Below are 109,013 nucleotides of genomic sequence, written 5' to 3' on the forward strand. Positions count from 1 at the left end.
ACGATGCCGCACTCGCTGATGGGGGCGTCGAAGCTGCGCGTCAGGCCGTGCTTCTGCTGCAGCTGGTCGGTGACGCGGAAGACGCCGCCGAAATAGCCGGCGTCCTCGCCGAACGACAGGACGTTGGGGTCCTCGGCCATCTTGACGTCGATGGCCGAGTTCAGGGCCTGAATCATGTTCATGGGGGCAGTGGTCATGCTCAGACTCCGACCTCGCGGCGCTGTTCGATCAGGCGCCAGTCCTCGGTCGCATAGACCTCTTCGAACATGGTCTTCACGCTGGGGCGCGACTGGCCGAGCGTGCCGATGGCCTCGGATTCCTTGCCGGCGGCGCGGACCTGCTCGACGGCGTCCTTTTCGGCGGCTTCATGCTGTTCGTCGGACCATTCGCCCAGGACGATCAGGTGCTGCTTCAGGCGTTCGATCGGGTCGCCCAGAGGCCATTTCTCGTGCTCGTCGCCGGGGCGATAGCGGCTGGGGTCGTCGGAGGTCGAGTGCGGGGCGCCGCGATAGGTGAACAGTTCGATCACCGTGGCGCCCTGGTTGGTGCGCGCGCGCTCCTCGGCCCACTGGGTCGCGGCCCAGACGGCCAGGAAGTCGTTGCCGTCCACGCGCAGGGCCGGCAGGCCGTAACCGATGGCCTTGGCCGCGAAGGTGGTCTCAAGACCGCCGGCGATGCCCATGAAGGACGAGATGGCCCACTGGTTGTTGACCACGTTCAGGATGACCGGGGCGCGATAGACGGCGGCGAAGGTCAGGGCGTTGTGGAAGTCGCCTTCCGCCGTGGCGCCGTCGCCGATCCAGCTGATGGCGATCTTGTCATCGCCCTTGTAGGCGCTGGCCATGGCCCATCCGACGGCCTGCGGCACCTGGGTGCCGAGGTTGCCCGAGATCGTGAAGAAGCCGTAGTCCTTGGCCGAATACATGATCGGCAGCTGGCGGCCTTTGATCGGGTCTTCGGCGTTGGAGTAGATCTGGTTCATCATGGTCGCCAGCGGATAGCCGCGCGCGATCAGAAGACCCTGTTGGCGATAGGTGGGGAAGCCCATGTCCTCGCGGCTCAGGATCATGCCCTGGGCGACCGCGATGGCCTCTTCACCGGTGCACTTCATGTAGAAGCTGGTCTTGCCCTGGCGGTGGGCGCGGTGCATCCGCTCATCGAAGGCGCGCGTCAGGATCATGGCCTTCAGGCCGCGACGCATGACCTCAGGGTCCAGCTTGGGGTCCCACGGCCCGACAGCCTTGCCTTCGTCGTCCAGCACGCGCACCAGACGGAAGGCGTGGTCGCGCATCTCGTAGGGGGCGGTCGAGACTTCCGGTCGGCTCACGGCGCCGGCGGGGTCGAACTGCAGGTGGCTGAAATCGGGCGCATCGCCCGGACGACCCGAGGGCTCCGGCACGCGCAGCGACAGGGTGGGGGTGTTCTTCATCATGCGTCCCGTCCGGTTAATCCGTCCGCGTTTCCTCTAGGAAGAGGGCATAGCATGGCGCGTCTCTGTTGGCCTTCCTAAAAATACCCTTGCCAAATGCTGATTTGGGGTATTTTATTGCGCAAAATCCCCTTTTGGAGAAACGCCTTTGGCCGATGAACTTGATCCTATCGACGCCCGCATCCTCGACATCCTGCAGCAGGACGCCGGATTGTCGGTCGCCGAGGTCGCCGATCGCGTCGGCCTCTCGGCCTCGCCCTGCTGGCGCCGGATCAAGAGACTGGAGGACTCTGGCCTGATACGCAAGCGGGTCACGCTTCTGGATGCGGGCCTGCTGGGCCTGGACTTCGAAGTCTACGCCATCGTCAAGCTGAGCCTGCCGTCGCGCGAGAACCTCGACATCTTCGAAACCGCCGTCGCCACCTGGCCGGAAGTGGTGCAGTGCGCCACCATCACGGGACGCGAAGACTACGTCCTGCGCATCATCACTTCGGACATGCACGCCTTCGACCAGTTCCTGCGCGACAAGCTGCTGACGCTCGGCATTGTCTCCGACTGCGCCAGCCATATCGTCACGCGTGGGGTGAAGAACGTCACCACCCTGCCGCTGGGCATCATCACGCCCCACGTCGGCTAACGACCACAGACCTGAGGGGGCTGGCATGATCGAGCTGGTGATCGACGCGCGTCGCAAGGATCTCGGCGGGTTCGAGGTGGGGCGCGTCCTGCCCTTCCATTCGCACCGGATGGTCGGCCCCTTCATCTTTCTGGACCAGATGGGGCCCGCAGAGTTCGCGCCGGGCGCTGACGCCATCAATGTGCGGCCGCACCCGCACATCGGCCTGTCGACCCTGACCTATCTGTTCGAGGGCGAGATCATGCACCGGGATAATCTGGGCTACACCCAGCCCATCCGTCCCGGCGAGGTGAACTGGATGACCGCCGGGTCCGGCATCGTCCATTCCGAGCGCACCGATCCGCTGAAGAAGGCGCAAGGGGGGCGGATGCACGGCATGCAGGCCTGGGTCGCCCTGCCGACCGAGAAGGAAGAGATCGCCCCCTCCTTCACCCACCTGGGCGAGGACGCCCAGCCCACCTATGAGAACAAGGGCCTGTTCGCGCGCCTGGTGGCGGGCGAGGCCTTCGGCGCCAGGGCCGGGACCCCGGTCGAATCGCCGCTCTTCTACGTCCACTGGGAAATGGCCGAGGGCGTGCGCGCCGCGCCGCCGCCGCCGAAATCCAAAGGCGGCTACAGCGAACGCGCCCTGTTCGTCGCCAAGGGCGCGATCGAGGTCGACGGCCGCACCTTTGGCGAGGGCCAGATGGTGGTCCTGTCGGCCCACGCCGAGCCGACCGTCACCGCCCTGCAACCGTCCAGCGTCATGGCCCTGGGCGGCGAGCCGGTGGGCGAACGCCTGATCTGGTGGAACTTCGTCTCCTCGTCGCAGGACCGTCTGGATCAGGCCAAGGCCGACTGGAAGGCCGGCCGCATGAGCCTGCCGAGCGAAGATGCGCTGGAGTTCATCCCCCTTCCGGACGAGAAGACCTAAAGCGCCCGCAGGAACTCAATCAGCGCCGCGTTCACCTCCTCCGCCCGTTCCTGTTGCAGCCAGTGTCCCGCCCCCGGCAGGACCACCTGCCCGCGCAGGGCGGTCAGCCAGTCCTTCTGCGCCGCCTCAAACGGACCGGCGTAGTGGCGGACCGGGTCGCGGTCGCCGACCATGAAGAGGGCAGGCTGGTGAATTTTCCGGCCTTGCAGGAAGGCGGTCAGGCTCCAGTTGCGGTCGAGGCAGCGGTACCAGTCCAGCGGTCCCTTGAAGCCCGAGGCGGCGAACGCGGCGACGTATTCCTCGAAGTGCGCCTCGCTCATCCACGGCGGCAGAATGGCGTGGTCGGAAATGCTGTCGAGCAGACTGACGCCCTCGGGCATGAAGCCGGTCGACTGCTCCGCCGTGGCGGTGGCGCCGTCATAGGCCCAGAACATCTTGCGCAGGGCCATGGCGGGATCGGCGTCCAGCTCGACGTGGGCCTCGGGCGACTGGAAGCGGCTGATGTAGAGGTCGCCCAGTCCGGCGCGCTTTGAGTTCGCGGCCATGGCGGCGGTCGGCGGACCCTTGGGGCGGCGCGGCTGGAAGGGCACGGACAGGCCCGCCACGGCGCGGAAGACGTCGGGCCGCATCAGGGCGCAGTGCCAGGCGACGGCCGAGCCCCAGTCGTGGCCAACGACCACGGCCTGTTCCTCGCCCAGTGCACGGACCAGATCGACCATGTCGCCGACCAGATGCAGGATGGTGTGGTCCTCCGCATCGGCCGGTTTGTCGGTCCCGCCATAGCCGCGCATGTCGGGGGCGACGGCGTGGAAGCCGGCCCCGGCCAGAGCCTGAACCTGGGCCCGCCAGCTGATCCCCAGCTCGGGAAAGCCGTGCAGCAGCAGGACCAGCGGGCCTTCCCCTGCTTCGATCACCTGTTGCGTCAGGCCGTCGGTCATGATGCGGCGGGTCTGCATGGGCGGTCCTCCGTTTGAAGCGAGCCTATCGCCTTTTCGGTCTCTGGCGAGAGGGATGAACGTTCCCGTTCCGTTTCATGGCTGAGGGCGCTATGGATCGAAGGTGACCGACGTCTCCGCCCCTTCCAACGTCAAGCCTGCGACCGCGTTCGCGGCGGACCTGCCGCCTGCCCTGGCCACGCCGCCGGGCGCGGGGGCGGTGTGCGACGCGGCGGGGGCCAGGAAGATCGGGCGCGGCGCGGCGGAAGGGGTCTTTCTCGGCGGCGCCGTCATGGTCGCTCACGCCAGCCTGACCGCGCGTCGCCTGGGCCTCAGCCCGCCGCCGCGCTCGACCGACATGCTGGACGTGCTGGAGCTCTACGCCTTCGTGCGGCCCGCCAAGTTCTGCGCCCCTTCGCCGACAGGGCTGGCTCTGGCCATGGGGCGGAGCGAACCGAAGGGGGCCGAGGCTCAGGCCCAGGCCCTGCGCGACGCCGCCGCCGACCTGCTGAACGAACTGGCCGATCCCGCCTATCCCGGACGCGAGGACGCCTTCTCCCTGGCGGGGACGCTGGACCGGGCGGGCTGGTCGTGGGGCGGGCGGGTGCTGGCCGCGTTGCAGGCCGGACCCCTGCGCGACCGTCGCGAGCGCGGCACGGGGCTGGACGTCTGGTCCCGCCTTGCCGAGTGGGAGGACGAGGCCCCGCGCGGCGAGGCCGGATCCGCGCCGGTGGACAGCGAGAGCGCCCGCATCCGTCTGGACAAGCTGCTGCAGGCCTCGGGTCTGGACGAGACGCGGCCGGCCCAGTCCGACTACGCCGCCGAGGCCGCCTACGCCTTTTCGCCGCGCAACGAAGAAGGGCGCCCGCGCGTCCTTCTGGCCGAGGCGGGCACCGGCACCGGCAAGACCCTGGGCTATCTGGCCCCCGCCAGCCTGTGGGCCGAGCGTAATGCGGGGGCGGCCTGGGTCTCGACCTACACCCGCGCCCTGCAACGCCAGATCGACCGCGAAAGCCGCGCCCTGTGGCCCGACGAGGCCGAGCGTCGCAAGAAGACGGTGGTGCGCAAGGGCCGTGAAAACTACCTCTGCCTGCTGAACCTGCAGGACATGATGCAGGCGGCCCAGTTGGGGAACGGCGACCTGATCGGCATGGGGCTGGCCAGCCGCTGGGCTGCGCACAGCCGCGACGGCGACATGACCGGCGGGGACTATCCCGGCTGGCTGCCGGGTCTTTATGCGACGGCGCCCAGCCATCAGGCCAGCCCGGCCAATCTGGTCGACCGGCGCGGCGAATGCGTCCACGCCGCCTGTCCGCACTACCGCCTCTGCTTTGTCGAGAAGACGATCCGCGCCAGCCGCCGGGCCGATCTCGTCGTGGCCAACCACGCCCTGGTCATGACCCAGGCGGCCTTTGACGGCGCCCGCTCGGCGCGCGGCCTGAAGCAGGACGGCGAGACGGCGGCGCTGAAACGCATCGTCTTCGACGAGGGCCACCACCTGTTCGACGCCGCCGACAGCGCCTTCTCCGCCGCCCTGTCGGGTCAGGAGGCCGCCGAGCTGCGTCGCTGGATCAGAGGTCCCGAGGGGCGCGGCCGTCGCGGGCGCGGGCTGGAGCAGAGGCTGGGCGACCTGTGCGCCGACAACGAGGCCGCCGCCAAGGCCCTGAAGGACGCCATGATCGCCGCCGCCGCCCTGCCGGGCGAGGGGGTGTCGGGCCGCATCGCGCCGGCGTCTGGCGAGATCAATCCCATAGGCCCGATCGAAGCCTTCCTCGTCGCCGCCCTGGAGCAACTTCGCGCACGCAGTCAGGAGGCGGGCGGGACCGAGTTCGGCATGGAATGCGCCCTGCGCCCCGCGACCGAGCCGGTGCTGGAGGCCGCCCGCGCCGCCGCCCGCGCCATCGCCGCCGTCGAGGCGCCGCTTCTGGCCCTGTCGCGCCACCTCGAGGATATTCTGGACGAGGAGGCCGCCGAGCTGGACGGCGCCGCCCGCGCCCGCATCGAAGGGGCCCTGCGCGGCATGGACCGGCGTGCGCGCATGACCCTGCCGGGCTGGCGCTCCATGCTGGCCGCGCTCGAGGAAGGCGGCGACGAGCCCGATCCCGACTTCGTCGACTGGCTCAGCGCCGAGGCCGCCTTCGGCCGCATCCATGACGTGGCCCTGCGCCGCCACTGGATCGACCCGACCGTGCCGCTGGAAGCCGCCGTCGTCATGCCCGCTCACGGCGTGCTGGTGACCAGCGCCACCCTGTCGGACCCGGCGGCTGAGGACCCGTTCCAGTTGGCCCGGATGCGCACCGGCGCGGCGCGGCTGATCGAGCCGGCGCGGACGCTGAAGGTGGACAGCCCCTTCGACTACGCCGCCAACAGCCGCGTCATCGTCGTCAACGACCTGATGAAGGACGACCCGCGCCAGATCGCGGCGGCCATGCGCGAGCTGTTTCTGGCCGCGGGCGGCGGCGGCCTCGGCCTGTTCACCGCCATCCGTCGGTTGAAGACCGTCTATGAGCGGCTGGGGCCAGATCTGGCCAAAGCGGGCGTCCCCCTCTACGCCCAGCACGTCGATCCGCTGGAGGTCGGGGCTCTGGTGGATGTGTTCCGTGCGGAGCAGGACAGCTGCCTGCTGGGCACCGACGCGGTGCGCGACGGCGTGGACGTGCCGGGGCGCAGCTTGCGCGTCCTCGCTTTTGATCGTGTGCCTTGGCCGCGTCCCGACCTGTTGCACAAGGCCCGGCGCGAGCGCTTCGGCGGCAAGACCTATGACGACGCCCTGGCGCGCGGCCGCATAGCACAGGCCTTCGGGCGCCTGATCCGCCGCGCCGACGACAGGGGGGTCTTCCTGATGCTGGACGCCGCCTGTCCGACCCGCCTGTTCGCCGGCCTGCCGCCTGGAACCGAGGTCCAGCGCATGGGTCTGGCCGAGGCGGTGGAGCTGACGAAGGAGTTCCTCAATCCGGAGACGGTCTGAAGCGATCCTCCCCTGCGAAGCGGGGGAGGGGGACCATGCGCAGCATGGTGGAGGGGGCGAGAGCAGACGCTAGAAACCGATGTCAGGGATCGGACGGCATGAAATCAGTAGGGGCCGGAGCCTGTAGTCGCCCCCTCCACCGCTTCGCGGTCCCCCTCCCCCGTTTCACGGGGGAGGATCGGGATCGGGACAAACTCGAGCGCGACGCGTAGAAGTTGTCGCCATGTCCAAGACCACCCCCGCGACCGTGGCCCTCACCAGGGCCGGGGTCGTCTTTGAGCTCTTCCCCTACGACTACGACCCCGACGCGCCGCGCGTGGGATTGCAGACGGCCGAGGCGCTCGGCTGGGCGCCGGAACAGGTGTTCAAGACCCTGATGACGCTGGTGGACGCCAAGCCCGCCTGCGTCATCGTGCCGTCCGACTGCGAGGTCAGCATGAAGAAGCTGGCGGCGGCCATCGGGGGCAAGTCGGCGCAGATGATGAAGCCCGCCGACGCCGAGCGCCTGACGGGCTACAAGGTCGGCGGCGTCAGTCCCTTCGGCCAGAGGAAGGCCGTGCCGACGGTGATGGACGAGACCGCCGTCCTGTTCGACCGCATCCTGATCAACGGCGGCCAGCGCGGCCTGCTGCTGGGCCTGACGCCGGACGAGGCTGCGCGGGCGGCCGGCGCGACACTGGCCGACCTGACGGCGTAAGCCTTACTCTTCGAAGGTCACCACCACGCTGTCGGCCGAGCGCTCAGCCTCGCCGTGGAAGACGGCCTCGATATTGTTGCCGTCCGGGTCCAGCAGGAAGGCGGCGTAGTAGCCGGGGTGATAGGGCCGCTCGCCCGGCGCCCCGTTGTCGGTCCCGCCCGCCGCCAGCCCCGCCTTGTGGAAGGCCTCGACCATGGCCCGGTCCTTCGCCTGAAACGCCAGGTGGCAGCGCCCGGTCGGAGCGCCCTGCGCGGCTATGCTGTCCACCGCCGAGACGAACAGTTCGTCGGCCCAGAAGAAGCGTTCCGCCTCGCCGCCGATCGGCACGCCCAGCGTCTCCAGCACCGCGCCGTAGAAGCGCCGGCTGGCCTCAAGGTCGGGGGTCACCAGTTGCAGATGGTCGATCAGTCGGCCGCGATGCAGCTGTTGGGTTTCCATGGGTTTTGTCTCCTGTCGGGGCGCGATTCGAACGGACGACAGACTGGCCCGTTCCTGCTGACAGGACGTGTCATCAGCCGCGCGGCCTGCTAAACCGCGCCCATGACCGACGCCCACGCTGAACCCGTCCGCCACAGCCGCAAAGGGCTGATCATCCCCTTCGCCATCGTCTTCGTCGGCCTGGCCCTGTGGACCGGCTGGTGGTTCGTCCTCACGCAGCAGATCGAGAAGAAGCTGGAAGGCCGCATCGCCCGGCTGGAGCAGTCGGGCTGGACAGTGAATCACGCGGGCGTCACCACGACCGGCTGGCCCCTGCGGGCGCGGGTGGCGATGAAGCACGTCGATGTCGTCGCCCCCTCGGGCCACGCGGTCGCCGCGCCCGAGATCGTGGCCGAGGCCAACGCCTACAACCCGACCAAGTGGGTGATCATCGCGCCCGACGGCCTGGTCATGACGCGCGGCGCCAAGGGCAAGACGGCGGTCCGGGCCGAGGCTATTCGCATGAGCATCCACGGCCTGACCCAGCGCTGGCCCAATGTGGCGGTCGAGTTGTCCAGGCCGGTCTTCACGGCCCTGCCGGACGCCGAACCCTTCCCGCTGTCGAAGGCGGGTCTGGTCCAGTTCTACATGCGGCCGCACGTGGCGGGATCGAACGCGCCGACCGATGACGTCGACGTCCTGTTCCGTCTGGTCGACGGCGAGGGCCGCCCCAACGGGCCGGTCGAAGGCCTGACCCAGTCGGGCAAGCTGAACGCCCAGGTCGAGGCTGTGCTCGAGAAAGCCGGCGCGCTCAAGGGGGCCGACGCCCAAGGTCTGTTGTCGGCCTGGACCGCCGCCGGCGGGCGCTTCGTCGATATGAAGGGCGAACTGGGCGCGGGCGAGAGCAAGACCTTCCTCTCCAGTCCCGCCCTGTCGGCCGACGACAAGGGGCGCCTGGAAGGCGAGGTCTTCCTGCGCGCCGAGAAGCCTCTGGCCGCCATCGTCGGTCTGGCCGGCGCCCAGCAGGGCGGTTCGGTGGATCGCGCCGCCGCCGCCCGCGCCGCCGCCGCCACGCCCCAGGGCGGGACGGGGGATCAGGGGCAGGGCGTCGATCTGGTGCTGAACTTCAAGGGCGGGCGCACCTATCTGGGGCCCTTCGCCCTGGCCCCGGCGCCCCAGCTGTTCTGATGCTGGTCGAACCGCCGGAAGACCTTGAGCGGCTGGCGCTGGACCGCGCCCTGATCGCGGCGGCGCGGGCCCGTCTCGCCGCCGGCGCGCGCGGGTCCGTGGACGCCGACGCCATCGCCCTGCGTGAGGTCCTGCGCGACCTCCCGGCGTCAGAACGCCCGGCCCTGCGCGCCGTGCTGGGGCGCATCGAGGCGGCGACCGGCCCGGCGCTGGCGACCTGCGGACCGCTGTCCCAGGCTCTGGCCGCTGACCGCTGGGGCCTGATCGGCCGCCCGGTCGCCGAGCCGGATCAGGCGTTGGCTGCGGCGCGCCAAGGCGGGCGCGCCCTGATCGACCTCGGCGCCCGGCCCTGGTGGGGCAGGCTGCTGGTCATGCCTATGCTCAAGGTCGTCGCCGCCCTTCCGGACGATGCGGCCGGCGTCCCGCGGGCCCTTCTGGTCTCGACCGAAGCGCCCGGTCCGACCGGCGACGATCGCACCTTCTGGGTCACCGACAGCCCCCTGTCCGACGCCCGTATCGTCGCCGCGCTTGGCGAGGCGGGGCTGATCGCCGCGCCCCTGACGGCGGGCGGCGGCTTGAAGCTGTTCGTGCTGACAGGCTATGTGCAGGCTGAGGACGGACGGCTGACTGACGCCCCCGGCCAGATGAGCGGCGTCATCGGCGCCGCCCCCGTTTACTGACCACAGACTTCGAGGATGACGCACATGACCGACGCGCCGAACGCCGCGCCCGCCCCCAAGCCCGGCATCCTCGACATCGCCCCCTATGTCGGCGGCAAGGGCGCCATCGCGGGCTTCGCCGAGCCGATGAAGCTGTCGTCGAACGAAAACGCCCTGGGCGCCGGCGAGAAGGCGCGCGAGGCCTATGCCGCCGCGCTGAAGAACATCCACGTCTATCCCGACGGCCGCGCGACCAAGCTGCGCGAGGCCGTGGCCGCCCATCATGGTCTGGAGCCCGAGCGCCTGATCTTCGGCAACGGTTCGGACGAGGTCTTCGCCCTGCTGAACCAGACCTATCTGCAGCCCGGCGACAACATCGTCACCGGCCAGTACGGCTTCCTCGCCTACCGCATCTCGGCCAAGGCCTGCAGCGCCGAGGTCAAGCTGGCCCCCGAGCCCAACATGAAGGCCGAGGTCGAGGCCATCTTCGAACAGGTCGACGAGCGCACCCGCATCGTCTACGTCTCCAACCCGTCCAACCCGACCGGCAGCTGGAACTCGGGCGAGGAAATCCGCCGCCTGCACGCCGCCCTGCCGGCCCACATCATCCTGGTGGTGGACGAGGCCTATGCCGAGTTCGTGGTCGAGCCGGAGTGGGAGAGCGCCTTCGGTCTGGCCCGCGAGGCGTCGAACATCGTCGTCACCCGCACCTTCTCCAAGATCCACGGCCTGGGCGGCCTGCGCATCGGCTTCGGCTACGCCCCGCTGGCGGTCGAGCAGGCGGTGGACCGCATCCGTCTGCCGTTCAACGTCTCGGTGCCGGGCCTCGACGCCGCCACCGCCGCCCTGTCGGACGAGGCGCACCAGAAGGCCTCGCGCGATCTGGTGCTGGACTGGCGCCCGCGCATGACCCAGGCCATCCGCGGTTTCGGCTTCGAGGTCTTCCCCTCGGCCGGCAACTTCATCCTGATCCGCTTCGCCGACGAGAAGCGCAGCGCCGTCGCCGCCAGCGATTATCTGAACTCGAAAGGCATCATCGTGCGCCCGGTCGGCGGCTACGGCCTGCCCGACTGCCTGCGCGTCACCATCGGTACGGATGACCAGAACCGCGCCGTCATCGACGCCCTCAGCGAGTTCGCCGCCGGCTGATCGGGCCTACTGGCCGCTGTTGAAACGGACGACCCCGATCAGGCCCGCGCGCCAGACGTGGTCGTCCTCGACCAGCGGGCTGTCCTTCAGGTCACCCAGGCGTTGCTCGTAGTTGATGAAGCCGCCCATGCCGAAACGGTCGCCGATCGGTACGGCCAGCATGATCACGCCGCCCAGACCCGACAGTCCGCCGGACGGCTCGAACACAGCATAGCCGCTGCCCGGCGCCTCGGCCGCCGTGACGCCGTAGTAGCGCCGCGCGCGTTCGTCGTCGCCGCCGCGCACATAACCCATGGTCTGCAACAGGCCGACGCGCGTCACGCGCTGGTGTCCGACCGAGCCGTAGTACTCCAGCCCCGCGTCGTCGCCGCTGACGTCATGCTGGATGCGGCCGCCGACGACGATATTCCCTGGCAGGCGCTTGTAGGCGTAGAGCGCCGCGTCGGCGCCCAGCTCGGGGCGGTCCATGCCCTCGATGTCCCCGGTGGCGAAGCGCGGGCGCACTTGCACGCCCATGCGCAGGTCGTCGCGCTTGACTGCGTTCCAGCCCAGTCCGTCCAGACCGTTGGCGTAGACCACGTCGCGCCAGGAGGCCGAGCCCCAGGCGGTGAAGTTGAACTCGTCGCTGGTGTTGCCGGTGGCGCTGAAGCCGCGCACCACCCCTCCGCCGATGTCGACCTTCCAGGTCGTCGGCGCCTCGACCGCCTCATAGGGCATCGACTGGGCTGAGACCGAGGTGGCGGTCAGGGCGACCACGGCGGCGGCCAGAGGAGCAGTCAGGGCGGCGAGGGCGACGCGTGAAGGCATGAAAAATCGCAGGTCAACGGCTGATGATATAGCCGCTTCTGCAAAGCCTAGGTTTTGGGCGTCAACAAGGCGGTGGAGGCGGTTTCGATACGACCTTCCAGTTCGGCCATGAACTCGGCGCGCTTCAGACCGGCGGGAATGGGCGGCAGGAACTCGAACACCACCAGGCCAGGATGGCGCTTGAAGCCATGGGCCGGCCAGTGAACGCCGGAATTGGTGGCGATGGGCCAGCAGGGGGCGTCCAGGTCGCGATAGATCGCGGCCACGCCGGGCTTGTAATCGGCCGGCTCGCCGGGGACCGTGCGGGTGCCTTCCGGGAAGATCAGGATCTGGCGTTGGTCGGCCAAGCGGGCGCGGGTCTGACGCACCATGTCCTTCAGCGCCTTGGCGTGGGCCGCGCGATCGACAGCGATCATCTGCGTCTTCCAGGCGAACCAGCCGAAGAAGGGCAGGGGCATCAACTCCTTCTTCAGGACGAAGCAGGGGTCGTCGAGGAAGGCGAAGGGCGCCACCACGTCCAGCATGCCCTGGTGTTTGGCGGCGATGAGGGCCGGGCCGGTCGGGCGGTGTTCCAGCCCGCGCACCTCGACTCGGACGCCGGCGATCCAGCGCAATCCGAACAGGACGAAGCGCGCCCACAGCTTGATGACGCTCATGGCGACGCGGTGCGGCATGAGCAGGGCCGGCGACAGGCCGACGGCGAAGACCACCATCGACAGATAGAGCCACAGGGTGAAGATCAGGGAGCGCAGGACGGTCATTCTCAGGCCTTGGCGTCGGCTTCGGCGTCGGCGGGACGTTCCGGATGGCGGCCCGTCAGGCGATGCATCCCTTCACGACCCAGCACGGCCAGGTATTTCATGTACTCCAGCGTCATCCGCCGGGCGGTGACGGCGGCGCGCCACCAGCGCGAGTTGTCCAGCGACGGCGTCGAGACCGCATAGGGCGTCAGTCGAACCCCCGGCGCGGCGCCGCGAATCTCCAGCAGGCTGCGCGGCATGTGGTAGTCGGAGGTGACGACGATCAGGTCGTCATAGCCCTTGGACCGGGCCCAGGCGGCGATCTCCTGGGCGTTGCCGACGGTGTTTTCGGCCTCGAAGCCCAGATCGACGCAGCAGTTGAACAGCTTGGAGGAGCCCGGCGTCAGGGCGCGCAGTTCCTGGCGGCGCACGTCGCGGTTCACCCCCGAGATCAGCACCCGGCGGCCCTTGTCCTGTTCCAGCAGACGGATGGCGGCGTTGACGCGCTCGGCCGAGGGGCCGGTCAGGGCGACGATGGCGTCGGCGCGCGCGGGTTCCGGCGCCGGCGTCAGGCCGCGCACGCGCTCGGCGAAGGCGAACAGCCCCACCAGCCACATCAGCGCCACCACGGCGATCAGCGTCATGAACTTCATGATGCCTAACTAGCCACGACCGCCCAGCTTCGCCAGCGCCGTGAAGCGGGCGGCCAGTAATGCGACGCCGAAAGCCAGTGCGGGACAGGCGGCCAGAACGACCAGATCGCTGAACGCCAGAGGAAGCGCAGGCGTCAGCCCGCCTTCGCCCCCGATCAGGCGCAGCAGGGCCAGCAGCAGGGCCGCGACGCCCGCGCCCACGGCGCCGGCCTGGGCCGCCAGTCCGCCGAAACGTCGCTGGAACAGGCCGGCGACATAGCCGTCAGACGCGCCGTTCAGGCTCAGGGTCTCGATCACGCTCGCCTGGGCCGCCATGCCCGCGCGGGTGGCGTAGGCGATGACGGCGGCGGTGGCCGCCGCGATCAGCAGGAAGGCGGCGCCGGCCAGGGCCGTGATGACGCCCGCCGAACGCTCGACCTCGCCGCGCCACAGGCTGTGGTCATCGACGCTGGCGTCCAGCCCGGCCTCGGCCAGGGCGCGGCTGAGCGTGGGGGCGCTGGCCGGGTTGTTCGGGTCCAGCCGCACCGTGACCAGATAGGGCAGGGGCAGGTCGGGCAGGGCCGCCTCGCCGACCCAAGGGCGCAACAGGCTTTCGGCTGCCTTGCGGTCCATGGCTTCGGCCTCGGCCACGCCCTTGACCCCGGCCAGGGTCTCGGCGGCGCGGGCGGCGGCGGTGGGACCGGTCTCGTCCACGCGCGGGCGGACCTGGACCGTGGCCTCGGCCCGCAGCTGACGCGCCCAGCCGTGCGCGGCCCGGTCGGCGGCCAGGGCCCCGACGGCGGTGATGGAGGCCAGGAAGCACAGGACGGCGACCACCACCATCAGCCAGCGCTCGCCGCCCGCCTCGCGCGACAGCAGGCCGGGGCCGGGTCGGAACAGGGCGCGGATCATGCGGCCACCCCCGCCGGAGCGGCTTGGCTCAGATGGCCGTTCTCCAGATGCAGGACGGCGGCGCCGACGCGTTCGGCCAGGGCCTCGTCATGGCTGGCGATCAGGATGGTGGCGCCCAGCTTGTTCAGCGACTGGAACAGCCGCATCAGCTTCTCGCCCATGACGCGATCGACGCTGCCGGTCGGCTCGTCGGCCAGAATCAGGCGGGGGCGGGTGATGACGGCGCGGGCGATGGCCAGGCGCTGCTTCTCGCCGCCGGACAGGGCGGGCGGCAGGGCGTCCATGCGCTGGCCCAGGCCGACCCAGCGCAGCATCTCGGCCACGTCGGCCGCGTGATCGGAGGGCTTGCCGCCCGTCAGGGTCAGGGGCAGGGCCGCGTTTTCAAAGGCGGTCAGGTGATCCAGCAGGCGGAAATCCTGAAACACCACCCCCATCCGCCGCCGAAAGGCGGGCACGCCGCCGCGCGGCAGGTCCGTGACCTCGCGTCCGAACAGGCTGATTCGCCCCGTCCGGGGCCGCTCGGCCAGGGTCAGGAGGCGCAAAAGCGAAGACTTGCCCGCGCCGGACGGTCCGGTAAGGAAGTGGAAAGAGCCCTGCGGCAGACTAAGGTTAACGTCGCGCAGGACGTCGGGCCTGTCCGCATAGCCGAAACCCACGCCCCGCAGGCGAACGGTGTCGGGCGCGGAATCAGGGTCGGCGGCGCGTCGGGTCGAGTTTGGCATCAGATTTCGTATTGGACCGGGGCGTTGCGGGCGCCTCGACAGGAGGGGGCGTCGAGCCTCGCAGTCAGCCGACATGATACTGACCTGCCCCGCCTGCGCCACCAGCTATTTTGTTCCCGACGAAGCGATCGGCCCGAACGGCCGCCGCGTGCGCTGCAAGTCCTGCGGCCATGACTGGCGCGCGACGCTTGAGGACGAACCGCTCGAACTGTCCGCCGCGACCGAGGAACCCGTCGCCGAGGCCAGCTTTGGCAAGCGCGAAGAGACGCCCGAGACCCTGGCCGAGACGCCCGCGCCCGAACTGCCGCGCGCCTTCCGCGCCAAGGCGGAACAGCAACGCAGGATGCGCCGCGCGGCGACGCAGGGCGCGGTGTGGGCCGGTCTGGCCGTGGTCTTCCTCGCGCTGGTCGGCGCGGCTTTCGCCTTCCGCCTGTCCATCGTCCAGGCCTGGCCCCAGGCCGCCGCCGTCTACAAGCTGGTCGGCGCGCCGGTGAATCTGGCGGGCCTGGAGTTCGAGGCCGTCGGCATCCGTTTGGCGCCCTATGATCCGGGCAAGGTCATCGTCTCGGGCGCCTTGCGCAACATTCGCGACAATGAGGTCGTGGCCCCGCCGGTGCGGGTGGCCCTGATCAATGCCGCGGGCGCCGAGGTGGGGCATCGTATTGTGCGTCTGGAGACCGCGCCGGTCTTGCCGGGCAAGGTCCAGGGCTTCGCTGTCATCGTCTCCGACCCCGAACGCCAGGTCGCCAGCGCAGGCTTCGACTTCGTGTTGGAGACGGCGAAGAAGCAGGCGGCCGTTCCCGCCGCTCCGCGTATCGAACAGGCGGCCGCTCGCCCGGCGCGGCGTGCGCCGCCGGATGATGGTCTGCGTCGCGCCACGGCCTATGATCTGGTGCCCGTGGACGCCCAGCCTCTCGACAGCAGCCCCGCCTAGGGTCTATCCGCCGGGCATGGCTGATCACGACCCGACGCCCGCTCCCACGGTTCTCCTGCCGCAATCCGAGATCGAGGCGATCGTCGCCGACCTCGCGCGGCGCATCGCCCCCGTCATCGACGACGAGACGGTGGCCGCCGTCCTGCTGACCGGCGGGCTCTGGTTCGGAGCCGACCTGACCCGCGCCCTGTCGCGCGAAGGTCGTCATGTCCGGTTCGACGCCCTGTGGCTGGCCTCCTACGGCGACGAGAAGACCAGTCGCGGCAAGATCGACGTCTATGCGCCTTATCAACGGCCCATCGCGGGCAAGCGTGTGCTGATCCTGGACGACGTCTTCGACACCGGCCTGTCGCTGGCCGAGGCGGTGCGCATCACCAGGGAAGCCGGGGCGTCGGAAGTCCTGACCTGTGTCTTCGCCCGCAAGCCCTGGCCCGAGGCGCGTGCGCCCGAGCCCGACTTCGTCGGCTGGGAGGCCCCCAACCGCTTCCTCGTCGGCTACGGCCTGGACCACAGGGGCGGAATGCGCGGCCTGCCCGACATCTGCGCGCTGGACTGAGGCCTAGAGCCAGTCCGCCATCGGTTCGCGGGCGAACATCTGTTCATAGGTCGGGCGCGGGCGGATGACCGCACAGCGCTCGCCGTCGACCAGGACCTCGGCGGCCAGGGGGCGGGTGTTGTATTCTCCGCTCATGACGGCCCCATAGGCGCCGGCGCTCATGAAGACCACCAGATCGCCGGCCTCGAGCGGCGGCAGGTCGCGGTCGCGCGCGAAGGTGTCGCCAGTTTCGCAGACCGGCCCGACCACGTCATAGGGGCGCATGTCGCCGTCGCGCGGGCGCACGGGCTTCAGGTCGTGGAAGGCGTCATAGAGGGCCGGGCGCATCAGGTCGTTCATCGCCGCGTCGAGCACCAGGAAGCGACGGCCGTCGGTCCGCTCATTGACCTGGATGACCCGGCTCAGCAGCACGCCGGCGTTGGCGGCCATCAGCCGGCCCGGCTCGAAGGCCGCCTCGACATCCAGTCCGTCCAGCACCCGCGCCGCCATGGCGACATAGTCGGCGGGCGAGGCGGTTTCCGCGTCGCCGTAATAGGGCACGCCCAGACCGCCGCCGAGGTCCAGGCGGGTGACGCTGTGGCCCTGCGTCCGCAGGGTTTCGGTCATCTGGCGCAGGACGCGAAAGGCGTTTTCCAGCGGCGTGAGGTCGGTGATCTGGCTGCCGATATGGCAGGCCAGGCCGACGGGCGTGACGTGGGGGGAGGCGGAGGCGCGGGCGTAGAGGGCCAGGGCTTCCTCGACCGGCACGCCGAACTTGTCGCCCGCGCCGCCGGTGGTGATCTTGGCGTGACCGCCAGCGCCGATCTTGGGATTGACGCGGATGGCGATGGCCGGAGACGCGGCCTTTTCAGCCGCCACAATGATCAGCCGCTCCAGTTCCGCCGAGGACTCGACGTTGATCTGGCGCACGCCGACGTCGATGGCGAAGGCCAGTTCGGCGTCGGTCTTGCCCACGCCCGAGAAGATGATGCGCTCGCCGGGAACGCCCGCCGCCAGGGCCCGACGGATCTCGCCCTCGGACACGGTGTCGGCGCCGCAGCCCATCTGAGCCAGGGTCGCCAGCACCGACAGGTTGGAGTTGGCCTTGACCGCAAAGGCGATCAGGGCCTCGCCCAGCGCGTTCTTGTGCGCATCACAGGCGTCGCGCAGCAGACCGTAGTGACGGCGCAGTGTGGCCGAGGAATAGACATAGGTCGGGGTGCCGACCTCCGCCGCCAGCGCCTCCAGCGAGACGTCCTCGGCGTGCAGAACGCCGTCCTTCAGATCGAAATAATGCACCGGCGGGGAGTCCAGTCTGGAGGGGGAAGGCCGATCAGAGCGGCGTGCGGCCGAACGGGTCCGAGGCGCCGCTGTCGATGGGGTTCTGGCTGTTCGGGCGGTTCACGGTCGCCGGCTCCGGCAGGGACTTGGCGTTCCGGTCACGCGGCGCGCGCTCGGTCTGGACGGCGCCGGGCGCTTCCAGATCGGCCATGCGGCCGCAGCCCGACAGCAGAAGGGCGGCGGCGCCCGCGAGGATCAGGGTCTTTTTCACAGGCGGCTTCTCCAGTCGGCGATGCGGGCGCGGACCTGTTCCGGCGCCGTGCCGCCGAAGCTCTGGCGGCTGGCGCAGGAGGCTTCGGGCGTCAGGACTTCATACACGGCTTTGGTGATGCCGGAATCCAGAGCCTGCAATTCTTCCAGCGGCAGATCGCCCAGGCCGACGCCCAGGGCCTCGGCCCGCTTCACGGCGGCGCCGGTAACGTGGTGCGCCTTGCGGAAAGGCAGGTTCAGTTCACGCACCAGCCAGTCGGCCAGGTCTGTGGCGGTCGAGAAACCGGCGCCCGCGGCGGCGGCCATGCGCGGGGTGTTGGGAATGATGGCGGCGACCATGGCGGTCATGGCGGTCAGGGCCAGATCCAGGGCGTCAAAAGCCTCGAACACCGGCGGCTTGTCCTCCTGCATGTCCTTGGAATAGGCCAGAGGCAGGCCCTTCATCACCGTGGTCAGGGCGATCAGGGCGCCGTTGATGCGGCCCGTCTTGGCGCGCACCAGTTCGGCGGCGTCGGGGTTGCGCTTCTGCGGCATGATGGACGAGCCGGTGGTCAGGTCGTCGGGCAGGGTGGCGAAGCCGAACATCGGCGTCATCCACACCACGATCTCCTCGGCCAGACGCGACAGGTGGCCCGCCGCGATTGAAGCCGCCGCCAGGCTTTCCAGCGCGAAGTCGCGGTCCGAGACGGCGTCCAGGCTATTGGCCATCGGACGGTCGAAGCCGAGCGCGGCCGCGGTCATGTGGCGGTCGATGGGGAAGGGCGAACCGGCCAGGGCCGCGGCGCCCAGCGGGTTCTCGTTCATGCGGGCGCGGGCGTCGGAAAAGCGGCTGGCGTCACGACCGAACATCTCGACATAGGCCATCAGGTGGTGGCCGAAAGTCACCGGCTGGGCTGTCTGCAGATGGGTGAAGCCGGGCATCAGGTCGCCCGCGTGCTGTTCCGCCCGGTCCAGCAGGGCGGCCTGCAGGTCTTTCAGCTGCGCCACGGTGCGGTCGCAGGCGTCGCGCACCCACAGGCGGAAGTCCGTCGCCACCTGGTCGTTGCGGCTGCGCGCCGTGTGCAGACGTCCCGACGGCTCGCCGATCAGCTCCGACAGGCGGGCCTCGACGTTCATGTGGATGTCTTCATAGGCGTCGCGGAAGGGGAAGGTCCCGCCGGTGATCTCGCCCTCGATGACGTCCAGTCCGTTCAGGATGGCTTCGGCGTCAGCCTGCTGGATGATGCCCTGTTGGGCCAGCATGCGGCAATGCGCCCGCGACCCGGCCAGATCCTGCGCCCACAGGCGTTTGTCGACGCCGATGGAGACGTTGATGGCCTGCATGATGTCGGCGGGCTTGGCGCTGAAGCGTCCGCCCCATAGAGACTGACCTTGAGGGGTGTTGGAAGGCGTGTCGGACATGAGCGGCTCTAAACGGACTTTGGCGGGCGTGGCGACGGCTGTGCTGCTGATCGGCGCGATCGGCGGCGCGGCGATGCTATACGCCAATCGCGACGGCGGGGGCAAAGAGTCCGCGTCATCGGCCCTGTCTGTCTATGCGAAAGGCTCGCTGGCCAAGCTGCTGACGCCCGCCCCGACGCCCGCGCCCGACTATGTCTTCAAGGACGCAGAGGGCCGCGATGTCCGTTTCGCCGACTTCAAGGGCAGGGTGGCGGTGGTCAATCTGTGGGCCACCTGGTGCGCGCCTTGCAAGATCGAGATGCCGACCCTGGCGGCTCTGGCCGAGCATTACAAGGGCCGCGACGACGTGGCCGTGGTGACCATCAGCATGGACGTGGACAAGGCCGTGCCGGAAGCCCGCGCCTTCATCGCCGAGCACCCGCCGCTAGCCTATTACGCCGATCCCAAGTTCCAGCTGCCGTTCGAATTCCCCGGCAAGGGGGCCATGCCCCAGACGATCCTGCTGGATCGTCGGGGCCAGGTCCGCGCCGTTCTGACCGGCGAGGCCGACTGGGCCAGCGCCGAAGCCAAGGCCTTGGTCGAAGCCTTGCTGGCGGAGCAGTGATCCTTCTCCCTCAAGGGGAGAAGGGATCAGATTAGTTCTTGGCCGGAACGCGCGTGTCGGTGGCCGGGTCGACGGCGCCGGGGCGGCCCTCGGCGGCGGCTTCGGCCTGATTGTCTTCCAGCTTGTCGGCGACCTTGCCCGCGCCTTCCTCGACCGCCTGGGCGGCCTTCATGGCGCCGGACTCGACGACTTCGCCCGTCTGGGCGGCGACGTCGGCGGCCTTGTCGCCGGCGGCTTCGGCGTTGGCTTCGGCCTTCTGCTGTTCGGCCTGGGTGCAGGCGGCGGCGCCGAGCGCCAGGACCGAGGCGGCGGCGATGGTCAGGGTGCGGATGCGCATGGGATTCCCCCTTCGTTAGCGTTGAACCTTGGCGGTGAACGCGGCTGGGCCGCAGCAGGTTGCGTCAATCCCTAGTCCAGATCGACCGGAAGGGTCTGGCTGGCCAGCAGCCGCTCGGTCGTCGCCCAATGGTCCGGCCCCTGCCGCTCGACCCAGGCCTGCACCATGTCCCGGCCCAGGCCGTAGTTGATGACATAGGAGCGGTAGGTCTCGATGAAGCTCAGCCGCTGGGCCGCCCGGTCGCGCGCGACGAGGTTGTATTTCTGCAGCTGGTCCAGCGCCGTCTCTCGGTCGATGCGCCCGGCCAGATAGTCGTCGGCCACCGTGTATTCCGCCCGCGCCAGCTCCCGCGTCAGGGCCAGAAGCTGCGTCTGCGCCTCGGCCGTCGCCGGGTCCAGCCCCGCCAGCGGATACAGCACCCGCGCCTCGAACTCCGTCCGCTCATGGCCGGGGAAGGCCAGGTCGATGCCGTAGTTGGCGCTGCCCTCGGCGATGAAGGACATGGGGCTGAACAGGGGGTAGACGCTCATCTCGACCCATCCCTTCTGCTTGACGAATGTCTGCTCCAGCAGGGCGTTGTAGACGTGGTGGCCGGGATAGCCCTCGTGGCAACCCAGATCGACGGCGCGGTCGATGTAGATGGGCAGGTCGGTGTTCACCTGGATCAGGCTGAAGGCGGCGCCCTTGTACCAGTTGTAGCCGGACCAGGGCTTGTTGTTGACGAACTCCAGGGTGAAGGTCTCACCGGCCGGCAGGGTCATGCGCCGTTCGGTGCGCGCCTTGCACTCGTTGATGGCGGCCCGCATCACCGGCTCCAGCCGCTCCTTGGGAATGACGTAGCCGGCGCGGAACGCCGCGACCCGTTCGGCCAGCGGCCCTTCGCCGGGGACCAAGGCGTCGATGCGCGCCAGCACGGGATCATAGGACGACAACGGCCGCAGTTCCGGCCGCACCCCGAACAGGGCCTCGGCCTCGTCGGCGAAGCCCAGCTTCTCGCCCTGCAGCATCCGCAGCCGCGCCGAGGCCGCCGAGACATGGGCCGACAGATAGGCGCGACGTTGCAGGCTCTCGGCGTCCAGACCCGCCGTCGGCAAGGCCTCAAGACGTCGGCTCAAGGCGGCGGCGCCCTCGGACAGTTGCGGCAGGGCGCGCGGGCGGGCCTTGGCCGCCTCGGCCCATTCGGCCGGGCCGTAATAGGCGTCGACATAGCCCGGCTCGCGCTCGCCGATCTCCAGCGTCAGGGCGACATAGTCGCGCGCCACCGCATCCAGACTGTCAGGCGCCGTCTTCGGCGTCGCGGCGCAGGCGGCCAGTAGGGCGGCGGCGGCCGACAGGGCGGCGATAGTGGAAACGCGCATGGAAACTCCCTCTCTCCGGTCGCAAGGCTAGGCTCTTACGAGCCTACCGCCAAGTATGGGCCAGGAAGGCGCCGCCGTGGGATTTCAGGGATTGAGGCGGCCCGGCCCATGCTGTAAGCACCGCCGTCCGGCTCTAGAGCCGCAGACGCACCCGTAGCTCAGCTGGATAGAGTGCTGCCCTCCGAAGGCAGAGGTCACAGGTTCGAATCCTGTCGGGTGCGCCATTTCTCCCTGTCGCAGGAATGTCCGGTCGGACCGTCGATTTCGTCTGCGGCGATCCCTTGCGCCGTCTAGGGCGACGCGGCGCGAAGCCGGGCCTCGCTGCTGCTTCACTCGGGTGCTTGCTTGCGACCTGTGAGGCAGCATGGCAAGGCATAGGTCATGATGGGTTCAGGGCCGCAAAAAGATTACGAGATCCTGTTGCCCGGCGGTGTTCGCATGCGGGCTTCCGGCGATCCCGCCTCCCCCCTGCTGCGGAGTTTTTTCGAGGGCTATGATCGCGCCTTCGTCCTGCCCGACGAGCGCGAGGAACTGGCGGGCTTCGAGGCCTGTCTGGCGCTGAACGCCAGTCATCGGCACGCCTATGGCCGCACGCATTGCGAACTGGTGGCGGTTCTGGAGGATGAAGACGGAACGCGTCTCGGCGGCGCCAATTTTCTGACGACGGCCATGGGCCCGGGCCGGCCGGCGCGTGCGTCGGTGGCGCTGAACTATATCTTCATTGAGGAAGGGGCGCGGGGACGCGGGTTGCTGCGTCCGGCGCTGGAGGGCGTGCGTCGGCTCGCCTCTCTTTCGCTGGACCTTGATCCTGCGGGGGCGGCGCCGGCCCTGTTCATCGAGCAGAACGACCCCCTGCGCCTGACGGCGGAGGAATATGCTGCCGATACGCGTCATTCGGGGCTGGATCAGGTGGACCGTCTGGCCATATGGGCGCGGGTGGGCGCGCGCGTGGTGGACTTCCCCTATGTTCAGCCCGCCCTGTCCAGAGATCAGGCCCCCGACGACGGCCTGGTCTACGCCGCCATCGACTATCCTGACGTCGCCGTCCCGACCGATCTCTTACATGATCACTTGCAGAGTTTTTTCGGTATTTCGGTCCTGAAGGGGGCGGCGGAGGAACCTGACGGGGCGGCGGCGATCCAGTTGGCGGCCCTGGCGGGGCGCAGCGATCCGGTGGCGTTGCTGCGGATGGAGCCCGCGCTGGACTGGTTGCGTTCGGGGCGTTCCACTCAAGAATTGTCGAGTTTCAGGGAACTGGCGAGGAAGGCGGGCGGCTGATGGCGGTGCGGGGGCGCAAGCGAAGCGAAAACGGTTACGAAAAGGCCCAGTCGGGCACCATCTACTGGACCCTGTCGCTCTACATCGAGCCTGACAACGTCGCTTCGGCCCTCGGTTACGGCGAAGGCGAACATGTGCCGGCGGCGCTGTTCCGTCGGGCGCAGATGCAGCACAATCCGTCATTCGCCCTGCGCAACGCCGTCGACCCCTTGTTGAACGACATCGCGGACCGGGAATCGCGCGGAGAAGTGCAGGAGTTCCTGCTGGCCGCCACCGCCGCGAACCCCGAGGATCTGGACGAAGCGGCCAGCACGATCCGGGATTTCGAGGAACTGGTCTTCGAGATGCCGGAATCCCTGTCCTGGGCGACCGAGGGCGTTCGCTTTCACGCCCATCCGCCGTCCTTGAACGATGAGCGGCTTGTCCGGCTGCGCCGGTTCTGGATGTCGCACAACAACGGCGCCCTCAGCTATCACCTGTCCTTCAGCCACTATTACGGCGGATATGTCGACGAACACGGCGCGCCGCGATCCGGTTATGATCCGGCGACCTATTATTTCCTGTCGTCGCTCCAGAAGCTGGCGGCGCCCAAGGAGTATTCGCTCGATACGAAGATCCTCGCCGAGCTGATCAATGCGCCGGACCCCTATGTCAGCGTGTTCGATCGCGGCGACCTGGGCATCGACCCCCTGGACAAGATCAAGGTTCGGGGCGCGGACCAGGAAAGCGCGTCGTTCTGGCCCTTTGTGCGGACAAGGTTCGAGGCGGACGCGGTCCAGCTTTTCGATCGGTTAAACCGGGCCCGCGCGTCCCAGGCGGGCGTCGCGGAGGATGTCGCCGCCTTCCGGTTGGCCCAGGGGTTCGAGAAGAGCCTGCTGGACCTGGTGCCCTTTATCGAGGTGCCGGGGCTGAAGGTGCCGAAGTCCCGCTTCATGTTCATGCTGCACGACGAACGGTTCTTTGACCGTCTGATGCCTCTGGACGAGGAAACGCGCGAAAGCGTCGCTCGCAAGCAGATGGTGCGGCAGGACTGCTACGATCCCTATCAACGCAAGATGGATGCGGTGACCGCTCCGATCGGGGGGCGGCCGCCCAAGGCCGTGCATCTCGGTCGCCCGCCCCAGGGTGTCGCCTCCGGCGAGAGGGCGGCCCCGGACTATTGGCGCTGGGTCATGGGCCGGCCGGAGTATCTGCGGCTGCTGGCGGTGGGAGCGCTGGAACGCACCGCCGTCGTCGCCGGACAGGAGCAGGCCTCGAGCGACGACGGGTCGTCCTCCACGCCGATCGCTGCGGGCGATCTGCAAGGCCTGCAGGAGGCGGTCCGAACGGGCGCCTGTCGGCAAGTCAAGGATTGGGCCGGTCGCCCTCTGGCGCAGCCCCGTGTCCACCACGCCCCCTCTTTCGAGGTCGGGCGGGCGGACTGCCTCGACTATCTTTTCCTGGCGGGCTTCAACCAGAACATCATCGACTTCATGAACCAGGACACTTCGGAGATCCTGGACAGCATCGATCCCATCTATCCGGGGCGCGACGAGCAGTCCGAAGAACGTTTCTTCGTCCGCTACGCCAATCATCGCGCGATGATCACCTATGTGCCGATGAGCCGAAGCCTCGAGATCGGCAACGACTATATCGGCGCCTGTCCCTACGCCTTCCTCATCCATGCCTTGGCGCTGCACAACGAGTTTCTGGGCCGCGCGCGCGAGGAAGCCAGCCTGGATCAGATCGAAGACATCAAGCGCCTGATCGACGCCGGTGATTTTGATGAAGCCGCGCGCAAGATCAATGCCGTCAAACTGGCCGAGTTCGATCGGTACGAGCGTTTCCGCTACGCCAATCCCTTCCGCTACGACACCGAGCGCGATGTCTTCGCCAAGCTCGAGGAACTGCGAGGCGTCAGTCGCAAGGGCAAGGCGCTGGCTCTGGCCGTGGAAAGCCTTGAGGACCACGCCAGCGACCTGCAGCGTCTTCAACAGCAGGTTCTGGACAAGGAGGCGGCGGGCCGGGACATGCGGCTCAATGTCCTGCTGGGCGGCATGGGCGTGTTTGGCGCGGGCCAGATGCTCTACTGGATCGGAGAGAAGGCCGCCGGCGACAAGGACGCTCCGCCCAGAGCGCTCGTCAACGGCCTGGCGCAGGCTTCGCCCGGAACCGGCGAGGCGATCCTGTCGGGCGTCGAGGCGGTGATGATCCTGGCGACCGTGGTCTTCCTGGCCTACCTGCTCTGGATCATCGGTCTCGGACAGCTTGTCGGCTGGATCCGACGCCTCGTGTCCGGTCGGCAGGGGTGGTGGAAGACTCCTCTGACGCCTACCGGGCGAGAGTGACGCATGCACGGACGTCGCGCACGATCGCTTCGGCCTGATCCGGGCGCTGGAACAGGGCGGGATTGATGGGATCGTCCATGCGGCGCCTTCCCCGGGGGCGATTGCCTGCGCCGCCGGCCGGGCAGGGGCTGATCGTCGACTTCAACGACATTCGGTTGAGCGTCGAGCAGGCCGAGGCCTCGCTGGAGGCGGCGGATCGCCTGTCCTTGCCAAGGTCCGGCTGGGCGTCGGGGCGGTTCGACATGCTGGCCATTTCCGGCGGGGCGGCGGGCGGGGCCTATGGCGCGGGGGCGCTGGTCGGCCTGACGGAAGCCGGACAGAGGCCCGAGTTCGCCCTGGTCACCGGGGTCAGCACCGGGGCCCTGATCGCCCCCTTCGCCTTCCTGGGGCCGGCCTGGGACGAGCGCCTGACGGACGCCTATGTCGGGGGGCATGCCGCCGACCTGCTGAGCCTGCGTCAGCTGGCCTCCAGTTTCACCGGGGGTCTGTTCCGCGGCGAGGCGCTGGACGCCCTGATCCATCCCTTCGTCGACGAGGCCCTGATCGACGCTGTGGCGGCCGAGCACGCGCGCGGCCGGCGACTGCTGGTGGCGACGACCGATCTGGACAGCCAGAGATCCTGCATCTGGGACATGGGCGCCATCGCCGCTCATGGCGGTGACAAGGCGGTGGCCCTGTTTCGCGAGGTTCTGGCCGCCTCGGCCAGCCTGCCGGGTCTGTTCCCGCCGCGCCGGATTCCCTGCGCGTTCGAGGGCGGCCAGTTCGAGGAGATGCACGTGGACGGCGGCGTCGCCGCGCCCCTGTTCCTGATGCCCGAGGGGCTGCTGCGCTGGAACCGGCTGGGACGGCGACTGCATCGCGGCCGGGTGCATGTCCTGGTCAATACGGTGCTGGAGCCCGAGCCGCGCACCACGGCGCCGAATGTGGCGGCGGTTCTGACCCGCAGCTTCGACGCCATGCTGCGGTTCTCCTATCGCCAGGCCCTGGGGACGGCGACGACCTTCTGCGCGGCGCAGGGCCTGCCGATCAGCGTCGCCTCCATTCCCGACGCGCCCGATCAGGGCGGCATGCTGAGTTTCGACACCGACACCATGAAGCGTCTGTTCGATGCGGCGCGCGAGCGGGCGAGGTCGGGCGAGTTGTGGCGCTCGCCGGTGGCGGAACGGCAGGGGCTCCAGGGCTTGATGGATCGGTTACGGCCGCGCGGATAGGCGCGCGGCCTTGATGCGGTCGAACACGAGGCGCATGGAAAACTCTTCTCCCCAAGACTTCCAAGGCCCCGATGACCGACGCCGATAAAACCCCCGCCCAGCTTCCCGAAGGCCAGCCCGTCGGGCGGGTCATCGCCATGCCCGCCGACACCAACCCCGAAGGCGACATCTTCGGCGGCTGGCTGCTGGCCCAGATGGACCTGGCGGGCGCCACCCCGGCCTTCGAGCGCGCCAACGGCCGCTGCGCCACCGTGGCCCTGGACGGCATGGTCTTCCACCAGCCGGTCTCGGTCGGCGACGAGGTGTCGATCTACGCCAAGGTGGTCCACACCGGCCGCACCTCGATCCGCGTCCATGTCGAGGCCTGGAAACGCTCGCGCGGCCAGTCCGAGGCCCTGTCGGTGCGCGTGACCGAGGGCGTCTTCACCTATGTCGCCATCGATTCCGACCGCAAGCCGCGCGCCCTGCCGGCGGTCTGAGCCTCTTCGCATACGGGTGCGGCGCCGGGACAAGACCAAGCGCCGCACTCGGAAATTCTTGACGTTCGAGCCTTCTCACCCTACCTGCGGGCCATGGCTATTCGTCGCATCCTGACCATCGATAACGCCGCCGACCTGGCGATCCTCAAGGCCGTCTCCCCGCCCGTCGAGGGCGGCGTGACCGACGACCTGCGCGCCCTCATGGACGACATGCTGGAGACCATGTACGCCGCGCCGGGCATTGGCCTGGCCGCCGCCCAGATCGGCGAGCTGAAGCGCGTCGTGGTCATGGACCTGGGCGACAAGCCGGTCGAGGGCCAGCCTGACGAGCCGGAAACCGAGGAAGACGCCCTGGCGCGCCGCAACCCGCGCTATTTCGTCAACCCGGAAGTGATCTGGGCCTCGGACGAGCTGTTTTCCTATGAGGAGGGCTGCCTGTCGGTGCCGGACTATTACGACGCCGTCGAGCGCCCGGCCCGCATCCGCGTCCGCTACCTGAACTATACCGGCGAGCAGATCGAGGAAGAGATCGAAGGTCTCTACGCCGTCTGCTTCCAGCACGAACTGGATCACCTGAACGGCGTCCTCTTCATCGACCACCTGTCGCGCCTGCGCCGCGAACGGGCTGTCGCCAAGGTCAAGAAGAACGCAAGGCTCGCCGCCTGATGGCCCGCAAGACCACGATCATCGACTCGCGCGGCCGTCGCCGCCTGACCCGCAATCAGAAGGTCGGCGCCGCCAGCCTGGCCACCATCGTCGCCGTCGCCGCTGTCGGCGTGGTGGCGGGTCTGCTGCTGGACCGCCTGCTTGATTTCGACGACGCCCTGGATGCGGGCGGCGAGTGGGACGAGGGCGGCGGCGTCTATACGCGCTGGATGTAAGCCGCCCCACGGTCTAAAGGCGTGGCCATGCGCCTAGCCTTCATGGGAACTCCCGACTTCGCTGTGCCCTCGCTGGCCGAGCTGATCGCCTCGGGACACGAGATCGTCGCCGTCTATTCGCAACCGCCGCGCCCCAAGGGCCGGGGGCAGAAGCTGACGCCGTCGCCGGTTCACGCCTTCGCCGAGGCCATGGGTCTGCCGGTCTTCACGCCCGAGAGCATGAAGTCGCCGGAAGCCATCGACACCTTCCGCAGCCTGGATCTCGACGCCGCCTGCGTCGTCGCCTACGGCCAGATCCTCAAGCCCGAGGTGCTGGAGGCGCCGCGTCTGGGCTGTTTCAACCTGCATGGCTCGCTCTTGCCGCGCTGGCGCGGGGCCGCCCCGATCCAGCGCGCCATCATGGCCGGCGACCGCCAGACCGGCGCCCAGATCATGCGGATGAGCGAGGGCCTGGACGAGGGCGCGATCATCCTGTCCGAGGTTATGGACATCCATGCCGAGGACACGGCCGCCAGCCTGACCGAGCGCATGGCGCATCTGGGCGCCGCCCTGTGGCCTCGCGCTCTTGCCGCCATCGAACGCGGCGGCTTCACCGAGACCGAACAGGTCGGCGAAGCCACCTACGCCAGGAAGATCATCCCCGCCGAGGCCCGCATCGACTGGACCCGCCCCGCCGCCGAGGTGGACGCCCACATCCGCGGCCTGTCGCCCTTCCCGGGCGCCTGGTTTGAGGTGCAGGCCGAGGGCGAGCCGGTGCGCATCAAGGCCCTGATGTCGGCTCTGACGGACGGGCAGGGGACGCCGGGTCAGGTGCTGGACGACGCCCTGACGGTGGCCTGCGGAACCGGCGCGGTGCGCCTGACCCGCGTGCAGCGCCCGGGCAAGGCGGCGCAATCCGCCGAGGAAATGCTGCGCGGCTTCGCGGTTCCCGCTGGAACTGTGCTGGACGGGCCGCGTCGGGTCGAGAAGGCGGAGCCTTCTGACCGCGGCCCTCAAGAGTAATGCCTCGCTACCGTTTCACCGTCGAGTACGACGGCTCAGCCTACAACGGCTTTCAGGCCCAGGCCGGACAGCCGACGGTGCAGGGGGCCATCGAGACGGCGGTGACGGCCTTTTCCGGTCAGAGCGTGCGGATCGCCGCCGCCGGGCGCACCGACACCGGCGTCCACGCCACCGGCCAGACCTGCCATGTCGATCTGGACAAGGACTGGCCGGCGCGGACGGTGATGAATGCGCTCAACGCTCACCTGATGCACGAGGCGGTGGCGGTTCTGGACTGCGCCCCGGTCAGCGACGACTGGCACGCCCGCTTCACCGCCAACGGGCGCAAATACCTCTATCGCATTCTCAACCGTCCGGGCCGTCCGGCGCTGGATCGGGGCCGGGTCTGGCACGTCAAGAAGCCGCTGGACGCCGAGGCCATGCATGCGGCGGCGCAGGCTTTGGTGGGCCTGCACGACTTCACCACCTTCCGTGACGCCCAGTGCCAGTCGGCCAGCCCGGTCAAGACCCTGGACGTGGCGCGTGTCAGCCGGGTGGGCGAGGAGGTGCATCTGGTGTTCGAGGCGCGCAGCTTCCTGCACCGTCAGGTGCGCTCGATGGCCGGCAGTCTGGCCGAGGTGGGCCTGGGGCGCTGGGCCGTGTCCGATCTGTCCGAGGCGCTTGAGGCGAAGGACCGGGCGCGCTGCGGCCCGGTGGCGCCGTCAGACGGTCTCTATCTGACGGGCGTCACCTATGAGGCCGAGGCCTGATATCGCCAATCCTCCCCTGCGAAGCGGGGGAGGGGGACCATGCGCAGCATGGTGGAGGGGGCGAGATCAAGCGCCGCGATCAGGAGGCTGATCCCAGTGGAAACAGGGCTGAGGGCGTGGTTGTCGCCGCCCCCTCCACCGCCTGCGGCGGTCCCCCTCCCCCGTAAACGGGGGAGGATCGCTTCGACTTTTCTAGCGCTTGAACAGGCCGCCCAGGGCGCCGCCGATGCCGCCCGGCAGGTTGTCCAGCAGGCCGCCCAGCAGGTCGTCGGCGCCTTCGGCCGAGCCGTTCGGCGTCAGGCGGTCGACGGCTTCGGGCAGCAGGCCCGCCAGGGTCTCGCTGGCCTGCTCCGGCGAAATGCCCAGTTTGGCGGCGAAGTCGGCGATCGGACCGGAGCCGAGCACAGAGGCGATCTGCTCGGCCGAGATCCCGGCGTTGCCGCCCTTGCCGATCCACGAGGCCGCCACGTCGCCCAGGCCGTTCTGACCGAACTTCTCGGCCAGGCCGGCGACGCCGCCCTGACCCTTGAGCAGGTCCGACAGGCCGCCCGCAGCGTCATCGCCGAGGCCGCCGAGCACGTTATCCAGAAGTCCCATGGTCGTTCTCCGAGTTGAAGTCGGCAGTCTGAGGGAACGAGGCTACGCTTTTGTGGCGGGATCGCAAACGATCGCAAACCCGCCGCGCCGCATCCTAGTTGCGGGCCGAGTTGGAGCTGGAGGTCACGGCCTGGCCGGCGGCTTCCAGATCGCGGCCGACGCCGGCGACGGTGTTGCAGGCGGCGGTGGCCAGGGCGGCGGCGATGACGCCGAGAGCGATGAGCTTGCGCATGGAGATTTCCCCGAGAATAAGGCGATTGAGCGCTTCAACGTGAAGCTTGGCCACAAGGTTGCATGGCCAATTCATCCTTCAATCTGCTAACGGCGAAACCATGACGCAAGCTCCTGACACCGCCGCCCGCCGTCTGGTCGACACCCTTGTGATGAACGGGGTGGACAAGGTCTTCTGTGTGCCGGGCGAGAGCTATCTGGCCGTGCTCGACGCCCTGGCCGACGTGCGCGACCGCATCGAGGTCATCGTCTGCCGCCACGAGGCCGGCGCCGCCAACATGGCCGAGGCCTATGGCAAGCTGACGGGCAAGCCGGGCGTCTGCATGGTCACGCGGGGGCCGGGCGCGACCCATGCCTCGATCGGCGTGCATACGGCGCATCAGGACTCCACGCCGATGATCCTCTTCGTCGGCCAGATCGCCCTGACCGACCGGGGCCGTGGCGCCTTCCAGGAGGTCGACTACCGTGAGGTCTTCGGCGGACTGGCCAAGTGGGCGACCGAGATCGAAAGCCCCGAACGCACTGTCGAGGTGGTCGAGCGCGCCTTCGCCACCGCCTTGCAGGGCCGCATGGGGCCGGTCGTCGTCGCCCTGCCCGAGAACATCCTGCACGACCAGGGCGGTCCTGCGCCGGTGCGCCCCGTCGTCGCCGCCAGGGCCGCGCTGGACCCGGCCTTCGTCGCCGAGGTGAAGGCGCGGCTGGCCAGGGCCGAGCGCCCCATGCTGATCCTCGGCGGCTCGGGCTGGACCGACGCCGCCACCGACGCGATTTCCGACTGGGCCGAACGTCTGGGCCTGCCGGTCGCCCTGTCCTTCCGCCGCAAGGACCTGATCCGCAACGATCACCCCGGCTATGCGGGCGACCTCGGCCTCGGCCCGAACCCGAAACTGGTGGCGCGGGTCAAGGAAGCCGACCTCCTGCTGGTGATCGGCGCGCGCATGGGCGAGAATCCGACCCAGGGCTACACCTTGCTGGATCGCAGCAAGACGGCGGAGACCCTGATCCACATCCATCCGGGCGCGGAAGAACTGGGCCGCGTCTGGGCGCCTGCCCTGTCGGCCGCTTCCGACAATTCCCTGGCCGCCCTGGCCCTGTCGAGCATCGATCCGGGCCGGACCTGGAGCGCGCAGGGCGCCGCCGCCCACGCCGATTTCATGACCTTCTCCACGCCCATCGAGGTCAAGAGCGCGGTTAACATGAGCGAGGTCATCGCCCATCTGGCGCAGGTTCTGCCGGAAGACGCCATCCTGACCAACGGCGCGGGGAACTTCGCCGCCTGGCTGCACCGTTTCCACCGCCATCAGGCCCGCCGCACCCAGCTGGCCCCGACCTCGGGCGCCATGGGCTACGGCTATCCGGCTGCCCTGGGGGCCAAGGCGACCCAGTCGTCGCGCGAGGTGGTCTGCATCGCCGGCGACGGCGACTTCATGATGAGCGCCAATGAGATGGCCACCGCCGCCCAGTACGGCCTCGGGGTCATCGTCGTGGTGGTCGACAACGGCGCCTTCGGCACCATCCGCATGCACCAGGAGCGGGAGTATCCCGCCCGCGTCATCGCCACCGAGCTGAAGAACCCTGACTTCGTCAAATACGCCGAGGCCTTCGACGCCTTCGCCGTGCGCTGCGAACGGACCGAGGACTTCCCCGAAGCCCTGGCGGCGGCGCGCGAAGCGGCGGCGGGCGGGCGACCTGCCCTGATCCACCTGATCACCGACGCCGAGCAGATCGCGCCGGGCCGGACGATCACGGATCTGCGCGGGCAGTAGGATTCTCCCTCTCCCGATGGGAGAGGGATTGAGCCTCGGAGAGCGTAGCGATCCGCTAAGGCGAAAGGGTGAGGGTTCAGGGTCACAGTCGGCGTAAGCCGTGGTGATGTAGATGCGGCGGCTTACGCCGAAGGAAGCCGACGCCCCTCATCCGGCCCTTCGGGCCACCTTCTCCCATCGGGAGAAGGGAAGCGCTCTCACTTGCGCCCGACGCCGTCAGGGGGAACAGTGCCGCCTCGCAGTTCCGAGGGGGTTTCATGCGTCGTTTTCTGATCTCGTCCGTCGCCGTTCTGGCGCTTTGCGCCGCCGCGCCCGCCGCCATGGCCCAAGCAGCCGCGCCTGTCGCCGCCTCGCCGCAGGCGCAAAGCGAGGACGCCCGCCTCGACGCCTTCTTCGAGCAGGCCTTCCAGGAGCGGATCGCGCTCAGCCCGCAGTCGATGACCTCGCTGGGTCTGAAGACCGACTACGACAAGCTGGACGACGTCTCCGACGCCGCGTCAGCCCGCGCCCTGGCGCTGCAGGAGGCCCAGTTGGCGCGCATGAAGGCCGAGTTCGATCCGTCGAAGCTCAGCACCCAGAGCAGGATGTCCTGGCGGCTGTTCGAATACGGCGTGCAGCAGGCGCGCCTGTCGAACCAGTGGCGCGACTGGAACTTCCAGTTCGCCGCCAACGGCAACCCGACCACCGGCCTGCCGGTCTTCCTGATCAACAACCATCGCATCAGCAGCGTCCCGGACGCTGAGGCCTATGTCTCTCGCATCACCGAGGCCGAGCGCTACATGGGCCAGGTGGCGACGACGCTGAAGGCCCGCGCCGCAGAGGGCGTGGTCTCGCCGCGCTTCGTCTTCGAACCCTCGATCGAGAACACCCGCGCGGTCATCACCGGCGCCCCCTTCGACAACGGCGCCGACAACCCGGTCTGGGCCGATTTCCAGAAGAAGGTCGGGGCGCTGGACGCCGATCAGGCGACGAAAGACCGCTTGCTGGCCTCGGCCCGCGCCGCCCTGACCGGCCCCTACAAGCGCGGCTTCGATACGGTCCTGACGGCTCTGGCCGAGGTCCAGCCCATGGCCGACAGCGACGCGGGCGTCTGGCGGCTGCCGAACGGCGAGGCCTATTACAACGCCCGCCTGCAGCTCTCGACCACGACCGACCTGACGGCTGACCAGATCCACCAGATTGGTCTGGACGAAGTGGCTCGCATCCAGGCCGAGATGGAGGTTATCAAGGCCAGGGTCGGCTTTGACGGCTCGCTGCAGGACTTCTTCGTCTTCCTGAAAACCGATCCGCGCTTCCAGTATCCGAATACCGCGGAGGGCAAGGAGCAGTATCTGACCGACGCCCGCGCCTTCATCGCCCAGGTCATGGCGGTGGCGCCGCAGTGGTTCTCGACCCTGCCCAAGGCGGCGCTGGAGGTGAGGGCGGTCGAGCCCTTCCGCGAGGCCACAGCCTCGATCGCCTTCTACAACTCGCCGGCGCCCGACGGTTCGCGCCCCGGCATCTACTACGTCAACCTGTCGGACATGACCCAGGTGCTGAAGCCCCAGATCGAGGGCATCAGCTATCACGAGGGCGCACCGGGCCACCACTTCCAGATCGCCTACGCGCAAGAGATCGAGGGTCTGCCGCGCTTCCGCCGCTTCGGCGGCTATGGCGCCTACGCCGAAGGCTGGGGCCTGTACGCCGAGCAGCTGGGCAAGGAGATGGGCTTCTATCAGGACCCATACTCGGACTTCGGCCGCCTCTCGACCGAGCTGTGGCGCGCGGTGCGTCTGGTCACCGACACCGGCCTGCACGCCAAGCGCTGGTCGCGCGAACAGGCGATGGACTACTTCCGCCAGAACTCCCTGCTGTCGGAACGCGACATCCAGAAAGAGGTCGAGCGCTACATCACCAACCCCGGTCAGGCGACCAGCTACAAGATCGGCGAGTTGAGGATCGAGGAACTGCGCGCCAGGGCCGAGGCGGCGCTGGGCGACAGGTTCGACATCAAGGACTTCCACGCCGTGGTCCTGGGCTCCGGCTCGGTGCCGCTGGACGTCCTGACCGACCAGGTCGACGCCTGGATCGCGGCGGGCGGCGGCAAGCCGAACTAACCTGCTTCCCTCTCCCGCCGGGAGAGGGGGCGACAGTGTGGATTCCGCGTTTCTGGTGTATGAGCCGCCGCCATGCCCTTCACCGCCACCGTCCTGACCATGTTCCCCGAGGCCTTTCCCGGTCCGCTCGGCGTGTCGCTGATCGGCACCGCCTGGCGCGAGAAGGGGCTGTGGGATCTGCAGACGCTGGACATTCGGGCGTTTTCCGAAGATAAGCGCGGCTTCCTGGACGACACCCCCGCGGGTGGCGGTCCCGGTCAGGTGCTGAAAGCGGACGTGGTGGCCCGGGCTCTCGATAGTCTGTCAGGCCCGCCCCGGCCGCTTTTGTACATGAGCGCACGCGGTCGACCCCTGACGCAGGCGCGAGTGAAGGAATGGGCCAAGGCCGACGGGATCGTCGTGCTTTGCGGCCGTTTCGAGGGGGTGGACCAGCGCGTGCTCGACGCGCGCGGGTTCGAGGAGATCTCCGTCGGAAACGCGGTCCTCGCCGGTGGCGAGGCGGCGGCCATGGTGGCGATCGAGGCGTGCGTACGACTGGTTCCCGGTGTTCTCGGCGCGGCTGAAAGCCTGTCGTCCGAAAGCTTCGAGGACGGTCTTCTGGAACACCCGCAGTACACGCGACCGCGGACGTTCGAGGGGCACGATATTCCCGAGGTGCTGCTGTCGGGCGATCACAGGAAGATCGCGCAATGGCGAGAGGCGCAGCGGGAAGAGACCACGCGGGAACGGCGTCCGGACCTCTGGGCGGCGCATCTGGCGAAGACGGCTGCGGAGCCTGGCTCCGCCAAATCAAAGGCAAAGGGCGCTAAAGCCCGAGGAGAATAGACATGAACATCGTTCAGCAGATCGCTGCCGAAGAAAAAGCCCGCCTGCTCGAAGGCAAGACCATCCCTGACTTCCAACCGGGCGACACCCTGCGCGTCCACGTGAAGATCAAGGAAGGCGAGCGCGAGCGCGTCCAGGCGTTCGAAGGCGTCTGCATCGCCCGCGACAGCGGCGGCATCAACGAGACCTTCACGGTCCGCAAGATTTCCTTCGGTGAAGGCGTGGAGCGTCGCTTCCCGATCCTGTCGCCGAACATCGAATCCATCGAAGTGAAGCGCCGCGGCGTCGTCCGTCGCGCCAAGCTCTACTACCTGCGCGATCGTCGCGGTAAGTCGGCCCGTATCGCCGAGCGTCAGACGACCCGTCCGAACAAGGGCGCCGCCGTGCCGGTGACCGGTTCGGCCGACAAGGGCGACGAGGCCTGATCCAGGCTTCGGCCCTGGGCTGACAAGATCGAGGCCCCGGCGGAAACGCCGGGGCCTTTTTCTTTGTTGGGCCCTATCGCACGCCGCGCGGCGGCGTGCTGCTTGAGGGTAAGGAAGAGCGCTATCGCGCGCGACGCGGTGCGCCCGGTTTGCGCGCAGTCCTACTGCGGATGCAGCGGATTGTCGGCGTCGCGCTGGCCTTCCAGGCTGCGGCGCAGGACGTGCATCTCGTCGTGGCCGGATTTTATGGCGGCGTAGGCGCGGCGGATGGTTTCCTTGGTCGTGGCTGACAGGGCCGCGTCAGTCAGGGCATGGTCGAAGCGGGCGCGCAGATGGGTTTCGCCGCCCTCGATGGAGCCGACTACGGCGGCCTCGTCACGCAGCAGGGCGTGCTTGATGTCCATGAAGGCGCGCTGGGCCTTGGCCAGGATGGAGCCTTCGTCCTCGGGGTGGCCGCCCATGGCGCGCACGGCCGCCTGCAGATCGACCGCCACCTGTCGCCGTTCGCTGCTGCGGCGCAGGAAAAGCTCGCGATAGCGGGGATCATCCGTCTCGCCCGCCGCCTCGGCATAGCCGTCGGCGCTGTCGAGCACGCCCACGGCCAGATGGTTCAGGACCTTGATGTCATGACTGTTGGGGCTGCTCACCAGAAACCTCCATGGCTGACGCAGGTGAAACCCGCGCCAGCGGCGAAGGTTGCTCGGTTAAAGCTTGGTGCGCAGCGACCACAGTTCGGGGAAGCAGCGCCGCTTCAGCGTTTCGACCAGATAGCCGACCCCGTCGGTGCCGCCCGTGCCCTGGCGACGGCCGATGATGCGCTCGACCGTCACCACGTGCTTGTGACGCCAGGTCAGCAGGGCGTCGTCCAGATCGACCAGCTTCTCGGCCAGTTGATACAGCGGCCACCAGCGTTCCGTGTCGCGATAGACCTCCAGCCAGGCGGCCTCGACGCCTTCGGACGGCTCATAGGTCTGGCTGACGTCGCGGTTCAGCACCTCGGCGGGGACGGGCAGGCCGGCCAGCGACAGCTGGCGCAGGGCGTCGTCGTAGAGGCTGGGGGCTTCCATGGCCGCCACCAGGGCCGCATGGGCCTCGGGCCGTTCGACATGGAAGCGCAGGAAGCGCGGGTCCTTCAGGCCCAGCATGGTCTCCAGGCGGCGGAACTGGTCGCTCTGGAAGCCCGAACTGGCGCCCAGGTCGCCGCGGAACTTCAGATAGTCCGAGGGCGTCATGGTGGCCAGGATGTCCCAGCTCTGGGTCATGACCGACTGGATGCGGCTGACGCGTGCCAGGCTCTTGTAGGCGGGCACCAGATCGCCGGCGCGGATCAGGCCCTGGGCCAGGGCCATCTCGTGCAGGATCTGTTTGAGCCACAGTTCCTTGGTCTGGTGGATGATGACGAACAGCATCTCGTCATGCTGGTCCGAGCGCGGGTGCTGGGCGCTCAGAAGGTCGTCGAGCGCCAGATAGCCGGCATAGGTGATGCCGGCCGGCTCGTGCTTGGCCGTTTCGATGGCGTGAGCGCGAATGTCGTTTTTTGCGTCGGTCATCCGCCACCTATCGCCGGATCAGGCTCGAAGAGCCAGCCCGGAGGCGACGGAAAAATCAGTTGGCGGCGCGGGGTTCGTTCGCGGCGTTGGACGCCATCTGGCGACCATTGTCGAAGGCGTCGCGCGCGCCTTTGTAGACGAAGCCGTAGGTCGGATAGACAGTGGTGCCCAGGGCGTTGATCGGATTGTACCAGACCTTGACCCGGCTCCAGTCGCCGGCCGGGGACACGTCCACCACGGTGACGTTTTCCTCGACCTTGCCGCGGCTGCCGCCCCAGTTGGCGTGAGTCACGCGGATGACGCGGTCGGTCAGGATGTCGGAAACGACGGCGACATGGCCCTTGTCCATGCGGCCGGTGGGCTGGAAGACCAGAACGGAGCCGGTTTCCGGGGCGCGGCCTGTGCGGAACTTGTCGACCGCCTGACGCCACCAGGTCCAGGCGTCGCCGAAGATGTTGATGCCCGAGAACATGCGGGCGAAGGTCACGCACTGCCAGTAGGGGTCGTCAGCCTTGGCCGGCGCAGGGCCGATCGCAAAGAAACCAAGGGTCGCCGCAACCGCGGCGGCTGTGAGCCGTTTCATCATCTGGCGTGCTCCCGACTAAAACGCGGACCAAGCCTTAGACGATAGTGTCCGAAGGTTGAAGAACCGTTTCCGACTGTTTCGCCGTGTGATCCACAGGCGGGCGTCGCCGTTCGGCCATTCCGCGCAGAGCCTTCCGGGCCGGGCGTTCGATCAGGTGATAGGTGGCGGCGGCGGCGGCGATCAGCCCCAGAATGATCCCCAACCACACGAGAACGTGAAGTCTCTTGTCCTCCGCCCCCGTCGCCCGGGCGGCCAGGTTGACCGCCAGGATCTGCCAGGGCGCGCAGACCATGTAGACGGAATAGCTGATCTCGCCGAGGTAGACGGCGGGCTTCGAGCCCAGCCAGCCGGCCTTGTCGACCGGGATGGAGGCCAGGGCCAGGATCAGCAGGCCGGCGGCCAGAACCGTGACGGCGTCCCAGGCCAGGACCGAGGCCGAGGCGACCATGACGACGCCCGCGCTGATCGCCAGCAGCCCGGCGCGGGGCAGGGGGGCGCGGCGATAGACCAGATAGAGGGCGCAGCCATAGGCGAAGCAGGGGACGATGCGCAGAGCGCCCCAGCGGAAGGTGGCCTCGGTCAGGGGGAAGCCCGCCAGACGCTCGAACGCGGCGTAGAGGCCCATCATGAAGACCGCCGCCCCTGCGGTCGCCACCCACGGGCGCTTCCTCAGAGGCCAGGCGGCCATCGCGAACAGGGGGAAGGCCAGATAGGCGAACCACTCGGCCGAGATCGACCAGGACGGGTGGTTCCAGCCTGCCTCATTGGCGAAGCCCCAGGCGTGAACCATCAGCAGGTGGGCCGGCAGGCTCTTCCAGCTCAGCACGCTGGCGTCGATGCTCAGACCCACGGCCACGGCCGTCAGACCCAGCGCCATCACCCCCAGCAGGGTGAAGACATGCAGCGGATAGACCCGCGCGATCCGCGCCCACAGGAAGCCGCGATAGGAGAAGCGTTTCTCGGCGAAGGCGTGCAGATAGACGTGGCTGAGGATGAAGCCCGACAGGACGAAGAAGAGTTCGACCCCCAGATAGCCCTTGGCCGCCAGGTTCGGCAGGAAGCTGACGTCCAGATTGGGCCAGAAGGTGTAGAGCACGACCCACAGGGCGGCCATGAACCGCAGGGCGGTCAGGGGGCGAAGATCGACAGGCGTCTGAACCGGGGTCATGCGGCCACCATGAGATAGCGCCGCTTTGGGAAGCGTTAAGCGGCCTGGGACCTGGGCAGCAAGTCCGGCGCCAAGACCGCTCCCCTTCGTCGGGATGAGAAGACGGGACCTATTCGACCCGACCGCTTTCCCCCGCCTTCTCGATGGCGGCGACGGCGGCGGCGCAGCCGGTCAGGCTTTCGCCGCCGATCTCGACCCTGGCGGTCAGGGGATAGGTGCGGTCGCTCATGCCGTCCGAGCAGTCGGTGGCCGTCAGGGTGACGACCAGCGGCGCCTTGGCTTCGGTCTCGGCGGTCCAGGTCGCCACTGTGCCTTGCAGCGCCGGGCCGGGGTTGGCGGCCTTCTGCTCGGGGCGGTCGACGCCCGAGTAGGTCAGGCCGGCGGACGTGATCTCGACGGCCCAGAAGGGCTCGGTTCCCAGGACCCGCAGCGGCTGGTCCAGATCGACCCCGGCCAGGGTGCGGGCCTCGGCGGGTGCGGCCGGCGCCTTTTCGACCGTCGGCTGCGAACAGGCGGCCAGGGCGGCGGCGGTTGCGAAGATGAGGGCGAGGCGCATGGCGGGCTCCGTTTCGGCTGAGGGTCAGGAACCGCAGGCGCGATCCCTGGTCAAGGGCAGGCGCCAAACGCATCGCTCTGGGTTATGGTGCCGGACATGACGAATCGCGTCGCCGCTCCTTCCGTTCCCCTGACCGCCTGCGAGTTCTTCGCGGGGGGCGGTCTGGCGGGTCTGGGCCTTTCCCGGGGGATGGCCGGTTTCGACACCATCTTCGCCAACGACATCGACGCCATGAAGGCCCGCGCCTTTCGCGCCAACCACGCCGGGACCCTGCTGGACGAGGGCGACGTCTGGGATCTGACCCCCGCCGACATTCCCGGAACACCGGACCTGTGCTGGGCCTCGTCGCCCTGCCAGGACGTCAGTCTGGCGGGCGCGCGCGGCGGGCTGAAGGCCGTGCGCTCGGGCGCCTTCTGGGGCTTCTGGAAGTTGATGCAGGGCCTGGACCTTGAGGGCCGCGCGCCGCGCATCATCGTCATCGAGAATGTGTCCGGTCTGCTGACCTCGGGCGAGGGAGCCGACTTCGAGGCCGTCTGCGCCGCCATGGTCGAGGCCGGCTATCGCGTCGGCGCGCTGGAGATGGACGCCGCCCTGTGGCTGCCCCAGTCGCGACCGCGCCTCTTCGTCGTCGCCATGCGCGGGGTCGAGGGGCCGACGGTCGCCGCCCCGTCCGGCCCTTTCCATACGCCGCGCCTGATCTCGGCGCACGCCCGTCTGTCCGAGGCCGTGCAGGCGAACTGGGCATGGTGGTCCCTGACCCCGCCGCCACGTCGCAATCTGGACCTGTCCGCGGTGCTCGAGGTCAAGGCGCCGGTCTTCACCAGGGCCCAGACCAAGGTCCTTCTGGCCATGCTGTCGCCGCTGCACCGGGCGCGGCTGGACGCGGTCCTGGCCTCGGGCGAGCGCCGCGTCGGCGCGGCCTTCCGTCGGGTGCGCACCCTGAACGGGGTCAAGCATCAGCGGCTTGAGCTGCGCTTCGACGGTCTGGCGGGGTGTCTGCGCACGCCTTCGGGCGGCTCGTCGCGGCAGTATGTGCTGATCTGCGACAAGGGACGGGCGAGCATGCGCCGCCTGACGGGACGCGAGGCGGCGCGGCTGATGGGGGTGTCGGACGACTATGCCCTGCCGACCAGCGAAAGCGCGGCCCTGAAGCTGATGGGGGATGCGGTCGCGGTGCCGGTGGTCGAAGCCCTGACGCGGCAGTTGTTCGAGCCGGCCCTGGGCGTCGCGGGCGAGGGCGCGGCGGCCGCCTAATAGAGGGTGTCGTTGTCTTCGGCTTCGTCCCGGCCGGGGTCCAGTCGATTATCGACCTGATCGTCCCACCCCTCGCGATCCGACCTGAAGGCCAGGCTCATCAGCAGCCAGGACAGGCCGACCGTGCCCAGCACGCCCAGTCCCATGGCGATCCAGCCGTGAACGGACATGGGGCCGCCGCCGATCAGTCGCCAATACCCGGCCAGGCCGAGGGTGGCGACGGCGGCGATGACGACCGCCAGGCCGAGGGACAGCAGGAAGCGTCCTGTCCGACCTCCGACCCGGGGCGTCTTCATTTCATCAGATCAGCGCTGGACCCACTGGCCTGCGGCGTTCTTGTACCACTGACCCGAGCTGATGCGCGGCAGCAGCTGGGTTTCGAACATCCGGGCGCCGGCCACATCGGCCGAGGTGCCGGCGTCGGCGGCGCTGCGGGCGTAGGCCTGGCGACGACCGGCGTTGGTGGCGCTGACGGCGGCCTGGGTGTCGGCGTTCACCGAGGTGCGCACGCCGAGATAGCCGTCAGCCTGTTCGCCGACCGATCCGGCGGCCTTGGCCTGATCGACCAGGGCCTTTTGCGAGGCGGTCTGGGCCACGGCGGCGCCGGCGGCCACGCCAAGGGCGGCGACGGCGGCGACGGCGACGAAGAGCTTGCGATGGTTCATGTTCAGCCCCTTTCTTTCGGTCAGAACAGGTTGGGGTTTTCGCGCAGGAGGTTCTGCAGTTCCTGGTCGAGCTTGATGCGGATGTCGGCGTCCAGCTTGGCGTAGATCTGCAGCGGTTCGCTGAATTTGATGTTCACCGTGGGCGCGCACGCGGCGACGCTGACGGCGGCGAGGCCGAGCAGGGCGATCTGACGCTTGCTGATCATGAGGCCGGTCTCCGAAGGCGGCGGTTGAAGTCGTGACGATCTAACGCCACGGCGCGTGAACGGGTTCTGAACAAAGCGGCGCGGTATCTCAAGGGTCAATCCGGCGTTTCGCCGCGACGGGCGTATTCCATCAGGTCCGAGACGATCTCATTGGCGTTCCAGGTCGTGTCCAGCGTCAGGTCGATCGGCGTGTCGGACGGCAGATTCAGCTTCTTGTTCAGGAAGTCGCGGCGGATCAGCTCCATCCAGCTCAGGCGCAGCTGTTCGCGCTCGGGCGGATCGTGCCGGCCATTGATATGGAAGCGGACCCCCAGACGGCCGCCGTCCAGGCTGTTGACCTCGGCGGACAGGCCGCTGATCGCCAGATCCTGCATGGCCTGGTAGGCCAGATCCTGCATGGTGTTGGGCGGCAGGGCGGCCGAAGCGTCGCCGCCGCCCGCCGCGAGATCGTCGAAGACCTCGGGCTTGATCGACAGACGGCCCGGCCGCACGGCGGTCAGCATGCCGCCGACGATGCGCCAGCCTGTGTCGGGCGCGAAGGTGAAGGGCAGCCGGCCGGACACCACGGAATCCAGCTCGGCCTTGTCCTGCAGGTTGGCGCTCTTCATCAGCTCGTTCAGCTGAACCTGCTCGACCAGGATCACCCCGCCCCAGGCCTCGCCCGGCGTCAGGGGGATGTTGAAGGGTTCGATGCTGATGCGGCCGCCCGCCGCCTGGATCTGACCGCCCGCCAGGGCCAGCGCCTTTTCGTCGAGGGCGAAGCGCAGCTCCAGATCCGTCAGCGGGGTGACGGTCTCCAGTCGGTTCACCGTCAGCACCTGATCCGGGGCGGTGATCAGCGGCGTCAGACTGGTGAACTCGACGCGGCCCTTCAGCCCCTGCACCTTGCCCGCGGGGCTGGTGAAGTCGAGCTCGGTGATGGTGGCGACGCCGGAACTGGAGGTGGTGGTCGCGGTCCAGTCGAAGCGTCCCTCGAATCCGGCCGAGCCCTCGACGGGCGATTTCAGATAGTCACCGGCCAGGGGGCTGAGATCGTCGGGTTGCAGGCCCTGGGCGGTGAAGAAGAGGTTGGGGGCGCTGATGGTCACGCCGCCCGCCTCGGCCTTGCCGTCGTGGCGCAGGTCGATGCGGCCGATGGCGTGCTCCAGACGGGTCAAGTCAAACCCGCCGCTCCAGACGTCATTGGCCAGCCGCGCCTCGCCGACCGCCGTCAGCGGCAGGAAGCGCAGGGGATCGGTGGTGTCGGACGCCTGGGCGCGCGTCAAGTTCGCCGTCATCGACAGGCCGGCGGGCTTGCCGTCCACGACCAGTCGTCCCTGGGCGTCCGAGAAGCGCATGGCCAGGAAGGGGGCGGTGGCGCTGACGTCGGCCAGGCCGCCTTGCGCCCGCCAGCTGCCGTCCACGACGGTGATCAAGGGAGCGTCGGCCGGGCAGAAACGGCCGGCGATGTCGGTCACGTCGTTCTCGCCCAGCTCCAGCATGGCGACGCTGAGGGGAATGCAGTCGTCCGTCGTATAGGTCAGTCGCCCGCCGTCGGAGGCCAGCTCGCCCCTGGTCGACAGGGCGATGTCGCGCGCCGGGCCGAAGTCCATCGCCGCCTGACCGTCCAGCGTGGCGCGGAAGCCCCCGGACGTCAGGCTCCATGACGGCACCTCGATCCGGGCCTCGGGCAGGCCGCCGCCGCGTTGCGAAGCGATGCTGAGGGCGCCGCCGCCGGCCTGATCCGGCTCGGCCGCGAACAGGGGCGTCTTCACCGGCGAGAAGGTCAGAAGGCCGCCGTTGGCGGGGCGCGCCGTGGCCGGCCGGGTCAGCGTCAGCTCGGTGCCCGCATTGCCGGTGGCGAACCGGACGCCAGGGGCGTCAATGGCGAAGGCGCCCAGGGCGCGCTTCAACTCGGCCGTTTCCGGCAGATCATCCTTCGTCGGAGCGCCGAGGCCGGACCAGGCGGCGCGGGCGGCGGACAGGGCGCCCTGGGCGGTGATGCGGGTCACGCTGTCGCGCACGACGTCCAGAGCCAGACGGCCGCGGGCGTCGTTCAGCGTCAGGTCGCCGGCGTTCAACCGGCCGGCCGTCAGGGCCAGCGGTCCCTGCACTTCAAAGGCGTCCTCGCGCCCGCCCGCCGTCAGTCCGGACGATGTCAGCACCGCCTGATCCAGTCGGGTCTCCCCCATGACGCCGCTCTCGAGGCGGACGACGGCGGGTGAGCCGACCCGCCATTCCAGACCGCGTTGGCCCTGGCTCAGGGTGATGTCCGCGCGATCCAGGGTCAGGTCGCCGCCACGCGCCGCGAACCCCTGACCCGTCATCCGTCCGGCGCGCACGTGCGCCTGTCCCTTGCCCGCGACGCGGAAGGCTTCCAGCCAGCCTTCGGTCAGGCCGTCGAAATTTAACGACGCGTCGGCCTGCCGTCCCTCGATCCCGCCCGCCGACAAGGCGTCGGCGGTCAGGCGGGCGGCGATGACCGCGCGTCCGTCGCCGCGTCGCTTTTTCAGGTCGGGGTAGGGCAGGTCGCCGGTCAGGCTCAGCTTCGCCGCCGACCCGCTGGCGTCGGCCAGAGCGAAGTCATCGGCGGCGGCCTCGACTTTCAGCGCCACGCGATCGCCGGTGGTGGTCAGGTCCACGACCGCGCTCAGGCCGCGCGCCTCCACGTCGCCGCTCCTCAGCGAGGCGGCGGGCAGGCGCGCGTTCAGCCGCATCAGCTTGCTGTCGTCGATCCGCGCATCCGCCAGGACCTGGACGGGGCCGTACTCGGTGTCGATACGCGCTCGGCCGCCCTCGACGACGACCAGAGGCGCGCGGCTGTCGGGGCGCGGCGGCTTGCCCATGAACTCATCGACCAGCGGGTCGAGCGAGCCCAGCGACAACCTGCCCTTTTTCCAGCTGGCGCGCGCCAGCGGTCGGACCAGGCGAATGCGGCTGGGCGTCACGCCCAGGCCGGCCTTGGACCAGGGCATGCCCAGGGCGTAATCCACCTCGACCCGTTCGACCTTGAAGTCCGGGTTGCGCGGGTCGCCGATGGTGATCTTGCCGACGAAGCCGTCCATCTCCAGCCGTTCCACCTGGACATCGGCGTCGATGCCCTTGCGGTCCAGCCAGCCGACCAGAAGTTCGCGCGCCGCGGCGCGACGGTTCAGATAGAGGGCGGCGGCCAGAAGAATCAGCAGGGCCAGGCCGATCAACAGGGCGACGACCAACGTTCGGGCGATGGATCGCGAACGGCGGCGGGCGGGCTTTGAGGCAGGTGTGTCGTCGGTCAAGGCGCTCGGCGGTCCGTCGTCGAATGAAGGCGTAACAACGCCACAGATCGTGCTGCAAGGACAGGCGTTGCCGTTTGAACACTTGAGCGTGGCGTGGCAGTCACTGTTCAGTCAAGCAAGGCGAGAAAAGGGCCATTGTCCGCCGATGATTCAGGAAAAACGGTGGAATACTTGGCTTGCATCCCGCCAAGTTAACCAATTGTAACCTACGCGCTTCCCAAGATGGCACGGACGGGCTATATCGCTCGCTTCGCGTTTCGGGGGGACCTGGGCCGCGATCCATGATTCGAATGGTTTGGCGCCAGTAGGGCGTCGTCGATTGCCGGGGACCGATGGCTCAGTTCGATCCGCGCCGCCAGCCCATGCGGCTTGCGCCGCACCTCCTGACGACGGTCGCCGCCGTAGGCATCGCCCTTGTGGCGGGCCGAGCCTATGAACCCGTCCGCGCCGAGGAAGTTCCCGCCTTGACGTCGGAACAGATCGCCTATCTCGAGACCCAGGCCTACGCCGCCGCGGGCGCGCCGGCCGGTCTGACGGCCCCTGAGGCCATTCCCGTCCAGATCCGTCGCGGCGAAACCTTCGAGCAGGCCGTGCGCCGCACCGGCATCGGCGCCGATGAAGCCAGCGCCGTCGCCGCCACCATCGCCAGCGCCTTTGACCTCAAGGATTTGCGCGCCGGTCTGAAGTTCGAGACCGCTGTCTCCAAGCCGCGCGGCGGCCGGGGCGACGCTCGTCTGATCGGCCTGACCATGCGCACCGGACCGGCCAGCCAGCTGACCGTGTCGCGCAGCTTCGACGGCGCCCTGCGCCTGCGCGCGCTTGACGAAAAGGTCACGCACGAAACTGTCGTCGCCAACGACAAGGTCCAGCGCTCCCTGTCGGCCAGCGCCCGCGAGCTGGGCGCCACCTCGGCGGTCGTCCGCCGCGCCAGCCAGTTGTTCGCGCACAAGTTCGACATGCAGCGCGACGTGCGCGCCTCGGACGAGTTCACCCTGGTCTTCGATCGCTCGGTGACCGAGGCGGGCCGTACGGTGGAGACCGGCGAACTGCTCTACGCCGAGCTGAAGGGCCACGCCTTCTATCGCTATCAGCGCCCCGGCGCGAAGACGGCGGAATATTTCGACGCCACCGGCAAGAATACGCGCACCGCCATGATGCGCACGCCGCTGACCAGCTTCCGCCGCGTCAGCTCCAACTTCGGCGTCCGCACCCACCCCATCTCGGGCTATCGCAAGATGCACCAGGGCATGGACTTCGCCGCCACCACCGGCACGCCCGTCGTGGCGCCCGCCGACGGCGTGGTGGTCGAGGCCCGTCGCTGGGGCGGCTACGGCAACTGGCTGCGCATCCGCCACGCCAACGGTCTGGAAAGCGGTTACGGCCACCTGTCGCGCTATGGCTCGGGCATCCGCGCCGGCCAGCGCGTGTCGCAGGGCCAGGTCGTCGCCTATGTCGGCTCGACCGGCGCCTCTACCGGCCCGCACCTGCATTATGAAATCTGGCGCAACGGCCAACGGATCAATCCGTCCGGCATCAAGACCCAGGAGGGCACTGTCCTGTCGGGCGCCGACCTGGTCGCCTTCCGCGCCGAGAAGGCCCGCATCGACCGGATCATCGCCGCCGGCGGCCAGCGTCGCCCCGTGGTGCAGCAAGCCTCGGCCTCGGGTCTGCGTTCCATCGAAAGCTGAAGATACGGGGCGGGGGCTTCAGTCCCCCTCCCGCTATCCCACCAGAACCGGCGTCCGACCCTGGGTCGGGCACTGGACGCCATGCACCTGTACGTCGGCCTCGCCCAGTTTCAGCCCCAGGAGGTCGAGCAGGGGCTGGATCACCCCGTCCAGAACCGGGCCCAGCGGCGTCAGCAGCAGGCCGGTCGCCCTGACCAGGTCGCCCAGCCCCAGTCCCAGGCCTATGATCTGCACGTCCACGTCCAGCCTTTGCAGCAGGCTGACGACCAGTCCGTTGACGAACCCGCGTGAGCGCGCCGTCTTGACCTTGCCCTGGTCGATGTCGGCGGCGCTGAAGCTCACGTCGGTCCAGTTCTGATCGGCGATCTCCAGGTCTGCATGGGCCTTGATCGACACCAGCCCCAGGATCGAAATCAGCGTCGCCGGGGCGCTGGCCAGGGGGGTCTTGAAGTTCTTCAGTTTCGACTCGTCGATCGTCCCGATGCGCGCCCGGGCGACGCCGGGACGCACCGCCAGGAGCACGGTGCGCGCGCCATTGCACTGGATCCGCTTCAACCGTGCCTCTGACGAGGCGGCCTCCACCAGAACCGGCAGCTTGACCTGGGCCAGGCCCGACAGGGCCTGGGCCGTCGTCGCCTTGAGATAGATCCGCGCCTGGGCGGTGCGGATAATGGGTTCGTCCTTGCCGGTTATGGTCAGCCAGGGCGATTTGTTCGGTCTCTCCCCGATCGCGAGCATGACGTCCAGATCGGCCAGACCGGTGCGCGCGCCCAGGTCCAGCGCCACCTGACGATCGCCGTTGGCGGTTTCCAGGGAGGCCATGATCAGGTCCAGAGCCGAAACCTCGGCGTTCAGGGCTTCGCGAAGCCCTTGCCGGGCGTCGGCTTCCACGCCGATCAGCTCGCCCAGCTTCAGACGGGCGTCGACGGGCGCGCGCGTCAGCTTGCCGAGCGCGCTCTTGCTGTCGGCCCCGGCGATGCTCTCGAGCACCTTGAGCGCCCGTCCGGCGGTCACCTCCTGCTGCAGCAAGGCGTCATAGTCGCCTGCGGTCACGCCCAGTTCGGTCGCCAGGGCGTCCGAAAACTGCAGCAGATTGACCTTGGCGCCGGCCAGGGCGCGATAGTCCATCACGGTCAACGAAACGTTCGAGCCCAGAAGGCCGGACAAGAGTGCGTTGGCCAGTCCGCCGTCCAGGCTGGCCAGGCGCGATCCGATCGAGAACATGGCCTGGGGTTCGGCGCCGGGAATGGCCGCGGTCGCGGTGCGTCGAACCGCAAGAGCGTCGCGTTGCAGAATCCAGCGCCCGAAGAAGAGGGGCGCCGGCGCCGTCACCTCCACCCGGGCGGCGTTGGGCTTGCTCGCGCTCGGGTTGAAGCGGTCCCTGGGTTTGACGCGGGCGTCGGCGACATAGGCGCCCTTGACCACGGCGACCGTTTGAACGTCGCTCAGATTGGCCTGGGCGGTGGCCCGCGCGGCGACGTCCGCGCGGGCCAGGTCGTGGGCGGCGGCCAGGGCGGACAGGTCGGCGACCCCCTGGATCTGGCGCGCCCTCAGGGTGATGGAGCCGACATCAACGGCCAGGGCGGCCAGGATGCAGAAGATCCCGCCGAACAGGGCGGTCATCACGGCCACACCGCCGCGCTCGTCCTTCAGTCGAAGTAGAGCGCGCATCTTCAGTAGCCGCCCAGGCGTACGATCGCCGTGCGGCGAATGACCCTGGGCGGCGACGGGATCAGGGTCGACAGGGCCATCAGCGGATGGTCGCTGACGTCATAGGCGATATGAACCCGGATCGTGGCGGCGTCGCTGTCTATGGTCACGGCGGCCTTGGTCGCGTTCAGGCCCAGATCGCTCACCTGCCCGTCCACGAAACTGCGGGCCAGTTGCTCGTGTTCGACGGGGTCCAGTCCCGCCACCGCCGCTCTTGCGCCTTCGGACGCCAGCGACTGGACCGAATGGGCCATCCAGAACCACCCGCCATACATGACCATGGCGAATAACAGCAGGATCAGCATGGGGGCGATGATGGCGAACTCGATGGCCGCCACGCCTCGTCTGTCCTGGATCACGCGTGAAAGAAGACTGCTGCGCCTCATGGTCGAGCCTCATCTTTTTGCGTCGACCATGTAACGCCCTCACCCTTAAACAGGGATGAACGTAAGGGTTGAATTTATACAAGGGTCAAAATCTACGGTTGTGCACGAGCGACTTGAGCCTTGAGACCTGACGCGATAAGCAGGCGTCATCAGGTCCTGTTCTGCGGCGTCGGCTTGCGACTGTCTTCCAGGGCTTCAGGCGCGGTCGTAGTTCAGAGGTAGAACGTCAGCTTCCCAAGCTGAATGTCGCGGGTTCGATTCCCGCCGGCCGCTCCAGATTTCCGATTTCATCGCAGGTCAGGCAGGCCTGCGCTTCGGCGGCGACTCCGGTCAGGGGCGGAACGCTGGGGGGCGTGCAATTCCGCATTGAGGTCGTCGCGCCGAAGCGCTTTTGTTTGGGCGGAATGCGTCTGCGTCCCGTCCCGGCCCGCCCGATGGCGTGTCGATCCCGCGATGGCGGTGGTGGCGATCGGCGCGTCAGGGTTCGGTCGACGAACAAGGCGAGGCCTCGCTCAAAGGCGCGCCGTCTTCGTGAACGTCGATAGGGTAATCTGACGAAGGAAGGCGGAACTGATCATTTCCCTCTACTTGGTGTCCTCAATATAGGCGGGACCAGAGTGGAGTTCATTTACAATTCATTAACAGGCGGGGCATGGCCCTTTCTGTGCGCGCCCCGCCACGGGGCCTGGAACAGGGTTTGGAAGAAGGCCGGAGGTCTTCCGCCGGTCGCCTCAGGCCGCGGGCGCGGCGACAGGCTGCGGGACCGGAGCCGGGGCCGTCGGCGCCGCGCTGGGTGAAGCTTCCACCATCAAAGGTCCCAGGGCGAAGGCGGCCGCGGCGGCGCCGGCCGACAAGGCCAGGACGGCGACCAGGGCGTAGGCCACAGCCGAGCCTGAACGACGGCGACGGATGCCGCCGGTCTTCACGCCGCGAATGATCACGAACGGGCGTTGGCTGAAGGCTTCGGAGCCGATGATATTATGCTGGGACAAGAACGCGCTCCCCGACTGTCAAGGAATGGATCAGTTCAAAAGTGCGTTCCGATAAGGCCAAAGGATGGCGAACGCCGATCCCCTGGACGGTTCAACTTCCGAGTGTGACGCTGATCATGCGCCCGCCACGCGTCTGCACACGCTTCATCAGCACCATGATGTCGTCCCCGGCCTTGACCGGCGAGATCAGGAACCAGCTGCCGTCGGGCAGGCCCGTGAAGCGGAAGGCGTCATTGGCGCAGGGTTGGGCGCGTTCGAACGAGCGGTAGTCGGCGCCCTGTTCGCCGGCCGAGCGTGCGCGCACCACGGCGGCGGGGACGGCGGCGCGTTCGGTCGAGCCGTAGAGGCGCTGCATTCGGGCGCGCGTGTAGCCGGTGTCGGGGATCAGACCGACATTGCCGACGCAGTGGAAGCTCTGGCCGTCCTGGGCGAAGGCGACACGGCCCTCGATCGAGGCCTGGCCCGCGCGGGTCGACCAGGCGAAGGCGTCGGCGCTGAACTCGGTCGAGCCGCCGCCGCTGACGCCTCCCGTGGGCGTGGTGGCGCAGGCGCCGAGGGCCAGACCGGTCGCCATGATGGCGGCGAGGGCGAGGGAAGGGCGACGGATCGACATGGAGGCAGCTCCCGGAACGCGTTTCAAGCGTCACCGGCATGACCCTCTATGACGCGGCGAGTCAAGGTTGCCCGGCGTCGCGGCCTGCGCCACAAGAGCGCCGGAGACCGGGCGCAGAGACCGGCCGAGAAACGAGTTCAGGGGCTTCATGACCGTCACCATCGACGACATCCGCGCGGCGCAGTCACGCATCGCCGGCCAGGTCGACCGCACGCCTGTCCGCTATTCACGTCGCCTGTCGTTGCTGACCGGCGCCGAGATCTGGATCAAGTACGACAACCTGCATTTCACCGGCAGCTTCAAGGAGCGCGGCGCCCTGAACCGGCTGCTGCAGCTGACGCCGGACGAACGGAAGCGCGGCGTCGTCGCCGCCTCGGCGGGCAACCACGCCCAGGCCCTGGCCTATCACGGCGGTCGTCTGGGCGTGCCCGTGACCATCGTCATGCCCGAGGGCACCCCCTTCGTGAAGGTGGACGGCACCCGCGCCCACGGCGCCAATGTCGTCATCCACGGCCTCGACTTCTCGGGCTCGACCGAGGAGGCCAAACGGCTGCAGGCCGAGCACGGCTATGTCTTCGTCTCGGCCTTTGACGACGAGGGCATCGTCGCGGGGCAGGGGGTCTGCGGCCTGGAGTTCGTCGAGGATGCGCCGGATCTGGACGCCCTGATCATCCCCATCGGCGGGGGCGGCCTGATCGCGGGCAGCGCCATCGCCGCCAAGGCGATAAAGCCGGGCATCAAGGTCTTCGGCGTCGAGGCGGCCCGCTATCCTTCCTTCACCGCGCGCCGTCGGGGCGAGCCGGCCAAGTGCAGCGGCCAGACTATCGCCGAGGGCATCGCCATCAAGGCCGTGGGCGAAATCCCCTTCGCTCTGGCCGACAGCCTGATCGACGAGGTCTTCGTCTGCGAGGAGGCCGACTTTGAAAAGGGCGTGGCCCTGCTGGCGACGCTGGAAAAGACGGTGGCCGAAGGCGCCGGGGCCGGCGGTCTGGCCGCTATTCTGGCCAACCCGGAGCGCTTCAAGGGCATGAAGGTCGGCGTCGAACTGACCGGCGGCAATATCGACGCCCGCATGCTGGCCGTGGTGCTGAACCGCGAAATGGTGCGCGAGAAGCGACTGATCGTCTATCGCATCCTGGGCGACGACCGCCCCGGCATGCTGTCGGCCATGGCCGCCGTGATCGGCGGGCTGGGCGGCAACATCATCGACGTCGTGCACAACCGGCTGGCGCTGGACGTGCCGGCCAAGGGGGCCGAGTTCGACATCATGGTCGAGACCCGCGACGCCCGACATGCCGAGGAAATCGGCGAAGCATTGAAAGAACGTGGCTATGAACTTCGCATGGGCTAGACGCCCCTTTGGGCCCGCTCTGGTCGCGGCGTCCGCCGCCGCCCTGCTGGCCGTCGCCGCCTGCAACCGCCAACCCGCCGTGTCGAGCGCGGATCTGGCGAAGAATGCGGAAGAAGCCGCCGCCTTCATGAAGACCAACGCCTCGGCGGAGGGGGTGCAGACCCTGCCGTCGGGCCTGCAGTACAAGGTGATCGCCAGCGGCCCGGCGGGCGGCGTCCGTCCCGACCGCAACGACCTGGTGCGCGTCGACTATGAGGGCAGCCTGACTGACGGCACGGTCTTCGACAGCTCGTTCAAGCGCGGCGCTCCGGCCGTCTTCTCGCCCGAGGGCGTGGTGCCCGGCTGGACCGAGGCCCTGCAACTGATGAAGCCCGGCGACGAATGGCTGCTCTATCTGCCGCCCGAGCTGGGCTATGGCGAAGCGGGCGGTCCGCCGATGATTCCCGGCAACGCCGTACTGATCTTCCGCCTCAAGCTGCTGGACGTGGCCCAGGTGCCGGGCGGCGGTCGCGGCGTGGGTGAAGCCGCCGTCTAAGACCCTTCTCCCCTTGAGGGAGAAGGTGTCATGCGCAGCATGACGGATGAGGGGTGACGGCGCCGCCGCTTGATGTGTTCAGGCGGAACCGGCGGCGCTCCTTTTCCTTGAACGCTGCGCTGACATCCCTCATCCGAGCGCCTCCTGCGCCCACCTTCTCCCTCAAGGGGAGAAGGACCACTCCGCCTTGACGCTCTCGTCCTCTTCCCCCGCCAGTCGCGCGTCGCGCAGCGTCGCGAACCGCTCGCCATCCAGCCGCGACAGCGCCCAGGCCGCCGCGCCGCGCACCACGGGCGCCGGATCGTCGAGCAGGGTCTCGACCGGGGTGATCAATGCTGTGTCGGCGGAGTTCCCCGCCGCATAGAGGACGTTGCGGATGAAGCGGTCACGCCCGATGCGCTTGACCGGGCTTTTCGTGAACAGGGCCCGAAACGCCGGATCGTCCAGCGCCAGCAGGTCGGCCAGCCGCGGCCCCTTCAGGGCGTCGCGCGCGTGCAGACGGGCCTCGGACGCCCCTTGCGCGAACTTGTTCCACGGACAGGCGCCCAGACAGTCGTCGCAGCCGTAGATGCGCGGTCCCGCTGCGATGCGGAACTCGACCGGCCATGGATCGGCGTACTCGATGGTCAGATAGGACAGGCAGCGCCGCGCATCGATCTGGAAGGGGGCCGGAAAGGCCTTGGTCGGGCAGGCGTCCAGACAGGCGGTGCAGCGGCCGCAATGTTCGGTCTCGGGCTCGTCCGGTTCAATCTCGGCGGCGGTCAGGATGACGCCGAGAAACAGCCAGTTGCCGTGGGTGCGGCTCAGCAGATTGGTGTGCTTGCCCTGCCAGCCCAGACCGGCGCGCTGGGCCAGGGGCTTTTCCATCAGGGGAGCGGTGTCGACGAAGACCTTTACGTCCTGCCCCAACCGCGCCGCCATCTGACCGGCCAGGATCTTCAACCGGCCCTTGATGACCTCGTGATAGTCGTCGCCGCGCGCATAGACCGAGATATAGCCCGCCGACTTGTCCTCAAGCTCGGGCAGGGGATCGGCCTCGGGGCCGTAGTTCATGCCCAGGACGATGGCGGTCTTCGCCCCGTCCCACATGGCGGTGGGGTGGGCGCGGCGCTCCAGCGTCGTCTCCATCCAGCCCATGTCGCCGTGCCGTCCGGCCTCGACGAAGTGGGCCAGCTTCTCGCCCGCGCTCCACGGCGCGCTGGCCGAGGCGAAGCGGCACACGCCGAAGCCCAGCTCGGCGGCGCGTTGTCGGATGAAGATGCGGGGATCGGCCGCCATGACGGGGCCTTTGCCCCTGTTAGCCTCAGAAGTCGAGGTCGGCGTACCAGGTCGCCGGATGGACGCCGGGGAAACGGTCGCTCAGCAGGGTGCGGAAGCAGGGCCGCGACTTCAGCTTGGAATACCAGGTCTTTAGCGACGGATAGGAGGCCCAGGTGATCTCGCCGAAATAGTCGAGCACCGACAGGTGACCCGCCGCGATCAGGTCGGCCTGGCTGAGCCGACGTCCGGCCAGCCATTCGCGTCCGGCGGTCAGGCCCTCCAGCATGGCCAGATGAAGGCGCAGGGCGTCGCGACCCTCGCGCAGCATCCGCGCCTCGGGCGGGCCGAGCCGCAGCAGGGGCTTTTCCATCCGCTCATGCAGCAGGACGGCGTCCACCTCGTCGATGAAGCGGCGGTTGAACCAGGTCGCCAGCCGTCGTGCTTCAGCCCGTTCCGCCAGGTCGGCCGGCAGCAGGACGTCGCCCTTGGACCGATCCTCGATCCAGCCCAGGATGGCGTCGGTCTCGCACAGGGTCAGGCTCTTGCCCTTTTCGGTCACGCTCAGGACCGGGGGCATGCCCGAGGGATTGAGGTCGAAGAGGGGGCAGTCCTCTTCCCACGGCTTGACCGGTTCCTCGCCGAAATCGATGCGCGCCTCGCCCAGCGCCAGCCGCGCCGTGCGCGAGCCGGGGTGAAAGGCGAAATGATAGAGGACGGCGGGCGCGGACATTGCTCCACCCATGCGCCCGCGCTCGTTAAGGCTCCGTTTACCGCGACGCCGCGTCGCAGCCTATGACCAGGGGCCGGGCCGGATCGCCAGGGGCTCGGTCGGCGCCTCGGGCGCGGCGACGGCGGGGGCCCGGGCCTCCGCCCGGCCGCGCGGGTCGGCATGGATCAGGATGTCGGCGTGGGGGAAGGCGGCCAGGATGCGTTGCTCGGCCTCGACCACGATGGCGTGGGCCGCCTCCAGCGTCAGCTGCGGGTCCAGATCGACATGCATCTGCACCATCAGCACCTGCCCGGCCATGCGGGTGCGCAGCTGGTGCAGGCCCGAGATGCGCGGATCGGCCAGGACAGCGGCGGCGATCGCGGCACGATCCTCTTCCGGTCCAGCGTGGTCCAGCAGGTGATCGGCGGACTCGCGCAGCAGGGTGATCGCGCCCCAGAACAGCCAGACCGCCACCACCAGACCCGCCGCCGCGTCCAGCCCCGGCGCGCCCAGATAGGCGCCGGAGACCACCCCGATCAGCACCACGACATTGGCGGCCAGATCGGCGGCGTAGTGGGCGCGGTCGCCGGCCACGGCCAGGGACGAGGTCTTCTTCAGCGCCTGGGTCTGCATCCACACCAGCCACAGGGTGACGGCGATCGAGACCACGACCACGCCGACGGCCCAGCCTCCGGCCGTCACCGGGCGCGGGTCGAAGATGCGCTGCACCGCCTCCCAGCCGATGAAGGCGGCGGACGCAAAGACGAGTCCCGCCTGCACCAGGGCCGCCAGGGCCTCGGCCTTGCCGTGACCATAGCGGTGCTCCTCGTCGGGCGGGGCGGCGGCCCAGCGTACGGCGAAGAAGGTGGCCAGCGAGGCGATCAGGTCCAGCGACGAATCCGCCAGGGTCGCCAGGATCGACACCGAGCCCGAGGCGCCCAGAGCAAAGGCCTTTATCACGATCAGGATCGTCGCCGTGCCCACCGACAGGGTGGTGATGCGGCGGGTCGCGGCGTGAGCGTCGTCGAGGGCGGAGGCGGTCATCACCGCCCTTGTCGCGCAAAACCGCGCATCCGCCAATGGCGGCCTCTTGTCCGGGACGCTAAGAAGACCTGCCCGGCGCGGACGAACCGTCGCCGGTCGAGACGGAGTTTCCATGGCGGACTGGCTGACGGCGATCCTTCTGGGTCTGATTGAGGGATTGACCGAATTCATACCGGTGTCGTCCACCGGGCACCTGCTGCTGCTGGGGCATTTCCTCGGCTTCGAAAGCACCGGAAAGACGTTCGAGATCGTCATCCAGCTGGGCGCCCTCCTGGCCATCATCAGCGTCTATTTCAAACGCCTGTGGCAGCTTGCGACGCGCTGGCCCTTCGATCCGGCGGCGCGGCGGTTTCTGATCGGCTTGCTGGTCGCCTTCCTGCCGGCCGCCGTGATCGGCTTCTTCGCCTACGGTTTCATCAAGACGGTGCTGTTCGAGACGCCTCTGGTGATCTGCATCGCCCTGATCCTTGGCGGGCTGGTGCTGTTGTGGCTGGACCGGGTGGAGAAGTTCCCTGTCTATCTGGACGCCGACCGTTATCCGATGCGCGTCTACTTCCTGATCGGCCTTTTCCAGTGTCTGGCCATGATCCCCGGCGTGTCGCGCTCGGGCGCCACCATTGCGGGCGGCCTGCTGCTGAAGACCGACAAGCGCTCGGCGGCCGAGTTCAGCTTCTTCCTGGCCCTGCCCACCATGGGGGCGGCGGTGGCCTATGACCTGTTCAAGAACCGCGACGTGCTGGACTTCAGCGACTTCGGCCTGATCGCCGTCGGCTTCATCGCCGCCTTCCTGACAGCCCTGGTGGTGGTGCGCTTCCTGCTCGACTTCGTGTCCAGGCGCGGCTTCGGCCCCTTCGCCTGGTGGCGCATCATCGTCGGCGTGGCGGGCATCGTCGGTCTGGCGGTGACGGGGGCGCTGTAAGCGCTTTGCATGGCAGGCAAAGAAAAACCCCTCGGGACGCGGGTCCCGAGGGGCTTTTCGTAGGCCCTCCGATCAGGCCGCCGCCGGGCTTTCGGCGTACTGCCCGCCGACGCGGTAGCGATACAGGTAGCCCGGCGCGATGGCCTCCAGACCCGTCGGCTCGACGCCCAGCGCCGCCAGCCCTTCGGCGCCCGGCGAGACGACATTGTCGCCCTGCAGCAGCAGCACCTGATCCTTGGTCAGGGCCGGTTTCAGACCGATGATCGCCGGAATCTGCGCCAGCGACCCCAGGATGCGGGCGGCGAAGAAGGGCACGGGGATCAGGAAGCGGTCGCGGTTGGTCTCGCGCAGGATGAACTTGAGGATGTCCTCGAAGGTCCAGACCGACGGCCCGCCCAGTTCGAAGGTCTTGCCCTCGGCCTCGGGCGAGACGGTGGCGCGGGCCACGGCCTCGGCCACATCGCCGACATAGACGGGCTGGAACTTCGTCACGCCGCCGCCGATCAGGGGCAGGGCGGGGGACCAGGTCGCCATGGCGGCGAACTTGTTCAGGAAGTCGTCGCCCTTGCCGAAGACGACCGAGGGACGGATGACCACGGCGCCGGGGAAGGCGGCGCGGACGGCGGCTTCGGCGGCGCCCTTGGTGCGGGCGTAGGCGGCCTTGCCGTTCACGTCGGCGCCCAGGGCGGACATGTGGGTCAGGCGCTGGACGCCCGCGGCCCTGGCGGCCTCGGCGACGTTGACGGCGCCCTCGACGTGCAGGGCCTCGAATTTGCGACCGCCGGTCTCGAACAGGATGCCGACCAGGTTGATCACGGCGTCGGCGCCCTTGATCGCCTCGGCCACGGCGGCCTTGTCGGTGATGTCGCAGCGGACGGTCTGGACCTGGCCCACATCCCCGGCCATGCGCAGTTCATAGGCCAGGGCCGGCTTGCGCACGGCGACGCGCACGCGCCAGCCGCGCTTGGCCAGGGCCCGCACCACCTGGGTTCCGACAAAGCCCGAGCCGCCGAAAACGGTGACCAGTCCGGGGGCGAAATCAGCCATCTGAGCGCTCCAACGCCAAACCCCGGCCGCAACGGACGACCGGAGGAGAATTCCATGGGCGGGGCTTAACCGATGCGCCGCCCCGCCGCAACGCACAGCGGGGCGAGCCGGGCCTTTAGTCGGCCCGATAGACGACCTGGCCGTCCACAACGGTCAGGACCGCATGGCCCTTGGGGATGTCGGCGGCGGGCACGGTCATCAGGTCGATGTTGAAGGCGGTGAAGTCCGCCCGCTTGCCGACCTCGATGGTGCCCAGCTCATCCTCGCGGAAGCTGGCGTAGGCGGGCCACAGGGTGAACATCTTCAGCGCCGTGGCCCGGTCCACGGCCTCGTTCGGGCGCCAGTCCGGCCCCTGGAAGCCGTTGAGGTCGCGCCGCGCCACGGCGGCGTAGAACTCGATCAGGGGATCGCCGCGCTCGACCGGCGCGTCCGAGCCGCCGACCACGATCACGCCGCGATCCACCAGGGTGTGCCAGGCATAGGCCCCGTCCAGCCGCGCATCGCCCAGGCGCTCGGCGGCGAAATGCAGGTCGCCGATGGCGTGGCTGGGCTGCATGGAGGCGATGATCGGCAGCTCGTCGAAGTAGTGATAGTCGGCGGGCCGGATGATCTGGGCGTGCTCGATGCGCCAGCGCGGATCGGCCAGTTTCCATTCGGACTTGGGCACGGAGCGCAGGGCCTCCTCGTACCAGGCCGCGACGTCGTGGTTGCCCTGATCGCCGATGGCGTGGGTGGCGATCTGGACCCCGGTGCGCAGCGCCTCCTGATACAGCGGCATGACCTGTTCGCGCGACGCCAGCATCAGGCCGGAGGTGTCGGGGCGATCCGAATAGGGCTGAAACAGCTTGGCCCCGCGTGAGCCCAGGGCGCCGTCGGCGTAGAACTTGATCGCCCGCGTGATGACCCGCCCGTCGCCCGCGTCGCGCGGCCCGCCCGCCATCAGGGCGCGGGCGTCGCCCATGTCGATGCTGTTATAGACCCGCAGCGGCGCCTCGCCGTCGCGCGCCATCGTCTCCAAAAGCGGTACGTCCTTCCACGGAGCGCTCATGAAATGCACCCCGGTCCAGCCGTAGCGGGCATAGACGCCGAAGCCCGCGCGATAGGCCGCGCGCGTCGCCGCCGCGTCGGCCTGCGGCGTCAGCGGCTCGACCAGAACCATGGCCCCGTCGACCAGAAGACCGGTCGGCTGGCCGCTGGCGTCCTTCAGGATCTCGCCGCCCGAGGGGGCGAGCGTCGTCGCATCGACCTTGGCGGCGGCCAGGGCCGCGCCGGAGACCGCGACCGCATGGCCGTCGGCGCGGCTCAGCAGCACAATCCGGCCGGGGGCGGCGGCGTCCAGATCGGCGGCGGTCAGGAAGCGCTTCTCGGGCCAATGGGTCTCGATCCAGCCGCGCCCGACGATGACGCCCTCGGGGTGGGCCCTGGCCCAGTCGCTCAGCCGTTGCATGGCCTCGACGACCGAGGTCGAGCCCTCAAGGTTCAGCGTCATCTCGCGCCAGCCGATGCCGTCCAGATGGGCGTGGCCGTCGGTGAAGCCGGGAAACAGGGTCGCGCCCTTCAGGTCGATGACCCGCATATCCGCCGGTCCCGCTACCGCCGTTTCGGCGCCCACTGACACGATCCGTCCGTCCCGGACGATGACCTGTTCGGCGGTCGGCTGGGCGGGGTCGCCCGTGTAGATGGTCCCGCCATGGATCAGCAGGTTCTGGGCGAAGGCGGCGGGCGCGGCGGCGGCCATCAGGCATCCGGCTAGTGTAACCGCCTTCATCAGGGAGCGGATCATGGGGCGTCCTCCAACGGCAACGCAGAACATGGACGAAATGTCGCTTATGGACATTCAGTCGTCGTGAGCCTGAACGAGCCAACCGTCTTGTGTCAGCTCCGACAGATGACTTCGGGGGGTCTTGAGCATCGCTTCGCCGAGATCGGGCCGCTCATCGACTATGTGGTGGATGTGTACCGGTCGCATCGTGGCGCCCTCAGGAGAGTGATCATATTCCCCGCATGTGAGTTGCCACATGCCGTCAGAGTGATGAACGATCAGACGAATTGGACGATCCGAGGCTATGACGTGGTCACAGGCCAAGACTAAAGGCGACGTTTCGTCCGTCATGTTTTTCCCCAAATGCGCTGTGCGCCGTGCCGTCCAGAGAGCTTGCTGCAGAGCTTGGCGTCAAGCGATCCTGCGCGCATCATCGCCGCATGAAACTGTTCACCATCGGCTATGAAGGCTCCACCCAGCCCGAGGTCATCGACCGGCTGAAGGCGGCGGGCGTCGAGCTGGTCGCCGACGTGCGGGCCGTGGCCTCGTCCCGCATCGCGGGCTTTTCCAAGACGGTGCTGGGCGAGAGCCTGAAGGCCGAGGGCGTCGACTATCTGCAATTGCGGGCGCTGGGCACGCCCAAGGCCGGGCGCGACGCGGCGAGGAAGGGCGACGTGGCGACCATGCACGCCATCTTCAACGCCCATATGCAGGAGCCGGACGCCGAGGCCGCCTTCCAGCAGCTGCGCCATGTGGCGAGCGAAAAGCGCGTCGCCCTTTTGTGTTTCGAGGCCGAGGCCTGCGGCTGCCACCGCGCCGTCCTCGCTGACCGGCTGGCCCGCGAGGACGGGGCTGAGGTGGTGAACCTGTAAAAATCCTCCCCTGCATAGCGGGGGAGGATCGCCATTCTGCTTGTGACCTTACGGACGGCCCACCAGCTGGTCCACCGAACCGGACGTGACCGGGTGATAGAGGGGGCGCGCCTTGGCGTAGATGCGCGTGGCGTTGGCCCGGCCCCAGTCGCCTTCGCCCCACAGGGTCTGGAACAGGGGCAGGACGAACTTGCGACGGCCCTGACTGGTCAGGAAGCGGTCGGCGGTGGCGACGGCGGGCTCGTAGCGGTGGGCCAGGGCGATCTGCAGCCAGGCGAAGGTCAGCTCGGCGTTGCCCTCATGGGCCAGATTCAGCGTCTTTTCCAGATCGGCCAGTTGCGCCGGGGTCAGCCAGTCGGCGCCCGCCGCCAGACCTTCGGGGCGCCAGGCCAGGAAGCGCTGGCGCTGTTGGGTGTTCCAGCTCTTCCAGTCGATCGCCGAGGCCGGACCCTTGTCGGCGAAGAAGGCCTTGGCCTGTGCGTCCACAGCCTCGAAGGCGTGCGACACCGGCGGGACCCAGTTCGACGGCATGCCTGGTTTGTAGATCCAGTTCTCCAGCTGCAGCTGGGCCTCCAGCGCGGCGTCGCCCTTGATCAGGTGCTCGCGGATATCGGCCAGGAAGCCGACGTCGGTCATGGGCTGGAAGGCGTGGCGGTCGAAATAGCCGCGCAGCCAGGCGTCGAAGGTCGACCGGCCCACGATGCGTTCGATCGTGCGCAGCATGGCCGCGCCCTTCTCATAGGGCACGCCCGACAGGCCGTCGTCGGGGTCGCGCCCGGTCAGGTCGATGTGCAGCCTGGTGTCGTCCGGCGCCGTGGTCGCCAGTTCCGCCGACAGCTCGCCCCAGCCCAGAACCTGCTCCTGCATGGCGCGGTCGCGGCCATACAGGGCCTCCATGATCCGGTTCTCGAAATAGACGGTGGTGCCTTCGTTCAGCCAGATGTCCGACCACGTCGCATTGGTCACCAGATTGCCGGACCAGGAGTGCGCCAGCTCGTGCGCCACCAGCGAGACCAGGGACTGATCCCCGGCGATGATGGTCGGGGTGGCGAAGGTCAGGCGCGGGTTCTCCATCCCGCCGAAGGGGAAGCTGGGCGGCAGGACCAGCAGGTCGTACCGGCCCCAGCGATAGGGGCCGTAGAGGGCCTCGGCCGCGTCCACCATGCGCGGGGTGGACTGCAGCTCGGCGCGGGCGGCTTCCAGTCGGCTCGGCTCGGTCCAGACGCCGGTGCGGCCGTCGAACGAGGCGAAGGCGATGTCGCCGATGGCGATGGCCATCAGATAGGGCGGGATCGGGCGATCCATGTCGAAGCGCCAGGCCTTCTGGCCCGCAGCGGCGGCTTCGCCCTGCGGTGTCAGGTGCTCGGCGGACATGACCACGGTCAGGTCGGCGGGGGCGGTGATACGGGCCGAATAGGTCTGGCGGATGCCGGGGCTGTCCTGCGTCGGAACCCAGGTCCGGGTCAGGATCGCCTGGCCCTGGCTGAACAGGTAGGGCTTGGTGCCGCCCGCCGTCTGTTGCGGGCTGAGCCATTGCAGGGCCGCCGCGTCGGGGCGGGTGGAATAGTCGACGACGACCTTCTGGACCTCGGTCCCGGCGAAGGCGGGCAGGTGGACCGTCAGGGCCTGACCCTTGATGGCGTCCACGGCGCCCAGTTCATAACGCAGCGGGCGCCCTTGCGCGTCGCGCACGCCGCGGATGTTCAGGTTCTTGGTGTCCAGCACCACCTCGGTCGCGCCGACGCGGCCGGTGACGTCCAGCGTCGCCGAGCCCGACAGGGTCTTGGCCGCGAAGTCGGCGGTCAGGTCCAGCGCCACATGGCCGACCCGCGCCTCGGCGGGCCGCGCGTTGGTGTGGATGTCGTCGGCGTAGGCGAAGGCGGGCGTTGCGGGCGTGGCGGTGGGCGCGGTCATGTCCGATCCTCCGGGCGCGGTGGCGCAGGCGCCGAGGGAAGAGACAAGGGCGGCGGCGAGGGCGAGGGCGGATACCTGCCCAACCAGCTTCAGGGTCATCGAACGCTCCGTATTCAGATGCGCCCGAAAAGGCTCCCTTCGCCCCGAAAGATCAAGCCTTGGCTGCAGCCGGCGGCAGATGGTGCGCCTTGAACAGCCGTCCCTTCTCGGCACCCAGCACCAGCAGCAGGGCGAGGACGCCCAGGGCCGCGAACCCGACCGTCATCGGCACGGTGGTGCCGTCGAAATGCTGGCCGATCCAGAAGCCCAGCAGGGCCCCGCCGATGGTCGAGATGAAGCCCTGGGCCGAGGCGGCCGTTCCGGCGATATGGCCCATGGGCTCCATGGCCATGGAGCCGAAGTTCCCGGCGATGAAGCCGAAGCAGAACATCTTGCAGGCCTGCAGCGCGGCGAAGACCCACAGGCTGTCGTGACCGGCATAGGCGATGGCGGCGTGCAGCAGGCTGAAGCCGATGAAGCCCATCAGGGCCGTGTGGGCGATCAGGCGCGAACCCAGCTTTTCGACCATGCGCGAGTTCAGCACCGAGGCCAGGGCGATCCCCCCCGCCACCATGGCGAAGACCGTGGTGAACAGACCCGGCGACTTGAAGACGTCGAAGAAGATCTGCTGCGACGAGTTGATGAAGGCGAACAGGGCGCCGCTGATCGCCGTCATGGCCAGGGTGTAGCCCATGCCGATGCGGCTGGTCAGGGCCTGGCCGAAGGCGCCGGCGATGCGCTTCACCTTAATCGGCATCCGGTCTTCAGGGTGCAGGGTCTCGGGCAGGCGCAGGGCGGCCCACAGCAGGAAGCTGCCGCCGAACAGGGCGAAGAAGCCGAAGATCCAGCGCCAGGGGGCCACCAGCATGATCAACTGGCCGACGGTCGGGGCCAGGATGGGCACGCCGAGGAAGACCAGGAAGCTCAGCGACATGACCCGCGCCATGGTCCGCCCAGAATAGCGGTCGCGCACGATGGAGACAGCCAGAACCCGCGTCGCCGCCGAGCCCAGACCCATGCCGATGCGCGACAGGATCAGCCACTCGAACGAATGGGCGAAGGCGGCCAGGACGCTGAAGCCGACATAGAGGCCGATGCCGATGAACAGGATGGGCCGACGCCCGAACCGGTCGGCCAGGGGTCCGTAAAACAGCTGCGCCCCGCCGAAACCCAGCAGATAGGCGGTGATGACCCACTGGCGGGTGTTCTCGTTGACCACGCCCAGGTCTTTGCCGATGTGCGGCAGGGCCGGCAGCATGGCGTCGATGGCCAGGGCGTTCATCGCCATCATGACCGCGATCAGGCAGACGAATTCGGCGAACCCCGGCCCCTTGGGGGTGGCGGTCGTGCTGGGCGGGGTGCTGGTCATCGGGACCAGATGCGGGCTGCGTCAGGCTGACGCAACCCCGGATCGTCATGAATTTTGCGTTGCAGCAAGAAGTCAGCGCGCGGCGTCGCCCCCTGATCGGACGTCGATGCGCGCCACTACCGACATGCCGGGGGCCAGTCGCGTCGCCGCTTCCTGACCAGGATCGATGGAGACGCGGACCGGAATGCGCTGGGCCACCTTGGTGAAGTTGCCGGTGGCGTTGTCTGGGCGGATGACGCTGAACTCGGACCCGGCGGCGGGCGAGATGCGCTCGACCCGGCCTGTCAGCTTGGTTCCGCCCAGGGCGTCGACGGCGATCTCGACCGGCTGGCCGACGCGGATGTCTCGCATCTGCGTCTCCTTCATATTGGCCGTGACCCAGACCGTATCGGGGACCAGGGCGGTCAGCTGCGTGCCGACCGCGACCTGCTGGCCGACGCGCACAGCCACCTCGCCCAGGCGTCCGGCGCGGGGGGCGGTGATGCGGGTATTGTCCAGATCGATCTGGGCCAGACGCACCTGGGCCTGGGCGTTCTCGACGGCGGCTTCCAGCGAGCCCTTGCTGACGACGGCCGAGGTGACGCTGGTCTGGGCCACGCCCTCGGCGGCGCGGGCGGCGGCCAGCTGGGCCTCGGCGGCGCGCAGGGCGTTCTGGGCCGTATCCACCTGGGCCTGGGCCACCCAGCCGCCGGCGAACAGGGTGCGCACGCGCTGGGCGTCGGCGCGCGCCTTGGTCACGGCGGACTCGGCGCCGGCGATGGAGGCGCGGGTCTGGGCCACAGAGCCGCGCGCCGAGGCCTGGCTCTGGGCCGAGTTGGCCAGGGCTGCTTCAGCCGAATGCAGGGCCGCCTTCGCCTGATCCAGCCTCTGGCGATAGATGCGGTCGTCGATGGTCGCCAGAAGCTGACCCTGCTGCACGGTCTGGAAGTCCTGGACCTCGACCGAGGTGACATAGCCGCTGACCTGCGGGCTGATGACCGTCACCTGGCCGCGCACATAGGCGTTGTCGGTGGTCTGCGGCCCGCCGTCGAAGGGCGGCAGGCGCCAGGCGTGCAGGATCAGTCCCACTCCGACCAGGGCGATCAGGGTCAGCACTACGCTGACCATGACGCGTCGACTTCTGGACGGCGGCAGGGCGGCGGGCGCGGGCGGCGGCGCCGTCGGGGCCGGGGCGGCGGGGGCTTGCGCAGGAGCGGGCGTGGCGTCGGTCATGGTCGGGTCCGGGTCATTCGACAGCGGCGGCTGCGGCGGCTTGCGCCGCCTCGCGGTGGGCGGCGCGGCGCGCCTCGATACGGGGGCGGAAATGGTTGACGGCGACCCAGAGCGCGCCCACGGCGGCGGCGCCCGAGATCAGCAGGAAGACGTCGTTGTAGGCCAGAACCTGGGCCTGCTGGCTGACCTGCTGCTGCAGCAGCTTCAGCGCCGCGCCCTGTCTCTGGGCCGCGTCGCCGATGGTGTGGGCGTAGGCGCCGCCCAGTTGCTGCAGCCGCAGCACCACCTCGGGATCGCCCAGATCGATGTGCTCGGCCAGCTGGTTGGAGTGATACTTCTCGCGGATGGTTTGAACGGTGCCGATCAGGGCCGAGCCCATCAGGCCGCCGATGTTCTGGCCGATCGAAAAGACGACGATGAAGCTGATCAGGTTCTTGCCGCCGCCCTGCAGCACCTTGCCGAAGCCGATGATCATAGTCGGGCCGATGAAGAAGGCGGCGGCGAAGGCCAGAAGGGCCTGGCTGACATAGAGCTCGGCCGGCCGCGTCAGCACCGTCGCGTGGCTGTCCATATAGGCCCCGAGCGCGATCAGGCCGAGCGCCACAGAAATGGGGGCCCACAGCTTGGTCGGGTTCAGGGTCAGGGCGCTGGTCAGGGTTCCGGCCGCTGTCGCCAGCAGCATGACCCAGAACAGGCCGTGCATCTGGTCGTTGACCAGTCCCATCTGTTGCAGGAAGCCGACCGCGCCCGTGGTCTGTTCCGACAGGACGATCCGCACCAGGACGATGGCCAGGATCAGCCGGATCAGATCACGCCCGGCCAGCCACTTCAGGTCGATCAGCGGATTAGCACGATTGTATTCGATCAGGACGGCGGCGGTCAGCAGGATCAGGGCGCCGACCAGGGCCCAGCCGATCCAGGCCGCCTCGGTCCACCAGACGATGCGCCCCAGCCCCAGGACGGCGGTCAGCAGGGCCACCCCCGGCGCGAACAGGGCGAAGGTGACGAAGTCCAGCTTCTCGAAGGTCTTCACTCGCTGCGACGGCGGCATCTTCAGGGCGAAGACGGCGGGCAGGGCCACCAGCACCAGCCCCAGGTCGAACATATAGACCGCCCGCCACAGGTCGTGATCGATCAGATGGCCGACCCCCAACCGCGCCAGGGGGATGGCCAGGCTGGACAGACCGACGCCGATGATGATGCCCTTCAGCCGGTGCTGCGCCGGGAAGGCCTGGATGATGTAGAGGATGCCGAGCGTCGACATGCCCGCCGCCGCCATGCCGGCGATGCCGCGGACGACCAGGGTCGAGCCGTAGTCTTCCAGGAACAGGTGGGCGGCCGCCGTCGCCAGGAAGACCATCAGGATGATCTCGGTGAACAGCCGCAGCCCGTACTGCATGCGGAACTTGACCAGCAGCAGGTTCATGCAGGCGTTGGTCATGACGAAGACGACGGGCAGCCAGGCGGCCTCGGTCGTGGTCACGCCCAGCGAACCGGCCAGCAGGGGGATATTGGCCGTCACCGCTGCATTGCCCAGACTGCCCGTCAGAGCGACCAGAATGCCCACGGCGGCATAGGCCCAGCGCATCGGCGTCGAGTGGTCGGGCGTGGCGGGCGAACCGGGCAGGGCGGGCCGCTCGTGCGGCTTCAGCGTCGCCAGATACTCGTCCCAGGGCAGGTCCCAGTTGCGCCGGCTCATGCGGCGCTTTCCCGGGGTTTAACCGCGTCCAGCACCAGCTCCAGCGCCCGTCGGCTCAACTGGTCCCGGTCCGCCGCTCCGACCGTGCGCGACGGCGCCCCCAGCATCAGGGCCAGGACGCGGGTGTCCTCCACGCTCAGGTCGGGGCGCACCCGTCCCGCCGCCTGCGACACCGCCAGGGCTTCGGCCCCCGCGCGTTTCAGACCGCTGCGGATCGGGGCCAGGGCCTCGTCTTTCAGATCACGGATGGCGCCGGCCAGGCCCGCGCTCTGGATCATTAGCTCGACCATCTGGCCGAGAAACCACAGGAAGACCTCGGGGTCGTCGAGGCGGGCCTTCGTCCGTTCGTGCAGGTCGTCGATCTGTCCCACGAAGACCGCCAGGGCCAGCTCGGAACGGTCGGCGAAGTTGCGATACAGCGTCGCCCGGCCCACGCCCGCCTGCTCGGCGATGACGTGCAGCGGCGTGTCCAGCCCGTCGCGCGCAAAGGCTTCGGCGGCGGCCTTCAGCAAGGCTTCGCGGCGTTCGGCGGCGTCTTTTCGCAGGGGACGGGTCATGCAGCACTCAAGTGGACACTAGTGTCCGGTTAATCAAGCGGCTCGAAATCATTCATTGTTTCAGCTCGTGATGCGGCTCCATCCGCGCTGTGCAGCTTTGCGCATGGGAAGAATGCGCGACCTGGGGCATTGGCTGCTTCAGAGGCGCGAAGGGATAGCTTGACCCGCAAAAGGTGAGCAATTGTAACTCTAGGTAGTGTTCCGGCTTGACCGACCATGTGGGGCGGGGCGCACTCGAACGCGCCCTTGGGGCATGTCATTGGAGGGAGACCATGAAGAAGACGACCAAACGCACCGCTTTCATCGTCGCCGTTGCGCTAGGGCTTTCGGGGGCCGCGCCGGCCGTGATCGCTCAGAACTACGGCGCGCCCATGTACGCCACGACCTACTATAGCGACGCTTCTCTTTCCAATCAGGTCGGCTTCCGCATGGACGGCTGCAACAACGGGCGTGTCTCCGCCGGTCCGCTTATCGGATCGACCTCGCCCTATTTCACGCAGGAATATGTCGGCGCCTGCCGTCGCGGCGGAACCGGCGGCTACGACTGACGTCTGGCGGACTACGGTGAATACAGGCCCGTTCCGGCATGCCGGGGCGGGCCTTCCACATTGAGGTGAATGCGCCGGGCTGTGCGGCGGTGCGCAGATGGTGCCGGTGGTCGGGCTCGAACCGACACTCCTCTCGGAACCGGATTTTGAGTCCGGCGCGTCTACCAATTCCACCACACCGGCACAGGTCTGGGAGGCGGCAATCTAGCGGCGGAATTCCCCGGGTCAATCGACGAAAGCGTCGCCCTGGCGACTAGGCCGCGACCTCGACGTGACTGTCGGTTCCGCCGGCCAGGACGCGGCGGGCGCGGATGTACATCTCGACGCGCTGGGTGACGATCAGGCCGACGGCGAACAGCATGAAGGCGTCGGTCACGACCACGGCGTCCAGATGCCAGGCGGCGGCGTTGACCTCCATCACCTCGCGCAGGCCCGCGCGGGCGGCGAACAGGCCGATGATCAGGATCAGCCCCAGCGGCGAGGCCTGGGCCTTCAGCGAGCCGTCCGGCTCCTTCTCGATGGTGATGGTCTTGCCGCGCCACCAGCCGGCGACGCAGCCCAGGGCCAGGGCGACGACGAAGGCGATCCAGGCGAAGGGACCGAATTGCGGGTGCTGGGTGTTGGCCCACAGCCCGACCCCGATCACCGTCGTGACCAGCAGGGGCATGACCCACAAAAGATGCGGGCGCAGGGTCCGTTTACGCCGGTTGCGCAGCAGGATGACGATCAGGGCCACGCCGATGCCGATCAGCGGGCCCATGGTTTGCGGCGACATACGGAAACTCCCCCTCCGGACGCCGTCTACCTAGCTTGGCGAACGGCGTCCGGAAAGAAGGTTCAGGCGGGCTGCACCGTCTGTTCAATGGCGCCGAAGATGGTGTGGCGCCCGTCGTCCAGCATCTCGATGCGGACCGTGTCGCCGTGCTTCAGGAAGGGCGTTTTCGCCTCGCCGGTCAGGATGGTCTCGACGGTGCGGACCTCGGCGATGCAGGAATAGCCCAGACCGCCCTCGGCCACGGGCTTGCCCGGACCGCCGTCGGCGTCCTTGTTCGACACCGTGCCCGAACCGATGATCGACCCGGCGATCAGGGCGCGGGTCTTGGCCAGATGGGCGATCAGCACGCCGAAGTCGAAGGTCATGTCCACGCCCGCGTCGGCCTGACCGAAGTCCTTGCCGTTCAGCTGCACCGAAAGGGCGCCCGACAGCTTGCCGTCCTTCCAGCGGTCGCCCAGCGCATCCGGTGTGACGAAGACCGGCGACAGGGCGCTGGCCGGCTTGGACTGGACGAAGCCGAAGCCCTTGGCCAGTTCGCCGGGGATCAGGTTGCGCAGCGAGACGTCGTTGACCAGACCGACCAGACGGATTGCGGCGAGGGCCTCGTCGCGGCTGGCGCCCAGGGGCACGTCGCCGGTCACGACGACGATCTCGGCCTCCAGGTCGCAGCCCCAGGCCTCGTCCTTCAGCGGGATGGCGTCGCGCGGGCCCATGAAGTGGTCCGAGCCGCCCTGATACATCAGCGGGTCGGTCCAGAAGGTCGCCGGCATCTCGGCGTTGCGGGCTTTGCGCACCAGCTCGACGTGATTCACATAGGCCGAACCGTCGGCCCACTGATAGGCGCGGGGCAGGGGGGCGGCGGCGTCGCGCTCGTGGAAGCGGTCGCGCGGCACGGCTTCGTGCTCCAGGCTTTCCGCCAGCGCCCGCAACAGGGGCTCGCAGCGCTCCCAGTCATCCAGCGCCGCCTGCAGCGTGGGGGCGATCAGGAAGGCGTCCGTGAACCAGTTCAGGTCATTGGAGACGACGACGAGGCGGCCGTCACGGCCGTGCTTGAGCGAGGCGAGTTTCATGGGGCGAAGCTAGTCTTGGGCGAAGGGATTGGGAAGCGGGGACATGACCGGCGCGGATGCCGTTCGATCAACTGTTCGGGGGCGCGATCACGGCGCGGGCCTCGGCCCCCATGCGCAAGGCGGGATCGCGCACCTCGACCTCGACGGCGATGGCGCCGGCGGGCTCGTGCGCCCACAGGTAGCGGCGCTCGATCTCGACCGCCCGGCCGGACGGGGCCATGCCCTCATAGGTGTCGCCCCAGGGCGTGATCGCCTTCATCTCGACCCACAGCAGGCCGCAGGCGGCGTCCAGCTCCTCGATGGCCATTTCCGACAGTTCGTCGGCGTGCGGGGCGGGGATGTTGGGGGTCACAGCCATCGGCGGACCTTTCCTTTATAGGCTTCGTATTGGGCGCCGAACTTCGTCATCAGATAGCGCTCCTCGCGCTGGATGACGAAGCGATCGACGACGATCAGACAGGGGACCAGCAGGGCCAGGGCGATCGGGCTGTCCATGGCCAGGGCGAAGCCCGTATAGGTGATGGCAAAGCCGACATAGATGGGGTTGCGGCTGTACTTGTAGAGGCCGTCGGTCGCGAGCGCCGTCGTCGGCTTCCACGGCTCGGGCGGCGTGCCCAGACGGCGGAAGGTCCCCGCCGCGACCCCGTCCAGCAGCAGACCGCCGATCACCAGCGCAAAGGCCAGCCCGCGCCGCCAGTCCGCATCGAGGCCCAACGACGGCTCGCTGACCAGCCGCCCGATCCCGAACCCGGCCAGCAGGAAGCCGAGATAGATCAGCGGCGGCGGGGCGATGACGCCCGGATGGTCGCGTGTGGTCATGGGGTCTGGATCAGATCGTCTGGCCCGAAGGCGCGGTGAAGTCAGAGGTCGGGGCGTCGCCGGTGTTGATCACCTCCGAGGGCTCGAAGATCATCACCTCGGCCTCCTCGTCGGCGGCGGTGCGGTGCTCGACGCCGCGCGGCACGACGATGAACTGGCCGGGGCCCAGCGTCTCGATGCGGTCGCGGAACTCGACGCGGAAGACGCCTTTCCAGACCAGGAACATCTCCTCGGCGTCGGTGTGGCTGTGCCAGGGGAAGACCCCCTGGACCTTGACCAGCCGCACGTCCTGTCCGTTCAGTTGCGCGGCGACGCGCGGCCGCCAGTGGTCGGAAAAGCCGCCGAACTTCTGCTCCAGATCGACGACCTGCCCGGTCATCGCGGGGCTTCTTCGTCGGCGTAGATGGCGACGCGGGCGGGCGCGGTCGAGGAGACGGCGCCACGATACATGCCCGAGGTGTTCATCGAGAAGGCGTGGACGCCGTCCTTGCCCATGACGATGACCCCGCCGTCGCCGCCGATCGAGCCGACGTCCGCGATCTCGGCGTCGGCGGCGGCCTGGACCCCCATGCCCGTCGAGGTGCGCTGACAGATGTCGCGGGCGACCGTGGCGCGGATGAAATACTCGCCTGAGCCGGTGGCCGAGACGGCGCAGCCGTCGGCGTTGGAGGCGTAGGTGCCTGCGCCGATCACCGGCACGTCGCCGACCCGGCCCCACTGCTTGGCGGTCATGCCGCCGGTCGAGGTGGCGGCCGCCAGACGTCCCTGGCTGTCCAGGGCCACGGCGCCGACGGTGCCGAACTTGCGCTCGTCCAGCGGGGCTTCGTTCAGCGAGGCCAGCGGGACCGGCCGGGCCAGGGTGGCCGGTTCCGGCGGCGCGCCTTGCGGGCGCGGCGGCAGGGGCAGGCCCTTGTCGCGCAGGGCCTTCAGCAGGGCCTGCCAGCGGCTCTCGGTGAAGAAGAAGCCCGGCTCGACCTGCTCCAGGCCGACCGAGGCGGCGAAGGTCTCGGCGCCCTCGCCGATCAGCATGACGTGGGGGGAACGCTCCATCACCGCCCGCGCCGCCGCGATCGGGTGGCGGGTGCGGGTCAGGCCGGCTACGGCCCCGGCGCTGCGATCGACGCCGTTCATCACGGCGGCGTCCAGTTCGTTCCTGCCGGCGGCGGTGAAGACCGCCCCGCGCCCGGCGTTGAACAGGGGGTTGTCCTCCATGGTCTGAACCGCCGCCTGAACCGCGTCCAGGGCCGAGCCGCCGTTCGCCAGCACCGCCGAACCGGCGTCCAGCGCCGCCTGCAGACCGGCGCGATAGGCGGCGTCGCGCTCGGCGCTCAGGTTGGCCCGCTCGATGACGCCCGCCCCGCCGTGGATGGCCAGCGACCATTGCGGCGCTTCCTGCGCGAGCGCGGGCGACGCCAGCAGGGTCAGGGCGGCTGCGGCGGTCAGGACGGATTTCATCGGCGGTTTCCCCTCAGATCTTTCCTCCCCACTTTGTGGGGAGGTGGCGCGGTCGCGCAAGCGACCGTGACGGAGGGGGCGACTCAACGGCGAACGCTTGCGCCGCCCCCTCCACCACTTCGTGGTCCCCCTCCCCACTAGGGTGGGGAGGAAATCGTCAGCGGTGGTGCAGTCGTTTCCAGATGCGATAGCCCAGGATGGGGGCGAAGCCGCAGACCAGCGCCGCCAGCAGCACCATCCAGAAACCTCCCCCCAGCCAGTATTCCCCGGCCAGAGCCCCGGCCCCGGCCGCCAGAAGCGGGCCGAGCCAGGGCAGCCAGTGCGGCGGCCGCACCTTCATTCAGGCGTCGACCTTGATGACGCCGCGACGGATCTGGTCCAGTTCGATCGAGTCGAACAGGGCCTGGAAGTTGCCGTTGCCGAAGCCCTCATTGCCCTTGCGCTGGATGATCTCGAAGAAGATCGGACCAAAGGTGTCCTGGGTGAAGATCTGCAGCAGCAGGCCTTCCTCGTCCGAGCCGTCGATCAGGATGCGGTTCTTGCGCATCCGCTCCACGTCCTCGCCGTGGCCCGGCAGGCGCTTGTCGATCAGTTCGAAATAGGTCTCGATCGTGTCCTGGAAGTCCACGCCGCGCGCCTTCATGGCCTCGACCGTCTCGTAGATGTTCTCGGTCGTCAGGGCGATGTGCTGGATGCCCTCGCCGTTGTAGCGACGCAGGAACTCCTCGATCTGCGAGTTGTCGTCCTGGCTCTCGTTCAGCGGGATGCGGATGGCGCGGTCGGGCGCGATCATGGCCTGCGAGAACAGACCGGTCGCCTTGCCCTTGATGTCGAAATACTTCTGCTCTTCGAAGTTGAAGACCGAGCCATAGAAGCCCGACCAGGTGCGCATCTCGCCGCGACGCACATTGTGGGTCAGGTGGTCCAGGATCTCGAGGCCCATCGAGTTCTTGCGCTCGGCCTCTTCCCAGCCCTCGATCTCGTCCCAGGCCTCATACAGCGAGCCCTGCTCGCCGTACTGGTCGATGACATAGAGCAGCGAGCCGCCGATGCCCTGCAGGATGTAGGGATAGTCGGAGCCGAGGGCCCCGCCGTGGACGCCCTCGGCGGCGCGGGCGCCGCGTTCCAGCGCACCCTCATAGGCGGCCTTCGCGTCGGCGACGCGGAAGGCCATGCCGTTGGCCGAGGGGCCGTGGTCCCTGGCGAAGTCCGCCGCCTGGCCCTTGGGCGAGCGGTTGACCAGCATGGTGATGTCGCCCTGTTTCAGACGCACCGCGTCGGTGGTCGGGTTCACATGGGTCTGGGTGAAGCCCATCAGCTCCAGCCGGGCGATCATGGATTCCGGCTCGGGGCCGGTGAATTCGACGAATTCGAAACCGTCCACGCCCAGCGGGTTTTCCTGGTCGAGTTTGGCGGCGGCGTCCTGCATGACGCGTCTCCTCTCAGTATTTTGGTGGCGGCTGCTGCCGCCGATTGGGGCGGAACCTAATGGGCGCCCCCCGTCGGGCGCAAGGCGGCGCTGATCCGAAACAGGACACGTTGCGGTGTCGCAGGCGATGATCGACGGGTGCGCGCGGGCCCCGGGCCTGCTAGAGCCGCAGGCTCAACCGGGACGCCTGTATGCTTCGCAAGCTCTATGACTGGGTCTTCTCTCTGGCCCGCCACCGTCATGCGACCCGGTCGCTGGCCGTGGTCTCCTTCGCGGAAAGCTCCTTCTTCCCCATTCCGCCGGACGTCATGCTGGCGCCCATGGTGCTGGCCAAGCCCGAGCGCGCCTACTTCTACGCCACGGTCTGCACCGTGGCCTCGGTGCTGGGCGGCCTGCTGGGCTACGCCATCGGCTACTTCCTCGAACCGGTCGGCATGTGGATGCTGGCCGTACTCGGCAAGGCCGACACGTTCGAGGCCTCCAAGGCCCTGTTCCAGCAACACGGGGCCTGGGTCATTATCGTCAAGGGCTTCCTGCCGATCCCCTTTAAGATCATCACCATCGCCTCGGGTATCTTCCAGTTTAATCTGGCCCTCTTCACCGCACTGTGCGTCGTCACACGCGGCGCCCGCTTCTTCCTGGTGGCCTTTGTGCTCAAGCGCTGGGGCGAGCCCATGCTGGCCGTGATCGAGAAAAGACTGGCGCTTTTCACCGTGCTTTTCCTGGTTCTGCTGGTCGGCGCGGTCTTTGCGGTCAAGCTGATCGGACACTGATCGACGCCGGCCCCGGCTGCGTCTAAGAAAGACGCCATGAAGCGCTCGTATCAAGTTCTGACCCGCTGGTGGACCGCCTTTGCGCTGGCGGCCTCTCTGGCCATGCTGGGCGCGGCTCACGCCTTCGAGCGGTTCGCGGGCCTGGCGCCGTGCAATCTCTGCCTCAAGCAGCGCGAGGTCTACTGGGCCGCCGTGGCCATCGCCGGCGCCGCCACCTTCTGGGCCGTGTTCAGCCGCGCCAGCCGCGGTACGCCGCGCATCGCCTCCTTCCTGCTGGCCGCGGTCTTCTTCACCGGCGCGATCACGGCGGGCTTCCACGCGGGCGGCGAACTGAAGTGGTGGGACCTGCCCGCCACCTGCTCGGCCATCCCCTCCGCCGCCATCGACCTCAGCGCCCTCAGCGCCCTGGCCGACGGCACCGCCGAGATGAAGCCGGTCGTCGGCTGCGGCGACGTGGCGTGGAGCTTCGGCGGCGTTTCGATGGCGGGCTGGAACTTCTTCATCTCCCTGGCGCTGGCGATCTTCAGCCTTCTGGCGGCGAAACGTCCCAAGGACGCGCGCGCCCCGAAGGCGTAAGGAAGCGATCATGACCGAGGCATCCGACACCGTCGCCGCCGCCCGCCGCATCCCTCTGCCGCGCCCCGGCGTGGGCCAGACCCGCGCCCGCATGGCTGAAATGCTGCGCGTCGACCACGCGGGCGAGTTCGCCGCCGTCCACATCTATCGCGCCCAGCGCGCCGTGCTGGAGGGCCGCAAGGGCAAGGCCGCCATCGCCGCCGATCTGACCGAGATGGAGGGCCACGAGGCCGTCCACCTGGCCCGGTTCGAGGCCCTGCTGACCGAAAACCGGGTGCGCCCGACGGCCATGATCCCGCTGTGGAAACTGGCCGCCACGGCGCTCGGCGCCGGCACAGCCCTGATCTCGGAGAAGGCCGCCCACGCCTGCACCGAGGCGGTCGAAAGCGTCATCGAGAAACACTACGCCGACCAGATCGAGGAGGTCCGCGAGCGCGACCCCGAACTGGCCGCCGAACTGACCAAGTTCCGCGAAGAGGAACTGGCCCACCACGACCACGCCATCGAGCACGGCAGCCGCGAAGCCCCGGCCTACCGCCTGCTCTCGAGTGTCATCAAGGTCGGCTGCAAGGCCGCCATCAAGATCAGCGAACGGATCTAGGCGCTCAAGCAGCCCGAAGGGCGATAGCGCTCTGAAAATACCCTTCTCCCCTTGAGGGAGAAGGTGTCATGCGGAGCATGACGGATGAGGGGTGACGACGGCGCCTTCGATAGCCAGGCTCGACGTCAGCACTGCCTATTTCTAGACGCCCCGCCGACACCCCTCATCCGAGCGCCTCCGGCGCCCACCTTCTCCCTCAAGGGGAGAAGGCTCAGGGTCTCACATCGAACGCCAGCATCATGGTTCGCTGCATGGCGTTGAAATTGTCGTCGGACAGGATGTAGAGCCGCGTCCGGTCGCCGTGCTTCTCGGCCGCGATCCCCTCGAAATTATCCGTGGTCCCCGGCAGCTTCAGCTCGACCAGCACCGGCCCCAGGCTCCCGTCGGCCGCCATGCGCCGCACCCGCGCCCGCACGTCGATGGGGGCGCTGTATGAGCGCTGGACCACGAACCAGCCGCCCGCCGGGTCGCGATCCATGCCGGTGATGCGATAGTCGCTGTCGGCCAGAGGCGTCTCGGGCGGCGTGCTCACGACGGCGCAGCGTAGGGCCGAACAGTCCCAGACCCCGCCGGATTCCCCCGCAACGCGCCAGCCGTCGCCGGAGGTCGCCAGCCCCTCCATCCCGTCATTCTCGGGGAAGGGGTAGTCGGGCCGTCGCACGGCCTGCGGGTTTCGCAGAGCGGTCAGCGGGCCGTAGTTCCAGATGCGGTGGTCGCGCTCGAAGCTGACCAGCAGGTCGCCGCCGGTGGTGATCGCCAGCCCCTCGGCGTCGCCTTCGACCTTCTGGCTGATCGGGGTCCCGTCGATCAGACTCAGGCGGCGCACGCGCAGACCGTCCAGACCGGTCAGCCGCCCGCGCCCGTCCAGCGCCAGCCTGCCGCGCGCCAGATCGCCCACGTCGGAGACGGTGATGAAGCCGCCGTCGCCGGTCAGCTTCAGGTCGGACAGGCTGTGCAGCGGGGAATCCATCCCCGCCAGCACGGTGACGCCCCCGGCGTAGCGCACGCCTTGCCCCAGCACCGCCGCGCCCGGCAGGCCAAGCCCCACCTGACGGGTCGAGGCGTTGACCGCGCGCCATCCCCCGGCATCGGGCGTCGGCGTCCACGGCTGCGAGGTGACGACCGCGCTGGCGCAGGCCGCCAGCGTCAGCGCCGCCAGAGCCGCGACGTAGATGCGCCGGTTCATGCCGCGCGCTTCTTCGCGGACCGCGCCACGGTCTTGGGCTTGGCCTCGAACAGTTCGGCCAGCTTTTCGGTCATGACGCCCGCAAGTTGCTCGACGTCGACGATGGTCACGGCGCGGCGATACCAGCGGGTCACGTCGTGGCCGATGCCGATGGCGATCAGCTCGACCGGCGACTTTGTCTCGATCTGCTCGATCACCTGCCGCAGATGCTTGTCCAGATAGAGGGCGGCGTTGGCCGACTGGGTGGAATCGTCCACCGGCGAGCCGTCCGAAATCACCATCAGGATCTGACGCGACTCGGTGCGCCCCAGCAGCCGCTCGTGCGCCCAGGTCAGGGCCTCGCCGTCGATGTTCTCCTTCAGCAGACCCTCGCGCATCATCAGGCCCAGATTCTTCTTGGCCCGGCGCCACGGCGCGTCCGCTGACTTGTAGATGATGTGGCGCAGGTCGTTCAGACGGCCCGGATTGGCGGGCTTGCCGGCGCTGATCCAGGCCTCGCGCGACTGGCCGCCCTTCCAGGCGCGGGTGGTGAAGCCCAGGATCTCGACCTTGACCCCGCACCGCTCCAGCGTCCGCGCCAGAATGTCGGCGCAGACCGCCGCCACCATGATCGGCCGCCCGCGCATCGAGCCCGAGTTGTCGATCAGCAGGGTCACGACCGTGTCCCGGAACGGGCTTTCGCTCTCCATCTTGAACGACAGGGGGCTGGTCGGATCGGTGATGACGCGGGTCAGGCGCGCCGTGTCCAGCACGCCTTCCTCCAGATCAAAGGCCCAGCTGCGGTTCTGCTGCGCCATCAGGCGGCGCTGCAGCTTGTTGGCCAGCCGCGACACCACGCTCGACAGGGTCGCCAGCTGGGCGTCCAGCAAGGACCGCAGCCGGTCCAGCTCCATCGGATCGCACAGCTCCTCGGCGCCGATGGTCTCGTCATAGGCGGTGGTGAAGACGCGATAGGCGTCCACGGCGCGCCCGTCGTCGACGCTGTCCTGACGGTTGGGCAGGGCGCCTTCGTTCAGTTCGGGGCCGTCGTCGCTGGCCTCGCCGTCGGGATCGGCCGGGGCGCCGTCAGGGCGGGTCTGGCGCTCGTCCTCGGCGGACTGGTCGTCGGCCGTGCCTTCCAGCGACTGGCCGCCTTCGCCGCCGTCCTCTTCTTCCTGTTCCTGCTCGTCGGGCGCGTCCTGCTGCGACTGATCGGGCTCGTCCTCGCCCTGCTCGTCGTTGGCGTCTTCGGCCTGTCCGTCGCCGGGGTCGAGATCCAGCGCCCGCAGAACGTCTTTCAGCTTGGCGGCGAAGGCCGTCTGGTCGTCGGCCACGGCGGCCAGGGCGTCCAGTTCAGCCCCCGCCTTCAGCTCCATGTTCGAGCGCACCAGGTCCAGCATGGCCTTGGCGCCGTCCGGCGCGGCCTCGCCTGTCAGCCGTTCGCGCACCAGAAGCGCCGCCGCCTCGGCCACCGGCACCCGCTCGGCCTCGGCCCGCAGGGCGCCCGACTTCTCCAGCCGGGTCAGCAGGGCCGCGTTGAGGTTGCTGCGCACGCCCTTCAGCTCGCGCGCGCCGACCGCCTCGACCCGGGCCTGTTCGACCGCGTCGAAGACCTCGGCCGCCGTCTGATCGACGGGCCGCAGCCGGGCGTTCAGCCCCTCGTCGTGATTGGCCAGCCGCAGGGCCAGCCGGTCGGCCTGACCGCGCAGGGTCGCGCTCTCGGGGGCGCCCGGATCGCGCGGCGGATGGGGCAGGGTCAGGACCCCGTTCGACAGCCGCGGCCCGTCCGAACCGAAATGCACCTCCAGCTCGGCCTGCTCGGCCAGGGCGCGCGCGGCATTGGCCAGTGCGCGTTTGAAGGTCTCGACGGGGGTCTCTGCGGCGGCCATGGGCCACACATAGACCATGCCGCGCGGGGGGGAAGAGGGTGGGCGCTCTTACTTGGGCCTGACCCGCACCCGCATGGCCCCGCCGGCTCCGGCCTCGACGTCGAAACGGCCGGTGGCGCGGATCAATTCCGACAGCTTGGCGTGGCCATAGGTGCGCTGGTCGAAGTCGGGATAGGCGTTCCTCAGCCTGTTGCCTATGCCGCCGATATTGACCCAGCCGTCGCCGTCCTCGTCCATGTCGGCGATGGCGGCGGCGATCAGACGCACGGCGTCCGACGGCTTCTTCTCGGCGGCCGGGGCGGGGGACGCTTCGTCGCCGCCGCCGCCCCGCCCGGTCAGGTTCTCGGTATAGATGAAGCGGGTGCAGGCCTGGCGGAAGCTCTCGGGCGTCTTGCGCTCGCCAAAGCCATAGACCGGCACGCCCTGCTCGCGGATGCGCGCCGCCAGCCGGGTGAAGTCGCTGTCCGACGACACCAGGCAGAAGCCGTCGAACCGCCCGGAATGCAGCAGGTCCATGGCGTCGATCACCAGGGCGATGTCGCCCGAGTTCTTGCCCTTGGTGTTCTGGAAATTCTGCTGCCACTGAATGGCCCAGCGCGGCAGGACCTCGATCCAGGACCTCAGCGCCGGACTGGCCGCGTCGCCATAGATGCGCCGGGCCGAGGCCTCGCCCAGGGTGGCGATCTCGGTGAACAGGGCCTCCGCGATCCGCGCCGAGGCGTTCTCCCCGTCGATCAGCACGGCCAGACGCGGCGCGCGGGCGGCGGTGGGCAGGTCGGTCGGCATGGGCGAAGGCCTTTGTTCAGCGGGCAGGCAGCGTCTTCCAGCGAGTCGGTTCGGTCAACAGCAGCGGCGCCTTCACGCCACTGGACACGTTTCTGTGATGTGATAGATCGTCGTTATCTCACGGCATCCGCCGTGAGTTTTGATCCGGGGGGATCCATGAAAATCAAAGCTATCGTGGCCGCTTGCGCGGCCCTGTCTCTGGCTGCCTGCGCCACATCGCCCGACAAGATTTCGGCCAGCTATGTCTCGCCGCTGCAGTATCAGGGCTATGACTGCGGCCAGATCCGCACCGAATTGGTCCGCATTGGCCAACGCGTCGATGAAGTGACCGGCCAGCAGCGCAAGCAGGCCAACAATGACGCCATCGCCATGGGCGTGGGTCTGGTCCTGTTCTGGCCCGCCCTCTTCTTCCTCGCCGGCGGCAACGACAAAAAGGAAGAGTTGGGCCGTCTGAAGGGCGAGTACGACGCCTTGCAACAGGCCGCGACCGCCAAGCGTTGCAACTTCGAGGCCCATGCGGCCCAAGCCGGCGCCGCCGGTTGATGGGATCGTTCAGCATCGCCCATTTGCTGGGCCTGGCGCTGATCCTCGTCGTCTTCGCGGTTCCGGGGGCGATCATCCTGCGTCGTCTCGGCTTTTCGAGATGGTGGGTGATTGTCGCCATGCTGCCCTATGTGAACATCGTGGGGTTGTGGGTTCTGGCCTTCATCCGGTGGCCGGCGCTGGACCGCTCCGAAGCCTGACACGACGACGGCGGCCTCTTCGCGGAGGCCGCCGTTTTCGTTACAGCGAGGCATGATCCAAGCTCCCATGCGCCGCCTGATCGACCTGCCCGGCGTCGATGATCTGGAACTGAAGGCGCTGATGAAGCCGCGCTACGCCGATCCCGACGCCCGCGACGAATTCCCGAGATCGACGTCCTGACCAGCGCCCTGTTCGGCCTGACCGGCGACGCCGCCGAGGCGGTCGAACGGCCCGCAGACTGGGGCGACATCCACCGCCTGGAAGGCGCCGATCTGGCCGAGGCCTTCGAGGCCCTGGGCTGGGACGTGACCGACAAGCGCAGGAAGCCCCTGCGCCTCATGCCCCACTACGCCCTGCCTCTGGCGTTGGCCGTGCGCGGCGTGGCTGGCGAACTGCCCTTCGTCGCCGAGCCCGACCACCCCGCGACCGACTGGGGCGCCGGTCTGGCTGCCGACGCCGCCCGTTTCAGGAAGCGATAGAGGCTTTTAACGCCTTCAGCGCGAGGCCGCGCCAGCGAGAGCCGTGGCGTCGCCTAGGCCGTCAGGCGAACCTCGCAGATGAACCGCTCCAGGGTCATCAGGTGCGGCCGGATGTTTTTCGGATAGGCGCTAACCAGTTCTGTCGGGACCACCAGTTGCAGTCGCGCCGCCTGCATCTCGGCGAACTGGTTCTCCGAAACGCCTTCCTGAAGCGTCAGCAGGTGCTTGGTCGGAATGCGATCGGCCTCGTTCAGCACCTGCCGCCAGCGGTCGCGCGCCGTGGTCTTGGCCGCCAGCATCCGCAGGCGTTCGGCGGGGAAGGCGCTGTCGGCGTAGGCCGCGGCGGACGGGAACAGGAAGTCCGGCTTCTTGTCGCCCTCGGACCTCGCCCCGTGGCTGAAGTGCTGGTCCTCAATCAGTCCCTCTTGCAGAAAGATCTCTCGTGCATGCAGTTCCAGCGATCGTCCTGAACGCGACTTGCGCCTTTGCAGGATAGTCTGGGCCAGTGACAGGAAGGACGACAGCGAAGCGAACCCGTCCCTTACCTTCGGTCCTTCCAGCGCCTCCTCTACCGACTGGAAGATCTCGAATTCACACTTGCGCCGCCGGATCAGGCGGTCATCCGGCGTCTGGCTTTGCAGGGGGCGAAGCGCGACGGTCCTGTGCACGATCTCCGTCGCCGTCGGAAAGCGCACCAGCCATTCGGCCGGCATGTCGGACGGCCGCAACAGGCATGGGGAGGCGGGCAGGCGGGGCGGGAACAGGTCGGCTTCGCCCGGTCGCCATATGACCGACCGCTTCGGCTCCACCGGCCCGACCAGATCCTCGATGACCTCGTCCTGATAGCCCTCGCAGACCCAGACATGAAGGTCGGGCGCGTCGTCCGTGTCGGCGGCCCTGTCGAAGACAAAGACAGCGAGGGCCCCGGTGCTGTCGGCGTCCAGCAGGGCCGAAGCCGCCCCGCCCCAGCCCGTGATGCGGGTCTCGTCGCGGGTGCCGTCGGGGTCAGGAAGAGATTGAAGCTTTTAGTGCCGCTAGTTCTTCTTTCGCTCGTCGTGCCTGACCCTCGGCACGAGCGGTTTCGCGTCGCGCTTGGCGCAGCGCTATCAACATCGCATCCTCTGTCGCTTTCAGAGTTTCCCAGTAGGCGGATTTTATTGCGTAGTCGGGATCGTCGTATTTCGACTCTGGTGTCAGCGCGAACCGTGCGCTCATCATTTCTGGTTTGAAACGTGCTGCCAGCAGGATCTCTAGCGGCGTGTTCTCGAAGCTGTTGGCTTTTTCCTGCCGATCCATCAACCGCACATAGACTTCGGCTAATCGCGCGAGTCCCTGCGCCTCCGGCAGCATCCGCATCAGCATAGCTCGGCCAGAGGCGATCATCGCCGTAGAGGCCAGCACCGCCGCTTTCCCTTCATGGGCATCCTCAGCTGCCAGCGGCCCGAACAAGGCCTGAGCCATCGCCGCCTGCGCCGCCGCCTCGTCGGCTGCTTTCGCTGCCTTGGCTTCCTCCTGCTCCGTCTTGCGCGCTTTCGCCGTCTCGACGGCGATCTGGTCGCCCCAGTCACGCTTGGTCGCGCCATGCACCGTGATGCGTTTGCGCAGCGCCTGCCCCGACACCCGCCACCGCTCGCTCAACTCCGGCACGGTCGCGCCGTTGCGATATTCGTCGAGGATGATTTCCCATGTCGCCTTCGACAGCCGGTAGTGGGCCGGCCCGCCCTTCAGCTTCCCGCTCATCCGCCCAGCATGGCGCTGTCAGCGACCAGGGCGCGCCAATCGCCCCGATCCGCCCCCAAGTCCCTGAAAACCCACAAAGTGGAATGCGAGGCATAACCCTTCTCCCTCCCCTTCATGGGGAGGGTGGTCGCGCAGCGACCGGGTGGGGAGGGCCGGGCAACCCGTCTGGTCAACTGCGTATTGCCTAGCTAACCTCTGGTTAGGGGGCTAGATGATTTACCAATCAGAGATAGGTACTCGGCAAGCGGGCGCGTCCAGATGAGCGCTCTATCTGACAGTCTCGCGTCGCTTTCGTCCGAGCACCGCGATGCTCTGCTTTGGTTCTGGAAGCGCCGCGATCACGTCATCGAGTGGCCAGAGACGCTTGACGGTCTGTTTCTTGTGCAGCGCGCCAAGGGCATTCATAAGCCAAAGGGGTGGGCGTATGCGTTGAGTGTTCGTCAGACTTCTAAATAGCCCGTATGCGGACAAATCCCCCTTACGGTCGACTGATGGCTCTTGGACGTATGAGTACTTTCAAGAAGGCCATTTGGTAGCGGACCGCGACAAGCACGCGTCCAATCGCAGCTTGATTGCTTGCGAAAAAGACGACGTCCCTGTTGCGGTTCTTTTTCAGGAACGCGCGAAGCCCACCGCTAAATATCGAGTTCTAGGCCTTGCCAAAGTTATGGGCTGGGAGGGCGGCTACTTCACTCTTCAGGGCTATCGGCCCGACGGCGCACTGCCGGGCTCGAACATTGACTATCCAGAAGCTTTGCCAGCAGTTGTCGCTGCGGTGGAAGAGGCGACTGTTGGTGCTCCGCTACCACTTGAGGATGCTCGGAGGCGAATAGACGCGCAAATTGTTGCTCGCCAAGGCGGCCGCGCATTTCGTGAGAAAGCGTTGCAAGGATACTCGGGCCGATGCGCTATTTCGAAGTGGTCTGTGAGGGCGGTGTTGGAAGCCGCTCACATTGTCCCCCACCTCGGCAGCCATACAGATCAAGCAGACAACTGCATACTTCTGCGATCTGATTTGCACGTGCTTTTTGATAGGCACTTGTTGCAGGTAGATCCGGATACGCTCCGGATCCGAGTGGATAAAAGCCTGACTAATACACCTTACGATGAGTACGCGGGTCAGCAGATTGTTCCCCCAGAAGGGGTCCATCCAGATACCTTGAAAATGCGGCTGCGTGAGCGAGCTAGATTCTACGACGAGTCGTAAGCGGCGGCTCGAATCGGATCAGATCGTACTTTTGAGCAAACCATTCGACGAAGGCGATTGGTGATAGTCCTTCTGTCCAGTGGCGCTTCAGATCTTCCCTTGAAAGGCCTGCGTCTGCCGCGCTGATGCACCACTCACGGCGAAGTTTTCGATCAACTTCGGCGATCCAGCTGTGCTCGGACACTGACTTTGTCACACCTGCCTCCTAGAAGGGCTACGCCTTTCAGCGTGCCCAGGGAGTTGGTGAGGTTCAAGCCCGCAGTTGCGAAGGGGAGGGCGCAGCGTTCGTCAGCTGCGCCCGCGCCATCAATCCTCATCCATCTTCAGGGCCGCGATGAAGGCTTCCTGCGGGATCTCGACCTTGCCGAACTGGCGCATGCGCTTCTTGCCGGCCTTCTGCTTCTCCAGCAGCTTCTTCTTGCGGGTGGCGTCGCCGCCGTAGCACTTGGAGGTCACGTCCTTGCGCAGGGCGCGGACGGTTTCGCGGGCGATGATCTTGCCGCCGATGGCCGCCTGGATCGGGATGACGAACATGTGGGGCGGGATCAGCTCCTTCATCTTCTCGACCATGCCGCGGCCGCGCGTCTCGGCGCGGGCGCGGTGGACCAGCATGGACAGGGCGTCGACCGGCTCGGCGTTGACCAGGATGCTCATCTTGACCAGGTCGCCGACCTTGTAGTCGGTGATCTCGTAGTCGAACGAGGCATAGCCCTTCGAGATCGACTTCAGGCGGTCGTAGAAGTCGAACACCACCTCGTTCAGCGGCAGCTCATAGACCACCAGGGCGCGGGTTCCGACGTAGGACAGCTCGACCTGGGTGCCGCGGCGGTCCTGACACAGCTTGATGACCCCGCCCAGGTATTCGTCGGGGGTCAGGATGGTGGCCTTGATCCACGGCTCGCTGATGGTCTCGATCTGCATCACGTCGGGCAGGTCGGCCGGGTTGTGCAGGTCGATCTCGGTCCCGTCGCGCTTGCCGATCTTGTAGACGACCGAGGGGGCCGTCGCGATCAGGTCCAGGTTGAACTCGCGGCTCAGGCGCTCCTGGATGATCTCCAGGTGCAGCAGGCCCAGGAAGCCGCAGCGGAAGCCGAAGCCCAGGGCCGCGCTGGATTCCATCTCATAGGTGAAGCTGGCGTCGTTCAGGCGCAGCTTGCCGATGGCGGCGCGCAGGTCCTCGAAGTCGGCGGCGTCGACCGGGAAGAGGCCGCAGAAGACCACCGACTGGACCTCCTTGAAGCCCTTCAGCGGCTCGGCGGTCGGCTTCTTCTCGTCGGTGATGGTGTCGCCGACGGCGGCGTGGGCCACTTCCTTGATCTGGGCGGTGATGAAGCCGACCTCGCCCGGGCCGAGCTGATCGACCGGGGTGTTCTTGGGCAGGAAGACGCCGACACGATCGACCAGATGGGTCGAGCCGGACTGCATCATCTGCACCCGCATCCCGGCCTTCAGCACGCCGTCGAAGACACGCACCAGCAGGACCACGCCCAGGTAGGGGTCGTACCAGGCGTCGACCAGCATGGCCTTCAAGGGGGCGTTGACGTCGCCCATGGGCGCCGGCAGGCGGGTGACGATGCCTTCCAGCACGTCTTCGATGCCGATGCCCGACTTGGCCGAGCACTCGATGGCGTCCGAGGCGTCCAGGCCGATGACGTCCTCGATCTGGGCCTTGACCCGCTCCGGCTCGGCGGCCGGCAGGTCGATCTTGTTCAGGACCGGCACGATCTCGTGGTTGTTGTCGATCGCCTGATAGACGTTGGCCAGGGTCTGGGCCTCGACGCCCTGCGAGGCGTCCACCACCAGCAGCGAGCCCTCGCAGGCGGCCAGCGAGCGCGAGACTTCGTAGGCGAAGTCGACGTGCCCCGGCGTGTCCATCAGGTTCAGAACATACTCCAGCCCGTCCTTGGCCTTGTAGTTCAGGCGCACGGTCTGCGCCTTGATGGTGATGCCGCGCTCCTTCTCGATATCCATATTATCAAGAACCTGCTCCGACATTTCCCGCGCGGACAGGCCGCCCGTGAACTGAATCAGACGGTCGGACAGGGTCGATTTGCCGTGGTCGATGTGGGCGACCACCGAGAAGTTGCGGATGCGTTCGATAGGGGGCGTCGTCATGGTTCGCGCGCTTAGCATCCGCAGGGCCGGAAGGCTACGGGAACGGCGTTGGGAGCAGGGGGGACGGACGTTTCATGCAAGGGGCGCGGCGTCTGGGAAACTCATGATTTCTGTAGATCGTCGCCCGTTCTTAATTGATCTTCGCCAGCCGTCTTCGTGATTGGAAATATATCACTATTATGTGAACCGAACAGAAAACTGTCATTTTAATTTTCCAATATTCGTGTCTTTTCATTTAAAAATTCAGGTGCCCGTATTCTTTAAACAGCATTTGATGTGCTTTGACCCAATTCGGTCTGATTTTGAGGCGGATGGAGGTCTCAGGCCCCCTTGAGCGGGGCGGGAACAGGGAAGGTCATCGCCCGATTTGGAGGTCTGGAGGCCGAGGGGCCTTCCTTTAACCATCTATCGGAGGGTTTCATCGTGACCACGAAGCAAATGACGTCAGCCCTGGCGCTGTCGGCGGCTCTGGCGTTCGGCGCGCTGCCGGCGACCGCCGCCCTGGCGGGCCCGGATGTCGGGAACTCAAACGTCGAGAACTCGAATCTTCAGGACAACTCCGCGAATCTCGCCGTTGGGATCACGGATTCTCTGAACGACAATTCGACCAACGACTCGAACAACGACAATTCGACTGATCTCGACCTCGGCGTGTCGGATTCGTTCAACGACAGTTCGAACTCGAACAACGACAACTCGGCGGATCTCGATGTCGGCGTCACGGATTCGTTCAACGACAACTCGCAGACCGATTCCAACAACGACAACTCGACCAACCTGTCGGTGGCGGACTCGGGCAATGACAACTCCCAGCACGATTCCAACAACGACAACTCGAGCAACCTCGACGTCGCGGTGACGGATTCGTTCAAGGACAGCTCGATCCACGATTCCTACAACGACAATTCCGACAACTCGACGACCAATATCCGGGTCTCCCTGTCGCTGCAGGAGCTCAGCGCCAATGTGAGCGGCTTTGAGTTCGACGTCGGCGGCGGTCACCACGACGGCAAGCTGCGCACCGGCGACATCAGCAACTCCGGCGGCGCCTTCGCGGGCTTCGCGGGCATCCAGACGGCGAACTACAACACCGGGTTCGCGGCCAACAACCAGGCGGCGACGGCGATCAGCGCCAACGCCAACGTCACCTTCGGCAACGGCGGCGGCTGAGGCTGAAAGACAATGGACCGGCCGGGCCTTCGCGCCCGGCCGGCTTCTTTCAGTGTCCATGGAGGAAAGCCATGTTGCGGTATCTGGGCTGTGTCGCCGCGATCAGCGCGCCGGTCATATTTCTGGCGGGCGCGGCTGCGGGTCAGGCCGTGCCGACGACGGCGCCGACCGTCGTTGTCGCAGGGGCCGCCCTTTCGCCGGATCGGACGGCGATCAAGGCTGCGCCGGTCGCGCTCAGCCTCGAGGAATTGAGCGAGGAGCACGGTCGGCAGGGCGTCTATATCCACGCCGACTCCACCCAGGCTCTAAACGCCGTCAACTCGGGCAACAGCATTACGGCGGGGCAGGTGGGTTCGGGCGACATCGCCCTGACGGAAGGCGCATTCGCCGGGTTCGCCGGGATCGGCAACTTCGTGATCAACACCGGGCACAACAACAATCTGCAGGGCTCGCTCAGCATCATGATCGTGACCCCATGAACCAGAGCCGCCTGTCCTGCATGGCCATGATCGTCGCGACGGTGGTCGCGAGCGGGGGGGCGGCTGCGGCCGAGGTCATGATCAATCAGGGCGGCGCGGCCTATTCCGTGCAGGTCGTCAGCTATCGCGACATTCCCTTCAGGACGGTCGTTCGTCAGGAGTATGATTACAGCTGCGGCTCGGCCGCCTTGGCGACTCTGCTGCGCTATCACTATGGTCGGGATGTCCAGGAACGCGACGTCTTCGTCTCCATGTATGAAAATGGGGATCGCGAAGCGATTCAGCGGGTCGGCTTTTCCCTGCTGGACATGAAACGCTATCTCGAAACCCACGGCTTTCAGTCCGACGGTTTTCGCATGAGCCTGACCGCCCTCGAGGAGGCGCGGGCGCCCGCCATCGTCGTGATCAACCAGCAAGGCTACCGGCACTTCGTGGTGTTGAAGGGCGTCAGCGGCGGTCGAGTGCTGGTCGGCGACCCGGCGCTCGGTCTGAAGACCTATGGCGAGGCGGAATTCGCCGCGATGTGGAACGGCATCGCCTTCATGATCCGGGACTCGGCGGATCGCTTCAATGTCGCTGATGAGTGGCGGCCGTTCGCCACGGCGCCGATGGATCGCGCCCTGCCGACGGATTCCCTGGCGGCCATGACGCGGGAATTGCCGCCTCTGTACCAGATCACGACCACCTTCTCGCTGGATCCATACCTGCGGTGATGATGATGTTTCGCAGTCGCTCGTTCCAGATAGGGGTTTGCGCTGCAGCCTGGCTGTTGGCTCAGGCGCCCCAGGTTCGCGCCGAGACGCCGGTCAGGGCGTCTTATGGGGCGCCGATGAGCGATGATGAATTGGCCGAAACACGTGGCGGCTATCTGACCGCGGGCGGCGTGGTCTTCGACTTCGGGGCTGTGGTTCGCACCTTCGTCGACGGCGAGCTGGCGCTGGAGACGCGGCTGACCTGGACGCCGCAAGGGCCGGTGACCGAACAGGCCGCCGGCGCCCTGCCGGGATGGATTCCCCTGACGGCCGGACAGATCGGCGGGCTTGACCTGTCAGGCCTGCCGGCGGGCGCCGAGGGTCTGGTGCTGAATGACGCCAGCGGGACGACGGCCCTGGTTCACAACGTCATGAACGGTCAGTTGCAGAATCTGGTGATCAACGCCGCTGACAATCGCGACATTCGTCAGGACATGCAGCTCATGCTGACATTGCCGAACCTGGAGGCGATGCAGCGGGATTTCGTCATGACCCGGCTCGGTGAACAGATTTCGCAGGATATGGATTGGTCCAGTATCCGCGGTCCGGGGTCCTGATCGAATGCTCAAGTTTCTTGACGGGAAATCGTCGTTATCTGGAACTGCTTGCGACCTGGTTCATTTTACCATTCGTTAACATAGTGCGTTTGGGCCCGGGGAGGGGTGAGAATGCATACGGGCCTTATCTACGCAGGCGAGTATGAAGCCGCGCGTCGGCTGCAGCGTGTCGCGACGCCGACGCGGGCGACGCAGCGACGACCCTTGCGACCTGCGGCGGAAGTGGCGGCGCTGAAGGTTCTGAGCGCCATCACCTCCCTGACCGAAGACGAACGGAACCTCATAAGAAAGCTCTGCCTCTATCGCGAGACCATCCCGGCCGGCGCGGAGTTCGCGCGAGAAGGAGAGGCGGCGTCGCCGCGCCTGATTGTCAGCGGTTGGGCCTGTCGACAGCATTCCCTGCCTGATGGACGGCGCCAGATCTTCGGCTTCCTGATGGCGGGCGACGCCATCGGCATCGGCCTCAAGCCCCGGCCTCTGGACGAAATGTCCACGGTGGCGGTGACCCGGGTCGAATGCGTGGACGCGCTGATGCTGCGCGAGATCCTGGCGGTTCAGGATGAGCGCCACGCGGGATTGCAGCGCGCCCTGGCGGCGGTGCGCCGTTATGAGGAAGCTTGCCTGCTGGACCACATCGTGCGGCTGGGGCGTCAGTCCGCCCATGAGCGGACGGCTCATTTTCTTCTGGAATGGCGTCAGCGGTGCCGGATCGCGGGTCTGGCGGATGGCGAGCGCCTGCCCATGCCCCTGACCCAGGAGGTGCTCTCCGACGCCCTCGGGCTGAGCATCGTGCATCTCAACCGCACGCTTCAGCACATGAGGCGTGAACGCCTGATCGAGATGAAGCGCGGCTGGGTCCATCTGCTCGACATCGTTCGCCTGCAGTTCATATGTGACTATCAGGGCGGTCGAATGCCGATGAACAAGGTTGAATGAAGTTGTCAGCTTAGAAAAGCGTGTCGATTTCCTATCATTAAGCAATGTGGAAGTCGAAAATACGTGTTTGTATCTATCGGTTCTGGTGGAGGGTGGCATGTATTTCCGCAAGGCCGTTCATCTTCTGAGCGTATCTTCGCTTGCATTTGTTCTGGTTTGCGCGCCCGAACGATCGGCCCATGCGCAGGAAGAAACGCCCGAGGCGCGCCTGGCGCGTCTGGAAGCCCTGGTGGCCGAGCAGAGTCGTCGCCTGAGCGAGCAGGAAGCCCTGCTGGCGCGCCAGTCGGAATTGCTGGAGGCGCAGTCGCGTCGTATCGACGAGCGCTGGCGGTTGGCTGACGGACCGTCGGAGATGGCGGCGGTGTCGGCCGGCGGGGAGGGGGCTCCCGGGATGACGCCCCTCGGTCCTGACGCGCTGGCGGCCTGGCGGGCCGGTCAGGATCCGGGCGCGACACGATCGCCTATAGAACAGCCCCCGCCGCCGAGCCTGAACGAGCGACGTCTGCAACTGGCCGCCGTGCCCGAAGAGGTGGCCGTGCTCAGTCCGCAGGGGCGCGCCAGCTTCGACATCTCGGCCGAGTATACGCGGTCCTCCGCCAATCGACTGGTCTTCCGTGGGATCGAGATCGTCCCGGGTCTGCAGATCGGCGTCATCGAGGCCAGCGAGGCGGATCGCGACACCTTCGGCGCCACGATCGCGGGACGCTATGGCGTCACTGATCGGATCGAAGTGGATGCGCGTATTCCCTATCTGAGGCGGCGCGACACCATCACCACGGTCCAGCAGCGTGACGAGGCGGTGACCCGCACGATCGATCTGGAGGGCGACGGCATCGGGGATGTCGAAGCGGGCGTCCGCTATCAGATCAACGGCGGAGAAAAGGGCCGCCCCATCTTCGTGGCGGGGTTGCGGGCCAAGAGCGACACGGGCGAAGGCCCGTTCGACATTCCTCGGGACGAGTTCGGCGTCGCCAGTCGTCTCGCCACGGGGTCGGGGTTCTGGGGCGTCGAGCCGAGCATCAGCATGCTCTATCCCAGCGATCCGGCGGTCATCTTCGCCAGCCTGAGCTACTTCGCCCATCTGCCGAAGGACATTGATCGTCAGGAGGGCGACATCCTGGTCGGTCGGGTCGATCCGGGCGACTCTATCGGCTTGGGGATCGGTTTCGCCTTTTCCCTCAATCCGCGCTTTTCATATTCTCTGGGCTACAAGCACAACTACATCCGGCCCACGACCACCGAGCTGAACGACATCGTCGAGAAGTCTGACGAGCTTCAGGTCGGCGCCCTGACCTTCGGCCTGTCCTACCGCGTCACGGACCGCTTCGCCCTGAACGGCAATTTCGAGTTCGGGGTCACGGAAGACGCGCCCGACATGCGTTTCGTGCTCAGGATTCCGGTGGTCTTCTGACGACGCGGCGCCGATCGCTCGCGAGACCTAGCGGCGGATTTCGACCAGGGCGCGCGCGGTGGTCAGCAAGGCTTCGCGCTGGCGGGCGGCCATGCGTCCGTACAGGTCGGACAGTTCATTGAGCGCATCCGCGGGCTCCATCGCGGTCGGCTCGTCCTGCTGATAGAAGTCGGCGATCTTGCAGTTCAGGGCGGCGGCGGCCTTGGCCAGGGTCGAGGCCGCGACGCGGTTCTGACCCTTTTCGTACTTCTGCACCTGCTGGAACGTCACGCCGAGCGCCGTCGCCAGATCCACCTGGGTCATGCGGTTCTGCACGCGCAGTTCCTTCAGGCGCGCGCCGACTTCTGCGTCGATCGGATTACGCGTGTTCCGCTGAGTGTCCATCGTCTTCCTTTGGAGCGTGGGGGCTGGCTACAGCCTAGCCTTTCTGCGAGCAAGAAGGCTAGCAGCACAAAGCGTGCCGATCACGCCGATATTCCAGACGTAGTAGGCCGAAATATAGGCCCAGTTGTCGAGGTCCAGTCGGTGGATGAAGGCGTAGTGGGTCGCCAGGATCAGGAATTGGAAGGCGGCGGCGACGGGAAGCCAGATGCGGCGCGACCGCAAGCATCCATAGAGCAGAAACAGAAAGACGCAGGCGTCCGCCGCGATGGCCGGCCAGGGCGGGGTCTTGAAATCGAACGGGGTCAGGGCTGACACGACCAGGGTCGCGAACAGCAGGGCTGCGGTGGACTTCTCCCACACGCCTCCGCGGACAAGGGCCAGGAGCCCTGCCAGGAGGAGCAGCGCGACGGTGAAAGCGTAAATGGGTGACATGGCGAGACCACGTCACCCATCCATGATTCAGCCGGCGCGTTCAACCAGGGTCAGGCGCGTCTCACGCGGCACCGGATGATCGGACTTGTCCAGGCCGGCCATTCGGATGCCCCGGAACCGGGTGGTGTCCTTGACCTCGGCCAGGGCCTCGTGAAGCTCCACCATGGCCTTCTGGGCGGCGATCTGCGCCGCCATGGAGCGCGCCAGGGCGTCGAAGACAGGCTGGCCGACGGTGGAGGAAAGCCCGGCGTCCTTGCGCCCGCGCGTCAGCGCCTGGGCCAGCTTCGCCAGACGTTCGATCGACTGGTCGTGGCCGTCTTCGGCGCGTTGCAGGGCATGCTGGATCCGCGCGGCGATGAGGGCCGCTTGTTCAGTTCTTTTCATGGGGTCGCTTCCTGGGTAGGGCCTGCGCGCCCTCAGCCGCCGTACCGCAACTCTTGCAGCAGGAAGGCGAACTGTTCGGCGCCGGCCAGGGTTGTCACGATCCAGACGGCAGCGGCGGCGACGCCGAAGACGATAAGGAGGCTTCCGAGACGCCCGTTTCCAATGTTGTCGGACAGAAGGTCGCGTCCAGCATGGCGGCTGCGATGTAGACCAGTTCCGTCACTACGCCCCCAGCCGTCAGGAACGCGGCCTGCTTGCGCGTTCCCTCGATCAGGTGGTGCACCATCCGGCGTTTGACGTCGGTGGTCGCCATGCCCTGGAGAATGGTCTCCATTTCGCGCCAGCTGATCTGCGGCAGGGTATCGTCCATTTGCATCATGGGGTGTCCTTTCGGCCCCCCGATCCAGCGCGATCGCCGGATCATGCGCCATTCCGATCCTTTCGGATTGGGACTCGTTCGGAATGCTTTCCTGCGCCGCCAGCGCCAGTGCGGCCGCGACGCGGCTCTCGACGTTCAGCTTGCGGGCGGCGTTCTCGCAGTGGCGGTCAACCGTCCCGGGCTTGATGCCGAGCTCGCGCGCGATCTGCTTGGAATTGAAGTGCGAGTGAACCAGGCGCAGGCACTGACGCTCTCGTTCGGTCAGCATCGCCACCTGTTCCACGACTTCAAATCCTCATCTGGTTGAAGCTTGCAGCCTTCCGCTATGTCGCTCAGCCTCGCCCGCAGGGCAAGGGCCGGCGCCCCGTCTTCCATCTGAAGGCGCTTCCGCCGACGCGCGCCTTCGCCGAAGCCGTCGCAGCTTTCAGGCGACGCGAGTTCGAATGAGAATGCAGCTTGCGCACGGAGCGCCGGCGCCCTCATGACGTGGGGTACGCTTCTCGAACACGCCAAGGGGCCTAGCCCGCTCAACGAGTTGCCGTTTCCGTCGCACCATATCCGTGTGAAGAGGGCGGGGCGCTAGTTGCGCCAAGCTAACTGCCAGAGCGAGTGCTTCGCGTCGGCTAGGATGGCGGTGCATAGCTGACAGAACACTGCCACCGGTCCTCATAGAGCGCAGTCAGACCTCGGCCGATTATGAGGGTACCGGGCCTGGACAACCTCGGCGTAGCGATCTTGCATCGCCAGGTCTTCGACAAACACCAGCACTTTTTCGTTCTTGAGCTGAGCTTCGTCGAGCACCTTGAACGTGCTTTGGATGCGGGCGGATTCGGCGGCGAATTTCGTTAGATCTCCAACAGGCTCCTGAGGCCCTCGGGGGTGGAGTGAGGTCCCACGCATCGCCGCCAGAAAGGTCAGCATGCCTCCCTTACCGAGGGAGCCGGACGCAGCGGCAGCGGCTGCCCGAACGACGACGTCCTTGTAGGCCCGAGCCTGCGGCTCGGGCATTTCAACGGGATAGGGCTGTATCGTTTTCTTAGGGAGCCCCTCAAGAGCTTCCGATTTAAGACGCCGGATCATGAACGGCGGCTTGGCGTCATCTCCGTTCATCAACAGCGACTTCAACTCGCCGAGGGCCGCACAATTGTCCGGGGGGTAGCGCTTCTCAAACTCTCGACTGGATCCGAGCAGACCTGGAGCGACCACATCCATAAGCGACCAAAGGTCCTGGAGGCGGTTCTCGACGGGTGTTCCGGTCATGCCGAGCACAAATGCGGCGTTCAGCGTCTTGGCGGCACGCGTCATCTGACTGGCGGGATTTTTCAGCTTCTGGATCTCATCGTAGATGATGATGCCGAAGCGGGTGCGCGCGAAGCTGAAGTGGTAGTCCCGCAGAGTTTCGTATGTCGTCAGAACTATGCCGGCCTGTCGCCAAGCCCCACTGTAGAGTGCGGCGCGACCGGTATCGATGTCGCGACCTGGCAAACCCGATTCTTCGCGCAGCTTCCTCAGATCACCACCGAATGCTCGGGCCATAGGTCCAAGCCAAGGATCCGTCAGATGCTTCTGGATTTCACTTTGCCAGTTTCCCAACAGACCTGTCGGCGCGACGATCAGTAGCGGAGCCGATGGGTGACGCCCGGCGACTGCTTCTTCTTGTAGCCAAGCCATGAATGCGATGGCCTGTAGGGTCTTTCCCAGACCCATGTCGTCGGCCAGCAGCGCGCCTGGGCGGCCTGCCATCGAGCGCATCCATCGCATGCTGACCGAGGGCGTCTCGGTCCAGTATCGCAACGACGCGGGCGCCATCGTGTCGGACAAGCTTTGGCTGATCGACTTCACCGATCCCGATGTGAATGACTGGGCCGTTGTAAACCAGTTCACGGTGGTCGAAGCGGGGCAGAGCCGCAGGCCGGACGTGGTGCTGTTCGTCAACGGCCTGCCGCTGGCGGTGCTGGAGCTGAAGAACCCCGGCGACGAGAACGCGACCCTGACGGGCGCCTTCAATCAGCTCCAAACCTACAAGACCCAAATCCCCAGCCTGTTCAGGACCAATGCGGTGCTGGTCGCCTCGGACGGGATGGAGGCGCGGATCGGATCTCTGACGGCCGATTTCGAGCGGTTCATGCCTTGGCGGACAGTGACGGGCGAGGACAATGACTTCACCCACAAGGGCTCGCCCGAGTTGGACACCTTGCTGCGCGGTGTGTTTGACCGCGAGCGGTTCTTGGCTCTGATCCGGGACTTCACCGTCTTCGGCGACGGCGACAAGGGGCCGTTCAAGATCATCGGCGGCTATCACCAGTTCCACGGCGCGCGAAAGGCGATCGCCGAAGCGGTGGACGCAACCCGACCGAGCGGCGACCGCAAGATCGGTGTGGTCTGGCATACGCAGGGCTCGGGCAAGAGTCTGCTTATGGCCTTCTTCGCCGGCCTGACCGTCAAGGCGCCGGAGCTGGAGAATCCGACGCTCGTCATCCTGACCGATCGAAACGACCTGGACGACCAGCTCTTCTCGACCTTCGGTCTGTGCCAGGAACTGATCCGACAAACGCCCGAGCAGGCGGAAAGCCGAGACGACCTGAAGCGGCTTCTGGCTCGCAACTCCGCGGGTGTCATTTTCACCACCCTTCAGAAGTTCGCACCCGAGAAGGGAGAGGATCGGTTCCCTGAGCTGACCGATCGACGCAACGTCATAGTCATGGCCGACGAGGCCCACCGGAGCCAATATGGCTTTGACGCTAAGCTGAACCGAGACACTGGCGAGCGACGCTATGGCTACGCCCACTATGTCCGCCAAGCCTTGCCGAACGCGTCCTTCATCGGCTTCACGGGAACGCCGATCGAGGCGGGCGACGTGAACACCCCGGCGGTGTTTGGCGAGTACATCGACATCTACGACATCAGCCGTGCGGTCGAGGACGGGGCGACCGTTCCGATCTACTACGAGAGCCGGTTGGCGCGCATCGAACTGGATGATGACGAGAAGCCCAAGATCGACGCCGAGATCGAGGCGCTGGTCGAGGACGAAACTCTGACCGAAGCTGAGAAGGCCAAGGCCAAGTGGTCGACCGTCGAGGCTCTGGTCGGCTCGCGCGTGCGCTTGAAGCAGATCGCCGCCGACCTGGTGCAACACCTGGAGGCGCGCACCGAGGCGATGGCCGGCAAGGCTATGGCGGTGTGCATGAGCCGGCGCATCTGTATCGATCTCTATGACGAGATCATCGCCCTCAGGCCAACCTGGCATTCAGACAGCGACACCGAAGGCGCCATCAAGATCGTGATGACCGGGGCGGCCTCGGATCCGATCGGGTGGCAAAAGCATATCGGAAACAAGAAGCGCCGCGACGATCTCGCAAAGCGCGCTCGGGACCCGAATGATCCGCTAAAACTGGTCCTCGTCCGGGACATGTGGCTGACCGGATTCGACGCTCCCTGCATGGCGACGATGTATGTCGACAAGCCTATGCGTGGACATGGATTGATGCAGGCGATCGCGAGGGTGAACCGCGTGTTCCGCGACAAGCCCGGCGGTCTCGTCGTCGACTACATCGGCATCGCTCAAAACCTGAAGGCAGCGCTGGGCCAATACACTCAGTCCGACCGGGATAAAACCGGTATCGACGAAGAGGCGGCCGTCGCAGCGCTCCTCGAGCGGTATGAGATCGTCCGCGAAATCTTCCACGGCTTCGACTACCAGCCGGGTATTTCGGGGTCTCCGCAAGAGCGTCTGAAGTGCCTTGCTGGCGCCTATGATTGGGCGCTGAAGTGGGGGGAGTCAGCAGCGGCCAAGGCCAAGGTGCCGGAGGACAAGAAGCGCGCCCATCGTCGTTTTCAGGATCTCGTGCTGGAGTTGGGCAAAGCCTACGCCCTGGCGGCGGCAAGCGATCCCGCCCGCGAAATCAAGGATGAGATCGGCTTCTTTCAGGCGATCCGCGCCTGCATGATCAAGAGCACCGCGACTGGCAAGCTAAGCGCGGCGGACAAGCAGCTTGCTGTGCATCAGCTGATCGACCGCGCCGTCGCGTCCGCCGAAATCGTCGATATCCTCCAGGCGGCGGGGATGCAGTCGCCGGACATCTCCATCCTTTCCGACGAGTTTCTCTTGGAAGTCGCGGGGATGGAGAAGAAGAATCTGGCGCTGGAGGCGCTCAAGAAGCTCTTGGCCGGTGAGATCAAGAGCCGTGAACGGACCAATGTCGTCGAGAGCCGAGCCTTCTCGCAGCGGCTCGAGGAGGCGGTGGCGCGCTATCATGCCGGGGCGATCTCGGCGCTGGAGATGATCCAGGAACTGATCGGGATGGCCAGGGACCTCAAGGCCGCTCACGCACGTGGCGAGGAGAGCGGTCTGTCGGCCGAGGAATTGGCCTTCTACGACGCCCTCGCCGAACACGAGCGCGCGGTCGAGGTGCTAGGGAGCGATCAACTCCGGATCATCGCCACCCGGCTCGTGGACGACCTGCGCAGTAACGTCACCGTCGATTGGCATCACCGTGAGAGCGCGCGGGCGAACATGCGCCGGGTGGTGAAGCGCATCCTGCGTGAGTTTGGTTACCCGCCGGATCTGTCGGACTTGGCTGTTCAGACGGTTCTGGCACAGGCGGAAACGCTGCTTCGCGAAGCCGCTTGAAGGCTTAATCACAGCCTAGCCCGCCGCCCCGGGCAGGTCTTCGGTTTGCCGGGGTTTTTCGTCCCTGGGGGCGCGGAGGGTGCATTCAGCGGGCGTCACAAGGGGGGCTTTGATGGAGCGCTGCCTCGCCGACTATCGGCCCGGTCTCGTCTTTTACCAGGATGCCATGCGCTACTGGATCGGTGATCTCGCGCAACCGGTGTGGCGGAGACCCTTGGTTGGGGCGAGTCCGTTTGTAGGCGGTGACCGTTGCGCACGATATGCGGCGTCTGGGCGCGATACTCACCGCAAATGACGTTCCATGGGCCAAGCATGGGCACGCCTTCCCAAGGAGAATTTTATTAGGCCTTAGGTCTTGGGAAAGAATGGTGGACGCGACAGGGATTGAACCTGTGACCCCTACGATGTCAACGTAGTCAAATGAGGTTTTCCGCTGTTTTCCTGTAGTGGCGTGTTGTTCGCATTCGATGCTTATTTGTTGGATTATATCGTATTTTTTGTGAAATTCTGTTTCAAGCGGTTTTAGATTGTTTCGCGTCGTTTGCCCCACTACTGCCCCACTAAGCCGCAGGGGGGCTAAAGAGAGAGCAGGTCGGTTGAAGCTGAACAGGGAGGGTGAAATGAGCTTTGTGCGAATCACTACGGACAGACAGATCTCAACCCTCAAGCCGGGGACCAAGCCTTTCGAAGTTGGGATCGACAAGAGCCGTGGTCTTTGTGTTCGTGTGTTCCCGACAGGGGCCAAGCAATTTGAATACCGCTATGTCGCGCTGAACGGTTCGAGACGAAGGCATAAGCTTGGAACCTATCCAGGCCTGTCCCTCGCGGAGGCTCGCGTTAAGGCGGCATTGCTTGGCGTCCAGGTCACGAGCGGAGTTGATCCGGCTGCCGAGCGCCTGGCTGAGCGGGAGCGGGCGCGGAATGGCGATACGTTTTCCGAATTGGCGGAGAGCTATTGGAAGGCGGCGAAGATCGGCCTTCATGGGGGACGTAAGCGTCCTAAGCGGGCCTCCACGATCGAGACCGAGCGTCTGTGGTGGCGTAATCATATTGCGCCCAAGCTCGGTCAACGGAGGTTCGAGGAGCTCAAGCGGGCGGACATCAAGATTTTCATGCGGGAGTTGGCGACGGACAGCGGCCTGGCTCCCGCAAGCATCGCGTCTGTCGGCGCGGTGGTGCAGGCGGTACTCGGCTTCGCCGTTCACGAGGATCGCCTGGACGCGAACCCCGCCATCGGGCTGGCGCGACCGTTGGCTCTGACGTCGCGTGATCGCATGTTTGGCGACGCCGCCTTGGCGGTGATCTGGAATGCGGCGTCGACCGCTTCGCGGCGATCCTGCGACGTGAAGATCGATGAGAGTCATGCGCGTCTGGCGCCTGCCATGGGCTTGGCTATCAGATTGCTTATGTTGACCCTGACGCGCAGGTCAGAAGTCGCAGGAGCGCGGTGGGCGGAGTTTGATATGACGGCGCGCCATTGGACCATCCCGGGTGATCGCGCCAAGGCGAAACACCTCCACGTGGTGCCGCTCACCGACAGGATGCTGGAGATTCTGGCGCAGGCGAAGGCGCTCCATCCTGACAGCGTCTATGTCTTTCCGGCCCTCAAAGGGAAGAAAGATCATCTCGATGCGCACGCTATAACGCGAGCATTTGCGCGCATGTGCAGTCGCTATGAGTTGGGCGCCGGCTCGCCACATGACGTTCGACGTTCAGGCGCAACCACGCTCGTGGGGCGCTACGGCGTGAGCCGGCTCGTGGTCGGCATGCTGCTTGGACATACTGCTCGGGAGGGAGCGGCGGCCACAAGCATCTATGACCGTCACACCTATTTGCCAGAGAAGCGTCAGGCTCTTGAGATTTGGGCGGATCATCTGGCGGCGATTGAGCCAGCTCCTCGACTGTCTCGTTTTTTGTAACGCGATCTGGAATATCGAGCTCGAACCCTAGGGTTTACCGGTGTTGCCTTTCGTTACCCAAGTGCCTGAATGTTAGACATTTTGTGGACGAAAGATGGTTACTGGTAGTTACCACTTTATCCTCCGATTTGCTCGCGACTGGTGACTATGTGGTGACCAGAATGGGCGCTCAAAACCCGCTGTGGCGGGACGGAGGCGAAATGTCCGGTGACCATATGGTGACCATGAAACTGACCAAACGTGGATGCCCTGGTGGCGGACCAAGAGCGGTATTTGGCGTGGGATATCGAGTTGAAGGGTTTCGGCGTGCGGGTTTCTCCGCAAGGTCGGAAAACCTACATCGTGCGATACAGGACGATCGGCGGCGCGAGGCGGATGCTGACGCAGGCGACCAGCGAAATCCTGACGACTGAAGAGGCGCGCGAGGAAGCCCGCCGCGCGCCCGCGCGGGTGGCTATGGGCGGCGTTCGCCTGTCGGCGGCTAGCTCAAGATGAGCGTTGCGTGCAGCTGTTCGGAGCCACAGCACCAAAGAGCAAGGCGTTAACCCGCCTTTCGCAGTTATTTCACTTGCAGTCGCATTGAGAGTTGGATACCCGCCATGCGCGAGTAGCGGGGGTACGTCAGTTTGAGTGCGGCGAGTGAACAGGCAGGCGAAACGCTTGCTGCTGACAGCGGCCTGGCGTGCCTGACGACCCTGCTGGCCTTTCATCAGATTCCATCCGACCAGGCCCAGCTGCGACATGCTCTGGGCCATGGCAGTCCTGCAGATGATGGCGATCTTGTCCTTCTGGCCAAGCGCATGGAGGCGAAGGCGCGGGCGGTCGCGCTCGACCTTGAAGGTCTGGAACGCGCGCCCCTGCCAGCGATCGGCAAGGACCGGTCAGGCGACTATTTCATTATCGGCGCGATCCGCGACGAGCAGGTTTTGATACAACGTCCGGGTGCAGCGCCGACGGCCCTGTCTCTCGTTGAGTTCGAGCAGGTCTGGTCCGGTCGCGCCATTCTCGTCACGACCCGCCTGTCGGTCGCGGCCCAGACCAGGTTCGACGTCACCTGGTTCATACCGGCCCTGGTCAAGTACCGCTGGATGCTGGGCGATGTCTTGGCCGCGTCGTTGGCTTTGCAGCTCTTCGCCCTGGCGACGCCGATGATCTTCCAGGTCGTCATCGACAAGGTGCTGGTCCATCAGGGTCTGACGACACTGGACGTCCTGGCCATTGGCCTGATCACGGTGGTGGTGTTCGAGAGCTTCCTCGGCGGCCTGCGCGCCTATGTCTTTTCCCATACGACCAGCCGGGTCGATGTCGAACTGGGCGCCAAGCTCTATCGTCACCTGCTCAACCTGCCGCTGGCCTATTTCGAATCCCGGCGCGTCGGCGACACCATCGCCCGGGTGCGCGAACTGGAGACGATCCGGGAGTTCCTGACCTCCTCGTCGGTGACCCTGTTCGTGGACCTGCTGTTCACCGTCATCTTCCTGGTGGTGATGTGGTTCTACTCGCCCTTCCTGTTCGCCATCGTGGCGGGCACCATCCTTCTTTACGCCATCATCTGCTTCATCATCACGCCGCCCTTGCGCCGGCGGATCGAGGAGCGCTTCCAGCGGGGCGCCGAGAGCCAGGCCTTCCTGGTCGAGAGCGTCACTGGCGTGCAGACGTTGAAGGCGGCGGCGGTCGAGCCCCAGATGCAGAACCGCTGGGAGCGGCTGCTGGCCGCCTACGTCAAGGCGGGCTTCAAGGCGGCCAAGCTGAACATCTGGGGCGGACAGGCCATTCAGCTGGTCAGCAAGGTCTCCACGGCCCTCATCCTCTATGTCGGCGCCAGGCTGGTCATCGGCGGGGATCTGACCGTGGGCGAACTGGTCGCCTTCAACATGCTGGCGGGACGGGTGGCCGAGCCGGTGCTGCGTCTGGCGGGCCTGTGGCAGCAGTTCCAGGAGGCGCGGGTCGGCGTCGATCGTCTGGGCGACGTGCTGAACGCTCCGACCGAGACGCAGTTCTCTGCGACCCGATCAGCCCTGCCGCCGATCAAGGGCGCGGTCGCCTTTGACGACGTGACCTTCCGCTACAAGCCAGGCGGGCGCGAGGTGCTGCGCCGGGTGTCGCTGGAGGTGAAGCCGGGCGAGGTCCTGGGCATCGTCGGGCCGTCCGGCTCGGGCAAGTCCACCCTGACCAAGCTGGTCCAGCGCCTCTATGTGCCGGAAAGCGGGCGGGTGATGGTGGACGGCACCGACCTGTCTCTGGTGGATCCGGCCTGGCTGAGGCGTCAGGTCGGCGTGGTGCTGCAGGAGAACCTGCTGTTCAACCGCTCGGTGCGCGACAACATCGCCCTGGCGGATCCCGGCATGTCGACCGAGCGCGTCATGGCGGCGGCGACCCTGGCGGGGGCGCACGACTTCATCCTGGAACTGTCCGAGGCCTATGACACCCAGATCGAGGAACGGGGGGGCAACCTGTCCGGCGGTCAGCGCCAGCGCGTCGCCATCGCCCGCGCCCTTGTCACCAATCCCCGCATCCTGATCCTGGACGAGGCGACCTCGGCGCTGGACGCGGAATCCGAGGCCATCATCCACCGCAACATGCGCGCCATCGCCAGGGGGCGGACGGTGATGATCATCGCCCACCGCCTCTCCGCCATCCGCATGGCCGACCGCATCATCACCATGGAGAACGGGGCGATCACCGAGGTCGGCACGCACGACAGCCTGATGGCGTCCAATGGCCGCTACGCCCAGCTGTGGCGCACCCAGATGCATGGCGATCCCATGGGAGAGCCGGCATGAGCCTGTCGCGACACTGGTCCGTGCTGAAGGAAGCCTGGGCGGCCGAGAACAGACGCCGCAAGGCGGGCGTCAAGGAATGGCGGGACAAGGAGTTCCTGCCCGCAGCCCTGGAGATCGCCGAGACCCCGCCGTCGCCGATCGGGCGCGGCATCCTGTGGACCATCATCGCCGCCGCCGTGACGGCCCTGCTGTGGTCGATCTTCAGTCATGTGGACGTCGTGGCGGTCGGCGAGGGGCGTCTGGTTCCGACGGGGCGGCTGCGCTCGGTCGAGGCGGCTGAGGCCGGGGTGATCCGCGCCATTGACGTCCGCGAGGGCGAGCATGTCCGCGCCGGTCAGCCCTTGATCGAGCTGGACCCCACCTTTGCGACGGCCGACGCCGATACGGCGCGGTCGGAACTGGCCACGGCCCGCCTGACGCGGGCGCGAGCCGACGCGGTCCTGAACTGGCTGGCGATGGGCCGGGTCGTCTTCATTGCTCCGGAGGGATCGAGCGCAGAGGCCGCCGCCGCCGAGCGCCAGGTGGTCGAGGCCCGCATTCGTGAGCATCAGGCCAATCTGGCGGCGCTGGGCGCCCGTCGCGCCGGGGCCCTGTCGGCGGCCGGCACCTCGGCCGAGAACGTGGGCCGTTATGAAGAGACCCTGCCGCTGGCGCGTCAGCAGCTGACCGCCCGTCAGGATCTGGAGCGTCAGGGCCTGGCCCCGCGTCTGCGGGTGCTGGAGCAGGAGGAGCGCTACATCGGTCTCAGCCGCGAACTGGCCGCCGAGCGCCACCGCCTGTCCGAGGCCCGGTCGCAGGTCGCCATGATCGATCGCGAACAGGCCCAGGCCCGCGAGGCCTTCCGCGGCGAGGCGGCGCGCGAGAAGGCCGAGGCCGAGGCCGTGGTCGCCACCCGCACCGAGGGCCTGACCAAGGCCGATCAGCGCCAGTCGCTGCAACAGCTGGTTGCGCCGGTGTCGGGCGTGGTGAACGAGGTCTCGGTGACCACTCTGGGCGAGGTCGCGGATGCAGGCCAGGCCCTGATCACCATCGTCCCGGACGGCGAGGATCTGATCGTCGAGGCCCTGATCCTCAACCGCGACGTGGGCTTTGTCCGCCCCGGCGCGCCCGTGATCGTCAAGCTCGAGGCCTATCCCTTCACGCGCTACGGAAGCCTGCGGGGAAGGGTGGAGCATATATCGCCTGACGCCACGGTGGACGAGGCTCGCGGACTGGTGTTCCCTGCGCGTATCCGCCTGACGAAAACGCAACTCAGGATGGGTGTGGGGGAAAAAGCCGTGCTGCAACCGGGAATGGCCGCGACCGTGGAGATCGTCACGGGGCGCCGGCGTGTGATCGAGTATTTGCTGTCGCCGATCGCGAAAGCGGTGGGGACGGCGGGGAGAGAGCGGTGAGGCAGAAAGCGTCTCTTGAAGGCGTTCTGGATATCGTTTTAGTTCGAGTAAGATGATGATGAATTTGATCAGGGGAGAGATTTAGTTGATTCGTTCTCTTTCAGCGATTTGTAATTATGGCGCTATGGCAGTCCTAGTTTTTGTTTCAGGCTGTGAGGCGCAAACTCCATCACGATACTATGAAACTGGCGCCGGTGTATTGACCGGGCGCGAGATTCACGAGTTGCAAAATTCAACAAAGTTGGATGTGGCCCAGATCGTTAAAGTCGGCAACGACCAGTATGCAATCCCCCGCGCCCCTTATGTTCGTTTGGCGGAGGTGGGGCGAGGCACTTCGTCGGCCCATTTCCAGGCTTGGCTCGAACTCAAGGGCGCGGACACAGCGCCGAATGCCGGCATCAGATCGAAAGTAGTAACTGCATCAGTCGGCTTCTCGGCGCCGGGGCATTCTAGCGTCCCCGAGCCTGATGCGGGGTGGACGCGTTCAACCGTCGGCATCCAGGACCTTCCAGCCGCGGAAATCTGGATTGATACACGGGAGTGCGTCGATGATCAGGCCCCAGCTCCCAGCAGCGATAAGTATATGATCAATTTGCGTGCAATCTGGAAGGTAAATGACGCACCATTTCAACTCAGTTGTAATATAAATACTGCTGTCACGCCCAATGGTCGACAGATCGTGAGCTGCTTTGGAGGTTCCGGTCAGGCGTCGTCTGGTATAAAGTATGGTTTTTACGGCAGCGATAGCCTAGACCAAGGCTGCCGGGCTGCTCTTGAGCGCCTGGTCACTTCATTCGCCTACCTTCCATTGATTGTCGCTGATTGGCGGAATAATAAATGACACAGAAAAAGCCAATTCGACCAACTGGGGTTCCGGTCCTGCCTGGAAGCCAGCTTAGTGTTACTGCGCTTCAATGGTACGCAATGAAGGGCATGATTAGGCACGTATATCAGTTGGCTTGGAGTAAACCAACGGTAACGGCTAGATCGAGAATAGGCAATGAGCACGTAAACAGCTCGACCATATCAGGTCTTCAGTCGGTTTTGGCTCGGGGCGAGGCATCATCTACTTGGAGGTATTTAGCCGAAGTTATGGGGGATGAATACGCTGCTCTTTCTTATGATTCTGCTACTGGTAGTGGTGCCACTGGAGCTTTTATCGGGGGCATGTTTGACCAATTTGGTCAGCTTAACTCATTATCACCGTCTCAAGTGGTCGCGCTTAAGTCAAGGTTTGCGGCTGTCCAAGCTGAAAACTACGCTAAAGCTACCGCTTTGAAGGGGGGGTTGCTTAATGAATCTGAGATTGCAAAGGTTTATGATAAAACCGTAATTGATGTTCATGGAGAAGGTTATCTTATAGATAACACTGTGGTGGCCCATTCGTTCTTTGGCGAAATGAACAGAATGGCGAGTTTTATAGGGATTGAGGGGCGGCTTTCTTTCGGTGAATACCTTGGAATTAAGTCGGATAGGCTCGTTTATTGGACTGATGATACGCTAGATATTAATGCTTCTGGATTTGCTGTTATGCTTGGCCGTTTGCCGATTGCGGCAGCGCTACCTGCTGTCAAGTATACGGTATCAAATGGTATAGCTGAAATTTCTCAACTTTTTACTGTTGTTGGCGATTTTGTCATTAGTGAAGTGGATGAGAGGAAAGTTGATTTTGGCCGTGTAGTGGCAGCATTAACTGCAAGCATAGGCCAATTGAATGTGGGAAGAAAAATAGCACGTGCGTACATTACGGTAGGTCCTGTGGTGTGGGGTGAAGGTGGTCCTACATCTACTGTTACAGCAAACTTTTTCGATCAATCAGGGGCAACGCTTGGAAGTGTAACTTCTACTCGCCCTGGATCTGTTTCCATTACAGGAACGGTGACAATCGACACCTCAGCGAGTGGACACGTTAATTACTTAAGCTCAGTTACGACGCGGCAGACATCGGTCGGACCGGTTACACATACTGCTACCACGACAGTGACCGCAGATCCGGCGGGGGCTGTGGTTGGTTGGGACACTGTCGTCAAGAATCAGTCGGGACAAGTCTTGGCAGATTATGATCCGCTAACGGGGCGCTCTAAGGGTGGCTCTGCGGGATCGGAATCGGATCGACTGGCAATTGCAAGCCGATTTAGCGCTCAGCTAGGGGCCACTATTGGTTCTTCTCTAGGAGGTTACCTAGGTGGAAACAATGCCATAGCAGGGGTCGTCTATAGTTCCGTATTGGGGGAAATTGGCGAGAGGATGGCTCTCAGCTTGTCTAGAATTTTTGGTGTCAATATAGATGCCGTAAATAAGGTTGAGATTGCTGCATCTGGAAGTTTCTCTTCCGGCGTGTGGGATAAAATGAAGGGGGCTGGTCAGGGTGCGATAAGCTCTATGTTGGCAGCTGAACTCGGGCAAATGCTCGGGCTAAAGGGGTTTGGCGCAGAGGTTTTCAATAACGTCGGATCGACTGTTATCGGAAAGGTCGTCGGTAATCTCTCGGCGGCAAATGCAAGCGCTGCTGACATGTTCAAGGGTTTTGGGTCGGCGGAGCTGTTCGAAAAGGGCGGTGTCGGCAATCTCGGATTGAACGCTCTTGGCTCATTCCTCGGCGCCAAACTTGGATCAATGGTCGTTAGCCCGACGACGCAGGCTGGAGCACTACTGTCTTCGATCGGATCCGCTGCCGGAGCGTACATTGCCGTTGCGCATATCGGGACTGCCGTTTTCGGCACCAGCAAACTCGCTTCGATGCTCGGCAACCTCATCGTGCCCGGCATTGGTGCCTTCGTTGGCTTCGTCCTCGGCGCGTTGATCGGCAACCTGTTCGGCCGCAAGAAGCCCAAGATTCCTACGGCCAACGCGGAGATCTACCTCGACTACACCAGCGACAAGTTCCAGCTCGGCGCCTCGTCGGCGGCCAATGGCGGCAATCTGGATCTGGTCCGCAACATGGCGGAGACGGCGCGGGATACGCTGAACGGCTTCCTGACCGTGCTGGCGGGCGACATGCCCTATGAGGCGACCAGTTGGGGCATTGGCCTGTGGCGGAACGGCAAGTATCTGGCGATGGAGGCCGGCCTGCAGAGCTTCTACGGTCACACGGGCGGCCAACTATGGGTCAAGCTGGGCAGCCCCACCTCGACGCAGCAGAACGTCGGCTCGGCCGACGACGCCGTGTCCAAGGGGGTGATGTGGTCGCTGCAGGGCACACAGGTCATCGGCGGCGACATCTTCGCCAAGCGGGCGCTGGCCAACTCGAAGGCGACCGATCTGACGGCGCTGCTGGGTGATCTGCAGATTGCCGAGGACTATCGCTTCTACGCCAACAACCGCGAGCTGATTAACGGCTACATCACGGGCGCCTATAAAAGTCTGACCGAGGCGGAGAAGACCTACTACGCGTCGAACAAGGCGGTGATCGACAAGGCGCACACCAAGGGTGTGAGCGCCCTGACGTCGAGTGAACTGAGCCTCTATAACGCCAACAAGGCCAAGATCGACAAGATCGTCTCAGCCCTCGAAGATCAGGCCATCGCCAATCCTTGGATCATTACGCTTCAACGCATCAATGAGCTGAAGCTGGACCAATGGAGCAAGTCGGACTTCTGTGGCGGCTTGCAGGGTTTCCTGACCAGCATGGGTCTGGAAAGCTACAGCGCCTACATGGAGAACATCCAGGTCACGGATGTGCTTGGCGGGCTCACCTTGTCGGTCGACAGCGCCAAGGCTGAAGCGGGTGTCTTTTCCCTATTGCCCCAAGCCTTCGATGCGCCGGTCGGGAACATGTTGCATAATCCTGGCTGGGAGCAAGGCCTGGTCGGATGGGGCGTGAACTCTTATCAACTGGCGAGCGTCAGCCGCGGTGTTAATCTGAGTGGTGTCTGGGGCAGCGCCGACACTCCGACCTATTACCTCCATGCCAGCGGCGCGACCGTCAGCGGCGCCTATGCTGACAGCACCTCGGCGATGATCCAAATCAAGGGCGGTGTCGTCTATGATTTCAGCGTCATGGCTGCGCAGCATCGCAGTCTTGGGCAGGCCTATGTCCAGTTCCTGGACGTAAACCGTCAGCATCTTGACTATTCATCGCTCAGCGGTACGGCGCTGGAGGGAGGCGGAGCGAACGGTGATTTGACCAAGCTCAGCAAGTTGAGCGCCACCTTTACCGCCCCGGCGAACGCCGCCTATGTGCGCCTCAGCTTCAGGATGCGCGCTACAGGAGAAGCGAACCCCTACGCCTTCTTCGCCCAGCCTACGGTGAAGGTCGCGGGCGGGCCTGCTCTGGATTGGAGCCAGGGCGGCAACGCTATTCGCATCGATGACCTCTCGAAGATTGGTTACGTCAAGCAGACGGTTGGCAATACGTCGGGGAACGATTTCCTGGACTTCACCGCCTCGACGGCTCCGGTCATCTGGAGTGACATGAGCGTCGAGACCCATTGGGAAACGCGCTACGACCAGTACGGCTACGAGTACCAGGAAGAGGTCACCGTCACCGTCTCCGGCGGGGACGACATCGTTGTGGGCGGCAGCGCAGGCGACACGCTCAGCGGCATGGCCGGCTGGGACTGGCTGGACGGCAAGGGCGGAAACGACATCCTCTATGGCGGCGCCGGGAATGACGTGCTCCTCGGCGGGGCGGGCGCCGACCAGTTGTTCGGAGGCGCCGATGACGACTACCTGTCTGGCGGCGACGGCAATGATATCCTGAACGGCGAGGACGGCGACGACATCCTGGTCGGAGGACTTGGCGCCGATACGCTCAATGGCGGAGCGGGCAACGACACCTTTATCATCGAAGGCAATGGCCACGGCGACATCATGGATGGTGGGGCAGGATCCAACACCATGTCGTTCGAAAGAGCGGATCGCGGCGTCTACATCTGGCTGCGTAGCAATACGGCCGATCGGGCGCTGGATGGATCGTTCCAGTATAACTATACGCGTCAGAACATCTGGGGTGTGACGGGGAGCGCGTTTGCCGATGAAATCCGCGGCGGCGCTTATGCGGATGTGCTCAAAGGCGGAGACGGCGACGATCTCTTGTGGGGCTTCAACGGCGATGACCTGATCGAGGGCGGCGCCGGTGCGGATGACATCAACGGTGAAGGCGGGATCGATACCGCTTCCTATCAAGGCTCAAACGCCGGTGTGTATATCGACCTCACCGGCGGTGAGGCCTTTGGCGGGCATGCGACCGGCGACAAGATCGCGGGGATAGAGAATCTGACTGGCTCTCGTTTCGCCGACGAGTTGAAAGGCGACAACGGGGGCAATCGCATCGACGGCGGAGCAGGCGACGACTGGATCGTTGCGACCAGGGGCGCTGACACCTACGTCGGCGGCGAGGGCGTCGATACGGTCGATTATTCCAGCGGTTTCGCGACTGGCGTCTCGACCTACCAGCAGTGGGTGGATGACGGCTATGAAGAATGGGACGATTGGGAGAAGCGCTGGGTCTGGGTCGAGAATGGCGGTCACTATGAGACCGTGACCGGCACGCGCCTGGGCCTGCAGATCGCCGGTGGCATCGCGAGTTGGCGCGCGGCGGACGGGACGACGGGCGAGCATAGTCTGGCGGGTGTTGAACACGTCATCGGCACGACCGGGGCGGACACCATCTCCCTGACAGGGGCGGACGAGTTCATCACCGCCGGCAAGGGCAATGATACGCTGAACGGCGGCGGCGGCTCGGATACCTACTATTTCAACCTGGGCGATGGCGTGGACACCATCACCGAAACCAACGTCGGCTCGAACGTCGTGTCGTTTGGCGACGGGATCGGTTTCAACCAGTTGACCTTCACGGTTGTGGCGGGGCCCACTGGCCATATGACGATCCACTACAGCGCGACGGACTCCGTGCGCGTGAACGGCAACCTTCCCAATGTGAAGGACGGCAAGCTGGCCTCGGCCGATGACAACAAGCTCAAGGTCATCGACATGAACGGGTCCGGACAGCTGGATGTTTCCCAGTTCGAGATCTATCGCGGCGGCACGGCCGCGGCGGATACGCTGAGCGGAATCCGGACTCTGGGCGACTTCCTCGTCGGTTTCGGCGGCAATGATACGATCCACGGCATGCAGGTCGGCCAATGGAGCGAATGGGGCGACATCATCATCGGCGGCGCCGGTAATGATACGAGCTTCACCTCGACCGGGGACGACCAGTTCGCCTTCGAGCGGGGCTCGGGCCGGGACACGATCAACGACACCGGGGGCGACGATGTCCTGGTGTTCGGGCCCAACGTCGCGGCCGATGACGTCATCTACAAGGTGGTCGGCAACGACCTCTATATCGGCATCGCCGAGGCGGCCAATCCCAACCTCGAAGCGCACCAGGTCACGGACTATGTCCGCGTTGTGGGCGGCGGCGTGAAGTGGCAGGACGTTTACGGCGGCGGCGCTTCCTTCAACACGGTGGAGTTCATCAACGCCGGCGGGACCTGGATCGACCTGCGCAAGCTGGACATCAACTGGACCGTTCAGAACACCTACAACGGCGGCGTCCTGCCCATCGTCTTCGACCTTGAGGGCGACGGCCTGGAACTGACCGGGGTCGATCATTCGATGGTGGTTTCGCGACTGTCGTCGGGTGAACTGGCCCGCACCTCATGGGTGGGACCGACCGACGGCATCCTGGCGGTCGACCGCAACGGCGACGGCCAGATCAACCAGTTGTCGGAAATCTCCTTCGTCCAGGACAAGGAGGGGGCGAAAACCGACCTCGAGGGCCTTCAGGCCTGGGACACCAACGGGGACGGCAAGCTGAACGCCCTCGACGATGGGTGGGGCCAGCTGAAGATCTGGGTGGACCGCAACCAGAACGGCCGATCCACCGAGAGCGAGCTTCGCACCCTGGAAGAGGTCGGGATCACCGAGATCAACCTCGCGGGCAAGGCGACCGGCAATACGGCGGCCAACACCCG

108 protein-coding genes, 4 tRNA genes and 2 pseudogenes (2 of these 114 only partly in view) are annotated in these 109,013 nt (G+C 66.8%); 52 read left to right on the forward strand and 62 right to left on the reverse strand.

Features of this window, described 5'->3' with window-relative positions; all coding sequences use genetic code 11:
• On the reverse strand, positions 1-197 hold the start of the coding sequence (locus ACZ5XO_RS02140; RefSeq protein WP_464163690.1) for an alpha-ketoacid dehydrogenase subunit beta. Its footprint begins 829 nt before the window's first position; 197 of the gene's 1,026 nt are visible here — the first part of the coding sequence; it begins with the start codon at positions 195-197; the stop codon falls past the left edge of the window.
• A 2-nt stretch (positions 198-199) separates the two neighbouring features.
• A complete protein-coding gene (locus ACZ5XO_RS02145; protein ID WP_464163691.1) occupies positions 200-1,432 on the reverse strand; it encodes a thiamine pyrophosphate-dependent enzyme in 1,233 nt (410 codons plus the stop codon).
• A 145-nt stretch (positions 1,433-1,577) separates the two neighbouring features.
• On the opposite strand from ACZ5XO_RS02145, the gene ACZ5XO_RS02150 reads away from it, so the two are divergent.
• Positions 1,578-2,066 carry an Lrp/AsnC family transcriptional regulator gene (locus ACZ5XO_RS02150; protein ID WP_464163692.1) on the forward strand — a complete coding sequence of 163 codons (489 nt, stop codon included), beginning with the start codon at positions 1,578-1,580 and terminating at the stop codon, positions 2,064-2,066.
• 25 nt (positions 2,067-2,091) lie between these two features.
• Positions 2,092-2,979 carry a pirin family protein gene (locus tag ACZ5XO_RS02155; RefSeq protein WP_464163693.1) on the forward strand — a complete coding sequence of 296 codons (888 nt, stop codon included), beginning with the start codon at positions 2,092-2,094 and terminating at the stop codon, positions 2,977-2,979.
• Here ACZ5XO_RS02155 and ACZ5XO_RS02160 read toward each other — a convergent pair.
• Positions 2,976-3,935 (reverse strand): alpha/beta fold hydrolase, encoded by a 960-nt coding sequence (locus ACZ5XO_RS02160; RefSeq protein ID WP_464163694.1) that lies wholly within the window; start codon positions 3,933-3,935, stop codon positions 2,976-2,978. The genes ACZ5XO_RS02155 and ACZ5XO_RS02160 overlap by 4 nt on opposite strands.
• Positions 3,936-4,206: 271 nt before the next feature.
• Between ACZ5XO_RS02160 and ACZ5XO_RS02165 the strand changes: the two genes are divergently transcribed.
• On the forward strand, positions 4,207-6,882 hold the full coding sequence (locus tag ACZ5XO_RS02165; RefSeq protein ID WP_464164849.1) for an ATP-dependent DNA helicase: 2,676 nt from the start codon (positions 4,207-4,209) through the stop codon (positions 6,880-6,882).
• 223 nt (positions 6,883-7,105) lie between these two features.
• Entirely contained in the window at positions 7,106-7,579 is a 474-nt protein-coding gene (gene ybaK, locus ACZ5XO_RS02170; protein WP_464163695.1) for a Cys-tRNA(Pro) deacylase, read from the forward strand.
• A 3-nt stretch (positions 7,580-7,582) separates the two neighbouring features.
• On the opposite strand, the gene ACZ5XO_RS02175 is transcribed toward ybaK, so the two are convergent.
• Positions 7,583-8,017 carry a VOC family protein gene (locus ACZ5XO_RS02175; protein WP_464163696.1) on the reverse strand — a complete coding sequence of 145 codons (435 nt, stop codon included), beginning with the start codon at positions 8,015-8,017 and terminating at the stop codon, positions 7,583-7,585.
• A 102-nt stretch (positions 8,018-8,119) separates the two neighbouring features.
• Here ACZ5XO_RS02175 and ACZ5XO_RS02180 point away from each other — a divergent pair, with 102 nt between their 5' ends.
• From ACZ5XO_RS02180 to hisC, 3 genes are read left to right on the forward strand one after another with little or no spacing between them, the layout of a single operon-like run.
• Positions 8,120-9,184: a DUF2125 domain-containing protein gene (locus tag ACZ5XO_RS02180; protein WP_464163697.1), complete on the forward strand. Its 1,065-nt coding sequence runs from the start codon at positions 8,120-8,122 to the stop codon at positions 9,182-9,184.
• A complete protein-coding gene (locus ACZ5XO_RS02185) occupies positions 9,184-9,864 on the forward strand; it encodes a hypothetical protein (protein WP_464163698.1) in 681 nt (226 codons plus the stop codon). The genes ACZ5XO_RS02180 and ACZ5XO_RS02185 overlap by 1 nt, the downstream gene beginning before the upstream one ends.
• A gap of 24 nt (positions 9,865-9,888) precedes the next feature.
• On the forward strand, positions 9,889-10,992 hold the full coding sequence (hisC, locus tag ACZ5XO_RS02190; RefSeq protein ID WP_464163699.1) for a histidinol-phosphate transaminase: 1,104 nt from the start codon (positions 9,889-9,891) through the stop codon (positions 10,990-10,992).
• 6 nt (positions 10,993-10,998) lie between these two features.
• Here hisC and ACZ5XO_RS02195 read toward each other — a convergent pair whose 3' ends face one another.
• From ACZ5XO_RS02195 to ACZ5XO_RS02215, 5 genes are read right to left on the reverse strand one after another with little or no spacing between them, the layout of a single operon-like run.
• Positions 10,999-11,799, reverse strand: a complete 801-nt coding sequence (locus tag ACZ5XO_RS02195; RefSeq protein ID WP_464163700.1) for a MipA/OmpV family protein — start codon at positions 11,797-11,799, stop codon at positions 10,999-11,001.
• A gap of 47 nt (positions 11,800-11,846) precedes the next feature.
• The gene (locus ACZ5XO_RS02200; protein ID WP_464163701.1) at positions 11,847-12,560 is read right to left on the reverse strand and encodes a lysophospholipid acyltransferase family protein; all 714 of its coding nucleotides are present in this window, start codon (positions 12,558-12,560) and stop codon (positions 11,847-11,849) included.
• A 2-nt stretch (positions 12,561-12,562) separates the two neighbouring features.
• Positions 12,563-13,192 carry a YdcF family protein gene (locus tag ACZ5XO_RS02205; protein ID WP_464163702.1) on the reverse strand — a complete coding sequence of 210 codons (630 nt, stop codon included), beginning with the start codon at positions 13,190-13,192 and terminating at the stop codon, positions 12,563-12,565.
• A gap of 9 nt (positions 13,193-13,201) precedes the next feature.
• A complete protein-coding gene (locus ACZ5XO_RS02210) occupies positions 13,202-14,083 on the reverse strand; it encodes a cell division protein FtsX (RefSeq protein WP_464163703.1) in 882 nt (293 codons plus the stop codon).
• Positions 14,080-14,805 carry a cell division ATP-binding protein FtsE gene (locus ACZ5XO_RS02215; RefSeq protein ID WP_464163704.1) on the reverse strand — a complete coding sequence of 242 codons (726 nt, stop codon included), beginning with the start codon at positions 14,803-14,805 and terminating at the stop codon, positions 14,080-14,082. The genes ACZ5XO_RS02210 and ACZ5XO_RS02215 overlap by 4 nt, the downstream gene beginning before the upstream one ends.
• A gap of 73 nt (positions 14,806-14,878) precedes the next feature.
• Between ACZ5XO_RS02215 and ACZ5XO_RS02220 the strand changes: the two genes are divergently transcribed.
• On the forward strand, positions 14,879-15,739 hold the full coding sequence (locus ACZ5XO_RS02220; RefSeq protein ID WP_464163705.1) for an MJ0042-type zinc finger domain-containing protein: 861 nt from the start codon (positions 14,879-14,881) through the stop codon (positions 15,737-15,739).
• Positions 15,740-15,755: 16 nt separating this feature from the next.
• Positions 15,756-16,295, forward strand: a complete 540-nt coding sequence (locus tag ACZ5XO_RS02225) for a phosphoribosyltransferase (protein ID WP_464163706.1) — start codon at positions 15,756-15,758, stop codon at positions 16,293-16,295.
• A 3-nt stretch (positions 16,296-16,298) separates the two neighbouring features.
• On the opposite strand, the gene lysA is transcribed toward ACZ5XO_RS02225, so the two are convergent.
• The 3 genes from lysA to argH are packed head-to-tail and all read right to left on the reverse strand — an operon-like array spanning position 16,299 to position 19,226.
• On the reverse strand, positions 16,299-17,573 hold the full coding sequence (gene lysA / locus ACZ5XO_RS02230) for a diaminopimelate decarboxylase (RefSeq protein ID WP_464163707.1): 1,275 nt from the start codon (positions 17,571-17,573) through the stop codon (positions 16,299-16,301).
• Positions 17,574-17,607: 34 nt separating this feature from the next.
• The gene (gene lptM, locus ACZ5XO_RS02235) at positions 17,608-17,826 is read right to left on the reverse strand and encodes an LPS translocon maturation chaperone LptM (protein ID WP_464163708.1); all 219 of its coding nucleotides are present in this window, start codon (positions 17,824-17,826) and stop codon (positions 17,608-17,610) included.
• Positions 17,823-19,226, reverse strand: a complete 1,404-nt coding sequence (gene argH / locus ACZ5XO_RS02240) for an argininosuccinate lyase (RefSeq protein WP_464163709.1) — start codon at positions 19,224-19,226, stop codon at positions 17,823-17,825. Before argH ends, lptM begins: the two co-directional genes overlap by 4 nt.
• On the opposite strand from argH, the gene ACZ5XO_RS02245 reads away from it, so the two are divergent.
• Positions 19,225-19,830 (forward strand): TlpA family protein disulfide reductase, encoded by a 606-nt coding sequence (locus tag ACZ5XO_RS02245; protein ID WP_464163710.1) that lies wholly within the window; start codon positions 19,225-19,227, stop codon positions 19,828-19,830. The genes argH and ACZ5XO_RS02245 overlap by 2 nt on opposite strands.
• Positions 19,831-19,861: 31 nt before the next feature.
• On the opposite strand, the gene ACZ5XO_RS02250 is transcribed toward ACZ5XO_RS02245, so the two are convergent.
• Both ACZ5XO_RS02250 and ACZ5XO_RS02255 read right to left on the reverse strand, forming a co-directional pair.
• Entirely contained in the window at positions 19,862-20,167 is a 306-nt protein-coding gene (locus tag ACZ5XO_RS02250) for a hypothetical protein (RefSeq protein WP_464163711.1), read from the reverse strand.
• Between the two features lie 71 nt (positions 20,168-20,238).
• Complete coding sequence (locus ACZ5XO_RS02255; protein WP_464163712.1) at positions 20,239-21,525, reverse strand: hypothetical protein; 1,287 nt, start codon at positions 21,523-21,525, stop codon at positions 20,239-20,241.
• 147 nt (positions 21,526-21,672) lie between these two features.
• Here ACZ5XO_RS02255 and ACZ5XO_RS02260 point away from each other — a divergent pair.
• The 9 genes from ACZ5XO_RS02260 to truA all read left to right on the forward strand — a co-directional run bounded on the left by ACZ5XO_RS02260 (position 21,673) and on the right by truA (position 29,452).
• Positions 21,673-21,749 (forward strand) — tRNA-Arg (locus ACZ5XO_RS02260).
• Between the two features lie 214 nt (positions 21,750-21,963).
• Positions 21,964-22,803 (forward strand): hypothetical protein, encoded by an 840-nt coding sequence (locus ACZ5XO_RS02265; protein ID WP_464163713.1) that lies wholly within the window; start codon positions 21,964-21,966, stop codon positions 22,801-22,803.
• Entirely contained in the window at positions 22,803-25,130 is a 2,328-nt protein-coding gene (locus ACZ5XO_RS02270; RefSeq protein ID WP_464163714.1) for a hypothetical protein, read from the forward strand. Before ACZ5XO_RS02265 ends, ACZ5XO_RS02270 begins: the two co-directional genes overlap by 1 nt.
• Before the next feature lie 77 nt (positions 25,131-25,207).
• The gene (locus ACZ5XO_RS02275; RefSeq protein WP_464163715.1) at positions 25,208-26,341 is read left to right on the forward strand and encodes a patatin-like phospholipase family protein; all 1,134 of its coding nucleotides are present in this window, start codon (positions 25,208-25,210) and stop codon (positions 26,339-26,341) included.
• Between the two features lie 71 nt (positions 26,342-26,412).
• Positions 26,413-26,820 carry an acyl-CoA thioesterase gene (locus tag ACZ5XO_RS02280; protein WP_464163716.1) on the forward strand — a complete coding sequence of 136 codons (408 nt, stop codon included), beginning with the start codon at positions 26,413-26,415 and terminating at the stop codon, positions 26,818-26,820.
• 93 nt (positions 26,821-26,913) lie between these two features.
• Positions 26,914-27,486: a peptide deformylase gene (def, locus tag ACZ5XO_RS02285; RefSeq protein ID WP_464163717.1), complete on the forward strand. Its 573-nt coding sequence runs from the start codon at positions 26,914-26,916 to the stop codon at positions 27,484-27,486.
• On the forward strand, positions 27,486-27,701 hold the full coding sequence (locus ACZ5XO_RS02290) for a hypothetical protein (protein ID WP_292036498.1): 216 nt from the start codon (positions 27,486-27,488) through the stop codon (positions 27,699-27,701). Before def ends, ACZ5XO_RS02290 begins: the two co-directional genes overlap by 1 nt.
• Before the next feature lie 27 nt (positions 27,702-27,728).
• Positions 27,729-28,703, forward strand: a complete 975-nt coding sequence (gene fmt / locus ACZ5XO_RS02295; RefSeq protein ID WP_464163718.1) for a methionyl-tRNA formyltransferase — start codon at positions 27,729-27,731, stop codon at positions 28,701-28,703.
• Positions 28,703-29,452, forward strand: coding sequence for a tRNA pseudouridine(38-40) synthase TruA (gene truA / locus ACZ5XO_RS02300; protein WP_464163719.1), 750 nt, complete (start codon positions 28,703-28,705; stop codon positions 29,450-29,452). Before fmt ends, truA begins: the two co-directional genes overlap by 1 nt.
• 192 nt (positions 29,453-29,644) lie before the next feature.
• On the opposite strand, the gene ACZ5XO_RS02305 is transcribed toward truA, so the two are convergent.
• Both ACZ5XO_RS02305 and ACZ5XO_RS02310 read right to left on the reverse strand, forming a co-directional pair.
• Complete coding sequence (locus ACZ5XO_RS02305; RefSeq protein ID WP_464163720.1) at positions 29,645-30,049, reverse strand: YidB family protein; 405 nt, start codon at positions 30,047-30,049, stop codon at positions 29,645-29,647.
• A gap of 94 nt (positions 30,050-30,143) precedes the next feature.
• Positions 30,144-30,281, reverse strand: a complete 138-nt coding sequence (locus ACZ5XO_RS02310; RefSeq protein WP_207824957.1) for an entericidin A/B family lipoprotein — start codon at positions 30,279-30,281, stop codon at positions 30,144-30,146.
• A gap of 100 nt (positions 30,282-30,381) precedes the next feature.
• On the opposite strand from ACZ5XO_RS02310, the gene ACZ5XO_RS02315 reads away from it, so the two are divergent.
• The 4 genes from ACZ5XO_RS02315 to rplS all read left to right on the forward strand — a co-directional run bounded on the left by ACZ5XO_RS02315 (position 30,382) and on the right by rplS (position 35,392).
• The gene (locus ACZ5XO_RS02315; protein ID WP_464163721.1) at positions 30,382-32,046 is read left to right on the forward strand and encodes a thiamine pyrophosphate-binding protein; all 1,665 of its coding nucleotides are present in this window, start codon (positions 30,382-30,384) and stop codon (positions 32,044-32,046) included.
• 257 nt (positions 32,047-32,303) lie between these two features.
• Positions 32,304-34,142, forward strand: a complete 1,839-nt coding sequence (locus ACZ5XO_RS02320; protein WP_464163722.1) for a DUF885 domain-containing protein — start codon at positions 32,304-32,306, stop codon at positions 34,140-34,142.
• A gap of 72 nt (positions 34,143-34,214) precedes the next feature.
• Entirely contained in the window at positions 34,215-34,967 is a 753-nt protein-coding gene (gene trmD / locus ACZ5XO_RS02325) for a tRNA (guanosine(37)-N1)-methyltransferase TrmD (RefSeq protein WP_464163723.1), read from the forward strand.
• A gap of 2 nt (positions 34,968-34,969) precedes the next feature.
• Positions 34,970-35,392 (forward strand): 50S ribosomal protein L19, encoded by a 423-nt coding sequence (gene rplS, locus ACZ5XO_RS02330; RefSeq protein ID WP_464163724.1) that lies wholly within the window; start codon positions 34,970-34,972, stop codon positions 35,390-35,392.
• Positions 35,393-35,553: 161 nt separating this feature from the next.
• Here rplS and ACZ5XO_RS02335 read toward each other — a convergent pair whose 3' ends face one another.
• From ACZ5XO_RS02335 to ACZ5XO_RS02355, 5 genes are all read right to left on the reverse strand, one after another.
• A complete protein-coding gene (locus ACZ5XO_RS02335; RefSeq protein ID WP_464163725.1) occupies positions 35,554-36,039 on the reverse strand; it encodes a PA2169 family four-helix-bundle protein in 486 nt (161 codons plus the stop codon).
• 57 nt (positions 36,040-36,096) lie between these two features.
• Positions 36,097-36,942: a tryptophan 2,3-dioxygenase gene (locus tag ACZ5XO_RS02340; RefSeq protein ID WP_464163726.1), complete on the reverse strand. Its 846-nt coding sequence runs from the start codon at positions 36,940-36,942 to the stop codon at positions 36,097-36,099.
• 55 nt (positions 36,943-36,997) lie between these two features.
• On the reverse strand, positions 36,998-37,528 hold the full coding sequence (locus tag ACZ5XO_RS02345) for a CHAP domain-containing protein (protein ID WP_464163727.1): 531 nt from the start codon (positions 37,526-37,528) through the stop codon (positions 36,998-37,000).
• A 34-nt stretch (positions 37,529-37,562) separates the two neighbouring features.
• Complete coding sequence (locus tag ACZ5XO_RS02350; protein WP_464163728.1) at positions 37,563-38,696, reverse strand: acyltransferase family protein; 1,134 nt, start codon at positions 38,694-38,696, stop codon at positions 37,563-37,565.
• A 109-nt stretch (positions 38,697-38,805) separates the two neighbouring features.
• Positions 38,806-39,252 carry a COG3650 family protein gene (locus ACZ5XO_RS02355; RefSeq protein ID WP_464163729.1) on the reverse strand — a complete coding sequence of 149 codons (447 nt, stop codon included), beginning with the start codon at positions 39,250-39,252 and terminating at the stop codon, positions 38,806-38,808.
• Positions 39,253-39,348: 96 nt separating this feature from the next.
• Between ACZ5XO_RS02355 and ACZ5XO_RS02360 the strand changes: the two genes are divergently transcribed.
• The gene (locus tag ACZ5XO_RS02360) at positions 39,349-40,506 is read left to right on the forward strand and encodes a DNA cytosine methyltransferase (RefSeq protein ID WP_464163730.1); all 1,158 of its coding nucleotides are present in this window, start codon (positions 39,349-39,351) and stop codon (positions 40,504-40,506) included.
• On the opposite strand, the gene ACZ5XO_RS02365 is transcribed toward ACZ5XO_RS02360, so the two are convergent.
• The 4 genes from ACZ5XO_RS02365 to ACZ5XO_RS02380 form a co-directional block, all read right to left on the reverse strand.
• A complete protein-coding gene (locus ACZ5XO_RS02365) occupies positions 40,503-40,802 on the reverse strand; it encodes a hypothetical protein (RefSeq protein WP_464163731.1) in 300 nt (99 codons plus the stop codon). The genes ACZ5XO_RS02360 and ACZ5XO_RS02365 overlap by 4 nt on opposite strands.
• Before the next feature lie 9 nt (positions 40,803-40,811).
• Positions 40,812-41,171, reverse strand: coding sequence for a YdbL family probable chaperone protein (locus ACZ5XO_RS02370; protein WP_464163732.1), 360 nt, complete (start codon positions 41,169-41,171; stop codon positions 40,812-40,814).
• 20 nt (positions 41,172-41,191) lie between these two features.
• Positions 41,192-41,377 (reverse strand): YnbE family lipoprotein, encoded by a 186-nt coding sequence (locus ACZ5XO_RS02375; protein WP_207824933.1) that lies wholly within the window; start codon positions 41,375-41,377, stop codon positions 41,192-41,194.
• Positions 41,378-41,472: 95 nt separating this feature from the next.
• Positions 41,473-44,634, reverse strand: a complete 3,162-nt coding sequence (locus ACZ5XO_RS02380) for an intermembrane phospholipid transport protein YdbH family protein (protein ID WP_464163733.1) — start codon at positions 44,632-44,634, stop codon at positions 41,473-41,475.
• A gap of 332 nt (positions 44,635-44,966) precedes the next feature.
• On the opposite strand from ACZ5XO_RS02380, the gene ACZ5XO_RS02385 reads away from it, so the two are divergent.
• Positions 44,967-46,322: a peptidoglycan DD-metalloendopeptidase family protein gene (locus ACZ5XO_RS02385; protein WP_464163734.1), complete on the forward strand. Its 1,356-nt coding sequence runs from the start codon at positions 44,967-44,969 to the stop codon at positions 46,320-46,322.
• A gap of 33 nt (positions 46,323-46,355) precedes the next feature.
• Here the strand turns inward: ACZ5XO_RS02385 and ACZ5XO_RS02390 are convergent, their stop codons facing one another.
• Positions 46,356-47,993: a TadG family pilus assembly protein gene (locus ACZ5XO_RS02390; RefSeq protein ID WP_464163735.1), complete on the reverse strand. Its 1,638-nt coding sequence runs from the start codon at positions 47,991-47,993 to the stop codon at positions 46,356-46,358.
• A 2-nt stretch (positions 47,994-47,995) separates the two neighbouring features.
• Positions 47,996-48,418 carry a TadE/TadG family type IV pilus assembly protein gene (locus ACZ5XO_RS02395; protein ID WP_464163736.1) on the reverse strand — a complete coding sequence of 141 codons (423 nt, stop codon included), beginning with the start codon at positions 48,416-48,418 and terminating at the stop codon, positions 47,996-47,998.
• A gap of 201 nt (positions 48,419-48,619) precedes the next feature.
• Between ACZ5XO_RS02395 and ACZ5XO_RS02400 the strand changes: the two genes are divergently transcribed.
• Positions 48,620-48,694, forward strand: a tRNA-Gly gene (locus ACZ5XO_RS02400).
• 455 nt (positions 48,695-49,149) lie between these two features.
• Here ACZ5XO_RS02400 and ACZ5XO_RS02405 read toward each other — a convergent pair.
• Together ACZ5XO_RS02405 and ACZ5XO_RS02410 are read right to left on the reverse strand one after the other, a co-directional pair.
• Positions 49,150-49,410: a hypothetical protein gene (locus ACZ5XO_RS02405; RefSeq protein WP_464163737.1), complete on the reverse strand. Its 261-nt coding sequence runs from the start codon at positions 49,408-49,410 to the stop codon at positions 49,150-49,152.
• A 91-nt stretch (positions 49,411-49,501) separates the two neighbouring features.
• The gene (locus ACZ5XO_RS02410) at positions 49,502-50,023 is read right to left on the reverse strand and encodes a hypothetical protein (RefSeq protein ID WP_464163738.1); all 522 of its coding nucleotides are present in this window, start codon (positions 50,021-50,023) and stop codon (positions 49,502-49,504) included.
• Positions 50,024-50,171: 148 nt separating this feature from the next.
• Here ACZ5XO_RS02410 and ACZ5XO_RS02415 point away from each other — a divergent pair, with 148 nt between their 5' ends.
• Together ACZ5XO_RS02415 and ACZ5XO_RS02420 are read left to right on the forward strand one after the other, a co-directional pair.
• Positions 50,172-51,374 (forward strand): threonine ammonia-lyase, encoded by a 1,203-nt coding sequence (locus tag ACZ5XO_RS02415; protein WP_464163739.1) that lies wholly within the window; start codon positions 50,172-50,174, stop codon positions 51,372-51,374.
• Complete coding sequence (locus tag ACZ5XO_RS02420; protein ID WP_464163740.1) at positions 51,355-51,909, forward strand: FKBP-type peptidyl-prolyl cis-trans isomerase; 555 nt, start codon at positions 51,355-51,357, stop codon at positions 51,907-51,909. Before ACZ5XO_RS02415 ends, ACZ5XO_RS02420 begins: the two co-directional genes overlap by 20 nt.
• Before the next feature lie 162 nt (positions 51,910-52,071).
• Here the strand turns inward: ACZ5XO_RS02420 and queG are convergent, their stop codons facing one another.
• The 3 genes from queG to ACZ5XO_RS02435 are packed head-to-tail and all read right to left on the reverse strand — an operon-like array spanning position 52,072 to position 54,922.
• Positions 52,072-53,187, reverse strand: a complete 1,116-nt coding sequence (queG, locus tag ACZ5XO_RS02425; protein ID WP_464163741.1) for a tRNA epoxyqueuosine(34) reductase QueG — start codon at positions 53,185-53,187, stop codon at positions 52,072-52,074.
• A 25-nt stretch (positions 53,188-53,212) separates the two neighbouring features.
• The gene (gene fzlA, locus ACZ5XO_RS02430) at positions 53,213-53,899 is read right to left on the reverse strand and encodes an FtsZ-binding protein FzlA (RefSeq protein ID WP_464163742.1); all 687 of its coding nucleotides are present in this window, start codon (positions 53,897-53,899) and stop codon (positions 53,213-53,215) included.
• Positions 53,900-53,959: 60 nt separating this feature from the next.
• Positions 53,960-54,922 (reverse strand): cation diffusion facilitator family transporter, encoded by a 963-nt coding sequence (locus tag ACZ5XO_RS02435; protein ID WP_464163743.1) that lies wholly within the window; start codon positions 54,920-54,922, stop codon positions 53,960-53,962.
• A gap of 112 nt (positions 54,923-55,034) precedes the next feature.
• Between ACZ5XO_RS02435 and ACZ5XO_RS02440 the strand changes: the two genes are divergently transcribed.
• Positions 55,035-55,841 carry an undecaprenyl-diphosphate phosphatase gene (locus tag ACZ5XO_RS02440; protein WP_464163744.1) on the forward strand — a complete coding sequence of 269 codons (807 nt, stop codon included), beginning with the start codon at positions 55,035-55,037 and terminating at the stop codon, positions 55,839-55,841.
• A 72-nt stretch (positions 55,842-55,913) separates the two neighbouring features.
• Here ACZ5XO_RS02440 and ACZ5XO_RS02445 read toward each other — a convergent pair whose 3' ends face one another.
• Together ACZ5XO_RS02445 and ACZ5XO_RS02450 are read right to left on the reverse strand one after the other, a co-directional pair.
• Positions 55,914-56,888 carry a complex I NDUFA9 subunit family protein gene (locus tag ACZ5XO_RS02445; protein ID WP_464163745.1) on the reverse strand — a complete coding sequence of 325 codons (975 nt, stop codon included), beginning with the start codon at positions 56,886-56,888 and terminating at the stop codon, positions 55,914-55,916.
• Between the two features lie 115 nt (positions 56,889-57,003).
• On the reverse strand, positions 57,004-58,671 hold the full coding sequence (locus ACZ5XO_RS02450; protein ID WP_464163746.1) for an amidohydrolase: 1,668 nt from the start codon (positions 58,669-58,671) through the stop codon (positions 57,004-57,006).
• Between the two features lie 419 nt (positions 58,672-59,090).
• Here ACZ5XO_RS02450 and ACZ5XO_RS02455 point away from each other — a divergent pair, with 419 nt between their 5' ends.
• The gene (locus ACZ5XO_RS02455; protein WP_464163747.1) at positions 59,091-59,522 is read left to right on the forward strand and encodes a DUF488 domain-containing protein; all 432 of its coding nucleotides are present in this window, start codon (positions 59,091-59,093) and stop codon (positions 59,520-59,522) included.
• A 48-nt stretch (positions 59,523-59,570) separates the two neighbouring features.
• Here ACZ5XO_RS02455 and ACZ5XO_RS02460 read toward each other — a convergent pair whose 3' ends face one another.
• The 5 genes from ACZ5XO_RS02460 to ACZ5XO_RS02480 form a co-directional block, all read right to left on the reverse strand.
• Positions 59,571-61,535, reverse strand: a complete 1,965-nt coding sequence (locus tag ACZ5XO_RS02460) for a M1 family metallopeptidase (protein WP_464163748.1) — start codon at positions 61,533-61,535, stop codon at positions 59,571-59,573.
• A 52-nt stretch (positions 61,536-61,587) separates the two neighbouring features.
• Positions 61,588-62,844, reverse strand: coding sequence for a multidrug effflux MFS transporter (locus ACZ5XO_RS02465; protein ID WP_464163749.1), 1,257 nt, complete (start codon positions 62,842-62,844; stop codon positions 61,588-61,590).
• A 72-nt stretch (positions 62,845-62,916) separates the two neighbouring features.
• Positions 62,917-64,056 (reverse strand): HlyD family secretion protein, encoded by a 1,140-nt coding sequence (locus tag ACZ5XO_RS02470; protein WP_464163750.1) that lies wholly within the window; start codon positions 64,054-64,056, stop codon positions 62,917-62,919.
• Between the two features lie 13 nt (positions 64,057-64,069).
• Positions 64,070-65,755: an MFS transporter gene (locus ACZ5XO_RS02475; protein WP_464163751.1), complete on the reverse strand. Its 1,686-nt coding sequence runs from the start codon at positions 65,753-65,755 to the stop codon at positions 64,070-64,072.
• The gene (locus ACZ5XO_RS02480; protein ID WP_464163752.1) at positions 65,752-66,312 is read right to left on the reverse strand and encodes a TetR/AcrR family transcriptional regulator; all 561 of its coding nucleotides are present in this window, start codon (positions 66,310-66,312) and stop codon (positions 65,752-65,754) included. The genes ACZ5XO_RS02475 and ACZ5XO_RS02480 overlap by 4 nt, the downstream gene beginning before the upstream one ends.
• Before the next feature lie 272 nt (positions 66,313-66,584).
• Between ACZ5XO_RS02480 and ACZ5XO_RS02485 the strand changes: the two genes are divergently transcribed.
• Entirely contained in the window at positions 66,585-66,860 is a 276-nt protein-coding gene (locus tag ACZ5XO_RS02485; protein WP_464163753.1) for a hypothetical protein, read from the forward strand.
• A gap of 98 nt (positions 66,861-66,958) precedes the next feature.
• Here the strand turns inward: ACZ5XO_RS02485 and ACZ5XO_RS02490 are convergent.
• From ACZ5XO_RS02490 to hppD, 9 genes are all read right to left on the reverse strand, one after another.
• A tRNA-Leu gene (locus tag ACZ5XO_RS02490) sits at positions 66,959-67,043 on the reverse strand.
• A 70-nt stretch (positions 67,044-67,113) separates the two neighbouring features.
• Positions 67,114-67,635 (reverse strand): CcdC protein domain-containing protein, encoded by a 522-nt coding sequence (locus ACZ5XO_RS02495; RefSeq protein ID WP_464163754.1) that lies wholly within the window; start codon positions 67,633-67,635, stop codon positions 67,114-67,116.
• A 62-nt stretch (positions 67,636-67,697) separates the two neighbouring features.
• Complete coding sequence (locus ACZ5XO_RS02500) at positions 67,698-68,705, reverse strand: fumarylacetoacetate hydrolase family protein (RefSeq protein ID WP_464163755.1); 1,008 nt, start codon at positions 68,703-68,705, stop codon at positions 67,698-67,700.
• Between the two features lie 67 nt (positions 68,706-68,772).
• Positions 68,773-69,063, reverse strand: a complete 291-nt coding sequence (locus ACZ5XO_RS02505) for a hypothetical protein (RefSeq protein WP_464163756.1) — start codon at positions 69,061-69,063, stop codon at positions 68,773-68,775.
• The gene (locus ACZ5XO_RS02510; RefSeq protein ID WP_464163757.1) at positions 69,054-69,524 is read right to left on the reverse strand and encodes a methyltransferase family protein; all 471 of its coding nucleotides are present in this window, start codon (positions 69,522-69,524) and stop codon (positions 69,054-69,056) included. The genes ACZ5XO_RS02505 and ACZ5XO_RS02510 overlap by 10 nt, the downstream gene beginning before the upstream one ends.
• Before the next feature lie 10 nt (positions 69,525-69,534).
• Positions 69,535-69,903, reverse strand: coding sequence for a cupin domain-containing protein (locus ACZ5XO_RS02515; RefSeq protein ID WP_464163758.1), 369 nt, complete (start codon positions 69,901-69,903; stop codon positions 69,535-69,537).
• Positions 69,900-70,979, reverse strand: a complete 1,080-nt coding sequence (locus tag ACZ5XO_RS02520; RefSeq protein WP_464163759.1) for an isoaspartyl peptidase/L-asparaginase family protein — start codon at positions 70,977-70,979, stop codon at positions 69,900-69,902. The genes ACZ5XO_RS02515 and ACZ5XO_RS02520 overlap by 4 nt, the downstream gene beginning before the upstream one ends.
• 157 nt (positions 70,980-71,136) lie before the next feature.
• Positions 71,137-71,319, reverse strand: coding sequence for a hypothetical protein (locus ACZ5XO_RS02525; RefSeq protein ID WP_464163760.1), 183 nt, complete (start codon positions 71,317-71,319; stop codon positions 71,137-71,139).
• The gene (gene hppD / locus ACZ5XO_RS02530; RefSeq protein ID WP_464163761.1) at positions 71,320-72,408 is read right to left on the reverse strand and encodes a 4-hydroxyphenylpyruvate dioxygenase; all 1,089 of its coding nucleotides are present in this window, start codon (positions 72,406-72,408) and stop codon (positions 71,320-71,322) included.
• 191 nt (positions 72,409-72,599) lie between these two features.
• On the opposite strand from hppD, the gene ACZ5XO_RS02535 reads away from it, so the two are divergent.
• The 3 genes from ACZ5XO_RS02535 to ACZ5XO_RS02545 are packed head-to-tail and all read left to right on the forward strand — an operon-like array spanning position 72,600 to position 74,358.
• Positions 72,600-73,181 carry a YqaA family protein gene (locus tag ACZ5XO_RS02535; RefSeq protein WP_464163762.1) on the forward strand — a complete coding sequence of 194 codons (582 nt, stop codon included), beginning with the start codon at positions 72,600-72,602 and terminating at the stop codon, positions 73,179-73,181.
• Positions 73,182-73,217: 36 nt separating this feature from the next.
• Positions 73,218-73,757 (forward strand): disulfide bond formation protein B, encoded by a 540-nt coding sequence (locus ACZ5XO_RS02540; protein WP_464163763.1) that lies wholly within the window; start codon positions 73,218-73,220, stop codon positions 73,755-73,757.
• A gap of 10 nt (positions 73,758-73,767) precedes the next feature.
• Positions 73,768-74,358 carry a demethoxyubiquinone hydroxylase family protein gene (locus ACZ5XO_RS02545; protein WP_296175903.1) on the forward strand — a complete coding sequence of 197 codons (591 nt, stop codon included), beginning with the start codon at positions 73,768-73,770 and terminating at the stop codon, positions 74,356-74,358.
• Positions 74,359-74,569: 211 nt separating this feature from the next.
• Here the strand turns inward: ACZ5XO_RS02545 and ACZ5XO_RS02550 are convergent, their stop codons facing one another.
• Genes ACZ5XO_RS02550 through ACZ5XO_RS02560 form a run of 3 tightly spaced genes read right to left on the reverse strand, consistent with a single transcriptional unit; the run spans position 74,570 to position 78,198 of the window.
• On the reverse strand, positions 74,570-75,544 hold the full coding sequence (locus ACZ5XO_RS02550; RefSeq protein ID WP_464163764.1) for an esterase-like activity of phytase family protein: 975 nt from the start codon (positions 75,542-75,544) through the stop codon (positions 74,570-74,572).
• Complete coding sequence (gene cobT / locus ACZ5XO_RS02555) at positions 75,541-77,412, reverse strand: cobaltochelatase subunit CobT (RefSeq protein WP_464163765.1); 1,872 nt, start codon at positions 77,410-77,412, stop codon at positions 75,541-75,543. The genes ACZ5XO_RS02550 and cobT overlap by 4 nt, the downstream gene beginning before the upstream one ends.
• A gap of 48 nt (positions 77,413-77,460) precedes the next feature.
• Positions 77,461-78,198 (reverse strand): NYN domain-containing protein, encoded by a 738-nt coding sequence (locus ACZ5XO_RS02560; RefSeq protein ID WP_464163766.1) that lies wholly within the window; start codon positions 78,196-78,198, stop codon positions 77,461-77,463.
• Positions 78,199-78,354: 156 nt separating this feature from the next.
• On the opposite strand from ACZ5XO_RS02560, the gene ACZ5XO_RS02565 reads away from it, so the two are divergent.
• The 4 genes from ACZ5XO_RS02565 to ACZ5XO_RS02580 all read left to right on the forward strand — a co-directional run bounded on the left by ACZ5XO_RS02565 (position 78,355) and on the right by ACZ5XO_RS02580 (position 79,421).
• Positions 78,355-78,741 (forward strand): hypothetical protein, encoded by a 387-nt coding sequence (locus tag ACZ5XO_RS02565; RefSeq protein ID WP_464163767.1) that lies wholly within the window; start codon positions 78,355-78,357, stop codon positions 78,739-78,741.
• On the forward strand, positions 78,741-78,941 hold the full coding sequence (locus ACZ5XO_RS02570) for a hypothetical protein (protein ID WP_464163768.1): 201 nt from the start codon (positions 78,741-78,743) through the stop codon (positions 78,939-78,941). The genes ACZ5XO_RS02565 and ACZ5XO_RS02570 overlap by 1 nt, the downstream gene beginning before the upstream one ends.
• A gap of 52 nt (positions 78,942-78,993) precedes the next feature.
• Complete coding sequence (locus tag ACZ5XO_RS02575) at positions 78,994-79,122, forward strand: hypothetical protein (RefSeq protein WP_464163769.1); 129 nt, start codon at positions 78,994-78,996, stop codon at positions 79,120-79,122.
• A 125-nt stretch (positions 79,123-79,247) separates the two neighbouring features.
• The gene (locus ACZ5XO_RS02580) at positions 79,248-79,421 is read left to right on the forward strand and encodes a hypothetical protein (protein WP_464163770.1); all 174 of its coding nucleotides are present in this window, start codon (positions 79,248-79,250) and stop codon (positions 79,419-79,421) included.
• Between the two features lie 53 nt (positions 79,422-79,474).
• On the opposite strand, the gene ACZ5XO_RS02585 is transcribed toward ACZ5XO_RS02580, so the two are convergent.
• The 3 genes and pseudogenes from ACZ5XO_RS02585 to ACZ5XO_RS02595 form a co-directional block, all read right to left on the reverse strand.
• Positions 79,475-80,230: a type II restriction endonuclease gene (locus tag ACZ5XO_RS02585; protein WP_464163771.1), complete on the reverse strand. Its 756-nt coding sequence runs from the start codon at positions 80,228-80,230 to the stop codon at positions 79,475-79,477.
• A gap of 21 nt (positions 80,231-80,251) precedes the next feature.
• Positions 80,252-80,398: pseudogene (locus ACZ5XO_RS02590) on the reverse strand (EcoRII N-terminal effector-binding domain-containing protein); the annotation flags it as partial.
• 28 nt (positions 80,399-80,426) lie between these two features.
• On the reverse strand, positions 80,427-81,161 hold the full coding sequence (locus tag ACZ5XO_RS02595) for a hypothetical protein (protein ID WP_464163772.1): 735 nt from the start codon (positions 81,159-81,161) through the stop codon (positions 80,427-80,429).
• Between the two features lie 529 nt (positions 81,162-81,690).
• Between ACZ5XO_RS02595 and ACZ5XO_RS02600 the strand changes: the two genes are divergently transcribed.
• The gene (locus tag ACZ5XO_RS02600) at positions 81,691-82,368 is read left to right on the forward strand and encodes an HNH endonuclease (protein ID WP_464163773.1); all 678 of its coding nucleotides are present in this window, start codon (positions 81,691-81,693) and stop codon (positions 82,366-82,368) included.
• A gap of 306 nt (positions 82,369-82,674) precedes the next feature.
• On the opposite strand, the gene lepA is transcribed toward ACZ5XO_RS02600, so the two are convergent.
• Positions 82,675-84,483 carry a translation elongation factor 4 gene (lepA, locus tag ACZ5XO_RS02605; RefSeq protein ID WP_464163774.1) on the reverse strand — a complete coding sequence of 603 codons (1,809 nt, stop codon included), beginning with the start codon at positions 84,481-84,483 and terminating at the stop codon, positions 82,675-82,677.
• A gap of 330 nt (positions 84,484-84,813) precedes the next feature.
• Here lepA and ACZ5XO_RS02610 point away from each other — a divergent pair, with 330 nt between their 5' ends.
• From ACZ5XO_RS02610 to ACZ5XO_RS02635, 6 genes are all read left to right on the forward strand, one after another.
• The gene (locus ACZ5XO_RS02610) at positions 84,814-85,653 is read left to right on the forward strand and encodes a hypothetical protein (protein ID WP_464163775.1); all 840 of its coding nucleotides are present in this window, start codon (positions 84,814-84,816) and stop codon (positions 85,651-85,653) included.
• Positions 85,654-85,724: 71 nt separating this feature from the next.
• A complete protein-coding gene (locus ACZ5XO_RS02615) occupies positions 85,725-86,132 on the forward strand; it encodes a hypothetical protein (protein WP_464163776.1) in 408 nt (135 codons plus the stop codon).
• Positions 86,129-86,845: a C39 family peptidase gene (locus tag ACZ5XO_RS02620; RefSeq protein ID WP_464163777.1), complete on the forward strand. Its 717-nt coding sequence runs from the start codon at positions 86,129-86,131 to the stop codon at positions 86,843-86,845. The genes ACZ5XO_RS02615 and ACZ5XO_RS02620 overlap by 4 nt, the downstream gene beginning before the upstream one ends.
• A 116-nt stretch (positions 86,846-86,961) precedes the next feature.
• Positions 86,962-87,441 (forward strand): hypothetical protein, encoded by a 480-nt coding sequence (locus ACZ5XO_RS02625; RefSeq protein ID WP_464163778.1) that lies wholly within the window; start codon positions 86,962-86,964, stop codon positions 87,439-87,441.
• Positions 87,442-87,552: 111 nt separating this feature from the next.
• Complete coding sequence (locus tag ACZ5XO_RS02630) at positions 87,553-88,377, forward strand: Crp/Fnr family transcriptional regulator (RefSeq protein WP_464163779.1); 825 nt, start codon at positions 87,553-87,555, stop codon at positions 88,375-88,377.
• Between the two features lie 97 nt (positions 88,378-88,474).
• Positions 88,475-89,788, forward strand: coding sequence for a transporter (locus ACZ5XO_RS02635; protein WP_464163780.1), 1,314 nt, complete (start codon positions 88,475-88,477; stop codon positions 89,786-89,788).
• Between the two features lie 27 nt (positions 89,789-89,815).
• On the opposite strand, the gene ACZ5XO_RS02640 is transcribed toward ACZ5XO_RS02635, so the two are convergent.
• The 6 genes and pseudogenes from ACZ5XO_RS02640 to ACZ5XO_RS02665 form a co-directional block, all read right to left on the reverse strand.
• Positions 89,816-90,172: a helix-turn-helix domain-containing protein gene (locus tag ACZ5XO_RS02640; RefSeq protein ID WP_464163781.1), complete on the reverse strand. Its 357-nt coding sequence runs from the start codon at positions 90,170-90,172 to the stop codon at positions 89,816-89,818.
• A gap of 27 nt (positions 90,173-90,199) precedes the next feature.
• Complete coding sequence (locus ACZ5XO_RS02645; protein ID WP_464163782.1) at positions 90,200-90,532, reverse strand: hypothetical protein; 333 nt, start codon at positions 90,530-90,532, stop codon at positions 90,200-90,202.
• A 99-nt stretch (positions 90,533-90,631) separates the two neighbouring features.
• Complete coding sequence (locus ACZ5XO_RS02650) at positions 90,632-90,988, reverse strand: hypothetical protein (protein WP_464163783.1); 357 nt, start codon at positions 90,986-90,988, stop codon at positions 90,632-90,634.
• A gap of 94 nt (positions 90,989-91,082) precedes the next feature.
• On the reverse strand, positions 91,083-91,358 hold the full coding sequence (locus ACZ5XO_RS02655) for a hypothetical protein (protein ID WP_464164950.1): 276 nt from the start codon (positions 91,356-91,358) through the stop codon (positions 91,083-91,085).
• A 175-nt stretch (positions 91,359-91,533) separates the two neighbouring features.
• Positions 91,534-91,635: pseudogene (locus ACZ5XO_RS02660) on the reverse strand (LuxR C-terminal-related transcriptional regulator); the annotation flags it as partial.
• 398 nt (positions 91,636-92,033) lie between these two features.
• Positions 92,034-93,119 (reverse strand): DEAD/DEAH box helicase, encoded by a 1,086-nt coding sequence (locus tag ACZ5XO_RS02665; RefSeq protein WP_464163784.1) that lies wholly within the window; start codon positions 93,117-93,119, stop codon positions 92,034-92,036.
• Between the two features lie 7 nt (positions 93,120-93,126).
• Here ACZ5XO_RS02665 and ACZ5XO_RS02670 point away from each other — a divergent pair, with 7 nt between their 5' ends.
• Positions 93,127-95,997, forward strand: a complete 2,871-nt coding sequence (locus ACZ5XO_RS02670; protein WP_464163785.1) for a type I restriction endonuclease subunit R — start codon at positions 93,127-93,129, stop codon at positions 95,995-95,997.
• Between the two features lie 366 nt (positions 95,998-96,363).
• Here ACZ5XO_RS02670 and ACZ5XO_RS02675 read toward each other — a convergent pair.
• A tRNA-Leu gene (locus ACZ5XO_RS02675) sits at positions 96,364-96,439 on the reverse strand.
• Positions 96,440-96,617: 178 nt separating this feature from the next.
• On the opposite strand from ACZ5XO_RS02675, the gene ACZ5XO_RS02680 reads away from it, so the two are divergent.
• From ACZ5XO_RS02680 to ACZ5XO_RS02705, 6 genes are all read left to right on the forward strand, one after another.
• Entirely contained in the window at positions 96,618-97,916 is a 1,299-nt protein-coding gene (locus tag ACZ5XO_RS02680) for a tyrosine-type recombinase/integrase (protein ID WP_464163786.1), read from the forward strand.
• A gap of 252 nt (positions 97,917-98,168) precedes the next feature.
• Entirely contained in the window at positions 98,169-98,411 is a 243-nt protein-coding gene (locus ACZ5XO_RS02685) for an integrase arm-type DNA-binding domain-containing protein (protein WP_464163787.1), read from the forward strand.
• Between the two features lie 131 nt (positions 98,412-98,542).
• Positions 98,543-100,699 carry a type I secretion system permease/ATPase gene (locus ACZ5XO_RS02690; RefSeq protein WP_464163788.1) on the forward strand — a complete coding sequence of 719 codons (2,157 nt, stop codon included), beginning with the start codon at positions 98,543-98,545 and terminating at the stop codon, positions 100,697-100,699.
• On the forward strand, positions 100,696-102,093 hold the full coding sequence (locus ACZ5XO_RS02695; RefSeq protein WP_464163789.1) for an HlyD family type I secretion periplasmic adaptor subunit: 1,398 nt from the start codon (positions 100,696-100,698) through the stop codon (positions 102,091-102,093). The genes ACZ5XO_RS02690 and ACZ5XO_RS02695 overlap by 4 nt, the downstream gene beginning before the upstream one ends.
• Positions 102,094-102,178: 85 nt before the next feature.
• Complete coding sequence (locus ACZ5XO_RS02700) at positions 102,179-102,934, forward strand: hypothetical protein (RefSeq protein ID WP_464163790.1); 756 nt, start codon at positions 102,179-102,181, stop codon at positions 102,932-102,934.
• A 1,406-nt stretch (positions 102,935-104,340) separates the two neighbouring features.
• Positions 104,341-109,013, forward strand: partial view of a hypothetical protein gene (locus tag ACZ5XO_RS02705; RefSeq protein ID WP_464163791.1) — the 5' portion only. 1,063 nt of this gene lie beyond the right edge of the window; only the first 4,673 of its 5,736 coding nucleotides appear in the window; its start codon is at positions 104,341-104,343; its stop codon lies off the right edge, out of view.

The organism is Brevundimonas sp. T2-11, from assembly GCF_055397675.1.

Bases quoted from the DNA above. Each gene is read 5' to 3' on its own strand.
- ACZ5XO_RS02145 (WP_464163691.1), bottom strand. From the start codon at position 1,432: ATGATGAAGAACACCCCCACCCTGTCGCTGCGCGTGCCGGAGCCCTCG.
- ACZ5XO_RS02155 (WP_464163693.1), top strand. From the start codon at position 2,092: ATGATCGAGCTGGTGATCGACGCGCGTCGCAAGGATCTCGGCGGGTTC.
- ACZ5XO_RS02160 (WP_464163694.1), bottom strand. From the start codon at position 3,935: ATGCAGACCCGCCGCATCATGACCGACGGCCTGACGCAACAGGTGATC.
- ACZ5XO_RS02165 (WP_464164849.1), top strand. From the start codon at position 4,207: ATGGTCGCTCACGCCAGCCTGACCGCGCGTCGCCTGGGCCTCAGCCCG.
- ybaK (WP_464163695.1), top strand. From the start codon at position 7,106: ATGTCCAAGACCACCCCCGCGACCGTGGCCCTCACCAGGGCCGGGGTC.
- ACZ5XO_RS02175 (WP_464163696.1), bottom strand. From the start codon at position 8,017: ATGGAAACCCAACAGCTGCATCGCGGCCGACTGATCGACCATCTGCAA.
- ACZ5XO_RS02180 (WP_464163697.1), top strand. From the start codon at position 8,120: ATGACCGACGCCCACGCTGAACCCGTCCGCCACAGCCGCAAAGGGCTG.
- ACZ5XO_RS02185 (WP_464163698.1), top strand. From the start codon at position 9,184: ATGCTGGTCGAACCGCCGGAAGACCTTGAGCGGCTGGCGCTGGACCGC.
- hisC (WP_464163699.1), top strand. From the start codon at position 9,889: ATGACCGACGCGCCGAACGCCGCGCCCGCCCCCAAGCCCGGCATCCTC.
- ACZ5XO_RS02195 (WP_464163700.1), bottom strand. From the start codon at position 11,799: ATGCCTTCACGCGTCGCCCTCGCCGCCCTGACTGCTCCTCTGGCCGCC.
- ACZ5XO_RS02200 (WP_464163701.1), bottom strand. From the start codon at position 12,560: ATGACCGTCCTGCGCTCCCTGATCTTCACCCTGTGGCTCTATCTGTCG.
- ACZ5XO_RS02205 (WP_464163702.1), bottom strand. From the start codon at position 13,192: ATGAAGTTCATGACGCTGATCGCCGTGGTGGCGCTGATGTGGCTGGTG.
- ACZ5XO_RS02210 (WP_464163703.1), bottom strand. From the start codon at position 14,083: ATGATCCGCGCCCTGTTCCGACCCGGCCCCGGCCTGCTGTCGCGCGAG.
- ACZ5XO_RS02215 (WP_464163704.1), bottom strand. From the start codon at position 14,805: ATGCCAAACTCGACCCGACGCGCCGCCGACCCTGATTCCGCGCCCGAC.
- ACZ5XO_RS02220 (WP_464163705.1), top strand. From the start codon at position 14,879: ATGATACTGACCTGCCCCGCCTGCGCCACCAGCTATTTTGTTCCCGAC.
- ACZ5XO_RS02225 (WP_464163706.1), top strand. From the start codon at position 15,756: ATGGCTGATCACGACCCGACGCCCGCTCCCACGGTTCTCCTGCCGCAA.
- ACZ5XO_RS02245 (WP_464163710.1), top strand. From the start codon at position 19,225: ATGAGCGGCTCTAAACGGACTTTGGCGGGCGTGGCGACGGCTGTGCTG.
- argH (WP_464163709.1), bottom strand. From the start codon at position 19,226: ATGTCCGACACGCCTTCCAACACCCCTCAAGGTCAGTCTCTATGGGGC.
- ACZ5XO_RS02250 (WP_464163711.1), bottom strand. From the start codon at position 20,167: ATGCGCATCCGCACCCTGACCATCGCCGCCGCCTCGGTCCTGGCGCTC.
- ACZ5XO_RS02255 (WP_464163712.1), bottom strand. From the start codon at position 21,525: ATGCGCGTTTCCACTATCGCCGCCCTGTCGGCCGCCGCCGCCCTACTG.
- ACZ5XO_RS02265 (WP_464163713.1), top strand. From the start codon at position 21,964: ATGCGGGCTTCCGGCGATCCCGCCTCCCCCCTGCTGCGGAGTTTTTTC.
- ACZ5XO_RS02270 (WP_464163714.1), top strand. From the start codon at position 22,803: ATGGCGGTGCGGGGGCGCAAGCGAAGCGAAAACGGTTACGAAAAGGCC.
- ACZ5XO_RS02275 (WP_464163715.1), top strand. From the start codon at position 25,208: ATGCGGCGCCTTCCCCGGGGGCGATTGCCTGCGCCGCCGGCCGGGCAG.
- ACZ5XO_RS02280 (WP_464163716.1), top strand. From the start codon at position 26,413: ATGACCGACGCCGATAAAACCCCCGCCCAGCTTCCCGAAGGCCAGCCC.
- def (WP_464163717.1), top strand. From the start codon at position 26,914: ATGGCTATTCGTCGCATCCTGACCATCGATAACGCCGCCGACCTGGCG.
- ACZ5XO_RS02290 (WP_292036498.1), top strand. From the start codon at position 27,486: ATGGCCCGCAAGACCACGATCATCGACTCGCGCGGCCGTCGCCGCCTG.
- fmt (WP_464163718.1), top strand. From the start codon at position 27,729: ATGCGCCTAGCCTTCATGGGAACTCCCGACTTCGCTGTGCCCTCGCTG.
- truA (WP_464163719.1), top strand. From the start codon at position 28,703: ATGCCTCGCTACCGTTTCACCGTCGAGTACGACGGCTCAGCCTACAAC.
- ACZ5XO_RS02305 (WP_464163720.1), bottom strand. From the start codon at position 30,049: ATGGGACTTCTGGATAACGTGCTCGGCGGCCTCGGCGATGACGCTGCG.
- ACZ5XO_RS02310 (WP_207824957.1), bottom strand. From the start codon at position 30,281: ATGCGCAAGCTCATCGCTCTCGGCGTCATCGCCGCCGCCCTGGCCACC.
- ACZ5XO_RS02315 (WP_464163721.1), top strand. From the start codon at position 30,382: ATGACGCAAGCTCCTGACACCGCCGCCCGCCGTCTGGTCGACACCCTT.
- ACZ5XO_RS02320 (WP_464163722.1), top strand. From the start codon at position 32,304: ATGCGTCGTTTTCTGATCTCGTCCGTCGCCGTTCTGGCGCTTTGCGCC.
- trmD (WP_464163723.1), top strand. From the start codon at position 34,215: ATGCCCTTCACCGCCACCGTCCTGACCATGTTCCCCGAGGCCTTTCCC.
- rplS (WP_464163724.1), top strand. From the start codon at position 34,970: ATGAACATCGTTCAGCAGATCGCTGCCGAAGAAAAAGCCCGCCTGCTC.
- ACZ5XO_RS02340 (WP_464163726.1), bottom strand. From the start codon at position 36,942: ATGACCGACGCAAAAAACGACATTCGCGCTCACGCCATCGAAACGGCC.
- ACZ5XO_RS02345 (WP_464163727.1), bottom strand. From the start codon at position 37,528: ATGATGAAACGGCTCACAGCCGCCGCGGTTGCGGCGACCCTTGGTTTC.
- ACZ5XO_RS02350 (WP_464163728.1), bottom strand. From the start codon at position 38,696: ATGACCCCGGTTCAGACGCCTGTCGATCTTCGCCCCCTGACCGCCCTG.
- ACZ5XO_RS02355 (WP_464163729.1), bottom strand. From the start codon at position 39,252: ATGCGCCTCGCCCTCATCTTCGCAACCGCCGCCGCCCTGGCCGCCTGT.
- ACZ5XO_RS02360 (WP_464163730.1), top strand. From the start codon at position 39,349: ATGACGAATCGCGTCGCCGCTCCTTCCGTTCCCCTGACCGCCTGCGAG.
- ACZ5XO_RS02365 (WP_464163731.1), bottom strand. From the start codon at position 40,802: ATGAAGACGCCCCGGGTCGGAGGTCGGACAGGACGCTTCCTGCTGTCC.
- ACZ5XO_RS02370 (WP_464163732.1), bottom strand. From the start codon at position 41,171: ATGAACCATCGCAAGCTCTTCGTCGCCGTCGCCGCCGTCGCCGCCCTT.
- ACZ5XO_RS02375 (WP_207824933.1), bottom strand. From the start codon at position 41,377: ATGATCAGCAAGCGTCAGATCGCCCTGCTCGGCCTCGCCGCCGTCAGC.
- ACZ5XO_RS02385 (WP_464163734.1), top strand. From the start codon at position 44,967: ATGGCTCAGTTCGATCCGCGCCGCCAGCCCATGCGGCTTGCGCCGCAC.
- ACZ5XO_RS02390 (WP_464163735.1), bottom strand. From the start codon at position 47,993: ATGCGCGCTCTACTTCGACTGAAGGACGAGCGCGGCGGTGTGGCCGTG.
- ACZ5XO_RS02395 (WP_464163736.1), bottom strand. From the start codon at position 48,418: ATGAGGCGCAGCAGTCTTCTTTCACGCGTGATCCAGGACAGACGAGGC.
- ACZ5XO_RS02410 (WP_464163738.1), bottom strand. From the start codon at position 50,023: ATGTCGATCCGTCGCCCTTCCCTCGCCCTCGCCGCCATCATGGCGACC.
- ACZ5XO_RS02415 (WP_464163739.1), top strand. From the start codon at position 50,172: ATGACCGTCACCATCGACGACATCCGCGCGGCGCAGTCACGCATCGCC.
- ACZ5XO_RS02420 (WP_464163740.1), top strand. From the start codon at position 51,355: ATGAACTTCGCATGGGCTAGACGCCCCTTTGGGCCCGCTCTGGTCGCG.
- queG (WP_464163741.1), bottom strand. From the start codon at position 53,187: ATGGCGGCCGATCCCCGCATCTTCATCCGACAACGCGCCGCCGAGCTG.
- fzlA (WP_464163742.1), bottom strand. From the start codon at position 53,899: ATGTCCGCGCCCGCCGTCCTCTATCATTTCGCCTTTCACCCCGGCTCG.
- ACZ5XO_RS02435 (WP_464163743.1), bottom strand. From the start codon at position 54,922: ATGACCGCCTCCGCCCTCGACGACGCTCACGCCGCGACCCGCCGCATC.
- ACZ5XO_RS02440 (WP_464163744.1), top strand. From the start codon at position 55,035: ATGGCGGACTGGCTGACGGCGATCCTTCTGGGTCTGATTGAGGGATTG.
- ACZ5XO_RS02445 (WP_464163745.1), bottom strand. From the start codon at position 56,888: ATGGCTGATTTCGCCCCCGGACTGGTCACCGTTTTCGGCGGCTCGGGC.
- ACZ5XO_RS02450 (WP_464163746.1), bottom strand. From the start codon at position 58,671: ATGATCCGCTCCCTGATGAAGGCGGTTACACTAGCCGGATGCCTGATG.
- ACZ5XO_RS02455 (WP_464163747.1), top strand. From the start codon at position 59,091: ATGAAACTGTTCACCATCGGCTATGAAGGCTCCACCCAGCCCGAGGTC.
- ACZ5XO_RS02460 (WP_464163748.1), bottom strand. From the start codon at position 61,535: ATGACCCTGAAGCTGGTTGGGCAGGTATCCGCCCTCGCCCTCGCCGCC.
- ACZ5XO_RS02465 (WP_464163749.1), bottom strand. From the start codon at position 62,844: ATGACCAGCACCCCGCCCAGCACGACCGCCACCCCCAAGGGGCCGGGG.
- ACZ5XO_RS02470 (WP_464163750.1), bottom strand. From the start codon at position 64,056: ATGACCGACGCCACGCCCGCTCCTGCGCAAGCCCCCGCCGCCCCGGCC.
- ACZ5XO_RS02475 (WP_464163751.1), bottom strand. From the start codon at position 65,755: ATGAGCCGGCGCAACTGGGACCTGCCCTGGGACGAGTATCTGGCGACG.
- ACZ5XO_RS02480 (WP_464163752.1), bottom strand. From the start codon at position 66,312: ATGACCCGTCCCCTGCGAAAAGACGCCGCCGAACGCCGCGAAGCCTTG.
- ACZ5XO_RS02485 (WP_464163753.1), top strand. From the start codon at position 66,585: ATGAAGAAGACGACCAAACGCACCGCTTTCATCGTCGCCGTTGCGCTA.
- ACZ5XO_RS02495 (WP_464163754.1), bottom strand. From the start codon at position 67,635: ATGTCGCCGCAAACCATGGGCCCGCTGATCGGCATCGGCGTGGCCCTG.
- ACZ5XO_RS02500 (WP_464163755.1), bottom strand. From the start codon at position 68,705: ATGAAACTCGCCTCGCTCAAGCACGGCCGTGACGGCCGCCTCGTCGTC.
- ACZ5XO_RS02505 (WP_464163756.1), bottom strand. From the start codon at position 69,063: ATGGCTGTGACCCCCAACATCCCCGCCCCGCACGCCGACGAACTGTCG.
- ACZ5XO_RS02510 (WP_464163757.1), bottom strand. From the start codon at position 69,524: ATGACCACACGCGACCATCCGGGCGTCATCGCCCCGCCGCCGCTGATC.
- ACZ5XO_RS02515 (WP_464163758.1), bottom strand. From the start codon at position 69,903: ATGACCGGGCAGGTCGTCGATCTGGAGCAGAAGTTCGGCGGCTTTTCC.
- ACZ5XO_RS02520 (WP_464163759.1), bottom strand. From the start codon at position 70,979: ATGAAATCCGTCCTGACCGCCGCAGCCGCCCTGACCCTGCTGGCGTCG.
- ACZ5XO_RS02525 (WP_464163760.1), bottom strand. From the start codon at position 71,319: ATGAAGGTGCGGCCGCCGCACTGGCTGCCCTGGCTCGGCCCGCTTCTG.
- hppD (WP_464163761.1), bottom strand. From the start codon at position 72,408: ATGCAGGACGCCGCCGCCAAACTCGACCAGGAAAACCCGCTGGGCGTG.
- ACZ5XO_RS02535 (WP_464163762.1), top strand. From the start codon at position 72,600: ATGCTTCGCAAGCTCTATGACTGGGTCTTCTCTCTGGCCCGCCACCGT.
- ACZ5XO_RS02540 (WP_464163763.1), top strand. From the start codon at position 73,218: ATGAAGCGCTCGTATCAAGTTCTGACCCGCTGGTGGACCGCCTTTGCG.
- ACZ5XO_RS02545 (WP_296175903.1), top strand. From the start codon at position 73,768: ATGACCGAGGCATCCGACACCGTCGCCGCCGCCCGCCGCATCCCTCTG.
- ACZ5XO_RS02550 (WP_464163764.1), bottom strand. From the start codon at position 75,544: ATGAACCGGCGCATCTACGTCGCGGCTCTGGCGGCGCTGACGCTGGCG.
- cobT (WP_464163765.1), bottom strand. From the start codon at position 77,412: ATGGCCGCCGCAGAGACCCCCGTCGAGACCTTCAAACGCGCACTGGCC.
- ACZ5XO_RS02560 (WP_464163766.1), bottom strand. From the start codon at position 78,198: ATGCCGACCGACCTGCCCACCGCCGCCCGCGCGCCGCGTCTGGCCGTG.
- ACZ5XO_RS02565 (WP_464163767.1), top strand. From the start codon at position 78,355: ATGAAAATCAAAGCTATCGTGGCCGCTTGCGCGGCCCTGTCTCTGGCT.
- ACZ5XO_RS02570 (WP_464163768.1), top strand. From the start codon at position 78,741: ATGGGATCGTTCAGCATCGCCCATTTGCTGGGCCTGGCGCTGATCCTC.
- ACZ5XO_RS02575 (WP_464163769.1), top strand. From the start codon at position 78,994: ATGATCCAAGCTCCCATGCGCCGCCTGATCGACCTGCCCGGCGTCGAT.
- ACZ5XO_RS02595 (WP_464163772.1), bottom strand. From the start codon at position 81,161: ATGAGCGGGAAGCTGAAGGGCGGGCCGGCCCACTACCGGCTGTCGAAG.
- lepA (WP_464163774.1), bottom strand. From the start codon at position 84,483: ATGACGACGCCCCCTATCGAACGCATCCGCAACTTCTCGGTGGTCGCC.
- ACZ5XO_RS02615 (WP_464163776.1), top strand. From the start codon at position 85,725: ATGTTGCGGTATCTGGGCTGTGTCGCCGCGATCAGCGCGCCGGTCATA.
- ACZ5XO_RS02620 (WP_464163777.1), top strand. From the start codon at position 86,129: ATGAACCAGAGCCGCCTGTCCTGCATGGCCATGATCGTCGCGACGGTG.
- ACZ5XO_RS02625 (WP_464163778.1), top strand. From the start codon at position 86,962: ATGAGCGATGATGAATTGGCCGAAACACGTGGCGGCTATCTGACCGCG.
- ACZ5XO_RS02630 (WP_464163779.1), top strand. From the start codon at position 87,553: ATGCATACGGGCCTTATCTACGCAGGCGAGTATGAAGCCGCGCGTCGG.
- ACZ5XO_RS02635 (WP_464163780.1), top strand. From the start codon at position 88,475: ATGTATTTCCGCAAGGCCGTTCATCTTCTGAGCGTATCTTCGCTTGCA.
- ACZ5XO_RS02640 (WP_464163781.1), bottom strand. From the start codon at position 90,172: ATGGACACTCAGCGGAACACGCGTAATCCGATCGACGCAGAAGTCGGC.
- ACZ5XO_RS02650 (WP_464163783.1), bottom strand. From the start codon at position 90,988: ATGAAAAGAACTGAACAAGCGGCCCTCATCGCCGCGCGGATCCAGCAT.
- ACZ5XO_RS02655 (WP_464164950.1), bottom strand. From the start codon at position 91,358: ATGGACGATACCCTGCCGCAGATCAGCTGGCGCGAAATGGAGACCATT.
- ACZ5XO_RS02665 (WP_464163784.1), bottom strand. From the start codon at position 93,119: ATGCGCTCGATGGCAGGCCGCCCAGGCGCGCTGCTGGCCGACGACATG.
- ACZ5XO_RS02670 (WP_464163785.1), top strand. From the start codon at position 93,127: ATGCTGACCGAGGGCGTCTCGGTCCAGTATCGCAACGACGCGGGCGCC.
- ACZ5XO_RS02680 (WP_464163786.1), top strand. From the start codon at position 96,618: ATGAGCTTTGTGCGAATCACTACGGACAGACAGATCTCAACCCTCAAG.
- ACZ5XO_RS02695 (WP_464163789.1), top strand. From the start codon at position 100,696: ATGAGCCTGTCGCGACACTGGTCCGTGCTGAAGGAAGCCTGGGCGGCC.